Annotated in this window: 113 protein-coding genes and 2 tRNA genes (2 of these 115 cut by a window edge); 41 read left to right on the top strand and 74 right to left on the bottom strand. The window is 67.8% G+C overall.

Going from position 1 to position 110,757, the window contains the following annotated elements; all coding sequences use genetic code 11:
• Both ACMX37_RS08535 and ACMX37_RS08530 read left to right on the top strand, forming a co-directional pair.
• Positions 1–2,672 carry the 3' portion of an error-prone DNA polymerase gene (locus tag ACMX37_RS08535; RefSeq protein ID WP_483145522.1) on the top strand. It extends 796 nt beyond the left edge of the window, so only the last 2,672 of its 3,468 coding nucleotides appear in the window; its start codon lies off the left edge, out of view; it ends in the stop codon at positions 2,670–2,672.
• 10 nt (positions 2,673–2,682) lie between these two features.
• Entirely contained in the window at positions 2,683–3,402 is a 720-nt protein-coding gene (locus ACMX37_RS08530) for an extensin-like domain-containing protein (RefSeq protein WP_483145521.1), read from the top strand.
• 258 nt (positions 3,403–3,660) lie between these two features.
• On the opposite strand, the gene phoB is transcribed toward ACMX37_RS08530, so the two are convergent.
• The 8 genes from phoB to recJ all read right to left on the bottom strand — a co-directional run bounded on the left by phoB (position 3,661) and on the right by recJ (position 12,093).
• Positions 3,661–4,350 (bottom strand): phosphate regulon transcriptional regulator PhoB, encoded by a 690-nt coding sequence (gene phoB, locus ACMX37_RS08525; RefSeq protein WP_483145520.1) that lies wholly within the window; start codon positions 4,348–4,350, stop codon positions 3,661–3,663.
• Positions 4,351–4,476: 126 nt separating this feature from the next.
• Positions 4,477–5,145 carry a phosphate signaling complex protein PhoU gene (phoU, locus tag ACMX37_RS08520; protein ID WP_483145519.1) on the bottom strand — a complete coding sequence of 223 codons (669 nt, stop codon included), beginning with the start codon at positions 5,143–5,145 and terminating at the stop codon, positions 4,477–4,479.
• Positions 5,145–5,912: a phosphate ABC transporter ATP-binding protein PstB gene (gene pstB, locus ACMX37_RS08515; protein ID WP_088915565.1), complete on the bottom strand. Its 768-nt coding sequence runs from the start codon at positions 5,910–5,912 to the stop codon at positions 5,145–5,147. Before pstB ends, phoU begins: the two co-directional genes overlap by 1 nt.
• A gap of 17 nt (positions 5,913–5,929) precedes the next feature.
• Positions 5,930–7,219: a phosphate ABC transporter permease PstA gene (gene pstA, locus ACMX37_RS08510; protein ID WP_483145518.1), complete on the bottom strand. Its 1,290-nt coding sequence runs from the start codon at positions 7,217–7,219 to the stop codon at positions 5,930–5,932.
• Positions 7,216–8,601, bottom strand: a complete 1,386-nt coding sequence (pstC, locus tag ACMX37_RS08505) for a phosphate ABC transporter permease subunit PstC (protein WP_483145517.1) — start codon at positions 8,599–8,601, stop codon at positions 7,216–7,218. Before pstC ends, pstA begins: the two co-directional genes overlap by 4 nt.
• Before the next feature lie 127 nt (positions 8,602–8,728).
• Complete coding sequence (locus ACMX37_RS08500; protein WP_483145516.1) at positions 8,729–9,994, bottom strand: sensor histidine kinase; 1,266 nt, start codon at positions 9,992–9,994, stop codon at positions 8,729–8,731.
• A 116-nt stretch (positions 9,995–10,110) separates the two neighbouring features.
• Positions 10,111–10,185 (bottom strand) — tRNA-Glu (locus tag ACMX37_RS08495).
• 105 nt (positions 10,186–10,290) lie between these two features.
• Positions 10,291–12,093, bottom strand: coding sequence for a single-stranded-DNA-specific exonuclease RecJ (recJ, locus tag ACMX37_RS08490; protein ID WP_483145515.1), 1,803 nt, complete (start codon positions 12,091–12,093; stop codon positions 10,291–10,293).
• Positions 12,094–12,187: 94 nt separating this feature from the next.
• On the opposite strand from recJ, the gene ACMX37_RS08485 reads away from it, so the two are divergent.
• From ACMX37_RS08485 to ACMX37_RS08475, 3 genes are all read left to right on the top strand, one after another.
• Positions 12,188–12,676 carry a flavodoxin family protein gene (locus tag ACMX37_RS08485; RefSeq protein ID WP_483148384.1) on the top strand — a complete coding sequence of 163 codons (489 nt, stop codon included), beginning with the start codon at positions 12,188–12,190 and terminating at the stop codon, positions 12,674–12,676.
• A 245-nt stretch (positions 12,677–12,921) separates the two neighbouring features.
• On the top strand, positions 12,922–13,572 hold the full coding sequence (locus ACMX37_RS08480) for a hypothetical protein (protein WP_483145514.1): 651 nt from the start codon (positions 12,922–12,924) through the stop codon (positions 13,570–13,572).
• Position 13,573: 1 nt separating this feature from the next.
• The gene (locus ACMX37_RS08475; protein ID WP_483145513.1) at positions 13,574–14,092 is read left to right on the top strand and encodes an AHH domain-containing protein; all 519 of its coding nucleotides are present in this window, start codon (positions 13,574–13,576) and stop codon (positions 14,090–14,092) included.
• A 3-nt stretch (positions 14,093–14,095) separates the two neighbouring features.
• On the opposite strand, the gene ACMX37_RS08470 is transcribed toward ACMX37_RS08475, so the two are convergent.
• Together ACMX37_RS08470 and ACMX37_RS08465 are read right to left on the bottom strand one after the other, a co-directional pair.
• Positions 14,096–15,100, bottom strand: a complete 1,005-nt coding sequence (locus tag ACMX37_RS08470; protein WP_088914210.1) for an NAD(P)H-dependent flavin oxidoreductase — start codon at positions 15,098–15,100, stop codon at positions 14,096–14,098.
• A gap of 90 nt (positions 15,101–15,190) precedes the next feature.
• Complete coding sequence (locus tag ACMX37_RS08465; RefSeq protein ID WP_483145512.1) at positions 15,191–16,237, bottom strand: amidohydrolase family protein; 1,047 nt, start codon at positions 16,235–16,237, stop codon at positions 15,191–15,193.
• A 128-nt stretch (positions 16,238–16,365) separates the two neighbouring features.
• Between ACMX37_RS08465 and ACMX37_RS08460 the strand changes: the two genes are divergently transcribed.
• On the top strand, positions 16,366–16,905 hold the full coding sequence (locus ACMX37_RS08460; RefSeq protein WP_483145511.1) for an SEL1-like repeat protein: 540 nt from the start codon (positions 16,366–16,368) through the stop codon (positions 16,903–16,905).
• 9 nt (positions 16,906–16,914) lie between these two features.
• Here the strand turns inward: ACMX37_RS08460 and ACMX37_RS08455 are convergent, their stop codons facing one another.
• The 4 genes from ACMX37_RS08455 to ACMX37_RS08440 form a co-directional block, all read right to left on the bottom strand.
• Entirely contained in the window at positions 16,915–17,700 is a 786-nt protein-coding gene (locus ACMX37_RS08455; protein ID WP_483145510.1) for a DUF2189 domain-containing protein, read from the bottom strand.
• 69 nt (positions 17,701–17,769) lie between these two features.
• Positions 17,770–19,458, bottom strand: a complete 1,689-nt coding sequence (gene leuA, locus ACMX37_RS08450) for a 2-isopropylmalate synthase (protein WP_483145509.1) — start codon at positions 19,456–19,458, stop codon at positions 17,770–17,772.
• 192 nt (positions 19,459–19,650) lie between these two features.
• Positions 19,651–20,112, bottom strand: coding sequence for a hypothetical protein (locus ACMX37_RS08445; RefSeq protein WP_483145508.1), 462 nt, complete (start codon positions 20,110–20,112; stop codon positions 19,651–19,653).
• A 71-nt stretch (positions 20,113–20,183) separates the two neighbouring features.
• A complete protein-coding gene (locus ACMX37_RS08440) occupies positions 20,184–21,335 on the bottom strand; it encodes an alpha-hydroxy acid oxidase (protein ID WP_483145507.1) in 1,152 nt (383 codons plus the stop codon).
• Positions 21,336–21,475: 140 nt separating this feature from the next.
• Between ACMX37_RS08440 and ACMX37_RS08435 the strand changes: the two genes are divergently transcribed.
• On the top strand, positions 21,476–21,973 hold the full coding sequence (locus ACMX37_RS08435; RefSeq protein ID WP_483145506.1) for a YHS domain-containing (seleno)protein: 498 nt from the start codon (positions 21,476–21,478) through the stop codon (positions 21,971–21,973).
• Positions 21,974–22,036: 63 nt separating this feature from the next.
• Here ACMX37_RS08435 and ACMX37_RS08430 read toward each other — a convergent pair whose 3' ends face one another.
• From ACMX37_RS08430 to miaA, 5 genes are all read right to left on the bottom strand, one after another.
• The gene (locus ACMX37_RS08430; protein WP_483145505.1) at positions 22,037–22,699 is read right to left on the bottom strand and encodes a YceI family protein; all 663 of its coding nucleotides are present in this window, start codon (positions 22,697–22,699) and stop codon (positions 22,037–22,039) included.
• Between the two features lie 98 nt (positions 22,700–22,797).
• The gene (gene ilvC, locus ACMX37_RS08425) at positions 22,798–23,817 is read right to left on the bottom strand and encodes a ketol-acid reductoisomerase (protein ID WP_483145504.1); all 1,020 of its coding nucleotides are present in this window, start codon (positions 23,815–23,817) and stop codon (positions 22,798–22,800) included.
• A 38-nt stretch (positions 23,818–23,855) separates the two neighbouring features.
• Positions 23,856–24,371 (bottom strand): acetolactate synthase small subunit, encoded by a 516-nt coding sequence (gene ilvN / locus ACMX37_RS08420; RefSeq protein ID WP_483145503.1) that lies wholly within the window; start codon positions 24,369–24,371, stop codon positions 23,856–23,858.
• Positions 24,372–24,387: 16 nt separating this feature from the next.
• Positions 24,388–26,133, bottom strand: a complete 1,746-nt coding sequence (ilvB, locus tag ACMX37_RS08415; RefSeq protein WP_483148383.1) for a biosynthetic-type acetolactate synthase large subunit — start codon at positions 26,131–26,133, stop codon at positions 24,388–24,390.
• 155 nt (positions 26,134–26,288) lie between these two features.
• Positions 26,289–27,245 carry a tRNA (adenosine(37)-N6)-dimethylallyltransferase MiaA gene (miaA, locus tag ACMX37_RS08410; protein WP_483145502.1) on the bottom strand — a complete coding sequence of 319 codons (957 nt, stop codon included), beginning with the start codon at positions 27,243–27,245 and terminating at the stop codon, positions 26,289–26,291.
• Between miaA and serB the strand changes: the two genes are divergently transcribed.
• Positions 27,238–28,122, top strand: a complete 885-nt coding sequence (serB, locus tag ACMX37_RS08405; RefSeq protein WP_483145501.1) for a phosphoserine phosphatase SerB — start codon at positions 27,238–27,240, stop codon at positions 28,120–28,122. The genes miaA and serB overlap by 8 nt on opposite strands.
• Positions 28,123–28,238: 116 nt before the next feature.
• Positions 28,239–29,081: a Coq4 family protein gene (locus ACMX37_RS08400; protein ID WP_483145500.1), complete on the top strand. Its 843-nt coding sequence runs from the start codon at positions 28,239–28,241 to the stop codon at positions 29,079–29,081.
• Between the two features lie 6 nt (positions 29,082–29,087).
• On the opposite strand, the gene ACMX37_RS08395 is transcribed toward ACMX37_RS08400, so the two are convergent.
• On the bottom strand, positions 29,088–29,774 hold the full coding sequence (locus ACMX37_RS08395; RefSeq protein WP_483145499.1) for a nitroreductase family protein: 687 nt from the start codon (positions 29,772–29,774) through the stop codon (positions 29,088–29,090).
• Between the two features lie 27 nt (positions 29,775–29,801).
• Positions 29,802–30,179 (bottom strand): hypothetical protein, encoded by a 378-nt coding sequence (locus tag ACMX37_RS08390; protein ID WP_483145498.1) that lies wholly within the window; start codon positions 30,177–30,179, stop codon positions 29,802–29,804.
• Between the two features lie 165 nt (positions 30,180–30,344).
• Between ACMX37_RS08390 and ACMX37_RS08385 the strand changes: the two genes are divergently transcribed.
• Positions 30,345–31,136, top strand: a complete 792-nt coding sequence (locus ACMX37_RS08385) for a Coq4 family protein (RefSeq protein ID WP_483145497.1) — start codon at positions 30,345–30,347, stop codon at positions 31,134–31,136.
• Between the two features lie 6 nt (positions 31,137–31,142).
• Here the strand turns inward: ACMX37_RS08385 and purL are convergent, their stop codons facing one another.
• The 3 genes from purL to ACMX37_RS08370 form a co-directional block, all read right to left on the bottom strand.
• Entirely contained in the window at positions 31,143–33,383 is a 2,241-nt protein-coding gene (gene purL, locus ACMX37_RS08380) for a phosphoribosylformylglycinamidine synthase subunit PurL (RefSeq protein WP_483145496.1), read from the bottom strand.
• A 29-nt stretch (positions 33,384–33,412) separates the two neighbouring features.
• A complete protein-coding gene (locus ACMX37_RS08375) occupies positions 33,413–34,015 on the bottom strand; it encodes a hypothetical protein (RefSeq protein ID WP_483148382.1) in 603 nt (200 codons plus the stop codon).
• Positions 34,016–34,088: 73 nt separating this feature from the next.
• The gene (locus ACMX37_RS08370) at positions 34,089–34,586 is read right to left on the bottom strand and encodes a DUF2177 family protein (protein WP_483145495.1); all 498 of its coding nucleotides are present in this window, start codon (positions 34,584–34,586) and stop codon (positions 34,089–34,091) included.
• Positions 34,587–34,597: 11 nt separating this feature from the next.
• On the opposite strand from ACMX37_RS08370, the gene ACMX37_RS08365 reads away from it, so the two are divergent.
• The 10 genes from ACMX37_RS08365 to ACMX37_RS08320 all read left to right on the top strand — a co-directional run bounded on the left by ACMX37_RS08365 (position 34,598) and on the right by ACMX37_RS08320 (position 42,238).
• Complete coding sequence (locus ACMX37_RS08365; protein WP_483145494.1) at positions 34,598–34,870, top strand: exodeoxyribonuclease VII small subunit; 273 nt, start codon at positions 34,598–34,600, stop codon at positions 34,868–34,870.
• 5 nt (positions 34,871–34,875) lie between these two features.
• Positions 34,876–35,787, top strand: coding sequence for a polyprenyl synthetase family protein (locus tag ACMX37_RS08360; RefSeq protein ID WP_088914227.1), 912 nt, complete (start codon positions 34,876–34,878; stop codon positions 35,785–35,787).
• A 27-nt stretch (positions 35,788–35,814) separates the two neighbouring features.
• Positions 35,815–36,327 carry a pantetheine-phosphate adenylyltransferase gene (gene coaD / locus ACMX37_RS08355; protein ID WP_088914228.1) on the top strand — a complete coding sequence of 171 codons (513 nt, stop codon included), beginning with the start codon at positions 35,815–35,817 and terminating at the stop codon, positions 36,325–36,327.
• An 85-nt stretch (positions 36,328–36,412) separates the two neighbouring features.
• A complete protein-coding gene (locus tag ACMX37_RS08350; protein WP_483145493.1) occupies positions 36,413–37,156 on the top strand; it encodes a peptidylprolyl isomerase in 744 nt (247 codons plus the stop codon).
• 42 nt (positions 37,157–37,198) lie between these two features.
• Entirely contained in the window at positions 37,199–38,236 is a 1,038-nt protein-coding gene (queA, locus tag ACMX37_RS08345) for a tRNA preQ1(34) S-adenosylmethionine ribosyltransferase-isomerase QueA (protein WP_483145492.1), read from the top strand.
• A gap of 9 nt (positions 38,237–38,245) precedes the next feature.
• A complete protein-coding gene (locus ACMX37_RS08340; protein ID WP_483145491.1) occupies positions 38,246–39,187 on the top strand; it encodes an ABC transporter ATP-binding protein in 942 nt (313 codons plus the stop codon).
• Positions 39,187–39,954, top strand: coding sequence for an ABC transporter permease (locus ACMX37_RS08335; RefSeq protein ID WP_483145490.1), 768 nt, complete (start codon positions 39,187–39,189; stop codon positions 39,952–39,954). Before ACMX37_RS08340 ends, ACMX37_RS08335 begins: the two co-directional genes overlap by 1 nt.
• A 164-nt stretch (positions 39,955–40,118) precedes the next feature.
• Positions 40,119–40,691 carry a hypothetical protein gene (locus ACMX37_RS08330; RefSeq protein ID WP_483145489.1) on the top strand — a complete coding sequence of 191 codons (573 nt, stop codon included), beginning with the start codon at positions 40,119–40,121 and terminating at the stop codon, positions 40,689–40,691.
• Between the two features lie 108 nt (positions 40,692–40,799).
• Entirely contained in the window at positions 40,800–41,936 is a 1,137-nt protein-coding gene (gene tgt, locus ACMX37_RS08325; RefSeq protein ID WP_483145488.1) for a tRNA guanosine(34) transglycosylase Tgt, read from the top strand.
• Entirely contained in the window at positions 41,936–42,238 is a 303-nt protein-coding gene (locus ACMX37_RS08320) for a chorismate mutase (protein WP_483145487.1), read from the top strand. Before tgt ends, ACMX37_RS08320 begins: the two co-directional genes overlap by 1 nt.
• Here ACMX37_RS08320 and ACMX37_RS08315 read toward each other — a convergent pair.
• The 8 genes from ACMX37_RS08315 to ACMX37_RS08280 all read right to left on the bottom strand — a co-directional run bounded on the left by ACMX37_RS08315 (position 42,228) and on the right by ACMX37_RS08280 (position 47,378).
• A complete protein-coding gene (locus ACMX37_RS08315; RefSeq protein ID WP_483145486.1) occupies positions 42,228–42,866 on the bottom strand; it encodes an NAD(P)H-dependent oxidoreductase in 639 nt (212 codons plus the stop codon). The genes ACMX37_RS08320 and ACMX37_RS08315 overlap by 11 nt on opposite strands.
• 101 nt (positions 42,867–42,967) lie before the next feature.
• Positions 42,968–43,582 carry a 30S ribosomal protein S4 gene (rpsD, locus tag ACMX37_RS08310; RefSeq protein ID WP_483145485.1) on the bottom strand — a complete coding sequence of 205 codons (615 nt, stop codon included), beginning with the start codon at positions 43,580–43,582 and terminating at the stop codon, positions 42,968–42,970.
• A gap of 181 nt (positions 43,583–43,763) precedes the next feature.
• Positions 43,764–44,039 carry a hypothetical protein gene (locus ACMX37_RS08305; RefSeq protein ID WP_483145484.1) on the bottom strand — a complete coding sequence of 92 codons (276 nt, stop codon included), beginning with the start codon at positions 44,037–44,039 and terminating at the stop codon, positions 43,764–43,766.
• 82 nt (positions 44,040–44,121) lie between these two features.
• A complete protein-coding gene (locus tag ACMX37_RS08300; protein WP_483145483.1) occupies positions 44,122–44,868 on the bottom strand; it encodes an RNA methyltransferase in 747 nt (248 codons plus the stop codon).
• Positions 44,869–44,875: 7 nt separating this feature from the next.
• Complete coding sequence (gene nrdR / locus ACMX37_RS08295) at positions 44,876–45,337, bottom strand: transcriptional regulator NrdR (RefSeq protein ID WP_483145482.1); 462 nt, start codon at positions 45,335–45,337, stop codon at positions 44,876–44,878.
• Positions 45,338–45,345: 8 nt separating this feature from the next.
• Positions 45,346–45,564: a hypothetical protein gene (locus tag ACMX37_RS08290; RefSeq protein WP_088914241.1), complete on the bottom strand. Its 219-nt coding sequence runs from the start codon at positions 45,562–45,564 to the stop codon at positions 45,346–45,348.
• Between the two features lie 12 nt (positions 45,565–45,576).
• Positions 45,577–46,902: a serine hydroxymethyltransferase gene (gene glyA, locus ACMX37_RS08285; RefSeq protein WP_483145481.1), complete on the bottom strand. Its 1,326-nt coding sequence runs from the start codon at positions 46,900–46,902 to the stop codon at positions 45,577–45,579.
• Positions 46,899–47,378, bottom strand: coding sequence for an RpiB/LacA/LacB family sugar-phosphate isomerase (locus ACMX37_RS08280; RefSeq protein WP_088914242.1), 480 nt, complete (start codon positions 47,376–47,378; stop codon positions 46,899–46,901). The genes glyA and ACMX37_RS08280 overlap by 4 nt, the downstream gene beginning before the upstream one ends.
• 91 nt (positions 47,379–47,469) lie before the next feature.
• Between ACMX37_RS08280 and ACMX37_RS08275 the strand changes: the two genes are divergently transcribed.
• Positions 47,470–48,627 carry a sterol desaturase family protein gene (locus tag ACMX37_RS08275; protein ID WP_483145480.1) on the top strand — a complete coding sequence of 386 codons (1,158 nt, stop codon included), beginning with the start codon at positions 47,470–47,472 and terminating at the stop codon, positions 48,625–48,627.
• Positions 48,628–48,688: 61 nt separating this feature from the next.
• Positions 48,689–48,871, top strand: coding sequence for a DUF3008 family protein (locus tag ACMX37_RS08270; RefSeq protein WP_483145479.1), 183 nt, complete (start codon positions 48,689–48,691; stop codon positions 48,869–48,871).
• A gap of 25 nt (positions 48,872–48,896) precedes the next feature.
• Here ACMX37_RS08270 and rpoD read toward each other — a convergent pair whose 3' ends face one another.
• From rpoD to ACMX37_RS08255, 3 genes are all read right to left on the bottom strand, one after another.
• Positions 48,897–50,921: an RNA polymerase sigma factor RpoD gene (rpoD, locus tag ACMX37_RS08265; protein WP_483145478.1), complete on the bottom strand. Its 2,025-nt coding sequence runs from the start codon at positions 50,919–50,921 to the stop codon at positions 48,897–48,899.
• 53 nt (positions 50,922–50,974) lie between these two features.
• Positions 50,975–52,867: a DNA primase gene (gene dnaG / locus ACMX37_RS08260; protein ID WP_483145477.1), complete on the bottom strand. Its 1,893-nt coding sequence runs from the start codon at positions 52,865–52,867 to the stop codon at positions 50,975–50,977.
• 168 nt (positions 52,868–53,035) lie between these two features.
• Positions 53,036–53,488 carry a GatB/YqeY domain-containing protein gene (locus ACMX37_RS08255; RefSeq protein WP_483145476.1) on the bottom strand — a complete coding sequence of 151 codons (453 nt, stop codon included), beginning with the start codon at positions 53,486–53,488 and terminating at the stop codon, positions 53,036–53,038.
• A gap of 142 nt (positions 53,489–53,630) precedes the next feature.
• Here ACMX37_RS08255 and carA point away from each other — a divergent pair, with 142 nt between their 5' ends.
• The 5 genes from carA to ACMX37_RS08230 all read left to right on the top strand — a co-directional run bounded on the left by carA (position 53,631) and on the right by ACMX37_RS08230 (position 59,372).
• The gene (carA, locus tag ACMX37_RS08250) at positions 53,631–54,809 is read left to right on the top strand and encodes a glutamine-hydrolyzing carbamoyl-phosphate synthase small subunit (protein ID WP_483145475.1); all 1,179 of its coding nucleotides are present in this window, start codon (positions 53,631–53,633) and stop codon (positions 54,807–54,809) included.
• The gene (locus tag ACMX37_RS08245) at positions 54,809–55,144 is read left to right on the top strand and encodes a hypothetical protein (RefSeq protein ID WP_483145474.1); all 336 of its coding nucleotides are present in this window, start codon (positions 54,809–54,811) and stop codon (positions 55,142–55,144) included. The genes carA and ACMX37_RS08245 overlap by 1 nt, the downstream gene beginning before the upstream one ends.
• Positions 55,145–58,471: a carbamoyl-phosphate synthase large subunit gene (gene carB, locus ACMX37_RS08240; protein ID WP_483145473.1), complete on the top strand. Its 3,327-nt coding sequence runs from the start codon at positions 55,145–55,147 to the stop codon at positions 58,469–58,471.
• Positions 58,472–58,586: 115 nt separating this feature from the next.
• Positions 58,587–59,063, top strand: a complete 477-nt coding sequence (greA, locus tag ACMX37_RS08235; RefSeq protein ID WP_483145472.1) for a transcription elongation factor GreA — start codon at positions 58,587–58,589, stop codon at positions 59,061–59,063.
• Between the two features lie 21 nt (positions 59,064–59,084).
• Complete coding sequence (locus ACMX37_RS08230) at positions 59,085–59,372, top strand: hypothetical protein (protein ID WP_483145471.1); 288 nt, start codon at positions 59,085–59,087, stop codon at positions 59,370–59,372.
• Positions 59,373–59,454: 82 nt separating this feature from the next.
• Here the strand turns inward: ACMX37_RS08230 and ACMX37_RS08225 are convergent, their stop codons facing one another.
• The 6 genes from ACMX37_RS08225 to ACMX37_RS08200 all read right to left on the bottom strand — a co-directional run bounded on the left by ACMX37_RS08225 (position 59,455) and on the right by ACMX37_RS08200 (position 62,299).
• The gene (locus ACMX37_RS08225) at positions 59,455–59,937 is read right to left on the bottom strand and encodes a GNAT family N-acetyltransferase (protein WP_483145470.1); all 483 of its coding nucleotides are present in this window, start codon (positions 59,935–59,937) and stop codon (positions 59,455–59,457) included.
• A 6-nt stretch (positions 59,938–59,943) separates the two neighbouring features.
• A complete protein-coding gene (locus ACMX37_RS08220) occupies positions 59,944–60,174 on the bottom strand; it encodes a DUF4170 domain-containing protein (RefSeq protein ID WP_267617237.1) in 231 nt (76 codons plus the stop codon).
• An 83-nt stretch (positions 60,175–60,257) separates the two neighbouring features.
• Positions 60,258–60,827 (bottom strand): hypothetical protein, encoded by a 570-nt coding sequence (locus ACMX37_RS08215; protein ID WP_483145469.1) that lies wholly within the window; start codon positions 60,825–60,827, stop codon positions 60,258–60,260.
• Positions 60,824–61,204, bottom strand: coding sequence for a hypothetical protein (locus tag ACMX37_RS08210; RefSeq protein ID WP_483145468.1), 381 nt, complete (start codon positions 61,202–61,204; stop codon positions 60,824–60,826). The genes ACMX37_RS08215 and ACMX37_RS08210 overlap by 4 nt, the downstream gene beginning before the upstream one ends.
• Positions 61,201–61,638 carry a phage holin family protein gene (locus tag ACMX37_RS08205; protein ID WP_483145467.1) on the bottom strand — a complete coding sequence of 146 codons (438 nt, stop codon included), beginning with the start codon at positions 61,636–61,638 and terminating at the stop codon, positions 61,201–61,203. The genes ACMX37_RS08210 and ACMX37_RS08205 overlap by 4 nt, the downstream gene beginning before the upstream one ends.
• A 25-nt stretch (positions 61,639–61,663) precedes the next feature.
• Positions 61,664–62,299, bottom strand: a complete 636-nt coding sequence (locus ACMX37_RS08200) for a hypothetical protein (RefSeq protein ID WP_483145466.1) — start codon at positions 62,297–62,299, stop codon at positions 61,664–61,666.
• Positions 62,300–62,491: 192 nt separating this feature from the next.
• On the opposite strand from ACMX37_RS08200, the gene eno reads away from it, so the two are divergent.
• Positions 62,492–63,778: a phosphopyruvate hydratase gene (eno, locus tag ACMX37_RS08195; protein ID WP_483145465.1), complete on the top strand. Its 1,287-nt coding sequence runs from the start codon at positions 62,492–62,494 to the stop codon at positions 63,776–63,778.
• On the opposite strand, the gene ACMX37_RS08190 is transcribed toward eno, so the two are convergent.
• From ACMX37_RS08190 to ACMX37_RS08145, 10 genes are all read right to left on the bottom strand, one after another.
• Positions 63,775–64,296, bottom strand: coding sequence for a MarR family transcriptional regulator (locus ACMX37_RS08190; protein ID WP_483145464.1), 522 nt, complete (start codon positions 64,294–64,296; stop codon positions 63,775–63,777). The genes eno and ACMX37_RS08190 overlap by 4 nt on opposite strands.
• A 144-nt stretch (positions 64,297–64,440) precedes the next feature.
• Positions 64,441–64,605 (bottom strand): hypothetical protein, encoded by a 165-nt coding sequence (locus ACMX37_RS08185; protein WP_483145463.1) that lies wholly within the window; start codon positions 64,603–64,605, stop codon positions 64,441–64,443.
• 162 nt (positions 64,606–64,767) lie between these two features.
• Complete coding sequence (ribH, locus tag ACMX37_RS08180; protein WP_483145462.1) at positions 64,768–65,187, bottom strand: 6,7-dimethyl-8-ribityllumazine synthase; 420 nt, start codon at positions 65,185–65,187, stop codon at positions 64,768–64,770.
• Between the two features lie 7 nt (positions 65,188–65,194).
• Positions 65,195–66,442 carry a 3,4-dihydroxy-2-butanone-4-phosphate synthase gene (gene ribB / locus ACMX37_RS08175; RefSeq protein WP_483145461.1) on the bottom strand — a complete coding sequence of 416 codons (1,248 nt, stop codon included), beginning with the start codon at positions 66,440–66,442 and terminating at the stop codon, positions 65,195–65,197.
• A 155-nt stretch (positions 66,443–66,597) separates the two neighbouring features.
• Positions 66,598–66,673 (bottom strand) — tRNA-Lys (locus tag ACMX37_RS08170).
• 117 nt (positions 66,674–66,790) lie between these two features.
• A complete protein-coding gene (gene rodA / locus ACMX37_RS08165; protein ID WP_483145460.1) occupies positions 66,791–67,927 on the bottom strand; it encodes a rod shape-determining protein RodA in 1,137 nt (378 codons plus the stop codon).
• Entirely contained in the window at positions 67,924–70,077 is a 2,154-nt protein-coding gene (gene mrdA, locus ACMX37_RS08160) for a penicillin-binding protein 2 (protein WP_483148347.1), read from the bottom strand. Before mrdA ends, rodA begins: the two co-directional genes overlap by 4 nt.
• Positions 70,077–70,631: a rod shape-determining protein MreD gene (gene mreD, locus ACMX37_RS08155; RefSeq protein ID WP_483148346.1), complete on the bottom strand. Its 555-nt coding sequence runs from the start codon at positions 70,629–70,631 to the stop codon at positions 70,077–70,079. The genes mrdA and mreD overlap by 1 nt, the downstream gene beginning before the upstream one ends.
• Complete coding sequence (gene mreC, locus ACMX37_RS08150; protein WP_483148345.1) at positions 70,631–71,575, bottom strand: rod shape-determining protein MreC; 945 nt, start codon at positions 71,573–71,575, stop codon at positions 70,631–70,633. Before mreC ends, mreD begins: the two co-directional genes overlap by 1 nt.
• Before the next feature lie 35 nt (positions 71,576–71,610).
• A complete protein-coding gene (locus ACMX37_RS08145; RefSeq protein ID WP_483148344.1) occupies positions 71,611–72,654 on the bottom strand; it encodes a rod shape-determining protein in 1,044 nt (347 codons plus the stop codon).
• Between the two features lie 208 nt (positions 72,655–72,862).
• On the opposite strand from ACMX37_RS08145, the gene mutL reads away from it, so the two are divergent.
• Positions 72,863–74,734 (top strand): DNA mismatch repair endonuclease MutL, encoded by a 1,872-nt coding sequence (mutL, locus tag ACMX37_RS08140; RefSeq protein WP_483148343.1) that lies wholly within the window; start codon positions 72,863–72,865, stop codon positions 74,732–74,734.
• Positions 74,735–74,736: 2 nt separating this feature from the next.
• Here mutL and ACMX37_RS08135 read toward each other — a convergent pair whose 3' ends face one another.
• The 10 genes from ACMX37_RS08135 to ACMX37_RS08090 all read right to left on the bottom strand — a co-directional run bounded on the left by ACMX37_RS08135 (position 74,737) and on the right by ACMX37_RS08090 (position 83,120).
• The gene (locus ACMX37_RS08135; RefSeq protein ID WP_483148342.1) at positions 74,737–75,537 is read right to left on the bottom strand and encodes a DUF1206 domain-containing protein; all 801 of its coding nucleotides are present in this window, start codon (positions 75,535–75,537) and stop codon (positions 74,737–74,739) included.
• Positions 75,538–75,670: 133 nt separating this feature from the next.
• Positions 75,671–76,876 carry an alkaline phosphatase family protein gene (locus tag ACMX37_RS08130; RefSeq protein WP_483148341.1) on the bottom strand — a complete coding sequence of 402 codons (1,206 nt, stop codon included), beginning with the start codon at positions 76,874–76,876 and terminating at the stop codon, positions 75,671–75,673.
• A gap of 47 nt (positions 76,877–76,923) precedes the next feature.
• Positions 76,924–78,024, bottom strand: a complete 1,101-nt coding sequence (gene ychF / locus ACMX37_RS08125; protein ID WP_483148340.1) for a redox-regulated ATPase YchF — start codon at positions 78,022–78,024, stop codon at positions 76,924–76,926.
• Between the two features lie 123 nt (positions 78,025–78,147).
• Entirely contained in the window at positions 78,148–79,149 is a 1,002-nt protein-coding gene (locus tag ACMX37_RS08120; protein WP_483148339.1) for an SDR family oxidoreductase, read from the bottom strand.
• A 41-nt stretch (positions 79,150–79,190) separates the two neighbouring features.
• The gene (gene pth / locus ACMX37_RS08115) at positions 79,191–79,760 is read right to left on the bottom strand and encodes an aminoacyl-tRNA hydrolase (RefSeq protein WP_483148338.1); all 570 of its coding nucleotides are present in this window, start codon (positions 79,758–79,760) and stop codon (positions 79,191–79,193) included.
• Positions 79,761–79,850: 90 nt separating this feature from the next.
• Positions 79,851–80,462 carry a 50S ribosomal protein L25/general stress protein Ctc gene (locus ACMX37_RS08110; protein ID WP_483148337.1) on the bottom strand — a complete coding sequence of 204 codons (612 nt, stop codon included), beginning with the start codon at positions 80,460–80,462 and terminating at the stop codon, positions 79,851–79,853.
• 118 nt (positions 80,463–80,580) lie between these two features.
• Positions 80,581–81,486: a TraB/GumN family protein gene (locus ACMX37_RS08105; protein WP_483148336.1), complete on the bottom strand. Its 906-nt coding sequence runs from the start codon at positions 81,484–81,486 to the stop codon at positions 80,581–80,583.
• Positions 81,486–82,394: a TraB/GumN family protein gene (locus ACMX37_RS08100; RefSeq protein WP_483148335.1), complete on the bottom strand. Its 909-nt coding sequence runs from the start codon at positions 82,392–82,394 to the stop codon at positions 81,486–81,488. The genes ACMX37_RS08105 and ACMX37_RS08100 overlap by 1 nt, the downstream gene beginning before the upstream one ends.
• Before the next feature lie 76 nt (positions 82,395–82,470).
• Positions 82,471–82,923 (bottom strand): hypothetical protein, encoded by a 453-nt coding sequence (locus tag ACMX37_RS08095; protein WP_483148334.1) that lies wholly within the window; start codon positions 82,921–82,923, stop codon positions 82,471–82,473.
• Complete coding sequence (locus tag ACMX37_RS08090; protein ID WP_066532743.1) at positions 82,920–83,120, bottom strand: helix-turn-helix transcriptional regulator; 201 nt, start codon at positions 83,118–83,120, stop codon at positions 82,920–82,922. Before ACMX37_RS08090 ends, ACMX37_RS08095 begins: the two co-directional genes overlap by 4 nt.
• 320 nt (positions 83,121–83,440) lie before the next feature.
• On the opposite strand from ACMX37_RS08090, the gene ACMX37_RS08085 reads away from it, so the two are divergent.
• From ACMX37_RS08085 to ppdK, 3 genes are all read left to right on the top strand, one after another.
• Positions 83,441–84,373 carry a glycine--tRNA ligase subunit alpha gene (locus tag ACMX37_RS08085; RefSeq protein WP_483148333.1) on the top strand — a complete coding sequence of 311 codons (933 nt, stop codon included), beginning with the start codon at positions 83,441–83,443 and terminating at the stop codon, positions 84,371–84,373.
• 121 nt (positions 84,374–84,494) lie between these two features.
• Positions 84,495–86,807, top strand: a complete 2,313-nt coding sequence (gene glyS / locus ACMX37_RS08080) for a glycine--tRNA ligase subunit beta (RefSeq protein WP_483148332.1) — start codon at positions 84,495–84,497, stop codon at positions 86,805–86,807.
• 116 nt (positions 86,808–86,923) lie between these two features.
• Positions 86,924–89,596: a pyruvate, phosphate dikinase gene (gene ppdK / locus ACMX37_RS08075; protein WP_483148331.1), complete on the top strand. Its 2,673-nt coding sequence runs from the start codon at positions 86,924–86,926 to the stop codon at positions 89,594–89,596.
• On the opposite strand, the gene ACMX37_RS08070 is transcribed toward ppdK, so the two are convergent.
• Positions 89,593–90,360: a class I SAM-dependent methyltransferase gene (locus ACMX37_RS08070; protein ID WP_483148330.1), complete on the bottom strand. Its 768-nt coding sequence runs from the start codon at positions 90,358–90,360 to the stop codon at positions 89,593–89,595. The two genes, ppdK and ACMX37_RS08070, sit on opposite strands and share 4 nt — an antisense overlap.
• 57 nt (positions 90,361–90,417) lie before the next feature.
• Here ACMX37_RS08070 and ACMX37_RS08065 point away from each other — a divergent pair, with 57 nt between their 5' ends.
• From ACMX37_RS08065 to ACMX37_RS08050, 4 genes are all read left to right on the top strand, one after another.
• Positions 90,418–91,113, top strand: coding sequence for a ComF family protein (locus ACMX37_RS08065; RefSeq protein WP_483148329.1), 696 nt, complete (start codon positions 90,418–90,420; stop codon positions 91,111–91,113).
• Positions 91,114–91,474: 361 nt separating this feature from the next.
• Positions 91,475–91,870 (top strand): phosphoribosyl-AMP cyclohydrolase, encoded by a 396-nt coding sequence (gene hisI / locus ACMX37_RS08060; RefSeq protein WP_483148328.1) that lies wholly within the window; start codon positions 91,475–91,477, stop codon positions 91,868–91,870.
• 31 nt (positions 91,871–91,901) lie between these two features.
• Positions 91,902–92,357 (top strand): MerR family transcriptional regulator, encoded by a 456-nt coding sequence (locus tag ACMX37_RS08055; protein ID WP_483148327.1) that lies wholly within the window; start codon positions 91,902–91,904, stop codon positions 92,355–92,357.
• 53 nt (positions 92,358–92,410) lie between these two features.
• On the top strand, positions 92,411–94,216 hold the full coding sequence (locus tag ACMX37_RS08050; protein WP_483148326.1) for an acyl-CoA dehydrogenase C-terminal domain-containing protein: 1,806 nt from the start codon (positions 92,411–92,413) through the stop codon (positions 94,214–94,216).
• 65 nt (positions 94,217–94,281) lie between these two features.
• Here the strand turns inward: ACMX37_RS08050 and ACMX37_RS08045 are convergent, their stop codons facing one another.
• Together ACMX37_RS08045 and ACMX37_RS08040 are read right to left on the bottom strand one after the other, a co-directional pair.
• The gene (locus ACMX37_RS08045; protein ID WP_483148325.1) at positions 94,282–95,787 is read right to left on the bottom strand and encodes a M20/M25/M40 family metallo-hydrolase; all 1,506 of its coding nucleotides are present in this window, start codon (positions 95,785–95,787) and stop codon (positions 94,282–94,284) included.
• 74 nt (positions 95,788–95,861) lie between these two features.
• A complete protein-coding gene (locus ACMX37_RS08040; protein ID WP_483148324.1) occupies positions 95,862–96,368 on the bottom strand; it encodes a hypothetical protein in 507 nt (168 codons plus the stop codon).
• A 193-nt stretch (positions 96,369–96,561) separates the two neighbouring features.
• On the opposite strand from ACMX37_RS08040, the gene ACMX37_RS08035 reads away from it, so the two are divergent.
• A complete protein-coding gene (locus tag ACMX37_RS08035; protein ID WP_483148323.1) occupies positions 96,562–97,833 on the top strand; it encodes a M20/M25/M40 family metallo-hydrolase in 1,272 nt (423 codons plus the stop codon).
• 7 nt (positions 97,834–97,840) lie between these two features.
• Here ACMX37_RS08035 and ACMX37_RS08030 read toward each other — a convergent pair whose 3' ends face one another.
• The 5 genes from ACMX37_RS08030 to tyrS all read right to left on the bottom strand — a co-directional run bounded on the left by ACMX37_RS08030 (position 97,841) and on the right by tyrS (position 102,439).
• Positions 97,841–98,542, bottom strand: a complete 702-nt coding sequence (locus ACMX37_RS08030) for a dienelactone hydrolase family protein (RefSeq protein ID WP_483148322.1) — start codon at positions 98,540–98,542, stop codon at positions 97,841–97,843.
• A complete protein-coding gene (gene cysK, locus ACMX37_RS08025; RefSeq protein WP_483148321.1) occupies positions 98,539–99,459 on the bottom strand; it encodes a cysteine synthase A in 921 nt (306 codons plus the stop codon). The genes ACMX37_RS08030 and cysK overlap by 4 nt, the downstream gene beginning before the upstream one ends.
• Positions 99,456–100,721, bottom strand: coding sequence for an MFS transporter (locus ACMX37_RS08020; protein WP_483148320.1), 1,266 nt, complete (start codon positions 100,719–100,721; stop codon positions 99,456–99,458). The genes cysK and ACMX37_RS08020 overlap by 4 nt, the downstream gene beginning before the upstream one ends.
• Before the next feature lie 69 nt (positions 100,722–100,790).
• A complete protein-coding gene (locus ACMX37_RS08015) occupies positions 100,791–101,129 on the bottom strand; it encodes a PilZ domain-containing protein (protein ID WP_483148319.1) in 339 nt (112 codons plus the stop codon).
• A gap of 80 nt (positions 101,130–101,209) precedes the next feature.
• A complete protein-coding gene (gene tyrS, locus ACMX37_RS08010; protein WP_483148318.1) occupies positions 101,210–102,439 on the bottom strand; it encodes a tyrosine--tRNA ligase in 1,230 nt (409 codons plus the stop codon).
• A gap of 77 nt (positions 102,440–102,516) precedes the next feature.
• Here tyrS and ACMX37_RS08005 point away from each other — a divergent pair, with 77 nt between their 5' ends.
• Positions 102,517–103,032 carry a DOMON-like domain-containing protein gene (locus tag ACMX37_RS08005; protein ID WP_483148317.1) on the top strand — a complete coding sequence of 172 codons (516 nt, stop codon included), beginning with the start codon at positions 102,517–102,519 and terminating at the stop codon, positions 103,030–103,032.
• Here the strand turns inward: ACMX37_RS08005 and ACMX37_RS08000 are convergent.
• The gene (locus ACMX37_RS08000) at positions 103,029–103,532 is read right to left on the bottom strand and encodes a TspO/MBR family protein (protein WP_483148316.1); all 504 of its coding nucleotides are present in this window, start codon (positions 103,530–103,532) and stop codon (positions 103,029–103,031) included. The genes ACMX37_RS08005 and ACMX37_RS08000 overlap by 4 nt on opposite strands.
• 89 nt (positions 103,533–103,621) lie before the next feature.
• Between ACMX37_RS08000 and ACMX37_RS07995 the strand changes: the two genes are divergently transcribed.
• Together ACMX37_RS07995 and ACMX37_RS07990 are read left to right on the top strand one after the other, a co-directional pair.
• Positions 103,622–104,821 carry an exo-beta-N-acetylmuramidase NamZ family protein gene (locus tag ACMX37_RS07995; protein ID WP_483148315.1) on the top strand — a complete coding sequence of 400 codons (1,200 nt, stop codon included), beginning with the start codon at positions 103,622–103,624 and terminating at the stop codon, positions 104,819–104,821.
• Between the two features lie 84 nt (positions 104,822–104,905).
• Positions 104,906–106,198: a spinster family MFS transporter gene (locus tag ACMX37_RS07990; RefSeq protein ID WP_483148314.1), complete on the top strand. Its 1,293-nt coding sequence runs from the start codon at positions 104,906–104,908 to the stop codon at positions 106,196–106,198.
• A 9-nt stretch (positions 106,199–106,207) separates the two neighbouring features.
• Here the strand turns inward: ACMX37_RS07990 and ACMX37_RS07985 are convergent, their stop codons facing one another.
• Positions 106,208–106,558, bottom strand: coding sequence for a hypothetical protein (locus ACMX37_RS07985; protein WP_483148313.1), 351 nt, complete (start codon positions 106,556–106,558; stop codon positions 106,208–106,210).
• Positions 106,559–106,615: 57 nt separating this feature from the next.
• Positions 106,616–107,800, bottom strand: coding sequence for a vWA domain-containing protein (locus ACMX37_RS07980; protein ID WP_088914310.1), 1,185 nt, complete (start codon positions 107,798–107,800; stop codon positions 106,616–106,618).
• Positions 107,801–107,935: 135 nt separating this feature from the next.
• Between ACMX37_RS07980 and ACMX37_RS07975 the strand changes: the two genes are divergently transcribed.
• Positions 107,936–109,336 carry a methyl-accepting chemotaxis protein gene (locus ACMX37_RS07975; protein ID WP_483148312.1) on the top strand — a complete coding sequence of 467 codons (1,401 nt, stop codon included), beginning with the start codon at positions 107,936–107,938 and terminating at the stop codon, positions 109,334–109,336.
• Positions 109,337–109,352: 16 nt separating this feature from the next.
• On the opposite strand, the gene ACMX37_RS07970 is transcribed toward ACMX37_RS07975, so the two are convergent.
• Together ACMX37_RS07970 and ACMX37_RS07965 are read right to left on the bottom strand one after the other, a co-directional pair.
• Positions 109,353–110,213 (bottom strand): AAA family ATPase, encoded by an 861-nt coding sequence (locus tag ACMX37_RS07970; protein WP_483148311.1) that lies wholly within the window; start codon positions 110,211–110,213, stop codon positions 109,353–109,355.
• Between the two features lie 82 nt (positions 110,214–110,295).
• A protein-coding gene (locus ACMX37_RS07965) for a serine hydrolase (RefSeq protein WP_483148310.1) crosses the window boundary here: on the bottom strand, positions 110,296–110,757 show its final stretch. Its footprint extends 849 nt past the window's final position; only the last 462 of its 1,311 coding nucleotides appear in the window; its start codon lies beyond the right edge, outside the window — the gene reads right to left on this strand; the stop codon is at positions 110,296–110,298.

The following is a 110,757-nucleotide window of genomic DNA, read 5'->3' as shown; positions in this document are numbered from 1 at the left end:
TCCGGCACAAGACCACCGTCGCGGCCGCCGGCCACCTGCTCCACCCCAATGCCGAGCGGCACCTTAAGTCGCCGGAGCAGATGCAGCGCATCTTCGCCCGCTGGCCCCACGCGATCCGCGCCGCCCGCGAGGTCGCCGACCGCTGCCGGTTCAGCCTCGACGAGCTGCGCTACGAATATCCCGAGGAGATCTATCCCGACGGGCAGACCCCGCAGACCTTCCTCGAAAGCGAGGTCTGGAAAGGGGCAGGGCGGCGCTACCCGTCGGGCGTGCCCGACTCCGTGCGCCAGACGCTGGAGCGCGAGCTCGCCCTGATCGCCACGCTCGATCTCGCCCGCTACTTCCTCACCATCAAGGACATCGTCGATTTCGCACGCGGCTGCGATCCGCCGATCCTGTGCCAGGGGCGGGGCTCTGCCGCCAATTCCGCCGTGTGCTACGTCCTCGGCATCACCAGCGTCGATCCGGCCAAGCACCAGCTGCTGTTCGACCGCTTCATCTCGGAGGAACGGAAAGAACCGCCCGATATCGACGTCGATTTTGAGCACGAGCGGCGCGAGGAGGTGATCCAGTACATCTACAGGAAATACGGCCGCCACCGCGCGGGCCTGTGCGCCACGGTCATCCACTACCGTCCGCGCATGGCGATCCGCGAGGTGGGCAAGGCGATGGGTCTGTCCGAGGACGTCACCGCCGCGCTGGCGCGCACCGTGTGGGGCGGGTGGGGGCGCGAGATCAGCGAGAAGCACGCCGCCGAAACCGGGCTCGACGTGACCGATCCGCACCTGCGCCGGGTGCTCAAGCTCACCGAGCAGATGATCGGCATGCCCCGCCATCTCGGCCAGCACGTCGGCGGCTTCATCCTCACCGAGGGGCTGCTCACCGAGACCGTGCCGATCGGCAACGGCGCCATGCCCGAACGCTCCTTCATCGAATGGGACAAGGACGACATCGACGCGCTCGGCATCCTCAAGGTGGACGTGCTGGCGCTGGGGATGCTGACCTGCATCCGCAAGTGCCTCGATCTGCTGGGGGCGCATCATGGCCGCGCTTTGACGCTGGCCACTGTCCCGCGCGAGGACCCGGAGACCTATGCGATGCTGAGAAAGGGCGACTCCCTCGGCGTCTTTCAGGTCGAGAGCCGCGCGCAGATGAACATGCTGCCGCGCTTGCGCCCGAGGGAGTTCTACGACCTCGTCATTCAGGTCGCGATCGTGCGGCCCGGGCCGATCCAGGGCGACATGGTGCACCCCTACCTGAAACGCCGCCGCGGGGCCGAGCCCGTCCGCATCCCCGCTCCTGCGCCCGAGCACGGGCCGCCCGACGAGCTCACCAGCATCCTCGGCCGCACCTTGGGCGTGCCGATTTTCCAGGAACAGGCGATGAAGATCGCGCTCGACGCCGCGAAGTTCACCAGCCTCGAGGCCAACCGGCTGCGCAAGGCTATGGCGACCTTCCGCAGCCGCGGCATGGTCGACGAACTCCAGGACATGATGGTCGAACGCATGGTCGCGCGCGGATATGACCGCGACTTCGCGCAAAGGTGCTTCAACCAGATCAGGGGCTTCGGCGAATACGGCTTCCCCGAAAGCCACGCGGCGAGCTTCGCGCAGCTCGTCTATGTCTCGAGCTGGCTCAAGTGCCACTACCCCGCCGCCTTCGCCTGCGCGCTGCTCAATTCGCAGCCGATGGGCTTCTATGCCCCTGCGCAGATCGTGCGCGATGCGCGGGAGCACGGGGTGACGGTGCTGCCGGTCGATGTGAACGCGAGCCTCTGGGACTGCACGCTGGAAGGCGAGGCCCTGCGCCTCGGCCTCCGGCAGATCGACGGTCTGCCCGAACACGTCGCCGCCGCGCTCGTCTCGGTGCGCGAGGCAGGGGGGGCTTACCGCGACATCGCCGATCTGCGGGCGCGGGGCGGGCTCTCGCCGGCGCATATCGAGCGGCTCGCCAGCGCCGATGCCTTCACCTCATTGGGCCTCACCCGCAGGCAGGCCCTGTGGGACGCCCGCAGCCTCATCCCCGCGCCCGACCTGCCGCTGTTTCGCGCTGCCGGGGTGCGCGAGGAGGGGGCGGAACGGGCACGGATCGCGCTTCCCGCCATGCCGCTCTCCGAGGAGGTGGTGGCCGATTACCAGACCACCCGCCTCAGCCTGAAGGCGCATCCGATGGCCTTCCTGCGCGCCGACCTCGCCCAGCGCGGCTTCGTGCGGGCCTGCGACTTGCGCGCCCGCAAGTTCCGCTCGATGGTGCAGGTCGCCGGCGTGGTGCTGATCCGCCAGCGCCCCGGAAGCGCCAAGGGCGTCACCTTCATCACCCTTGAGGACGAGACCGGGGTCATCAACCTCGTCGTCTGGCCCGATCTCAAGGAGAAGCAGCGCAAGGTGGTGATGGGCGCGCGGCTGATGGAGGTGCGCGGCCGGGTCGAATACGACGACGAGGTGATCCACGTCATCGCCGCCCACATGACCGACGCGACGGCGCGGCTCCACGCGCTGTCGGACGACCTGCTCGAGGCACCGCTCGCCCGGGCCGACGAGGTCAACCGCCCCATGCCCGAGCGCGGCCCGCCGCTGCCCCGCGATCTGATCGACGAACTTGCGCCACGGCCCAACGTGACCGGCCACCCGCGCGATCACAGGATTTTGCCCAGGTCGCGCGATTTCCACTAGGGCCGGACAGATGCCACCCGCCGCGCCCAACCCCCATTTCCGCGCCGCCCGCCGCGCCCTGTTCGCCCTTGTGCCGCTGCTAATGGCGATCGCGGGATGGCAGTGGCTCCAGAACCACCCCCAGCACAACCCCTGGGCCCCGCTCGACCTCAATGATCCGCCAGGCTGGGCGACGCGCACCAAGCTGGCCCGCCTCAAGGAGGACGTCGGCGCCTGCCGGGCGGTGCTGGCGCGCAGCGACATCGCCTTCACCGCGCTCGATGCGGCCGGGGAGGGGGAGTGCGCCCGGCCCGACCGCACGCGACTCGGCGACTACCCGCTCAGCCCCGACACGCCGCCGGTGACCTGCCCTGTCGCCATCGCCCTCGAACTGTGGCGGCGCGATTCGGTGGCGCCTTCCGCGCGCCGGATCCTCGGCAGCGACATTGCCCGGATAGAGCACCTGGGCGCCTTCTCCTGCCGCCGGATGTATGGCGCGAGCGAGGGCCGCTGGAGCGAACACGCCACCGGCAACGCCATCGACATCGCGGGTTTCGTGCTGGAGGACGGCCGGCGGATCAGCGTGCTCGGCGACTGGGACGGCGAAGATGCCGAAGCCCGCTTCCTGCGGGCGGTGCGCGACGGCGCCTGCAAGAGCTTCGCCACCGTGCTCTCGCCCGATTACAACGCGGCCCATGCGGACCACTTCCATCTGGACCAGGACGGGCGCTGGAGCGGGGTGTGCCGTTAGGGCGAGACGGGCGAAGTTTACAAAGTTGACACTGTAAACTTCGCAATCCTACAGGAATTATGTCGGTATATTAGAGGCATGGACGCCAAAACCGAAGTTGACACTGTGCACGGCGTTTTTCGGCCGGCCGCTGCGGCAAAGCAGCGGCAGCCGGCGAAAGGGCGCGGGGGGCTGGACGATCGCAAAGAGCCGTCCGCACCATAACCACGCCCCGTCCGGTAGGAAAGCGCGCCCGCTCCCCGCCGCCGCTGTGCGGCGTTAGCTCGCCTCGAGCGCGTAGCCGGCCGAGCGCACCGTGCGGATCGGGTCCTTCGCGCCTTCGACCGTGATCGCCTTGCGCAACCGGCGGATGTGGACATCGACCGTGCGCAGCTCGATGTCGGAGCCGGTGCCCCACACCCCGTCGAGCAGCTGGCCGCGGCTGAACACCCGGCCCGGGCTTTCCATGAAGAACTTGAGCAGCCGGTATTCCGTCGGCCCCAGTTGCAGCGCGCGGCCGCGGCGCTGGACCTTGTGGGCGACCGGATCGAGCCGCAAATCGCCGACCTCGATGGTCTCGCCGGCGAGCGCAGGGCGGATGCGGCGCATCACGGCGGCGACGCGGGCCAGCAGTTCGCGCGGGGAAAAGGGCTTCGTCAGGTAATCGTCCGCGCCGGTTTCGAGGCCTCGCACGCGGTCGTCCTCGGCCTCGCGGGCGGTGAGCATGATGATGGGGACGTGAGCGGTCTCCTTGTCGCGGCGCAGCCGGCGGCACACTTCGATCCCGCTGGTGCCCTCGATCATCCAGTCGAGGATGATCAGATCGGGCGTCTCCTCCGCGGCGAGCACCAGCGCCTCGTCCCCGTCGCCGGTGCAGCGCACGGCGTAGCCTTCGTTCTGGAAGCGGTATTCGAGCAGTTCGGAGAGCGCCGGATCGTCTTCGACCAGCAGCAGTTTGGCAGCGGACATACGGATGATGCCTCCTTGCGGCTCCCCCTGGAGCGCGCGTCACCGACGCCTATGTTTCACTTGCGCGACAATTTGATGAAAACGCACATGGCAAATTTTCAACAGGACAATGACAGGCCCGGCGCCTCAGCGATCGCCCTCGGGAGGATAGACGCCGGTCGCGGCGAAGTGGACCATCTCGGCGACGTTGGTCGCGTGATCGCCGATCCGCTCGATGTTGCGGGCGACGAACAGCAGTTGCGCCGCGCTCGAAATGGTCGAGGGATTTTCTACCATGTAGCTCACAAGGTTGCGGAAGATCGAGTTGTAGAACCCGTCGACCTTGGCGTCCGTGGCGATCACCTCGCGGGCGAGGTCGGGGTCGCGCGCGGCATAGGCGGTGAGCACGTCGTGAACCATCTCGCCCGCAAGTTCGCCCATCGTCGGCAGCAGGGTCAGCGGCTCGAACCGGGCGCGGCCCTCGATCATGCCGACGCGCTTGGCGATGTTCTTGGAATAGTCGCCGATGCGCTCCAGCACCCCGCCGATCTTGAGCGCGGCGATCACCTCGCGCAGGTCGTCGGCCATGGGCGCGCGCAGTGCGATGATGCGCACCGCCAGCTTATCGACCTCCGTCTCGAGCGCATCGATCCGCTTGTCGCGCAGCACGACCTGCTCGGCCAGCACCTCGTCGCCGCGCACCAGCGCGTCGAGCGATTCCGCGATGGCGACCTCGGCGAGGCCGCCCATCTCCGCGATCAGGCCGCGCAGCCGGGTGATATCCTCGTCGAATGCCTTGACGGTGTGTTCAGCCATCAGCCGTAACGTCCTGTAATGTAATCTTTCGTCCGCTCCTCGATGGGATTGGTGAAGATTTCGGAGGTGGGACCATACTCGACCATCTTGCCGAGGTGGAAAAATGCGGTGCGCTGGCTCACCCGCGCGGCCTGCTGCATCGAGTGGGTGACGATGACGATGGCATAGCGGCCGGAGAGCTCGTCGATCAGTTCCTCGATCTTGGCGGTGGCGATCGGGTCGAGCGCGGAGGCCGGCTCGTCCATCAGGATCACTTCCGGATCGACCGCGATGGCGCGGGCGATGCACAGGCGCTGCTGCTGGCCGCCCGAAAGGGCCGTGCCCGAATCGTCGAGCCGGTCCTTGACCTCGTCCCACAGCCCCGCGCGGGTCAGCGAGCGTTCGACGATCACGTCGAGATCGGCCTTCTTCTCGGCAAGCCCGTGGATCTTGGGACCGTAGGCGATGTTCTCGTAGATCGACTTGGGGAAGGGGTTCGGCTTCTGGAACACCATGCCCACGCGCGCGCGCAGCTGGACCACGTCCATGCGGCTGCCGTGGATGTCTTCCCCGTCGAGCTCGATCAGCCCCGTCACCCTGGCCGCGCCGATGGTGTCGTTCATGCGGTTGAAGCACCGCAGGAAGGTCGACTTCCCGCAGCCCGACGGGCCAATGAAGGCGGTGACGTAATCGGGCGAAATGTCGATCGACACCTCGTCGATGGCTTTTTTCTCGCCGTAGAAGACACAGACATCGCGCGCGCGGATCTTCGCGCTTTCGTCGGTCATATTGGGATGGATGACTGTCACCAGCGTTTCTCGAACTTGTTGCGGAGGTAGATTGCGACGCCGTTCATGGTCAGAAGGAACGCGAGCAGCACGATGATAGCCGCACTGGTGCGCTCGACAAAGCCGCGGTCGATTTCGTCGGACCACAGGAAGATCTGCATCGGCAGGACGGTGGCGGGGGAGGCGAAGCCTTCGGGCGGGGTGGCCACGAAGATGCGCATCCCGATGAGTAGCAGCGGCGCGGTCTCGCCCAGGGCACGGGCCATGCCGATGATGGTGCCGGTCAGCATCCCCGGCAGGGCGAGGGGCAGGACATGGTGGAACACCACCTGCACCGGCGAGGCGCCGATGGCGAGCGCGCCGTCGCGGATCGAGGGCGGCACGGCCTTGATCGCGTTGCGGCCTGAGATGACGATCACCGGCATGGTCATCAGCGCCAGCGTCATCCCGCCGATCAGCGGGGCCGAGCGCAGGTTGGGGAACAGCGCGAGAAATACGGCAAGCCCGAGCAGGCCGAAGATGATCGAGGGCACGGCGGCAAGGTTGCTGATCGAGACCTCGATGATGTCGGTCCAGCGGTTCCTCGGCGCGTATTCCTCGAGATAGAGCGCCGAAAGCACCCCGATCGGGAAGGCGAGCACCAGCGTCACCAGCATGGTCAGCATCGAGCCCTTGAGCGCGCCCCAGATGCCGACCGATTGCGGCGAGGTGGCATCCGAGCGGGCGAGGAAGCCCCAGTCCCAGTTGCGCGCGAGCTTGCCTTCGGCGGCGAGCCTGTCCGCCAGCGCCTGCGTCTCGGCCGGGCCTTCGTCCTGGAGACCGGCGGCGAGCGCCGAGGTGACGGGGAGATTGAAGGTCGCGCTCCGGCCGACGAGCCCGGGATCCTCGGCCAGCGCCGCGGCGACATCGCGCCAGGCCTCGGGCGAGATCTGGGCGGCGGCGTCCTTGCCGACCTGCTCCTCGGCGAAGAAGGTGACGACGTCCGGCAGGCCCTGCATCTCTAGCGTCTGGCTGGCGCTCGGCGCGGTCAGCGACGTCGCATCGCCGGTGATCCCGCTCGCCGGGAAATCGATGGTGACCTCGAGTTCGGCGCGCTGGAAACCACCGATGCCGTTCATCAGCATGTTGCCGAGCAGGAACACCAGCACCGCGACCGAGAACACGACCGCGCCGAGGCCGAGGCGCTTGAAATTGCGCTCGGCACGGTAACGCCGGGCGAGACGCTGCTCGAAGGCGGGTGTGCGGGTCGGGCCGAGCGGCTGCGCGGCGGGTGCGGGCGCGGTTTCGGACATGGGAATGCTGCTCATTCGTAGGCCTCCCGGAAACGCTTGACCACGCGCAGGGCGATGAAGTTGAGCGCCAATGTCACCATGAACAGCACGAAGCCGAGCGCATAGGCGCTGAGCGTCGCCGGGTGATCGGTGCTCTGCTCGCCGGTCAGCAGCTTGACGATCTGCACGGTGACGGTCGACATCGGCTCCAGCGGATTGGCGGTCAGATTGGCGGCGGGCGAGGCGGCCATGACGACGATCATCGTCTCGCCGATCGCGCGGCTGACCGCGAGCATGATCCCGGCTACGATGCCGGGAAGGGCGGCGGGGAAGAGCACGCGGCGGATCGTCTCTGAGCGGGTCGCGCCCATCGCGAGGCTCCCGTCGCGCATCGCGCCCGGGACCGCGGCCATCGAATCGTCCGCCATCGACGAGACGAAGGGGATGATCATCACCCCCATCACGATCCCTGCGGCAAGCGCGCTCTCGGTCGAGGCGCTGGTGATGCCCACCGCCACCGCCGCATCGCGGATCATCGGGGCGAGCGTGAGGGCGGCGAAATAGCCGTAGACCACCGTCGGCACGCCCGCGAGCAGTTCCAGCAGCGGCTTGATCCAGGTGCGCACCCGCGGGTCGGCATACTGGGTGAGGTAGATCGCGCTCATCAGGCCGAGCGGGATCGCCACGATCATGGCGATGATCGCGCCGATGAAGATCGTCCCCCAGAACAGCGGCACCGCGCCGTAGCGCGAGGGATCGACCGAATCCGCCGCCGTCATCGTGTCCGGGCCCCACTTGGTGCCGAACAGGAAATCGACCGGCGATACCATGCCGAAGAACCGCACCGTCTCGAACACGAGGCTGGCGAAGATGCCGAAGGTGGTGAGGATCGCCACCAGCGAGGCTACGAGGAGGATCATCATCACCGTCCGCTCGACCCGGGTGCGGGCGCCGAACTGCGGCTTGAGGCGCAGGAAGGCGAGCGCGCCGCCGGCAATGGCGATCAGCACGGTCACGATGATGCCGATGGTGTTGTAATGGGCGAAGGCCTCGCGGAAAGGCGCGATCAGCGCCTCAGCCTCGTCGTTGAAGACCCCCGGTGCCTGGCCGAGCGCCACCGCCCGCGCCTCGCCGAGGAAGGCGTCACGCTCGAATCCGAAGGCCGGCAGGCTCTCGGCCGCGGGCGAGGCTAGCACCGATTGCAGCACCAGCTGCGGCGCGATCACGCTCCAGGCGACTACGAAGCCGAGCACCGGCAGCACCACCCACAGCGCGACATACCAGGCATGGTAGATCGGGCGCGAGGCGGGGCGCGTCGCCACGTCGCCCGTCTGGAAGCTCCACGCCTTGGCACGGCCTGCCAGCCAGCCGAGCAGGCCGAGGCCGAGAGCAATCAGGATCAGCGTGATCGGCGACATGTTCAGACCTGTGGTTCCTGCCGGAGGTGCGCGTCGGGTGTCGGGCCGAGTGAGAAAGCCACGGCACGGGCTGCGCGAAGCCAGCCTCCACGCCATGGGCGCGCCATGTTGAAGAAATAAGACACGTTTATGACACTTGTTGCGTTTCGGGCGCGCGGGGGTCGTTGTCGCCTGCTGCGTTGTCGCTTCCGGCAAGCGGCAGCGCCCCGGGCGGATCGCGTTCCGCGAGCGGAATCCGCACCACCACGCGGGTGCCCTTGCCGAGTTCGCTGGTGATGTCGAGCCGCCCGCGGTGCCGCTCGACGATGTGCTTGACGATCGCAAGTCCGAGGCCCGTGCCGCCCGAGGCACGGCTGCGGCCCGGGTCGGTGCGGTAGAAGCGCCGCGTGAGGTGCGGAATCTGCTCGGGCGCGATGCCTTCGCCCTCGTCCTGCACCGCGATGCGCGCCAGATCGCCCTGCGCCAGATCGAGCGTCACGTGCACCGGCGCGTCGGCAGCGCCGTATTTCAGGGCGTTGTCGACGAGGTTGCGCACCACCTGTTCGAGCTGCTGGAGATCGCCCAGCACCACCGGCTCGGCTGCGAGATCGAGCTTCAGCCGCTCGATCCGCTGCGGCCCCGCCGCATCGCGTGCCGCTCGCTCGACGAGCGAGGCGAGGTCGATCCGTGTCGTGGGCAGATCGTGCTTCTCCGCCTCGACCCGGCTGAGGCTCATGAGATCGCTGACCAGCGCCTGGAGCCGCTGCGCCTCGCGCTCGATGATGCCGAGGAACTTGCGCGCGGTCGGCGTGTCGATCTCGCCGTCGCCTTCCTGAAGCGTCTCGACATAGCCGATGATCGCGGCGAGCGGCGTGCGCAGTTCGTGGCTCGCATTGGCGACGAAATCGGTGTGCGCCCGGCTGATGTCGGCCTCGGCGGTCTGGTTGATGAATTCGAGCATCGCCAGCCGGTCGTCGATTCTCTGGCGGCTGATCTGCCAGATGTCGCCGCGCCTCACGAGCCCGCGCACGATCGCCTCGCCCTGGCGGTTCTCGCCGAGCAGGCTGATCGCCTCGGGCTGGCGGAGCGCGACGCGCGCGTCCTGGCCGATGATATGCGGCCCCAGCATCCTGCGCGCCGAACGGTTGGCGAGCGCGATGGTGTTGCGTTCGGTGATGACGAGCGGGATCGAGGAGTCCTCGATCAGGTCGCGGATCGAATCGAGGGTGAGGCGCTGCTGGACCTTGGCCTTGGGCGGCTCGGGCGGGCGGCCTGCGGCAACGAGCAGCGATCCGACCCACACCGTCAGCACGGCGAGCGCGATCACCACGTCGGTCCCCAGCATCAGCAGCGCCACGAAGGTCACCGCCGCAAGGCTGATGCCGGCGATGGGAATGTTCTGGCCGCTGCCCATGGCCAAGCGCCTTACAGGCTGGCGGCCCCGGTGGGAAGCGCCGAGCGGTGCCGCGATGCGACGAAAAAGGGCGGCGAGGCCGAAGCCTGCCGCCCGCTTGTCCGCTTCCGGAAGAGTGGTGACCCGTACGGGAATCGAACCCGTGTTTCAGCCGTGAAAGGGCCGCGTCCTAACCGCTAGACGAACGGGCCACGTCCGGTGCGGAAGCGCGCCTTTAGGGGGGTGCTTCGAGACGGTCAACCCCCGACTTGCGCAAAAATTCGCAGGGGCGTGGCTGGCGGTGCAAAAGCCCCCGCTCAATCGGCGAAGGCGGCGTCTTCAAGTTGCAATTCGGCCGCCGGCCGGCTGCCCCAGTCGTCGATCTTGGCGCGGCCCGCGAGATGGAAGCGGCGGCCCTGGTGGCGGTGGAGCAGGGTCTGGCCCATCTCGGTCTCGGCGGCGCGGAACGCGATCGCCTTGAAGCTCCGCCCGTCATTGCCGCTGGCGATGATCCGGACATGATCCTTGCCGACGATGTCCGCCTTGACGATCCGGACCGGCCCCACGGCGACGCGGGGCGCAGGCCAGCCGACGCCATAGGGCCCTGCCGCCTCCAGCGTCTCGACCAGACCGGGGGTGAGGCCGCCGGGCGCCAGTGCGAGGTCGAGCAGCATCGCCGCCCCGGCGCGGGCGCGTTCGACATCGCGGGCGAGACGCTCGTCGAGGAAGCCGGCGAAGTCCGACAGGCGCGCCGGGTCGATCGTCAGCCCCGCCGCCATCGCGTGCCCGCCCCCGGCGACCAGCAGCCCGGCCTCGCGCGCGGCGATGATCGCGGCGCCGAGATCGACGCCGCTGATCGAGCGGCCCGAGCCCTTGCCCTGCGTCTCGTCGAGCGCGATCACCACCGCGGGTTTGCCGGTCTTCTCCTTGATCCGTCCTGCGACAATCCCGATCACCCCGGGGTGCCAGCCATGCCCGCTGAGCACCTGCACCGCCATGTTGTGCTGGCCTGCGAGCTGCGCCTCGGCAGCTTCCTGCACCTCGGCCTCGATCGCGCGGCGTTCCTCGTTCAATTGCGAGAGCTGGGCGGCGATGGCGCGGGCTTCCTCCGGGTCGGCGGTGGTGAGCAGGCGCACGCCGAGGGTCGATTCGCCGATCCGCCCGCCCGCGTTGATCCGGGGGCCGAGCGCGAAGCCGAGGTCGCTGCATTGCGGCGCGCGGGCGAGGCGGCTTGCGTCCATCAGTGCCGCCATGCCGATCCGCCCGCGGCGGGCGAGCACTTTCAGCCCCTGCGCCACGAAGGCGCGGTTGAGGCCGTGGAGCGCGGCGACATCGGCGACCGTGCCCAGCGCGACCAGATCGAGCAGGCCCATGAGGTCGGGCTCTGCGCGCCCACCCGCGAACCAGCCGCGCCCGCGCAGGGTGCGCACCAGCGCCACGCCGAGCAGGAAGGCGACGCCCACCGCCGCAAGGTGGCCGTGTGCTGCGCCGAGGTCGCTCTCGTCGAGGCGGTTGGGATTGACCAGCGCGTGGGCGGGGGGAAGGTCGGGCGCGCACTTGTGGTGATCGACCACGATCACGTCCACCCCCGCATCGCGCGCCATGCCGAGCGCCTCGTGCGCCATCGCCCCGCAGTCGACGGTGACGATCAGCTGCGATCCGGCCTCGGCGAGCCTGACCAGTGCCTCTCCGCTCGGGCCGTAGCCTTCCAGCAGGCGGTCGGGGATGTAGTAACCGGCCTCGAGCCCGAGCTGGCGCAGCAGCTCGATCAGCAGCGCAGCGCTGGTCGCGCCGTCGACGTCGTAATCGCCGTAGATCGTCACCCGCTCGCCCGTCATCACCGCCGCGGCGAGGCGCTCGGCGGCGGCGTCCATGTCGCGGAAGGTGGAAGGGTCGGGGAGGAAGGCGCGCAGCGTGGGCTGGGCATGGCGCGCGAGATCGTCCTCTGCGACGCCGCGGGTCAGCAGCAGCTGGTCGAGGATCGAATGGTCGAGGCCGTGCACCCCGTCGCCCAGCTCCATGTTCCCGCCGCGCCAGCGCCACGCCTTGCCCGAGAGCGAGGCGGCAACGCCGAGCACCGGCGCGAGACCGGGCGAGGAGGGAAGCGAGCGGGAGGCCATCGCCTGTCGCGATAGCGCAAAGGCCCCGCGCCATACAGATGCGCGGCGTTGACAATCGACAGCCCTGCGCGGCAGCCTTCTCTCCATGAGCACCATGCCCGCCGAACCCCGCCTGCTGATCGTCTGGCACAGCCGCACCGGCGCGAGCGCGGCGCTGGCGCGGGCGGCGGCGGACGGGGCGGGGGAGGCGGGCTGGCTGGTGGCGGCGGAGGAGGCCACCTCCGCCATGCTGCTCGCCGCGCAAGGCTACCTGTTCTGCTGTCCCGAGAACCTCGCCAGCATGAGCGGGATGATGAAGGAGATGTTCGACCGCGCCTATTATCCCGTGCTCGGCCGGATCGAGGGGCGCCCCTATGCGACGATCATCGCCGCCGGATCGGACGGGGAGGGCGCCCAGCGCCAGATCGACCGGATCGCGACAGGCTGGCGGCTGCGGCGGGTGGCGGAGCCGATGATCGTCAACCTTGCGGCCCAGACGCCCGAGGCGATCGCCGCGCCCAAGACCGTGCCCGCCGACGCGCTTGTCCAGGCAAGCGACACCGGCGCGGCGCTGGCGGAGGGGCTTCGGCTCGGGCTCTTCTGAGATTGCGCCAAAACGGGACAGGTGTTCCGTTTGGGGACTCGACGATGCGCGGCAAAAGCGCCAAATGGGCAGAGGTTTTTGGTCGACAACTGCGCGACTTAGAGGGGGGCTGGACGATTTCACAGTCGCAGCGCGCTAGGGATGCCGAGCTGCACCTGCTGTTTGCCCCCGGCAAGCGGCCCGATCGTCTTGCGGTCAGGGCCTGCGCCGAACGGCTGCCCTCGCTCGGCGTAAGCCACGACCCCGTGCCCGACGATGCTCCGCATCCCGAGGCGCTGTGGCCCGGTCAGCTCCACTGGGTCGAGCTGCTGCGCGACGGCCTGACCTTCGATCTCAGCGGCCTTGCCCCCGGGCCTGCCGCCTCTTTCCCCGATCTCGCCCACCGTTTCGACCTGCCGGCCGTGCCCGCGCCTGAAGAATGCGAGGCGGTGGCGCTGCGCCTCGGCCCCCATCTCGCTGCGGGCGGCAACAGCCAGCCGCTGATGCGCGGGCTGCTCGCCGTGGCCTGCGACCTCGTCCGCCAGTTCGAGGATTGCCTCGCCGTTGCCTGGGACCCCGCCGGCACCGCGATCGGCCCGCGCTTCTTCGAATCCGTCGTCAGCGCCTGGCTCGACGGCGGGCCCTTCCCGGCGCTCGGCCTCACCGCCTTCCTCGAAACCCCGGATGGCGCGCTCGAGAGCGTCGGCCTCGGCTTCTGGATCGGGCAGGAACTGCGCATCGAACCCCCGCTCAGCGCCGACCGGGTTGCCGCCACCCGGCTCGGCATCAGGCTGGTCAACCACCTCGTCATCACCGGCGCACCGGCCGAGGACGACCGGATCATCGCACCCGACGGCACGCGCCTCGTTCTGCGGCCCTCGCGCGTCCGCGGGGTGATCAGCGTCTGGCGGGAATGAGATGGGGCGCCGGGATCACGCCGCCAGCCCTGCGATCATCGCCTTCCGCTCGGTCAATGCGCCGGGCGCGGCGGGATACGATCCCGGCCTCCAGCGCCATCACCTGCTGCCCCGCCAGCTCCTCTCGCAGCGCTGCTTCGGCCGGATGTTCGGCGAGGTCGGCCGCTCGCGCGTCGGCTTCGACGACTTCCGCCGCAACGGCCTGCTGCTGCCCGCGAGCGAGGCGGCGGCGATGCGCAGCGGGATGCCGCTCCACCGCGGCCCGCACCGGCGCTACAACGAGGTGGTGATCGCCCGCGTCGGCCGGATCGAGGCGAGCTGGTCGGCAGCGCGCGGGGCGAACGAGGAATCAGCGCTGGTCGAGGCGCTGATGCGCCTGCACCTGCTGCAATCGGCGCTCCGGCGGCAATTGCTGGCGCAGCGCCGGCGGGTCGTGCTCAACCGCAGGGACCCGCTCGGCACCGGCTTCGACTTCACCGAGCTCGACGCGATGGCCGAGCTGCTGTGGGCGGCCGAATAGGCGCTACTCGGCGGCCTCCGCCATCGCGCCCCACGAGGAATAGCCCGAATTGGCGAGCAGCTGGGCCTTGGCGGCGTGATATTCGCGCTCGAGCCGGGCGACGAGGTCTTCCACGGTGCCCACTTCCTTGATCGTGCCGATTCCCTGGCCCGAACCCCAGATGTCCTTCCACGCCTTGGCCTTGGTGTTGCCGCCGCTGCCGAAGTTCATCTTGCTCGGATCGCTTTCGGGCAGGTTGTCGGGATCGAGCCCGGCCGCCTCGATCGAGGAGCGCAGATAGTTGCCGTGCACCCCGGTGAAGAGGTTGGTGTAGACGATCCCTTCCGACGAGCCTTCGACGATGCCGTTCTTGTAGCCCTCGGTTGCGTTCGCCTCCTTCGTGGCGATGAAGGCGCTGCCGGCATAGGCGAAGTCGGCGCGCAGGGCCTGCGCCGCGAGGATCGTCGCCCCGTGCGCGACCGAGCCCGACAGGGCTACGAGCCCGTCGAACCACTCGCGGATTTCCTGCATCAAGGCGAAGGGCGAGAGCGCGCCCGCGTGCCCGCCCGCGCCTGCCGCCACCGGGATGAGGCCGGTCGCGCCCTTCTCGATCGCCTTCTGCGCAAAGCGGTTGTTGATCACGTCGTGCATCGTGATCCCGCCCCAGTTCTTCACCGCCTGGTAGACCTCCTCGCGCGCGCCGAGCGAGGTGATCACCATCGGCACCTGCCACTTCTCGCAGGTCGCCATGTCGGCCTCGATGCGGTCGTTGGTCTTGTGGACGATCTGGTTCACGGCATAGGGCGCGGCCGGACGGTCGGGGTGCGCGCGGTTGTGGGCGGCGAGCTCCTCGGTGATCTGGTGGAGCCATTCGTCGAGCTGCGATTGCGGGCGCGCGTTCAGGGCCGGGAAGCTGCCGATGATCCCCGCCTTGCACTGCGCGATCACCAGTTCGGGGCCCGACACGATGAACAGCGGCGATCCGATCAGCGGCAGGCGCAGGCGATCGAAGGGGGCGGGAAGGGGCATCGGTTTCTCCTCAAAACGCTTTTGCGATCAACCCGCGTCTCTAGCGCCGGTTCCGGACCTGCCAAGCGTGATTTTGATGGTGACGCAGCGTCAACCGAGCAGGTGCTCGATGCCGTAGAAGCGCGCGGCGGTGCCGGCAAACAGCGCCGCCTTCTCCTCCGCGCTGGCGCTGCGGGCGAGGCGCTTGAAGGCGTTCCACAGCACCGCGTAGTCCGCGCCCCAGTAATCGACCGGGTAATTGCTCTCGAACATCGCGCGGGTGGGGCCGAAGGCCTCGATGCAGGTTTCGACATAGGGTCGCCACAGTGCCGCGAGATGTTCCGATCCGTGACCGGCGGCGGGGCCACCCTCGGGCAGGGCGCAGAAGGCCATCGCGAGGCCGCCGAGCTTGACCACCACGTTCTCGCAGCGGGCGAGTTCCTTGATGTTATGACGCCAGGTGTCGAAGCGTTCGTGCAGCTTGCCCTTGTAGGCGGCGACGCCCAGCGGCGTGCCGCAGTGGTCGAGGCAGATCGGCTGATCGGGGAAGGCGCGGGCGAGGTCGATCACGTCGGGCAGCTGCGGTTCGAGCAGCCAGGCATCGAAGGTGAGGCCGCGCTTGCCAAGCTCGGCGAAGCCCTCGCGGAAGGTGGTGTCGCGATAGAGGCCTTCGGGATGGTGGAACGGCGGGCCAAGGACCTCGGGATCGGCATCCCAGGCGGCGGCATGGCGGATGCCCCGGAACCGCCCGGGCGCGGCCGCCGCGAGCGCATCGAGCACCGCCCCCGCGCCGCTCCCCAGCATCAGGTTGGCATGGCCCACGATCCCGGCGCAGTAACGCGAGGGGCCATAAAGCCCGCTCGCCGATTGCGCCGCGACGCCGTTCACGTATTCGACCTCGCCGACCGGCTTCAGCGCCTCGCCATAGGCCCCGTTGTAGAAGGCGCCACATTCCATGAAGACCGTGCCGACGATGTTGTGCCCGCTGCCCGCAATATGCGCGTGGAGCTGGTCGAAGGTGTAGTGGGCATTGTCGACCAGCGCGGCGATGAAATGGTGGTGCGGCGCCGGGAACATCGGCAGCATCGGCCGCAGGTCCCACAGGTGGTGGTGCGGGTCGATGATCGGCAGTTCGGGCTCGATGATCGCTTCGGTCATGTCTCTCTCCCCTTGCGCGGTGAGGCCCTTGTTCAGCCTTCGGAAACCCGCCTTGCCGTTTTCTGTCGCGTGGCGGCCCCGACCGCAAGGGCGGGTGCACGGCACTGGCAAATTGCGTGGGGAAGGGGATGATCGCAAGGTTGTTCGGCGTCGCGGGTCTGGCGCTGGTGACGGCGGCCTGTGCCGTGTCCATGCCGCCGCAATACATGGGCATCGTCACCGGCGTGCCTCCCTCGCCCGAGGACAGGGCCCGGATCGAGACCGCACTCGCGGACGGCAGCAGGACCGGCGAGAGGTGCCCCTGGGCGGCATCGGATGGAGGGACCAGTCAGGTGCCCTGCGCGGCTCTCCCCCTCTCGCAACTTGCCGGGCTGGCGTGGTCGGGCAACCGGCGAGCGGCCCTCGAACTCGGGATCAGATTCGAGGAAGGCCGCGGCGTGGCGCCCGACCGGGAAAAGGCGCGCCAGCTCTACCAGATGGCGGCGCTGCGGACGGGCGGCACGATCTATGTCTGGTCGCCTGGTGTCGGTGGGCGGCCCGGACAGGTCATGCCCGTTTTCGTGCCCGAGGAACCCGGCCTACCCGAAGCGCGCGCCCGGCTGCTGGCGCTGGGCGAGCCAGTCGTGCTGCCCGGCGGCGGGACAGCGCGGCTCGCTCCCGAACCCTAGCGGCCGGGGCTAGTCGACGGTTCGCACATAGAGGTGCCAGGTCGCGTGGCCCAGCACCGGCAGGGCGACCATCAGCCCGAGGAAGCCGGGCAGCATTGCCACGAACAGGAGCGCCGCGATCAGCGCGGCCCAGCCGAGCATCACCGGAAAGTTCCTCCGCACCGCTGCGAGGCTGGCGATGATCGCGGTGAGGAAATCGTGCCTGCGGTCGACCAGCAGCGGCAGGCTGATGACTGTCATGGCGTAGAACGCGAAGGCCATCGCCCCGCCGACCGCGCTTCCCACCGCCAGCATGGTGAGGCCCGAGGGCGTGAGCAGCGCGGCAAGCGGATCGCGTCCCAACCCGCTTTCGCCCACGAACACCGCGAAGATCGCGTGGGCGACGATCATCCAGAAGGAGAAGGCGACGAAGACGATCACCCCCATCGACAGGATCTGGTCGTCGCCGTGGCCCTTCAGGGCACCCAGCACCGCACGCCAGGTCAACGCCTCGCCCGCCGCGCGGCGACGGCTCGCCTCGTAGAGCCCGACCGCGATGAAGGGTGCGACCAGCGGGAAGCCGGCGATGGCGGGGATCAGCCAGGTGAGATTGCCGCCGGCGATTGTCGCCCAGCCGATCGCGAGACCGGCCAGCACATAGACCCCGCCGAAGAACAGCCCGAAGCGCGGCATGGCGACAAAGTCGCGCCAGCCTGCGGCAAGGGCTGCCGCGAGATCGCTCCAGGCGAGATCGTCCGCCACCTTCGGGGTCGGCGGGGTCGGCGGCGCGGCAAGACCGGTGGTTTGCGTTTGCATGCGTGGGCTCTCCCTCCCTCGGGGGTGAACCTGCGCGCAAATCGGGCCCTGCGCAAGAGGCGGCGGGGCTCAGGCGGGGGCGGAAGCCACAGCCGTGTTCGCCGCCGAGAGGACCGCGCGCACGCTTGCCGTGGCGATGTCCTCGTCGATCCCGCAGCCCCAGATGGTCCGCCCGTCCGGCGTGCGGCATTCGAGATAGGCCGCCGCCCGCGCATCCGTGCCTGCGCCGAGCGCGTGTTCGGTGTAGTCGACGACCTCGAGTTCCACCCCGAAGGCCTCGCGCAGCGTTCCCATCACGCTTGAGATAAGGCCGTTGCCGCGCCCCGAGACGCTCTGCTCCTGCCCGTCGACCGCGATGGTGCCGGCGAAGATGCGCGTGCCGTCCGCCGCGCGGCTTTCCTCGTAACGCACCAGTTGGAAATGCTTGGGGTGGATCTTGACGTGATAGGCGCGGCGGAAGGCGTCCCAGATGTCGGCAGCGTTCAGTTCGCGGCCCAGTTCGTCGGCCATGCGCTGGACGTGCTTCGAGAAATCGGCCTGCATCTTCTTGGGAAGCTTCAACCCCTGGTCCTTCTCCAGCACCCAGGCAAAGCCGCCCTTTCCGGACTGAGAATTGACCCGGATCACCGCCTCGTAGCTGCGCCCGAGATCGGCCGGATCGATGGGCAGGTAGGGCACGCGCCAGAGCTCGTCATTCTGCGTCTCGCGCGCCTCGAAGCCCTTCTTGATCGCGTCCTGATGGCTGCCGCTGAAGGCGGTGTAGACCAGTTCCCCGCCATAGGGGTGGCGCTGGTGGACGGGGAGGTCGTTGCAATAGGTGACGGTCTCGATCACCCGGTCGATGTCCGAGAAGTCGAGGCCGGGATCGACGCCTTGCGTGTAGAGATTGAGCGCCATCGTCACGAGACAGCAATTGCCGGTGCGCTCGCCATTGCCGAACAGGCAGCCTTCGACCCGGTCTGCGCCTGCCATCAGGCCCAGCTCCGCCGCTGCGACGCCCGTGCCGCGATCGTTGTGGGTGTGGAGCGAGATGACCGCGCTCTCGCGGTTCGGCAGGTGGCGGGCGAAATACTCGATCTGGTCGGCGTAGATATTGGGCGTCGCCGCCTCGACCGTCGCGGGCAGATTGAGGATTATCGGGTGTTCGGGGGTAGGCTGGAGCACCTCCATCACTGCCGCGCAGACCTCGATCGAGAAATCGAGTTCTGCCGTGGAGAAGGTCTCCGGCGAATACTGGAAGTGCCAGTCGGTGCCGGGATATTTTGCCGCCTCATCGCGCATCACCTTGGCGCCGGCGATGGCGATGGCCTTCACCTCCTCACGGCTCATGCGGAAGACGATGTCGCGCCAGGCAGGGCTGACGGCGTTGTAGAGGTGGATGATCGCCGCCCTCGCGCCTTCGAGGCTGGCGAAGGAGGTGCGGATCAGGTCCTCGCGGCTTTGCGTGAGGACCTGCACGATCACGTCATTGGGGATGGCATCCGACTGCACGAGGCCGGAGATGAAGTCGAACTCGGTCGCGCCTGCGCTGGGGAATCCGATCTCGATCTCCTTCAGCCCGATCTCGACCAGCAGGTCGAAAAAGCGGCGCTTCTTCACCGCGTCCATGGGATCGATGATGGACTGGTTGCCGTCGCGCAGGTCAGTCGAGAGCCAGCGCGGCGCGCGCTCGATCAGCTTTGAGGGCCACTGGCGGTTCGGCAGGTCGATCTGCCCGAACGGGCGATACTTGGCGGAAGGCTCTTTGAGCATGGGCATGAAATGTGGCTCGTCGCGAGAAGGAAGGGGGGAAGCTGCGGGTTACCCTTGGGAGCGGGCCGCCCGCGTTCCTCGCGCGCGGCTGCCTACGCCCAAGGGCGCATAAGTCGAAGCAGCGAAAGTCCGTGTCCCGTCATGGCCGCCCTCATTGCCGATTATTGCGCGGCACGCAAGCCGGGAATGGCTCCGATTTCACCCGCAGCGCGCGTCGCGGATGATGTTCTGCGCATCGAGCATGATCGACAGGCGCGGATTGGTAGGGTCGGGGTTGACGAAGCCCCCGCTGCCATAGGCGACGAAGCGCAGGTTGTCGGTGCGACCGAGCAGCCTCGCGATCTCGGCGCGGGTGGGCTGGTCGGCGAGCTTGCCGATGAAGGGCCCCATCAGCGGCGCGCCGCAGGTTTTCGAGGCCGGATCGGTCAGCGTGCCCCGCGCGAAGGGACCGGGGGCGGCACCGGGGAGCGGCTCGGCGATCTGGGGCGTGGCGGTCGCGGCGGGGGCGGGCGTCGCGACCGGTGTGGCCTCGCCTGCGCCGATGCGCGCAGCGAAGCTCTCGGCATCGTTGCCGGGCTGCGCGGGTTCGCTGCCGCAGGCGGCAAGGGCGAGGCAGAGGGCGGGGAGGGCGAAGGCGAGGGCGCGCGCGATGGTGGTCATGGGTCGGTCCCTGAAATGGAGTGTGCCCGCAAAAGCGCGTTTTGCGTTACCGGATTATGACAAGGCGCGCTTTAGTGGCGCATGCGGATGCGGTCGGGGGTCAGTTGGTCGAGCCGCGTCACCCCCATCAGCCGCATGCCCCGCTCGATCTCGTCCCTGAGGATGCCGAGCGCGCGCTCCACGCCCTCCTGACCTGCCGCCGCGAGCGCATAGAGATAGAGCCGCCCGCCCGATGCCGCCGTCGCCCCGCTGCACAGCGCCTTCAGGACATGGGTGCCGCGCCGGATGCCGCCGTCGCAGATGATTTCGATCCGACCGCCCACGGCATCGACGATCTCGGGCAGCTGGTCGAAGGGCGCGCGGCTGCCATCGAGTTGCCGCCCGCCGTGGTTCGAGATCATGATCGCATCCGCCCCGATCTCCACCGCCCGGCGCGCGTCGCCCGCGCTCATCACGCCTTTGAGCACGAAGGTGCCGCCCCAGTCCTGCCGGATGCGCGCGGCTGTGTCCCAGTCCATCGCTGTGTCGAGCATGGTGTTGAAATATTCGGCGATGCTCACCGGCTTGCCGGTGCCCTCGGCAACATGGGTGTCGAGGTTGGGCAGGCGGAATTTCTCGCGCAGTAGGTAGTCGAGCGTCCACTTCGGGCGCGTCGCATAGCTCCACACCGCGCGCGGGGTGAAGCGCGGCGGGGTGGTGAAGCCGCTGCGCAGGCACCTCTCGCGCTTGCCCGACACGATGGTGTCGACCGTCAGCGCCAAAGCGTCGAACTTCGCCGCCTGGCAACGCTGGATCATGCTCGCGTTCAGCCCCTTGTCCTTGTGGACATAGAGCTGGAACAGCTTGGGGCCGGCGGTGAGCGCGGCGATTTCCTCGATGCTGCGCGTGGCGAGGCTGGAGATGCCGAACCACAGGCCGAACTTCTCCGCCGCCTTCGCCACCGCCGTCTCGCCCTGCCAGTGAAAGGCGCGCTGGACGGCCGTGGGCGAGAGCATCAGGGGTAGCGCGGAGCGGCGCCCGAGGATGGTGCAGGAGGTGTCGATCGTCTCGACCCCCGCCAGCACGTCGGGCACCAGATCGACCCCCGCGAAGGCGGCGGTGTTGCGCGCCTTGGTCAGCTCGTCGTCGGCCGCGCCGTCGATATAGTCGAACACGGGAAAGGGCAGCCGCGCGCGCGCGAGTTTCCGGAAATCGTCGATGTTGTGGCAGTCGGCAAGGCGCATCGGAGGGCAGTCTTGAAGCAGCCTCTTCGGCAAGTCGAACATTTTGTTGAGGGCCTGTCACCGATGGCAGCGACCACGCGAAAGACGGACGACAGGCAAGGCCGACATCCCGGCCTCGCCCCGAAGCAAGGACACCCCCGATGAAACCTGCCCGCCTGATACTCGCGTTTGCCGCCTTCGCCGCCCCGCTCGCACTCGCCGCTCCCGCAGCTGCCGAGGGCGGGGTCTATGTCGCCAGTGCCCGCGAGAAGATCGCGGTCGGCGGCTACGACACCGTCAGCTACTTTCGCGGCAAGGGCGCGCCGGTGAAGGGCACCGCCAAGTTCAAGGTGATGTGGAAGGGGGCCGAATGGCACTTCGCCAGCGCCGCAAACGCCGCCGCCTTTAGGGCGAACCCGGCTGCCTTCGCGCCGCAATATGGCGGGCACTGCGCCTGGGCGATCGCTGAGGGCTATCTCGCGCCGGGCGATCCGACCGCCTACGACGTCGTTGGCGGCAAGCTCTACCTGAATTATGATCAGGGCATCCGCGCCAAGTGGCGCAAGGACATCCCCGGCTTCATCGCCAGGGGCGGGCCCAACTGGGCGAAGATCCCAGCGGGCAAGACCTATGGCGGATCATCCTGGTTCGGGTTCTGACTGGCCTGACGCCGGGTGGCTGGCGGGCTCCCCCCTTTGCGGCCCGCCAGTCGCTCCTTGTGCCTACTGCTTCTCGAAGGCGACGCTGATGTCGAGCTCAACCTCGTCGCTGACGAAGGGGATGCCGTAGTTCACGCCGAAGTCCGAGCGCTTGATCTCGGTTTCGGCCTCGAAGCCGACGGTTTCCCTCTTGTTCATCGGGTTGACGCCGGCGCCGGTGAATTCCGCCTCGAAGGTGACGGGCCTGGTGACGCCGTTCAGCGTGAGATTGCCGGTGATCGTCGCCTTCATCGCGTCCTCGGGATCGACCGTGACGGCGGTGGAGACAAAGCGTGCGGGCGCGGGGGACGCACCGAAGAAATCGGGCGCGGCGCCGTCCTTGCCGGGGCGCAGCAGGTGCTCGGTCAGGCCCTTGCTGGCGGTGGTGACACTGGCGACCGGGATCGTCACGTCGACCTTGGCGGCACCGGGGTTCGCCGGATCGAGCACCAGCGTTCCCGCAACGTCGCCGAAGATGCCGTAATAGTCGTTGAAGCCGAAGTGGTTGACTTCCCACCCGATCAGCGAGTGCGCCGGATCGGCGGCATAGGTTCCCGCGGTGACGCGCGAAGGGTCTTTGGCGCCGGGCACCTGCGGCGCGCCTTGGGCAAATAGGACCGGGGCAGCGGTGATCGCGCCGGTGACGCCGATGGCGGTCGCGGCGAGGGCAAGGACAAAACGGTTCATCGGGCATGGTCTCCTGTGGGTGCAGGGGACCAATACCCGACGCCTCGTGATGGTTCCACCGCCCGCCGCAACGGGCGGGCGGAGGAAAGCTTTCTTGCCTAGTTCTTGGCCTTGTCGACCAACTTGTTGGCGGCGATCCACGGCATCATGGCGCGCAGCTTTTCGCCGGTCTGCTCGATCGGATGGGCGGCGGCCATCTTGCGCGCGGCCTTGAGTTCGGGCTGGCCGGCGCGGTTGTCGAGCACGAAATTCTTGACGAAGCGGCCCGACTGGATGTCGGCCAGAACGCGCTTCATCTCGGCCTTGGTCTCGGCGGTGATGATGCGCGGACCGGTCGTGATGTCGCCATATTCGGCGGTGTTCGAGATCGAATAGCGCATGTTGGCGATGCCGCCTTCATAGAGCAGGTCGACGATCAGCTTGGTTTCGTGGAGGCACTCGAAATAGGCCATTTCGGGGGCGTAACCGGCCTCGACCAGCGTCTCGAACCCGGCCTGGATCAGGTGCGTGATCCCGCCGCACAGCACCGCCTGCTCGCCGAACAGGTCGGTCTCGCATTCCTCGCGGAAATTGGTCTCGATGATGCCCGAACGCCCGCCGCCGACGGCAGAGGCGTAGGCGAGGGCGACGTCATGCGCGGAGCCGCTCGCATCCTGGTGCACGGCGATGAGGCAGGGCACGCCGCCACCGCGCACATATTCGGAGCGGACGGTGTGGCCCGGGCCCTTGGGCGCGATCATGATAACGTCGATGTCGGCAGGCGCCTCGATCAGGCCGAAGTGGATGTTGAGCCCGTGTGCGAAGGCGAGCGCGGCGCCAGGCTTCATGTGGCCCTTGAGGTCGTTCTCCCAGATCGCGGCCTGATGCTCGTCGGGCGCGAGGATCATGATGATGTCGGCCCACTGCGCGGCTGCGGTGTTCGAGAGCACCTTGAAGCCCGCCGCTTCCGCCTTCCTGGCGGTGGCCGAACCTTCGCGAAGGGCGATGGCGACTTCGGCAACGCCGCTGTCGCGCAGGTTCTGCGCGTGGGCGTGACCCTGCGAGCCGTAGCCGACGATGGCGACCTTCTTCGGCTTGATCAGGTTCAGATCGGCATCGGCGTCGTAATAGACTTTCATCACTATTCTCTCTTGTGGATTGTATTCGTTGAATTTGCTTAGGCAGGCTGCGCGCCGCGCATCATGCCCACAATTCCCGTGCGGCCGACCTCGACCAGGCCCAGCTCGCGCATCAGGGCGATGAAGCTGTCAACCTTGTCGGGCGGGCCGGTGATCTCGAAGATGAAGCTTTCGGTGGTCGTGTCGACCGGCCGGGCGCGGAAGATGTCGGCGAGGCGCAGCGCCTCGACCCGCTTCTCGCCCGTGCCGGTGACCTTGATCAGCGCCAGCTCGCGCTCGACATGCGGGCCGGCGGTGGTGAGATCGGTGACCTTGTGCACCGGCACCAGCCGCTCCAGTTGCGCCTCGATCTGGTCGATCACCGAAGGCGGCCCGTTAGTGACGATGGTGATGCGGCTGACAGCGTGGTCCTCGGTGATGTCGGCCACGGTCAGGCTGTCGATGTTGTAGCCGCGCGCGGTGAACAGGCCGGTGATCTTGGCGAGGATCCCCGGCTCGTTGTCGACGGTGACGGCGAGCACGTGGCGCTCGGAGGCCGCTTCGGCAATCTTCATGGGCATGGGGGTGTCCTTAGACCAGCGCCTTGGCTTCGTCGTCCATCGTGCCGTCGACCTTGTCGCCGTAGAGCAGCATCTCGGTATGTGCCGCGCCCGACGGGATCATCGGCAGGCAGTTGGCGTCCGGCGCGACGAGGCAGTCGACGATCACCGGCCCATTGTGGTCGAGCATCCGCATGATGCCGTCGTCCAGATCGCGCTCGTCGGTAATGCGGATGCCCTTCCAGCCATAGGCCTCGGCGAGCTTCACGAAATCGGGCAAGCTGTCCGAATAGGAGTTCGAATAGCGGCTTTCATAGGTCAGCTCCTGCCACTGGCGGACCATGCCCATGTATTCGTTGTTGAGGATGAAGATCTTGACCGGCAGGCGATACTGGCTCGCGGTGCCGAGTTCCTGGATGTTCATCTGGATGCTGGCCTCGCCCGCGATGTCGATCACCAGCGCTTCCGGGTGGCCGAGTTGCGCGCCGATCGCGGCCGGCAGGCCATAGCCCATCGTGCCGAGCCCGCCGGAAGTGAGCCACTTGTTCGGGTCCTCGAAGCCGAAATACTGCGCCGCCCACATCTGGTGCTGGCCGACCTCGGTGGTGATGATCGGACTGCGCTTGTGGGTGAGGGCATGGAGCCGCTCGACCGCCTTCTGCGGCATGATCATGCCCGGGTTCTTGGCCGAGCGATCCGGATAGGCGAGGCATTCGCGCGCACGCCAGCCGGCAATCCGCGCCTTCCATTCGCCGAGGTTCCTCGCCTGCCGCGTGCCCCATGCCTCGATCAGCTGCGCCAGCACCGTGCCGCAATCGCCGACGATCCCGAGATCGACCGGCACCGTCTTGTTGATCGAGGAGCGGTCGATGTCGATGTGGATCTTCTTCGAGTTGGGCGAGAACGCATCCAGCCGACCGGTCACCCGGTCATCGAAGCGCGCGCCGATGCAGACCATCACGTCGCACTTGTTCATCGCCATGTTGGCTTCGTAGGTGCCGTGCATCCCCAGCATCCCGAGCCAGTCGGGGTGCCGCGAGGGAAAGGCGCCGAGGCCCATCAGCGTCGAGGTGACGGGCGCGCCCGTCATGTCCTGGAACTGCCGCAGCAGGCGGCTCGCCTCGGGGCCGGAATTGATCACCCCGCCGCCCGTGTAGAAAATCGGGCGCTCGGCCGCCGCGATCATCTCGATCGCCTCGATGATCTGCTCCGCCGGGGCGACGGTCTGGGGCGCGTAGCGGTGCGATCCGGGACGCACCAGAGCGCGGCGCTCGGACGGGACGGCGATCTGCACGTTCTTGGGAATGTCGATCACGACCGGGCCGGGCCTGCCGGTGGTGGCGATCAGGAAGGCCTCCCTGATCGTCGCGGCAAGATCGGCCGGGTCCTTCACGAGGTAATTGTGCTTGGTGCAGTGGCGGGTGATGCCGATCGTGTCGGCTTCCTGAAAGGCGTCGGTCCCGATCAGGCTGGTGGGCACCTGGCCGGTGATCACGACCATCGGGATCGAATCCATCCACGCGTCGGCAATCCCGGTGATGGCGTTGGTCGCGCCGGGGCCGGAGGTGACGAGCACCACGCCCGGCTTGCCGGTGGCGCGCGCGTAGCCTTCGGCCGCATGGGCGGCCCCTGCCTCGTGGCGGACGAGGATGTGACGGATGCGCTCGTCGCCGAACAGCTCGTCATAGATCGGCAGAACCGCGCCGCCGGGATAGCCGAAGACGAACTCCACGCCCTGTTCGATCAGGCTCTGCACGAGGATCGCCGCACCGCTCATGGCGGCGGGATTGTCCGAGGGGGCAGGGGCCGGCTGACCGGGCACGGGGAACTCCATCATTGCGCTCGTCGATAAGAAAACCGGCCCGACGCAGGGGGGTGCGCATCGGGCCGAGTGACACCGCCGCTAAATGTCATAATCTGATAAGTCAACACCTATTTGCGCAATAATGATGCGAAAGCAGCCTCGATGTCGATATTTTCATGTTCCCGATCGGGATGGACGCGCGGCCAGTCTGCTGGCGGTTGGCGGCGGAACCAGGTGAACTGGCGCTTGGCGTAGTTGCGGGTCGCCTGGGCACCCGAGGTAATAACCTCGTCGGCCTCGATCTCGCCGGCGAGCCAGGCGGCGATCTCGGGCACGCCGATGGCGCGCATCACCGGAAGCTCGGGATCGAGCCCGCGCGCGAGCAGCGTCTCGACCTCGACGATCGCGCCCTGGTCCAGCATCGCCTCGAACCTTGCGTCGCAGCGGTCGTAGACCCACTGCCGCTCCGGCTCGACGATCAGGGGATGGAGCGTCACCTCCTCGGCGATCCCGCCCGCCTTGGCGAGCTGCCAGTCGCCGAGCGTCACCCCGGTCGAACGCTTGACTTCGAGAGCGCGGGCGATCCGCTGGCTGTCGCCCGGGTCGAGCATGGCGGCGCGCTCCGGGTCCTCGATCTGGAGCAGCTTCCAGGCGTCGGCCTCGTCCATCGCCCGCACCTGCGCGCGCACGGCGGGATCGATTGCGGGGATCGGGGCGATCCCCTCCAGCAGCACCTTCAGGTAAAGCCCCGTCCCGCCGACGAGAATCGGCACCGCGCCGGCCGCATGGATATCCGCGATCTCGGCCTTGGCGCGGTTCGCCCAGGCGGCGGCGGAGCAGGCCTCGCTGCCGTCCCACGCGCCGAACAACCGGTGCTCGATGCCCTCCATCTCCTCCTCGGAAGGGCGCGCCGACAGGATCTGCAGGTCGGCATAGACCTGCGCGGAATCGGCATTGACGATCACCGCCCGCCGGCCATCGGCGGCGAGGCGATGGGCGAGGGCAAGCGCGATCGCGCTCTTGCCGCTGGCGGTCGGCCCTGCAATGAGCGCGAGCGGGTTCTCAGGAGTGACAGGCATGCTCATTGCGCGGCTGATAGCAGAGACGAGTGAATGTGAAACGCGTCTCGATGCGCTTGGCGCGGCGCTGGCCCGGGCCGGGGCGCCGCTGGCGGCGGCGGCGATGCCCGGCGGCGAGGACGACGTGCTGGAACTGCACATAGAGGGCGGCGACCCTGCCGCGGTGCTGGCGGTAATCGACGCCACCTTCACTCCCCCCGCCATGCTGGTCGCGCAGGATGCCATCGAAGTGCCCGCGCTGTTCGTCTCGGACATGGATTCGACCATGATCGGGCAGGAATGCATCGACGAGCTGGCCGACTATGCCGGGATCAAGCCGCAGATCGCCGCGATCACCGAGCGCGCGATGCAGGGAGAGCTCGATTTCGAGTCCGCCCTGCGCGAACGCGTGGCGCTTCTGGCGGGGCTCGACGAGAGCGCGATCCACGCCTGCCTCGCCGAACGCATCACCGCCACGCCGGGCGCGAAGACGCTGGTAGCGACGCTCGCGGCGCTGGGCACGCGCACCGTGCTGGTGACGGGCGGCTTCCACCATTTCGCCGATCCGGTCGCCGAGATGCTCGGCTTCCACCGCGTTGTCGGCAACCGGCTCGGGGTCGAGGGCGGGAAGCTGACCGGCGGGCTTGTCGGGCCGATCACCGATTCCGCGGTCAAGGCGGCGGTGCTCGCGGAGGAGGCGTCCGTTTTGGGCGAGGGTGTCCACAGCCTTGCCACGGGCGACGGCGCGAACGACATCCCGATGATCAAGGCGGCGACCTACGGCTTTGCCTATCGCGCCAAGCCCAAGGCGCGGGCGGCCGCCAACGGCCGGGTCGACGCTTGCGATCTGACGGCGGTGCTGACGTTGCTCGGCGTTCCGCGCGGGGAGTGGCGCGAGGCTTGAGGCGCGGCGCGCGGGGAAGCGCACAAAAAGGTTTCGTCCGCGAACCGAATCGGCTATTAACACTCGTGTAAGCAAGTGGACGCTAGACAAGCCCAGCCCTCAAGGATTGCACGACCATGCCCCGAACCGATCGTGATGCCTACACCCGGATGTTCGCCGCCGACGGCACGGTGCTGCTGCACCCCGAGCGGCCGGAATCGAAGTATCGCCCCCTGCGTGCGATCCAGAATTTCCAGATGCTGATGAAGGACAAGGAAGACACGGCGGCGGTGTTCCGGATCTTCGAATCGCTTCCCTCGAAGGATTTCCTGCCGCGCATTGCGGGCCTCGCCCTGTCCGAACGCGGAACCTATCTGCGCGAGACCGAGCCGTGCCTGCCCGAGATCCTCGACGATCACGCCGCCCTGCGCCGCACGCCCAAGGGCAGTCTTGCCCATGCCTATTGCGATTTCATGGAGGCCGAAGGTCTCTCGGCCGCGGGCCTCGTCGCCGAAAGCGACCGCGCCGGGCGTCCGCGTTTCCCGGATCTTGTCGAGTGGTACATCAATCGCTCGCGCGACACGCATGACATGTTCCACGTGCTGACCGGCTATGGCCGCGACGCGCTGGGCGAGGCTTCGGTGCTGCTGTTCACCCACGGTCAGGCGCCGAGCCAGGGGCACCTCCTGATCGGCTACGCGGGCGCCGCCAACATCAAGAAGATGGCAAAGGGCACCAAGGCTCCTGTCTTCGGCGCCGTGCGTGAAGCCCATCGCATCGGCAAGGGCGCGCCGCCGCTGATCAACCAGCCGATCCGCCAGCTGCTCGAACGCCCGATCGAGGATGTGCGTGCCGAGCTGCGCATCCCGCAGCCGGTCAAGTACCGCGAATGCCACCGCGTGTGGCAGGCCGAGGGTATCGATCCCTTCAACCTCCTCGCCAGCCGCACTCCGGCCGAGCCGGAATTGCTGGCGGCCTGACCGGCCTCACAGCCAGCTGGCGATCTGCTCCAGCGGCTTCTTGACGAGCGCGCGGGCCGGCACCGTGGCATCGGCGGCGGGCCGCCCTGCTACGATGATCATCACCGGTTTCTCCCACTCGGGCCGACCGCAGAGCTTCCTCAGGAAACCCATCGGCGAGGGCGTGTGGGTGAGCGTCGCCACGCCTGCCTCGTGCAGCGTCGCCAGCAGCAGGCCGCAGGCGATGCCGACGCTTTCGTTAACGTAGTAGTTCTGCGTCATCCCGTCCTCGTCGATCCCGCCTTTGCGCTGGGCGAAGACGACGATCAGCCACGGCGCGATTTCGAGGAAGGGCTTGTCGGCATCCGTGCCCAGCGGGCCAAGCGCGGCAAGCCATTCCTCGCCCGCCTTGGGTGCATCGCCATCGGCGCCGTAGAAGCGCCGCTCTTCGGCCTCGGCGGCCTCGCGGATCGCGCGCTTGCGCTCGGGCGAGCCGATCACGGCGAAGTGCCAGGGCTGGTGGTTCGCTCCCGAGGGCGCGCTCCCCGCGGCATCGATCGCGGCCTCGATCACCGCGCGGGGCACGGGTTGGTCGGAGAAGTCCCGGCACGTCCGCCGCCCGCGCAGGCGGGCGGCAAGGGCGCGCGCGCGGGAAACGGCGTTCTCGTCGTCGAGTGCAGCAAGGGCATAAGGGAGGGCGTCGTGTTGCTGCATCCCGCCGTCCCTAGCCGATGTCCCCGCTCAGTGCGAGGACACGAGCCGGGTGTCGCCGGTTCGGGCGTTGTAGAACAGCTCGAAATGCCAATCCTCGCACAGGTCGAGGCCCTGCCAGATCGCGTGCTCGCCATCGTCGTAGACGACCATGAGATCCCAGTCGCAGGTGTTCTCGGAGCGGCGGAAGTCGATCTCGACCTCCTGTCCGTCGGTGAGCACGTCGCGGTCGAGGACGTCCTCCTCCCAGCTGCGGTTGGCCGAAGGCGCGATGTAGACTTCGGAGATGGTGTAGCCGGTCGAATTCACGACGGTGATCTTCTCGAACATCTGACCGAGCGCGGGCACGGCGGCCAGCGTCGCCATCGCAAACCCGCCGAGCGCGGCGGCAATCCTCGTCTTTTTCAAGGCCGGTCCCCCCTGTCCCGATTGTGTGCCGACTATATCGCGCTCCTTGACGGGACAAAAGCCGCTTCGCTTCCTGTCGCAGGGGCCGTCGTCATCGACAGTTAACTGACACGGATGTTAGTATGCCGGCACGAACCCGCGATTCGCGCAAAAGGACGATACCCGATGGCCGTCACCGATCTCCCGCTCGTGGCCCCCGACCGCAAGACCTCGGGCTTCCGGCCCTTCAAGGTGCTGCACCACTTCGGCAAGTTGGTCGAGGACAAGGAGGACACCGAACAGGTCTTCCACATCATCGAGGCGACCAAGGGCAGGAAGAGCCACGCCCAGGCGCACGCCTTCATCCGGTCGGACGAGGGCCAGCGATTCATGCGCGAGGGCGTGGATATCCCCGCCATGCTCGACGGTCATGCGCGCTGGGCCGATTGCGGGCCGAACACCGTGGCGGCGCATTACATCGCCTTCATGAAGCGCGAGGGGCTCTCGGCGGCGGGGCTGGTGGCGGAAAGCCACAAGTGGGCTCCGCCCGAAAGCCTCCCCAAGGACCAGACGCAGTGGTATTTCGACCGCCTGCGCGACACGCATGACCTGTTCCACGTGCTGACCGGCTATGGCCGCGATGCGCTGGGCGAGGCGAGCCTGCTCGGCTTCAGCTACGAGCAGAACCACAACAAGGGCATCCTGTTCATCGCCTATGCCGGCGCCCGCCAGATCAGGAAGGTGAGCGGCACGAAAGCGCCCGTCTTCGCCGCGATCAAGGAAGGCCGCAGGCTCGGCCGGGCGGCGGCGAAGATCGCGCATCAGGACATCGCCGCGCTGATGCGCGAGGATATCGGCGCCGCCCGCACGCGGCTCGGGATCGGGAAGCCGGAAGTCTATCGCCAGTGCCTCGCGATCCTCGCGGGCGAGGGGATCCTGAGCCAGGAACTGACGCTCGGCAGCGCGCAGGCGGCCTGAGGGGGCTCAGGCCTCCATCCACTCCTCGAAGAACCGCTCGTTCGCGGCGCGCAGCTCGGCCAGCGGCACGCCGAGCACGCTGTCGCCGCCGACCGTGCCGATGCGCTGGAAGCCGATCTGTGCCGTCTCGTCGTCGCGGGTGCCCTTGGACAGGGCCTCGTTGAGCGCGGCAACATCGGGGACGGTGACGAGATAGCGGCCCTGGTCCTCGCCGAACCACCACTGCGCGGGGGTGTAGGCGGGGTTGCCGGCAGGATCGACCTCGGCACCGATGTTCCCGGAAAGGGCCATTTCCGCCAGCGCGACCGCGAGGCCGCCATCGGAAAGGTCGTGGACGGCGTTCACCAGCCCGTCGGCGATCAGTTCGTGGATGATCTCGCCCGCAGTGCGCTCGACGGTGAGGTCGGTCGGCGGGGTGCGGCCTGCCTCCATTCCCTTGACCACGCGCAGCCACAGCGAGCGGCCGAGGTGCGAGCGGGTGGGGTCGGGCTTGGCCCAGAACTCGGGGCCGACGAGGTAGATCGCATCGCCCGCCTGCTTGAAGTGCATCGTCATCATCCTGGACAGGTCGGTGATGATGCCGACGCCGCCGATCGCCGGCGTGGGCAGGATCGCGGAGCCGCCGCCGGTCGCCTTGGACTCGTTGTAAAGGCTGACATTTCCGCTGACGATGGGGAAATCCAGAGCCCGGCAGGCGTCGGCCATGCCTTCGAGGGCGTGGACGATCTGCGCCATGATCTCGGGGCGCTGCGGGTTGGCGAAGTTGAGGCAGTTGGTCACCGCCAGCGGCCGCGCGCCGACCGCGCAAAGGTTGCGGTATGCCTCGGCAATGGCCTGCTTACCGCCTTCGTACGGGTCGGCGAAGACATAGCGCGGGGTGCAGTCGGTGGTGATGGCGAGCGCCTTGCCGGTCCCGTGCACCCGCACCACGCCCGCATCGCCGCCGGTCTGGAGCGTGTCGGCCCCGACCTGCGAATCATATTGCTGCGCGATCCAGCGGCGCGAGGCGAGATCGGGGGATGACATCATTGCGAGAAGGTCGGCCGCGATGTCATCGCTGGCCGGCACCTCGCCCAGCGGCGTCACGCCGGCCCAGGCCTTGTATTCCTCCTTGGAGAGGTAGGGCCGGTCATAGAGCGGCGCCTCGTCGGCGAGCGGGGCGAGGGGGATGTCGCACACCACCTCGCCGTTCCATTCGAGCACCATGTGCCCCGTGTCGGTCACCTCGCCGATCACCGCGAAATCGAGCTCCCACTTGCGGAAGATCGCCTCGGCCTCGGCCTCGCGGCCGGGCTTCAGGACCATCAGCATGCGCTCCTGGCTTTCCGAGAGCATCATCTCGTAAGGGGTCATGCCGGTTTCGCGGCAGGGGACCTTGTTCATGTCGAGCCGGATGCCTGCGCCGCCCTTGGAAGCCATTTCGACGCTGGAGGAGGTGAGGCCCGCCGCGCCCATGTCCTGGATCGCGACGATTGCATCGGTCGCCATCAGTTCGAGGCAGGCCTCGATCAGCAGCTTCTCGGTGAAGGGGTCGCCGACCTGCACCGTGGGGCGCTTGGCCTCGGCATCCTCGCCGAAATCGGCCGAAGCCATGGTCGCGCCGTGGATGCCGTCGCGGCCGGTCTTGGAGCCGACATAGACGATGGGGTTTCCGACGCCCGTGGCGGCCGAGTAGAAGATCTTGTCCTGATCGGCGACACCAACGGTCATGGCGTTGACGAGGATGTTGCCGTCATAGGCGGGGTGGAAGTTGGTCTCGCCCGCCACCGTCGGCACGCCGACGCAGTTGCCGTAGCCGCCGATGCCCGCGACCACGCCCTGCACCAGGTGCTTCATCTTGGGGTGCTCGGGCCGCCCGAAGCGCAGCGCATTGGCGTTGGCGATGGGGCGCGCGCCCATGGTGAAGACATCGCGAAGGATGCCGCCCACGCCCGTCGCCGCGCCCTGGTAGGGCTCGATGTAGGAGGGGTGGTTGTGGCTCTCCATCTTGAAGATCGCCGCCTTGCCGTCGCCTATGTCGATCACGCCCGCGTTCTCGCCCGGGCCGCAGATCACCCAAGGGGCCTCGGTCGGCAGTTTCTTTAGGTGGATGCGCGAGGACTTGTAGGAGCAATGCTCCGACCACATCACCGAGAAGATGCCGAGCTCGACGAGGTTCGGCTCGCGGCCGAGCGCCGAAAGGACGCGCTCGTATTCCTCGGGGGAAAGGCCGTGCTGTTCGACGATTTCGGGGGTGATGGCGCTCATGTGGGGACTCCTTGGGCAGGCCCCCTAGATCACCTGCCCTGCATCGCCAAGCCGCCGCGTTTCCTGAACCAGCGATTCTCCCCCACCCACGCCGCAAGCGCGGTGAGCACCCCGAAGGCGACCAGTGCCTGGATGTAGAGGAACGGCCCCGCGGCGGCGGGATGGGGGGCGAACCAGTTGACCAGCTGGAACAGCAGCATCACCCCCGCCAGCACCAGCGGCGGCCCCGCCGGACCACGGGTGCGGCGCAGGTAGAAGGCAAGCGCCCCGCCGGTCAGGCCCAGCTCCAGCGGCATCGCGATCCACGGCATGTTCCACAACCCGAGGCCGAGCTTGGGCGGCGTCCCGTTGAGCGTCAGGTCGGGCACGTGGACGAGGAAATCGAGCAGCCAGTGCGACAGCACCACCAGCCCCGCCAGCACCGCAAGCCGCACATCGCGCTGCCGGATCGCCACCACCCCGAGAAACGCGCCCGCCCAGATCGCCGTGCCGAGCAGGCTGTGGGTGAAGGGCATGTGATAGAGGTCGAAGGGCACCATCACGCTCGCTCCGGGATCGACGCGCATCGCCTCGATCCCGAACAGGGCGAGGGTGAAGAACCCCCAGTCGACCAGCTGTGCGGCCACGAACATCGTTCCCAGCTTCGGCCGGTCCGAGCTCAAGGCGGCAGCGACAAGCGCGGGGGCGAAGTGGCCGATGAACATCCTAGCCGGCGGCGGCAGGCGTGGCAGGGGCGAACTTCAGCACCGCCCAGGTCGCGATCGAACTCGCCGCGCCGGTCACGAAGGCGCCCCACAGGATATCGAGTACGCTGATATGGGTCGCCCACACCTTCATCACCGCCTGTGAGGTGAGGTCGAAGGTCGCATAGCAAAGCGCGCCCAGCAGGATGCCGTTGAGCATCGCGGCCTGCACCGTCCCGCTCTCGATCCCCGGGCGGATCGCGAACCAGGTGATCCCGGCGATGTAGATGAGGTAGAAGGCGACCGCCGCGGGCAGGTTGAAATCCTTGGCCATGATCTCGCCGATCACCGGCTTGTAGAGATTGACCGAGGCCCAGCGCAGCCACACCGCATCGAGCGCCAGGAACGATACGGCCGCCACGCCATAGGCGATGATCCACTTCAACATCTGTCCGGTTATCCTGTGCTGGTTGATCCGCCCGTCACGGCCAGCCTTGACCGCGCCCGCACGCCCCGTCAATGCTCCCGGCCATGGACGAGGGCACTTCATCACCGGCCGCCGCCGCGCCGGACATTTCCGCCATGAGCTTCGAACAGGCGCTCGCCGCCCTCGAGGCGATCGTGCAGCAGCTCGAACGCGGCGACGTGCCGCTCGACCAGTCGATCACCCTCTACGAACGCGGCGAGGCCCTGCGCGCGGCATGCCAGCAGCGGCTCGATGCGGCGCAGGCGCGGATCGAGCGGATCGTCACCGCCGCCGATGGCCGCGCCGCCGGCACCCGGCCCTTCGACACGGAGGGCTGAGAGCGATGCTGGCCGAGACCACGGGCGATGTGCTGGCGGACGCGATCAGGCGCACCCAGTCGGAGATCGATTCGCTGTTCGATGCGCTGCTTCCCGTGCCGGACGACACCAGCGCCCGTCTGGTCGAGGCGATGCGCTATGCCGCGATCGGCGGGGGCAAGCGGGTGCGCCCGCTGCTGGTGTGCAGCACCGCCGCGCTGTTCGGTGTCTCGCGCGACGCGGCGCTGAGGGCAGGGGCGGCGATCGAGGCGATCCACGTCTATTCGCTGATCCACGATGACTTGCCCTGCATGGACAACGACGATCTGCGTCACGGCAAGCCGACGCTGCACAAGGCCTATGACGAGGCGACCGCGGTGCTGGCGGGCGATGCGCTCCACGCGCTCGCCTTCGAGATTCTGGCCGACGATGCCACATCCGAGGATCCCTTCACCCGCAGCGAGCTGATCCTGACCCTCGGCCAGGCGAGCGGTATGAACGGCATGGCCGGCGGCCAGATGATGGACATGGTCGCGGACGAGGAGGGCGTGGTCTACGATCTCAGGACGATCACCCGCCTGCAACAGCTCAAGACCGGCGCGCTGCTGGCCGCGGCGGTCGAGATGGGCGCGATCCTCGGCAAGGTTCCGCCCGCTGGCCGCACGCATCTCAGGGCCTATGCCCGCGACATCGGCCTTGCCTTCCAGATCGCGGACGACCTGCTCGATGTCGAGGGCGATGCCGGGAAGGCCGGCAAGGCGCTGCGCAAGGACGATGAGCAGGGCAAGCAGACCTTCGTCACGCTGCTCGGGGTCGAGCGCGCCCGCGAACAGGCCCGCGCGCTGGTGGATCAGGCGGTGGAGCGCCTTGCCTCGCACGGCAGCGAGGCCGATGTGCTGCGCGCGCTCGCCCGCTACATCGTCGAACGCGACCACTGAGCGTCCGCGACAGGAGAGGAACAGCCCATGAGCCGCCGCGTCGGGATCTATCCCGGGACCTTCGACCCCATCACCCTCGGCCATGCCGACATTATCCGGCGCGGCGCCAAGCTGGTCGACTGGCTGATCATCGGCGTAACCACCAACCCCAGCAAGAACCCGATGTTCTCGACCGAGGAGCGCTTCCGCATGGTCGAGCGCGAGGTGGCGAACATGGGCCTCGGCAATGTCGAGGTGGTGGGCTTCAACGCGCTGCTGGTGAAGTTCGCCCAGAAGCAAGGCGCGAGCGTCATCATCCGCGGCCTGCGCGCCGTGGCGGACTTTGAATACGAGTACCAGATGGCCGGCATGAACCAGCAGCTCGACGACGATATCGAGACCGTGTTCCTGATGGCCGACGTCTCGCTGCAGCCGATCGCTTCCAAGCTGGTCAAGGAGATCGCGATCTACGGCGGCGACATCGCGAGGTTCGTGAGCCCGCCCGTGCGCGAGGAAGTGGTCGCGCGGGTGCGCGAACAGGGGCTCAAGGGCGACTACTGAGCGTCGCCCGCCCGGGGCCTCGCCCTTCATTCATTGCAGTGTCAGCCCGGCGGGTCTAAACGGCCCCGGAAATCCGGATGGAACCATGATCAAAGCCAAGTTCGCCGCCACCCTCGCCGTCTCCCTCGCCGCTTTCGGGCTGCTCGCCGCGCCGCAGGCGGCCTTCGCCCAGAAGCGCAAGGACGACACCCCGCCCGTGGCCTTCGGCGACAATGCCGACGAGCCCGACGAGGACGAGGCCGCCCCGGCGGCGCTGCGCACCTATGCGCCGATCGAATATGACCCGTCAGTCGATCCCGAGAACGTCTGGGTGCTCGACCTGTCGAACGGCCAGCGCGTCAAGATCCGGCTCCAGAAGGACTGGGCGCCCGGCCATGTCGAGCGCATCAAGACCCTGACCCGCGCCGGCTTCTACGACGGGGTGATCTTCCACCGCGTGATCGAGGGCTTCATGGCCCAGGGCGGCGACCCCACCGGCACGGGGCAGGGCGGCAGCGAGCTTCCTGATCTCAAGGCCGAGTTCAACCCCATGCCCCACGTGCGCGGCACCCTGTCGATGGCCCGCGCGGCAGAGGAAGACAGCGCCAACAGCCAGTTCTTCATCGTCTTCTACCCGCGCTTCAGCCTCGACAAGAAATACACCAATTTCGGCCGGGTGATCGAGAACATGGAAGCGGTCGACGCGATCAACCGGGGCGAGCCGCCGGCGAGCCCGACCTATATCGTCCAGGCCTCGCTCGGCAGCGACAACAAGGCTCCGCCCGCCATGTCCGCGCCCACCGACGACGCGCCGATCTCGGCCGACATGCTGAGCGCGCCGCTGCGCTAAGCCCCTTTTCGTGGCCGCGGCAGCGCATTATGCGCGCGGGCCATGAAAGTTGACCTGTTCGATTTCGACCTTCCGCAGGAACGCATCGCCCTGCGCCCCGTGCGCCCGCGCGATGCGGCGCGCATGCTGGTGGTGCGCGGCACAAATGCGCCTTTCGAGGACCGGGGCGTGCGAGACCTGCCGACGCTCCTCAACCCCGGCGACGTGCTGGTGTTCAACGACACCCGAGTGATCCCCGCCCAGCTCGAAGGCCGCCGCGCTGACGGGGAGGCGAAGATCGGCGCGACGCTGCACAAGCGCATCGACCTCAGGCGCTGGCAGGCCTTCCTCAAGAACGCGAAGCGCGTGAAGATCGGCGACCAGCTGGTGTTCGGCGGCGGGGTCACCGCCCTTGCCGAGGAACGCCACGATGACGGTTCGCTCACCCTGTTCTTCGAGGGCGAGGAGCCGGTCGAAGTCCTGCTCGACCGCGCCGGCACCATGCCGCTACCGCCCTATATCGCGTCCAAGCGCGGGGTCGATGCGCAGGACCACGAGGACTACCAGACGATGTTCGCACGCGAGGAAGGGGCCGTCGCGGCGCCCACGGCATCGCTGCATTTCACGGAAGCCCTCGTCGATGCGATCGACGCCGCCGGGATCGGGCGGGCGACGCTGACGCTCCATGTGGGAGCGGGCACCTTCCTGCCGGTCAAGGCGGACGATACCGACGACCACCGGATGCACGCCGAGTTCGGCCGCATCTCGCAAGAAACCGCCGACCGGCTCAACGCCGCGCGCGCGGCCGGGGGGCGGATCATCGCGGTCGGCACCACTGTCCTGCGCCTGCTGGAAAGCGCTGTGGACGAGGACGGCATCATCCAGCCCTTCGCCGGCGACACCGCGATCTTCATCACGCCGGGCTACAGGCTGAAGGCAGTCGACGGGCTCATGACCAATTTCCACCTCCCCAAATCGACCCTGATGATGCTGGTCAGCGCGCTGATGGGACGCGAGCGGATGCTGGCGGCCTATGCCCATGCCATCGCCAAGGAATACCGTTTCTACTCCTATGGTGACTCCTCGCTCCTCCTCCCCTAACCCCGGGGCATGAGCGAACCCATCCTCTCGATCCGCGGGCTGACCAAGACCTACAGGAACGGTCCGCGGGCGCTCGATTCGGTCGATCTCGACATCCGTAAGGGCGAGATCTTCGCGCTGCTCGGGCCGAATGGCGCGGGCAAGACGACGCTGATCGGTGCGGTGTGCGGGCTGGTGCGGCCGAGCGGGGGGACGATCCACGCCTTCGGGCATGACCTTTCGCGGGACTGGCGCGCGGCACGGGCGCGGATCGGGCTGGTGCCGCAGGAACTCGCCACTGACATGTTCGAGACCGTGTGGCGCGCCATCGCCTATTCGCAGGGCCTTTTCGGCAAGCCCCACGATCCCGCGCGGCTCGAAGAGATCCTCCGGAGCCTCTCCCTGTGGGACAAGAAGGACGCCCAGATCCGCGCGCTATCCGGCGGCATGAAGCGCCGCGTGCTGATCGCCAAGGCGCTCGCGCATGAACCCGAACTCCTGTTCCTCGACGAGCCGACCGCGGGCGTCGATGTCGAGCTACGCAAGGGGATGTGGGACCAGATCGCGGCGCTCAAAGAACGCGGCGTCACCATCATTCTCACCACCCACTATATCGAGGAAGCCGAGGAAATGGCCGACCGCGTCGGCATCATCCAGGGCGGGCGCATCCTTATGGTCGACGAGAAGCGCGCGATGATGGAGCGGCTCGGCACGACCGAGGCGGTGATCGAGCTTGCCGCGCCGCTCGCGGCCGTGCCCGAGGCGCTGGCGGACTTCGCCGTGGAACTGTCGGAAGGCGGCACCCGGCTCACCTATCGCGGCGGCAACGGGCAAGGGCGGGGCCGGGCGGAGATCGCGCAGCTGGTGCAGGCGCTGACCCGCGCCGGCATCGGCTTCGCCAGCCTCGACATCCACGACAGCTCGCTCGAGGACATCTTCGTCGGGTTGCTGGGCGACAAGGAGGCGGCGTGATGCATTTCAGCTTCCGCAGCGCCTATGCCATCTACCGCCGCGAGATGGCCCGCGCCTTCCGCACCGCCTTCCAGTCGATCCTCTCGCCGGTGCTGACGACCTCGCTCTACTTCGTCGTGTTCGGGAGCGTCATCGGGGCGCGGATGGAGCCGATCGGCGGGGTGCCCTACGGCGCCTTCATCATCCCCGGCCTCCTGATGCTGACCCTGCTCGGCGAGACCACCAGCAATGCGAGCTTCGGCATCTACATGCCGCGCTTCACCGGCACGATCTACGAGCTGCTCTCGGCCCCGGTGGGGGTTGCCGAGACTCTGGCGGGCTTCGTCGGCGCGGCGGCGACCAAAGGGCTGATCCTCGCCGCGATCATCCTCGGCACCGCCACCTTTTTCGTCGATTACGAGATCAGATACCCGCTGCTCGCCGCGCTCTACATCATGCTGGTGGCGGCGAGTTTCGCGCTGTTCGGCTTCGTGCTCGGCATCTGGGCGGACAGCTTCGAGAAGCTGGGGATCATCCCGCTGCTGATCCTCACGCCGCTGACCTTCCTCGGCGGCACCTTCTACTCGATCCGCGACCTGCCCGCGCCTTGGAATGCGGTCGCACTGGCCAACCCCATCGCCTTCCTCGTGAGCGGGCTGCGCTATTCCTTCTACGGCGTCTCCGATGTGCCCATCGGCCTGTCGCTGGGCCTGACGCTGGGCTTCCTCGCGGCCTGCACCATCGTCATCGCGGTGATCTTCCGCACTGGATGGCGGCTGCGCGAGTAACGGCCTTCGTCGAGCCACGGCAGGCTTTGGTCGGGGCTCAGGCACCGCTCGCCGGACATTAACGGAAAGCACTATGTTCGTTCATTGCGCAGACACGCGCCGATTCCTAATCCCTTGTTCGCGTCGCACCCCCCTTAGCGACCGGTAAAACAAGGAAAAACAGGATGAACAAGATCGCATTCGGCACGCTCGCCGCTCTGGGCGCCATCGCGCTCCCGACCGCCGCTCATGCACAAAGCGACACCCGCCCCGAGATCACCATCGGCGCCCAGGTGGGTCTCCATGATCTCGGCATCGACCTCGGCGACCTCGACGCCGACGACGGCGACTTCAACAATCTCAACATCGACGACAGCGGCGAAATCTACGGCGGCTTCATCGCGGCCGACTTCCCGCTCAGCCGGAACCTGTTCGCCGGTGTCGAAGGCAACGCCAACTTCGGCAGCGGCCCGATCGACGCCGAATACGGCCTTGCCGCGCGTCTCGGCTTCCGCACCGAGGGCGGCGCCAAGATCTATGCCCGTGGCGGCTACCAGTGGGTCGATCTCGACGCCGGCAACGTGATCGGCGTGCCCGATTTCGACGAGGACGACTTCGATCTCGACACCACCGCAGGCGACTATCTCCTCGGCGTCGGCGTGGAAGTGCCGGTGAGCCGCGTGGTGCTGCGTGCCAACCTCGACACCATCGCCTTCGACACCCTGCGCGGCACGGTGGGCGTCGGCTTCAAGTTCTGATCGTTCCGCAAAGGTATCGATCGGAGGCGGGCCGCTTGCCACGTAGGCAGGCGGCCCGTTCCGTTTGGGCGTGACACGCGCGCCCCGGCCCGTTAGCGCGCTCGCGCAATGACGAACCCGCGTTTCGCCTTCACTCTCCACGCGACCGACGGCAAGGCCCGCACCGGCACCATCGCCATGCAGCGCGGGGAAATCCGCACGCCTGCCTTCATGCCGGTCGGCACCGCCGCCACCGTCAAGGCGATGAAGCCCGAGGCCGTGCGCCAGACCGGCGCCGACATCATCCTCGGCAACACCTACCACCTCATGCTCCGCCCCGGCGCCGAGCGGGTTGCCCGCCTCGGCGGGCTGCACCGCTTCATGAACTGGGAGCGCCCGATCCTGACCGACAGCGGCGGCTACCAGGTGATGAGCCTCTCCGAGCTGCGCAAGCTGACCGAGCAGGGGGTGGAGTTCCGCAGCCACCTCGATGGCTCGAAGCACATGCTCACCCCTGAACGCAGCATGGAAATCCAGCGCCTGCTCGGCTCCGACATCGTCATGGCCTTCGACGAATGCCCCCGCGCCGACCGTCCGCGTGACGAGATCGCCGCCAGCATGGAGCTCTCGATGCGCTGGGCAAGGCGCAGCCGCGAGGGCTTCGATGCCGGCGAGGACCACGCCTCCCGCGCCGCGCTGTTCGGCATCCAGCAGGGCGCGCTGCACAAGGACCTGCGCCGCATCAGCGCCGACAGGCTCACCGATATCGGCTTCGATGGATATGCGGTAGGCGGCCTTGCCGTGGGTGAGGGGCAGGAGGCGATGTTCGGCGTGCTCGACTATGCCCCCGACATGCTCCCCGCGGACCGGCCTCGCTACCTGATGGGCGTGGGCAAGCCCGACGATCTCGTCGGCGCAGTCGAGCGCGGGATCGACATGTTCGATTGCGTGCTCCCGACCCGCTCGGGCCGCAACGGGCAGGCCTTCACCTGGGGAGGGCCGCTCAACCTCAGGAACGCGCGCTTTGCCGAGGATACCGGCCCGCTCGATGAACGCTGCCGGTGCCCGGTCTGCACCACCTATTCCCGCGCCTATATCCACCACCTCGTGAAGTCGGGCGAGATGCTCGGCGCGATGCTGGTCACCGAGCACAACCTCAGCTTTTATCAGGCCTTGATGCAGGCCATGCGCGATGCCATTGCGGGTGGCACCTTTGCCGATTTCGCCGCCACGTTCCGGCGCGATTACCTTGGAAGTTCCGCTTGATGCCCAAAGCCCCCGAAGACTGTCAGACCATGGTCGAGGTGCGCGAGGGCGTCGATGCGCTCGACCGGGAGCTGGTCGCGCTGCTGGCGACACGCTTCGGCTACATGCGCGCCGCCGCCCGGATCAAGCCGAGCCGCGATGCGGTGCGCGACGAGGCCCGCAAGGCGAGCGTCATTGCCGCCGCGGTTGCCGAGGCCGAGGCGCGCGGCATCCCGGGCGATGTGATCGCGGATATCTGGGAGCGCCTCGTCGAAGGCTCGATCGCCTACGAATTCGTCGAGTGGGACCGGATCAGGGACTAGGCTCCCGTCCCAGAAAGGCGGCCAGACGCGGCTGCTTCTTCTCCGGCGCCTTCTGCCGCACCGAGCGCGCCAGCTTCGCCACCCGCGCTTCCCATTTCGCGATGTTGCGCGGCGGGGTGTTCTCCCCGACCGGCCCCAGCGCCAGGGTGCGCACCGGTGCGAAGCCGCAGAAGCCGAGAATCTGGCCCTTCCAGCGCCGGATTAGCGGGTTGCCGTAATACCAGCGCAGCACGAAGGGCGGGGTGTCCATCGTCGCGATCATGTCGGCCGAGCGGCCCTGCATCAGCTTGTCCCACCAGGGATCGCCGACGTGATAGGCGAAGGCGAAGCCCGGCAGCAGCACGCGGTCGATCAGCCCCTTCAATTCCGCCGGTTCCGCGCCCCACCACATCGGAAAGGCGACCGCGAGGTGATCGCAGGCGTCGATCAGTCCGGCGACCCGCTGCACGTCGGGCTCCCACTCGGTGCGGTGCCTGTAGCCTTGGCGCAGCACCGGCGAGAAGGCGAGATCGCGCACCGCCACGCGGGTCACTGTCGCCTGTGCGGGCAGGGCGGCGGCATAGGTGTCGAGCAGATGGGTGGTGAGGCGGCCCTCGTCGGGATGGCCGTCGATCAAGAGCACGTTCATCGCGATTCCCCCTGGGCGAGGGACAATCGCAGCGCGTGCCGCAAAAGAAAAGGGCGGCCCCGCAGGGCCGCCCTCTGGGGTCTCTTGCGATGCCCGAAAGATCAGCGCGAGTAGAACTCGACCACGAGGTTCGGTTCCATCGTCACCGGATAGGGCACTTCGTCGAGCTTCGGCACGCGGGTGAAGGTCACCTTGTCGTTGCCGTCGGGCATGACGTAGTCGGGGATGTCGCGCTCGGCGAGGCCCTGGGCCTCGATCACGAGGGCCATTTCCTTGGCCTTGGCGCCGAGGCTGACAACGTCACCCACCATCACGCGGCGCGAGGCGATGTTGCACTTCTGGCCGTTGACGCGAATGTGGCCGTGGCTGACGAGCTGGCGCGCGGCGAAGATGGTCGGCGCGAACTTGGCGCGGTAGACCACCATGTCGAGGCGCTGCTCGAGCAGGCCGATCAGGTTCTGGCTGGTGTCGCCCTTCATGCGCGAGGCTTCGAGGTAGTTGCGCTTGAACTGCTTCTCGGTCACGTCGCCGTAGTAGCCCTTGAGCTTCTGCTTGGCGCGCAGCTGGAGGCCGTAGTCACTCATCTTGCCCTTGCGGCGCTGGCCGTGCTGGCCGGGGCCGTAGGAACGCTTGTTCACCGGGGAATTCGGACGGCCCCAGATGTTCTCGCCCATGCGGCGATCAAGCTTGTGCTTGGCGCTCTTGCGCTTCGACATAAGTCGTATCCTTCAATGTGCTGAGCCGCCCACAGCGGGCGGCCTTGAACCCGGTATCGCTCCGCCGGGACGATATTCCCGACGCGGCCGCTGCTTCACCGGGGTGCAGGGCCCATTTGCGAAGGCGCGCCCATAGCAGGACAGGCGCGCGCGTCAAGCGCCGAACGACGGCGCGCGGGCTTCAGCGGATGTTGTTGAGGTCGCGCCATTCCTCGACGGTGCGGCACACCTTGGTCTTGCGGCGGCTCGAGGCGTCGAGCTTGACGTAGCGGCACACGCGCTTGTCGGCATCGGCCTCGGTCTCGGCACCTTCGGCAGGCTGTGTCTCGGCCTCGGCCGGTTCCTCGCGCGGCGCAGGGGTCCCCGTGGGCGAAGACTGGGCATGGGCCGGGGCGGCAAGCGGTGCGAGCAGCGCGCCGCCCGCGATCGCGAGCAGGAAGGTGCGAAACGGATTCATCAGGAAACTCGCGAGGTTGTGAGAGGAAGGCGAGGGGTAGCGCGCCGGCGGGTGCTGTCCACCCCCCAATCGACGAACGACGTCAGCGTTCGCGGTCGCGCTCGAGGCTGCTGAGGATTCCGCGCAGCGTGCGCACCTCGAGATGGTTCCAGCCGGGCTTGGTGAGCAGCCCGCGCAAGGTGCGGCGGGTCGCCTCGGCGCGGCTTTCGGGGAAGAAGTAGCCGCGCGGTTCGAGCAGTTTCTCGAAGTGGGCGATCATCGCGTCGAGCTCGTCCTGCGGGGCCGGGGGGAGGGTGTCCTCCAGCGTCGGCTGCACCAGCGCATCACCCGCATCCGCTATCTCGCGCCCGATCCGCGACCATTCATAGGCGACGAGGATCACCGCCTGCGCGAGGTTGAGCGAGCCGAACTCGGGGTTGATCGGGATGGTGAGGATGTTGCGGGCGAGGGCCACGTCCTCGGTCTCCAGCCCAGAGCGTTCGGGGCCGAAGATGATCGCGTGGCGGCCGGGAAGGGTGTGGACCTGCCGCCCGGCCTCGTCGGCGCCGATCACCGGCTTGGTGACGCCGCGCTTCCTGACGGTGGTGGCGTGGACATGGGCACAGTCGGCCACCGCCTCGGCGGTGGTGGCATAGACCTTCGCCTGTTCGAGCACGATGTCCGCGCCCGCCGCAGCCGGCCCCGCCGAGGGGTTGGGCCAGCCGTCGCGCGGGGCGACGAGCCGCATCTCGGTCAGCCCGAAATTGAGCATCGCGCGCGCCGCCTTGCCGATGTTCTCGCCCAGCTGCGGACGCACCAGCACAATCACCGGCTTGTTGAGGTCTGCCATGCTCCGCTTATTCTTTCGCGGCTTGCTGGACGGTACTGGCAAATTCCTCGAAGTCGCGGGCTTCGGAGAAATCGCGGTAGACGCTGGCGAAGCGGATATAGGCGACGGAGTCGATCTGGCGCAGGCCCTCCATCACCAGCTCGCCGATGTGCGAGGAAGGCACCTCGGCCTCGCCCGATGTTTCGACCTGGCGCTGGATGCCCGAAATGAGCTGGTCGAGCCGCTCCTGGTCGATCGCCCGCTTGCGACAGGCGAGGGCGACGGATTGTTCGAGCTTGGAGCGGTCGAAGGGCTCGCGGCGGTCCCCGGATTTCACCACCACCACCTCGCGCAGTTGCACGCGCTCGAAGGTGGTGAAGCGCGCCCCGCAGGACGAGCACTGGCGCCGCCGCCGGATCGAGGCATTGTCCTCGGTCGGGCGGCTGTCCTTTACCTGGGTATCGTCATGGGCGCAGAAGGGGCAGCGCATTCAGGGTCTTATTTCTTGATTCTCTGATAGAGCGCGAAGCCCGCCCCGGCCACCAGCCCGATCGGCCATGTGACCACCGGCAGCAAGCCCCCCGCCAGCGCCCCGATCACGGCACCGGCGATGACAGGCTTGCTGGAGGGATGGTCGAGCCCCTCCTTGGCCATGCCCGAGATTTCGGTCTTGGCGTCCTCGACCCAGTCCGGGCCTTCGCGGGGATCCTGATCCATTGCGATGGCTCCTTACATGCCGGGATAGACGGGGAAGGCGGCGCACAGGGCGCTCACCCGGCGGCGCACGCTCTCCTCGATCTGGGCGTCGCCCTCGGGGCCGTTCTTGGAAAGGCCTTCAACCACTTCGGCGATGAGCTTGCCGACCGTGCGGAACTCCTCCGGGCCGAAGCCGCGGGTGGTGCCGGCCGGGGTGCCAAGGCGGATGCCGCTGGTCACGAAGGGCGAGCGGGTGTCGTAGGGGATGCCGTTTTTGTTGCAGGTGAGGAAGGCGCGATCGAGGCCCTTCTCGGCGTCCTTGCCGGTCACGTTCTTCGCGGTGAGATCGACCAGCATCGAGTGGTTGTCGGTGCCGCCGCTGACGATGCGCAGGCCGTTTTCCTCGAGGCTCGCCGCCAGCGCGCGGGCGTTCTCGACGATCCGGTGGGCGTAGTCGCGGAAGGACGGGTCCAGAGCCTCCTTGAAGGCCACCGCCTTGGCCGCGACGATGTGCATCAGCGGGCCGCCCTGAAGGCCGGGGAAAACGGCCATGTTGAGGGGCTTGGTATACTTCTCGTCGTTCCACAGGATGATGCCCGAGCGCGGGCCGCGCAGGCTCTTGTGGGTGGTCGAGGTGACGATGTCGCAATGCGGGAAGGGCGAGGGGTGCGCGCCGCCCGCGACGAGGCCCGAGATGTGGCTCATGTCGCACAGCAGCACCGCGCCCACTTCGTCGGCGATGGCGCGGAAGGCGGGAAAATCCCAGGTGCGCGAATAGGCCGTGCCGCCGCAGATGATGATCTTCGGCTTGTGCTCGCGCGCCTTGGCGGCGACCTCGTCAATGTCGATGGTCTCGGTCTCGCGGGTGACGCCGTAGGAGACGACGTTGAACCACTTGCCGCTCATGTTCACGGGCGAGCCATGGGTGAGGTGGCCGCCCGAATTGAGGTCGAGCCCCATGAAGGTGTCGCCCGGGTTCAGCAGCGCCAGGAACACCGCCTGGTTCATCTGCGAGCCGGAGTTCGGCTGAACATTGGCGAAGTTGCACCCGAAGAGCTGCTTGGCGCGCTCGATGGCGAGGGTTTCGACCACGTCGGCATAATCGCAGCCGCCGTAGTAACGCTTGCCCGGATAGCCTTCGGCATACTTGTTGGTGAAGACGCTCCCGGCCGCTTCCAGCACCGCGCGGCTCGCGATGTTCTCCGACGCGATCAGTTCGATCTTGTCGCGCTGGCGGGCGAGTTCCTTGCCGATCGCGGCCGCGATCTCGGGGTCGGCGGCGGCGAGATCATTGTGCCAGAAGCCGTCCATCGAATGGGCGGCGGTGCGGGCGGCGAAATCGACGGGGGCGGTGCTCATTGGTGGGTCTCGATGTGGTCGGGGAAGAAGGGCGGCTTGCCGAGCTTGCCGACCCGGCGCTGGTGGCGCCCGGCCGGATCGCCGGCATCGGCGAATTCGGTATCCAGAAAGGTGGCAACGCAGGACTTCGCCATTTCGATCCCTACAAGACGCGCGCCCAATGCGATGCAATTGGCGTCATTGTGCTCGCGCGCTAGGGCGGCGGAGAGCGGCTCGGAGACCAGTGCGCAGCGCACCTCGGGGTGGCGGTTGACGCTGATCGAGATTCCGATCCCCGATCCGCACAGCGCGACCCCGAACTCCGCCGTCCCTTCCGCGAGGATCTCGGCGAGGCGGTAGCCATAGTCGGGATAATCGACGCTCTGCCCCGGTTCCGGCCCGAGGTCGGCGACCTCGTGGCCTTCCTCGACGAGCCATTCGGCAAGTTCCGCCTTCAGTTCGACGGCGGCGTGATCGGAGGCGATGGCGATGCGCATGGGAGGGCTATAGGCGCAGGCCCGGAGATTCTCCACCCCCGGCTTGCGCCTTTTCGACCGGCCTTAACCTTCCCGAGCACCACTTCATGCTATGCGGGCGGGGATGGATGCGCCTGCGCCCCGCCCGACTGCCGAACAGTGGCTCGCCCGCGTCTTCGCGGACGGGCGGCCGCGCCATTTCGGCACGGGGTGGCTGTCGGGCGTGCTGGGTATCGTGCTTGCGCTCCTGGCGCTGCTGGCGGTGCTGTGCCTGCACTTTCCGCAATACCTGACCCTGCCGGAGCTGCGCGCGCGCTATCCGCTGCCGCTGGTGCGGCTCGCGATCGACGTGGCGCTGCTGGCGGCGATGGGGCTGGCAGGGCTGTCGATGCTGCTGCGTCGCCGCAAGGCGCTGGGGGTGACGGCGCTCGCGCTGGCGGGGGCGGCGCTGGCGCTGGGGGCGGGCGGAGTGGACATCCCGCGCGGGGGCGCGAGCGCGGTCTATCTCGGGCTCGACTGGTTCGTGCTGGGGGTGCTGACCACGGCGGCGATCTTCGTGCCGCTGGAAGGGGCCTTTCCGCTGCGGCGCGGGCAGGGCGCGTTCCGGCGGGGCTGGCTGACCGACACGCAGTATTTCTTCGCCAGCCACGTTCTGGCGCAGGTGATGAGCGTTGCGGTGCTCGCACCTGCCGTGGCGTTGGGCGAGGTGCTGGCGGTGCCACAGGCGCAGAGCGCGGTGCAGGGCCTGCCGTGGCTCGTGCAATTCGCGCTCGCGGTGCTGGTCGCGGATTTCGCGCAATACGGCGTGCACCGCGCCTTCCATGCTGTCCCTTTCCTGTGGCGCTTCCACAAGGTCCATCACTCGGTCGAGACGATGGACTGGCTCGCCGGATCGCGACTTCATCTCGTCGATGTGATCGTGACGCGCGGGCTGGTGCTGCTGGCGCTGCTGGTGGCGGGGTTCGCGACGAGCGCGGTCTATGCCTACCTCGCGCTGGTGAGCTTCCACGCGGTGTTCATCCACGCCAATTTCGCGCCGCGCTGGGGGTGGCTGGAGCGGTGGTTGGCGATGCCGCGTTTCCACCACTGGCACCACGGCATCGAGCCCGAGGCGCGGGACGTGAACTTCGCGGTCCACCTGCCGATGATCGACCGCTGGTTCGGGACGCATCACATGCCCGAGGACCGCTGGCCCCAAGGCTACGGCATCGCCGGCGAACACGCGCCCGAAGGCTGGGTGCGACAGCTGGTGTGGCCGTTTCGCGGCTGACCCAGGTTAAGGCCGCCCAGTTGCGCGCGCCTAGATTGCAGTGCGATCAGGAGTACGCGCGATGCCAGCCAAGTCGAAGGCACAGCAAAAGGCCGCCGGAGCGGCCCTGTCCGCCAAGCGCGGCGAGACGCCGAAAAAGAACCTCAAGGGCGCATCGAAGGACATGGCCCAATCGATGAGCGAAAAGGAACTCGAGGAACTGGCGAGCACCAGGCGCAAATCGCTCCCCGAACGGAAGGAATGATCGCGAACGGGGACGCGAGGCGCGCTTACTGATCGAGGAACGACCGCATCTTGCGCGACCGGCTCGGGTGCTTCAGCTTCCTGAGCGCCTTGGCCTCGATCTGGCGGATACGTTCGCGCGTCACCGAGAACTGCTGGCCGACTTCCTCGAGCGTGTGATCGGTGTTCATCCCGATGCCGAAGCGCATGCGCAGCACGCGTTCCTCGCGCGGGGTGAGGCTGGCGAGGACGCGGGTGACGGTTTCCTTGAGGTTGGCCTGGATCGCGGCGTCGACCGGGATGATCGCGTTCTTGTCCTCGATGAAATCGCCGAGGTGGCTGTCTTCCTCGTCGCCGATGGGCGTTTCGAGGGAGATCGGCTCCTTGGCGATCTTCATCACCTTGCGGACCTTCTCGAGCGGCATCGAGAGGCGCGCGGCCATTTCCTCGGGCGTCGGTTCGCGGCCTTCCTCGTGAAGGAACTGGCGGCTCGTGCGGACCAGCTTGTTGATCGTCTCGATCATGTGAACCGGGATGCGGATGGTGCGAGCCTGGTCGGCGATCGAGCGGGTGATCGCCTGCCGGATCCACCACGTCGCGTAGGTCGAGAACTTGTAGCCGCGGCGGTATTCGAACTTGTCGACCGCCTTCATCAGGCCGATATTGCCTTCCTGAATGAGATCAAGGAATTGCAGCCCGCGGTTGGTGTATTTCTTGGCGATGGAGATCACGAGACGCAGGTTCGCCTCGACCATTTCCTTCTTGGCGATGCGCGCCTCGCGCTCGCCCTTCTGGACCATGTTCACGATGCGGCGGAACTCGTTGAGGCTCATGCCGGTCTGCGCGGCGATGTCGGCGATCTCGACGCGGATGCGCTCGATCGCGTCCTCCTCGCGCTCGGCAAAGGCGGCCCACTTCTTGTCCTTCTTCGCCCGCTCCTTGAGCCAGGCGTCATCCATCTCGTTGCCCATGTAGGCCCCGAGGAAGTCGACGCGCTTGATCTTGTGGCGCTCGGCGAGGCGCAGCATCTGCCCGCCCAGCGTCGTCAGCCGGCGGTTGAAGGCATAGAGGTTGTCGACCAAGAACTCGATCTTGGTCGCGTGGAACTGGACGCTCTCGACCTCGGCGGTGAGGTCTTCGCGCAGCTGTTCGTACTTGGCTTCCTTGGCCGGCGGGAAGGCGTTGCCGGCGGCGAGGGTCTCGACCCGCTCGGCCTGGAGCTTCTCGAAATCGCCGAACAGCTTGGTGATGCGCGCGAAGCGTTCGAGCGCCTCGGGCTTCAGCGCGGCTTCCATCTGGGCGAGGGAGAGGGTGTTGTCCTCCTCGTCGTCCTCCTCGCGCTTGGCGCGGGGCTCGCCGTCCTCGTCCTCGTCCGCTTCCTCGGGCTCTTCCTCGACCTCGTCGTCTTCGCGGATGGTGGGGCCGGCGGTGGCTTCGGAGATTTCGTCGTCATCGTCGTCCTCGGCACCCTCGGCCATCTTCTCGGCCGGGGGTTCCTTGGAGAGCATCGCGTCGAGATCGAGGATCTCGCGCAGCTGCATGTCGCCGTTGTTGAGGGCTTCGGACCACTGGATGATCGCGTGGAAGGTGATCGGGCTTTCGCACAGGCCCATGATCATCATGTCGCGCCCGGCCTCGATGCGCTTGGCGATGGCGATCTCGCCTTCGCGGCTGAGCAGCTCGACCGCGCCCATCTCGCGCAGATACATGCGCACCGGATCGTCGGTGCGCTCGCCGGTCGCGAGCTTCTTGTTGGCGGCGCGGGCGTCCTTGGCCGGACCGCGCTTCTCGCCGTCCTCGTCCTCGTCCTCGTCGTCGGCGACGATGTCGTCGCTCTCGCCTTCCTCGCGGTCCTCGGCCTCGGCCTCCTCGTCGCTCTCGACGATCTGCACGCCCATTTCGCTGAGCGCGGTCTGGATGTCCTCGATCTGGTCGGGGCTCATCTCGCCCGAGGGCAGCGCCTCGTTCAGCTCGTCATAGGTGACATAGCCGCGCTTCTTCGCCTTGCTGATCAGCTTCTTGATCGAAGCCTCGTTGAGATCGATCAGCGGGGCATCTTCCTTCTCGGCCATATTTTTCGTGTCTATCCGTTGCCGGGCGGCCCGCCGCGAGGGGGAGCCGCCTGTTAATCCCTGTCCGCCGCCGGGGCGGCATCGTCACCCGTGCCGGGCCCTGCCGCCGCCTTGCGGCGACCGAAGGCCTTGAGGCGCTCTTCGACTGCCATGAGCTGCGCGCGCAGACGGGTCTGCTCGGCGAACGATCCTTCGGGATCGTCCTCGAAACGCGCGATGGTGGCCGCAAGCGCAGCCTCCAGCGCCGGCCGTTCGACCAGCAGCGACACAGCTTCAGCCAGTTCCTCGCGCGCGGCGTCGGGATCGGTGCCTTCATCAAGAAAGGCGTAACGGATATCTGCCGACGGGGCGGGTTGGCCTTGCGCGTTGCATATGGCGACAGGGGCGCGCGAATCAAGCGTTTCTGCAAGCTCGAACAGCGATTCGATGTCAGCGGCCGCTGCGGGCGTGCTGCGGGCGAGGGTCGAGAGCGCCTCGGCATGGCGTGCGATCGCCTGCGGATGACGCGCGAATCCGGCAAGGACGGCGCTGAGCAGGCCCTGTCGCTGGCTCCCCGCCATGATCGCGGCGAGCCGCGCGCGCGCCTCCTCCGATAGTCCCGGCGGCGGCAGCGGCGTCCCCCGCCAGCCGCCGCGCTGGCCCGCAGGGGCGCGCGGGGCGGGGGCAGGGCGGGCTGCGCGGGGCGGATAGGCGAAGGCCGAGAAGCGGTCGGAAAGCTCGCGCCGGTAGAGCGACTTGATCTCGGGATCGGCGATGGTCTCGACATGGGCCATGAGCCGCGCCTTGAGGCCCGCCTTGGCCTCGGGCGTGTCGAGCACCTGCGCGTCGCGTTCGAAGGCCCACAGGGTGTCGATGAGACTGGCGGGCTCGGCCAGCAGCCGTTCCATCGCCGCCTTGCCCTGCTGCTTGACGAGATCATCGGGATCGAGCCCCGCCGGCAGGCGCACGATCCCGAGCGAGCGCATCGGCGCGAGCAGCGGCAGCGCCCGCGCAATCGCCCGCATTGCCGCCCGTTGCCCGGCCGCATCGCCGTCGAAGCACAGCACCGGCACCTCGACCATGCGCCACAGCAGTTCGAGCTGCATCTCGGTCAGCGCCGTGCCGAGCGGGGCGACCACATCGGCGATCCCCGCATTGGCCAGCGCGATCACGTCCATGTAGCCCTCGACCACCACCACCCGCCCGCTCTGCCGCGCGGCGGGCGCGGCGCGGTGGAGGTTGTAGAGCATGCGGCCCTTGTCGAAGAGTTCGGTGTCGGGGGAGTTCAGGTATTTCGCAACGCCATCCCGCTTGTCGAGGATGCGCCCGCCGAAGGCGATCACCCGTCCCCGCGCGTCCTGGATCGGGAGCATGACGCGCCCCCGGAAGCGGTCGTAGCGTTCGCCCTGTTCGCTCGCCGCGCGCATCCCCGCGCCTTCGAGCATGTCCTCGCCGAACTGCGACAGCGCCCTGGGGAGGGCCTGCCGGTCGTCCGGCGCCCAGCCGAAGCCGAATTCGCGCATCACCGCGGGGGAGAAGCCGCGGCGCTCGAGATAGTCCCGCGCCACCGCGCCGCTCGGCCCGGCGAGGCTCTCGACGAAAAACTTCTGCGCCGCCTCGGTCACGTCGATCAGGCTGGCGCGCTGTTCAGCGCGTTTGGCCATGACCGGATCGGGGGCAGGGACCTCCATCCCCGCCATCGCGGCGAGTTCCTTGACCGCGTCCATGAACTGGAGGCCCGCATGATCGACCATCCAGCTGATCGCATCGCCATGCGCCCCGCAGCCGAAGCAGTGGTAGAACTGCTTCTGGTCGTTGACGTAGAAGCTCGGCGTCTTCTCGTCGTGGAACGGGCAGCACCCCTTCCACTCGCGCCCCGCCCGGGTCAGCTTGACGCTGCGCTGGACAAGCGTCGAGAGCGTGATCCGCGCACGCAGCTCGTCCTTCCATTGCGGGGTGATGGCCATGGTGCCTTTACTGCGCTCCCTGACCGGTCCTGTCGAGCGACGCGCGGCTGCGATGTTGTGCACCCGGTGTGGAAACACACCCCGTTCATGCTGAGCTTGTCGAAGCACCGCTCTTCACTTCGAGAGAAAGTGCAGCCCTTCGACAGGCTCAGGGCGAACGGTTCTGAATTACGAAAGCGCCGCCTTCACCAGCCCGCTCGCGAGCTTGCCGTCGAGCACCGCGCCGTGGCGAGCCTTCAGCTCGGCCATGACGGTGCCCATGTCCTTCATCGAGGACGCGCCGGTCTCGGCCTTGATCGCCTCGATCGCGGCTCTGGTCGCGGCCTCGTCCATCATCGCGGGCAGGAATTCCTCGATTACCGCCAGCTCCGCGCGCTCGACCGCGGCCAGTTCCGTGCGCCCGCCCGCATCGTACATCTCGATCGATTCGCGGCGCTGCTTGGCCATCTTCTGGAGCACGCTCACCACCAGCTCGTCGTCCGGCGTCGGCTTGGAAGCGGTGCGTTCCTCGATGTCGCGGTCCTTGATCTTGGCGCTGATCTGGCGGAGCGCGGCGGTGCGGTCCTTCTCGCCCGCCTTCATCGCCGCGATGGTGGCGGCCTTGATATCGTCACGGATCATTTTTTGCTCATTCCTGTGGATTTGCCTGTGGCGCGCGCCTCTAACGCAAATAGAGGCACACGCCTAGGTTGACGGGCGGGGGCGAGGGGCCTAGCGGGCAAAACTTAGCACCATCGCCGGACCAACTGTAACGGAGCGCCCCATGGCCGACCCCGCATCTTCTCGCGCGCAACCCTCTGGCGCGACCGGCGTTCTGGTTCTGGCCGATGGCACCGTGATCTGGGGCCGGGGCTTCGGCCATGTCGGCGCGAGCGTCGGCGAGGTGTGCTTCAACACCGCGATGACCGGCTACCAGGAGGTGATGACCGATCCCTCCTACGCGGCGCAGATCGTCACCTTCACCTTCCCGCACATCGGCAATGTCGGCGCCAACGGCGAGGACGTCGAGAGCAAGGTGGAGGGCGCGGTCGGCTGCGTGGTGCGCGAGGACGTGACCGAGCCTTCCAGCTTCCGCTCGATCGAACGCTTCGCCGAGTGGATGGCGCGCAACGGCAAGATCGGCCTTTCGGGCGTGGATACCCGCGCGCTGACCCGCCGCATCCGCCAGTCGGGCGCGCCCAACGCGGTGATCGCCCATGCGCCGGACGGCAAGTTCGACATCCCGGCGCTCGTCAAGCGCGCGCAAGAATGGCCGGGTCTCGAAGGCATGGATCTCGCGATCCGCGTCACCCGTGACAAGCACGAAGGCTGGGAAGGCGGCTACTGGACGCTCGGCAAGGGCTATGGCCGCGCGCCCTTCGACGCCAAGCCGCACGTGGTCGCCATCGATTACGGCGCGAAGGACAATATCTTCCGCAACCTCGTGAAGGCGGGCGCGCGGGTGACGGTGGTGCCGGCCAAGACCTCGTTCGACGAGGTGATGGCTTTGCAGCCCGACGGCGTTTTCCTGAGCAACGGCCCGGGCGATCCGGCGGCGACCGGCGAATATGCCGTGCCGGTGATCAGGGCGCTGCTCGATGCGGACGTGCCGCTGTTCGGCATCTGCCTCGGCCACCAGCTGCTCGCGCTGGCGGCGGGGGCGAAGACGATCAAGATGCACCAGGGCCACCGCGGCGCGAACCACCCCGTCCAGCGTGTCGGGGAAGGCTGGGGCGAAACCGCGGGGCTGGTCGAGATCACCTCGATGAACCACGGCTTTGCGGTGGACGCGGCGACCCTGCCCGATGGGGTGGAGCAGACCCATGTCTCGCTCTTCGACGGGACGAATTGCGGCATCGCGATCAAGGGCAAGAAGGCCTTCGCGGTGCAGTACCACCCCGAGGCCTCGCCCGGGCCGCAGGACAGCTTCTACCTGTTCGAGAAGTTCGTGGGGGGGCTGTGATGGACAGGCTTCGCACATCTGCGCTGGTGCTCATCGCGTCACTTGGGGTGATGGCGTGCGACCCCACATCGACGACAGTCGCAATCGACCTTCCAAGCAAGATCGACTTCACTGACGGCTTCCAGCAATCGGACGCGGATGCGATCCTTCATGCTTGCAACGCGAAGGACATCAAGCTGACTGTCAAACCTGACGGAGAAATCAGCTTCGAACCTGATCCAGAAGCCAATTACGATGCATCCGCTTGTGTGTTGGATTACATCAAGAAATCAGGCACCACGAAGTTCGGCTTTGTCGGAAACGAAAAGTACGTGACGCCGGAAGAAGGCCAGTAAATGCCCAAAAGAACCGACATTTCCTCGATCCTCGTCATCGGCGCCGGCCCGATCATCATCGGCCAGGCCTGCGAGTTCGACTATTCCGGCACGCAGGCGATCAAGGCGCTGAAGGAGGAGGGCTACCGCGTCGTCCTCGTCAACTCCAACCCCGCGACGATCATGACCGATCCGGAGTTCGCGGACGCGACCTATATCGAGCCGATCACGCCCGAGATCGTCGCCAAGATCATCGCCAAGGAGCGGCCCGATGCGCTGCTCCCCACGATGGGCGGGCAGACCGCGCTCAACTGCGCGCTGAAACTCGACGAGATGGGCGTGCTCGCGGAATACGGGGTCGAGATGATCGGCGCCAAGGCCGACGCCATCGACAAGGCCGAGAACCGCCAGCGGTTCCGCGACGCGATGGACAAGATCGGGCTCGAATCCGCGCGCTCGGGCGTCGCCAACACGGTCGAGGAAGCCTTCGCCATCCTCGAGCGCACCGGTCTGCCCTCGATCATCCGCCCCTCCTTCACCCTCGGCGGCACCGGCGGGGGCATCGCCTACAACAAGGCCGAGTTCGAGAAGATCGTGCGCGAGGGCCTCGACGCCTCGCCCACCACCGAAGTCCTGATCGAGGAATCGCTCCTCGGGTGGAAGGAGTTCGAGATGGAGGTGGTGCGCGACCGCAAGGACAACGCGATCATCGTCTGCTCGATCGAGAACGTCGATCCGATGGGCGTCCACACCGGGGACAGCATCACCGTCGCCCCCGCGCTGACGCTGACCGACAAGGAATACCAGATCATGCGCAACGCGAGCATCGCGTGCCTGCGCGAGATCGGGGTCGAGACGGGCGGCTCCAACGTCCAGTTCGCGGTCAATCCGAAGGACGGGCGCCTGATCGTGATCGAGATGAACCCGCGCGTCAGCCGCTCCTCGGCGCTGGCGTCGAAGGCGACGGGATTTCCCATCGCCCGCGTCGCGGCCAAGCTGGCGGTCGGCTACACGCTCGACGAGCTGACCAACGAGATCACCGGCGCGACGCCCGCGAGCTTCGAGCCGACCATCGATTACGTCGTCACCAAGATTCCGCGCTTCGCCTTCGAGAAGTTCAAGGGCGCGCAGCCGGACCTCTCCACCGCGATGAAATCGGTCGGCGAGGTCATGGCGATCGGCCGCAACTTCCAGGAGAGCGTGCAGAAGGCGCTGCGCGGGCTCGAAACCGGGCTCGACGGGTTCAACCGCGTGCCCGAGCTCGAAGGCGCGGGCCTCGAGGTCATCACCGCCGCCCTCTCGCGCCGCACCCCGGACCGGCTGCTCAAGGTCGGGCAGGCGTTCCGCGAGGGCCTCAGCGTCGAGGACATCGCCGCCGTCACCCATTACGATCCGTGGTTCCTGCGCCATATCGAGGCGATCATCGCCGCCGAGAAGGCGATCCAGGCCGATGGCCTGCCGCGCGATGCCGCGGGGCTGCGGCGGCTTAAGGCGATGGGCTTCTCCGACCGCCGCCTTGCCACGCTCGCGGTGCGTTCGGTGGGCGTTGCGGGCGGGCTTGCCGAGACCCAGGCGAGGCGTTCCGGCCTGCTCCACGATGCCCTCGTGGCGATGGCGGGCGCGACCAGCGCGGAGGAAGTCCGGCAGCTGCGCCACAAGCTCGGCGTGTTCCCGGTCTTCAAGCGCATCGACAGCTGTGCCGCCGAGTTCGAGGCGATCACCCCCTACATGTATTCGACCTACGAGGCCCCGAGCTTCGGCGCGCCCGAATGCGAGGCGGACCCCTCCGAGCGCCGCAAGGTCGTGATCCTCGGCGGCGGGCCGAACCGGATCGGGCAGGGGATCGAGTTCGACTATTGCTGCGTCCACGCCTGCTTCGCCCTCGCCGAGCAGGGCTTCGAGACGATCATGGTCAACTGCAACCCCGAGACCGTCTCGACCGATTACGACACTTCCGACCGCCTCTATTTCGAGCCGCTGACCGACGAGGACGTGCTGGAAATCCTGCGCGTCGAGCAGTCGAAGGGCGAACTCCTCGGCGTGATCGTCCAGTTCGGCGGGCAGACCCCGCTCAAGCTCGCGCAGGCGCTGGAGGATGCGGGCATCCCGATCCTCGGCACCTCGCCCGACGCGATCGACCTTGCCGAAGACCGCGAGCGTTTCGCCAAGCTGGTGAGCAAATTGAAGCTCAAGCAGCCCGAGAACGGCATCGCCCGCAGCCGCGACGAGGCCGCCGCGGTCGCCGCGCGCATCGGCTATCCGGTGCTGCTGCGCCCCTCCTACGTCCTCGGCGGGCGCGCGATGGAGATCGTCGACAGCGTCGCGCAGCTCGACGACTACATCGCCACCGCGGTCAATGTCTCGGGCGACAGCCCGGTGCTGATCGACCAGTATCTGCGCGACGCGATCGAGTGCGATGTCGATGCGCTGTGCGATGGCGAGGAAGTGCGCATCGCCGGCGTGATGCAGCACATCGAGGAAGCGGGCGTCCATTCGGGCGACTCCGCCTGCACCCTGCCGCCCTATTCGCTCTCGCCCGAGATCATCGCCGAGATGGAGCGTCAGGCCGAGGCGCTGGCCTTCGCGCTGGGCGTGAAGGGCCTGATGAACATCCAGTTCGCGGTGAAGGACGGCAACGTCTACCTCATCGAGGTCAACCCGCGCGCCAGCCGTACCGTGCCCTTCGTCGCCAAGGCGATCGGCCAACCGGTCGCCAAGATCGCCGCGCGGGTGATGGCGGGCGAAAAGCTTGCGGGCTTCGAGCCCTTCAAGCGCGACCTGCCCTACATCGCCGTCAAGGAAGCGGTCTTCCCCTTCGCGCGTTTCCCGGGCTCGGACCCGGTGCTCTCGCCGGAGATGAAGTCGACCGGCGAGGTAATGGGGATCGACGCCACCTTCGAGGCCGCCTTCCTAAAGTCGCAGATCGGCGCAGGCTCGGTCCTGCCGCAGGCGGGCACGGTGTTCGTCAGCGTCAAGAACACCGACAAGCCGGTGATCGTCGCGGGTGTCCGGCGGCTGATCGAGCACGGCTTCCGCGTGCTCGCCACCGGCGGCACCCAGAGCTACCTTGCCGAACAGGGGCTTGCGGTGGAGCGGGTGAACAAGGTCGCCGAAGGCCAGCCGCACATCGTCGACAAGATTATCGACGGGGAGATCGCGCTGATCTTCAACACCACCGAAGGCTGGCAGTCGCTGCTCGACAGCAAATCGATCCGGCAGGCCGCGCTTGCGGGCAAGGTGCCCTACTACACCACCGCAACCGCCTCGGTCGCGGCGGCGGCGGCGATTTCGGCGATCCGGCCCGAGCAGCTTGAAGTCCGCAGCTTGCAGGACTATTATGGGACCTGACTGACACCTCCCCCCGACATCGAGAGTGCCTGACGTCGAGCCAGTTGGACGGCGGCAAGAGCTTTCTTTCCCGGTTCACGAGGGGGGAGGGACAACGGACAGAAAGAAAAGACATATGGCGACGATGGAAAAGGTCCCGATGCTGGCCGAGGGTTACGAGCGGCTCACCGCCGACCTCAAGGTCCTGCGCGAGGAACGCCCCCGGATCGTCGAGGCGATCGAGGAGGCCCGCGCCCACGGCGACCTTTCGGAAAACGCCGAATACCACGCCGCCAAGGAGCGCCAGGGCCAGGTCGAGGCGCAGATCGCCGAGCTGGAGGACAAGGTCAGCCGCGCGCAGATCATCGATCCGACCACGCTGTCGGGCGACAAGATCATCTTCGGCGCGACCGTGACCCTGCTCGACGAGAACGACAAGCCGGTGCGCTACCAGATCGTCGGCCAGACCGAGGCGGACGCGAACAAGGGCCGCATCTCCTACAACTCGCCGCTCGCCCGCGCGCTCATCGGCAAGCAGGCCGGCGACGAGATCGAGGTGACGGTGCCCTCGGGCGAGAAGTTCTACCTCGTCGAGAAGATCGAGTTCATCTGACGAACGGGCCGGGGGCGCGACATGGCCGTTGTTCCGGTGAGGCCCCTTGCCGAGCGCAGGGTTGTCGCCGATTTCCTCGATGGGGGCGCTGTCAGCATGGCCGATGCCATCGCCTATGCGCCTGCCCGCCCGAGCAGCCGGCGCGCCTTCGAGCGGCTGAAGGGCGCCGACGTGCTAAGGACCGACGGCCAGGGCAAGTGGTGGCTCGACGAGGAGCGCTGGAACGGCCGCCGCTCCGATCGCCGCACAAGGGTGGTGCTGACGATGCTGGCGGTTGCGGCCGCGGGAGCCTTCGCGGCCCTGCGCTAGGCGGGTCGTTGCGCGGTCGTTGCACAATCTTTGCCCGGTCATTGCCTGTTCCACGTGAAACAGGCCTGCGCCGGGCCGCCCTTCAGTCGAGCCGCTTTTCCATCGCATAATTGTGGATCGCCACTTCGCCGCCCTCGCCCGGGATGGTGAAGTCCCGGCGGTTCAGCAGCGCATAGCCCGCCTGCGCGAAGACAGGCCGGGCCAGTTCGCTCGCCTCGGCGACCAGGCGGGCAAGCCCACGACCCCGCGCCTCGGTCTCGGCGGCGGCAAGCAGGGCGAGGGCGAGGCCCTTTCCGGTGTGCGCGGGATGGCAGTAGAGCATGTCGAGATGCCCGTCCGCCTCGAGCACGGTGTAGGCGAGGGGCTGGTCATTCGCACCTGCCGCGACGAGGATCACGTCGCCCCGCGCGGCCCCGTCCAGCAATCGCTGCACCGAATAGCGCCCCGACCACGCCGCGACCTGCGCGGGCGAATAGGCGGCCAGCGCCGTCTCGCGGATCGCCGCGAGGGTCAGCGCCGCGATCCCCTCGGCATCGCCTTCACGATAGGGGCGGATTACCGCCACCCGGGATCAATCCTCGGGCGTCAGCAGCTTGTGGATGTGGACGACGACATACTTCATCTCGGCGTCATCGACCGTGCGCTGCGCCTGCGCGCGCCACGCGTCGACTGCGGCGTCATAGGAACTGAAGACCCCGACGACGTGGATGCTCTCCGGGTCCTGGAACTCGAGGCCGCGGGGGTCCTTGACGCGGCCGCCCATGACGAGGTGGAGCCGCTGGGTGGGGGTGGTTTCTGCCATGTGTTAAGCCCTTGGGGAGGAACGATGCGCGCCCCTTAGCGCGCTCGCTGCCAAGGGCAAGCCTTGCGGGGCGTGGGGGACGCTCAGTCCCCGGTCTGGCGGCGGATGTCGCGCACCACGCCGAGCGCGGCCTCGCGGGTCCGGCGGGCGAGGGCGCGGGTGCCTTCCGCCGCCGATCCGGCGGCCTCGGAGGCGTCGGCGGACAGCTTCTTCGCCTGCGCCCCGGCGGCATCGCCCAGTTCCGCGGCACGTTCCTGCCCGGTTCGCGCGGCATCGAGAAATTCGTCGAGCATGGACATGGCATAGGCGACCGCCGCCTCGCCGATCATCGTTCCCAGCCGCGATCCGCCGCGCGAGGCGACGTTCTTCACGCTTGCCGACGCGCTTGTCGCGGCACCGGAAATGGCTTCGCCCGCGCCGTGCCAGGCACGGCCCGCGACCCGGCGGCCCGGGCGGGTGAGAAGCCCGATCACCAACCCCGCCGCCACCGCCCCGCCGACCACCGTCAGCGGATGGGCGCGGGTGTAGTCGATTGCGGCGTCCGCGGCAGCGCGGGCCTGTTCCGCGAGGCTGCGCTCGGCATTGCGGCGTTCGGCGGCTTCGATCCGTGCGCGCAGCGCGTCGCGCCGGTCGAGGGGGGCAAGGTCGGTCATTCGGGGTCTCCCACAGGCGCCGGTGCGGGGGGGGCGGCGCTGTCCATGTCAAGCTCGGTCTCGTCGGAACTCTCCTCGAGAAGTCCCTCGATCCATTCGAGAATCGGCCCGCGCGCGAACCACAGGACCAGCGCGCCGATGAGCAGCGCGAGCACGCCCTTGTTGTCTCCGGCCTGGGCCTTGGCCTGTTCGAGCACGTCGCGCGCGCCGGTGCGGATGCGGTTCGATATGGTGCCGGTCACGCCCGACGACACGCGGCTCGCGATACCCTCTTCCGAGAGGCTGGCGCGCAGGTGCTCGATATCCTCGACGAGCACAGCGCGGGCGGCATCGCGGATCGCCCGGTCCTCGATGAAGCGGTCGGGCAGGCGCGTCATCGCTCCTCCCCTGAACTGAACATCGCCGCGAGCATCCGCCCGTCGGCGGCAGCGCCCATGACCAGCAAGACGACCCCGACGAGCAGCACGCCGACCACGATCGCGATCGCGCCCCAGATCGTCACCAGCGGAGCAAGCGCGATCACCGCGCCCACGGCCAGCGCGATCAGCGCAATGTGGAGCAGCACCAGTGCCAGCACCAGCAGCACCAGCGCCCGGCCGCCGCGCTTGCCGGCGAGGCTTGCGCGGGTCTTCTGGAAGGCGATCTCGGCTTCGGCATAGGTGCGCGCGTCCTCGACGAGGGCACCCACGTCATCGCGCAGCGCGGCAAAGCCCGTGCTGTCCCCGCCCGGGGGTGGCGCCGCCGCTTCGGGCGACGCGTCCTCGACCGGCCCGGTCAGGCCGGCGCGGGGGCCGGGTTCGGTGTCGTGCATCCTGTCGCCTTTCCGGCGCTATCCGTCAGCGCCGCCGTCCGCCGAGCATCCGTGCGAGGAAGAAGCCGAACACCGCCGCGATGCCGACAGCAACGCCCGGGCTCTTGCGCACCATCTCGCGCGCATCCTCGCCCAGTTCCTCGACGCTCTTGGCTTCCAGCTTGGCCGAGGTTTCCTGCAGCGTGCGCGCGGCCTTGCGGGCATAGTCGCCATACTGCTCGCCCAGACGCTCGTCGATCTGCGGGGCGGTGTCGCCCACGACCTTGCCGAGCGAGGCGATCGCGTCGGTCGCGACCTGCTTGCCTTCGACCGCGAGTTCGCCCGCCTTGCCCATCGCCTGCTCCCCATAGGTCTTCACTTCGGAAACGAGGTCGGTGCCCTTGCCCTTGGCCTGCCCGCCGACAGCCGTCAGCCGGTTTTCGGCCTCGGCCCGCAGCGCGGCGGCGCCGGCCTTGGCTTCCTCGAGCGCGGCATTGAAGCGGCTCTTGGCCTCGACCACCTGGGCCGATGCGGCCGGGGTAGCGGCAGCCGGTTCGGCATCGGGCGCCTTGGCGGTGGCGCCGGTCTTGCGCGGGGCGGCCTTGGCCGGACCTTCGCTCTTGGCGGTCGCGCCCTTGGCCGATTTGGCGGGGGTCTTCTTGGTCGGGTTGGTGTCTGCCATCGCGGTGCTCCTTGTCCTTTACGCTCGTTCCGGCCCCGCCCGCGCCGCCCGCTTGCGCGAGGCAGTTCCCGCGCATAGGGACAACTCGCGTTCGGCCTGGGCTGGAATCATCGAGCCAGAATCATGCCGTTCCCATTAGCATAGCCTTCGAGTGTCTTAACAACCTAAACCACATTACAGCCGGAGCCAAACATGACCGCGATCATCGACATCCACGGCCGCGAAATCCTCGACAGCCGCGGCAATCCGACCGTCGAGGTCGACGTGCTGCTGGAGGACGGCAGCTTCGGCCGCGCGGCGGTGCCCTCGGGCGCCTCGACCGGCGCGCACGAGGCGGTGGAGCTGCGTGACGGCGACGCCGGCCGCTATCTCGGCAAGGGCGTGCTCAAGGCGGTGGAAGGGGTCAACACCGAGATCCGCGAGCTGCTGATCGACAATTTCGATGCCGAGGACCAGCGCGACATCGACCTTGCGCTGATCGCGCTGGACGACACGCCCAATAAGTCGCGGCTTGGCGCCAACGCGCTGCTCGGGACCTCGCTGGCGGTGGCCAAGGCGGCCGCCAATGCGCGGGGCCTGCCGCTCTATTCCTATCTCGGCGGCGTCTCGGCGCATATGCTCCCGGTGCCGATGATGAACATCATCAACGGCGGCGAGCACGCCGACAACCCGATCGACATCCAGGAATTCATGATCATGCCCGTGGGCGCGGATTCGATCGCCGAGGCGGTGCGCTGGGGTGCGGAGGTGTTCCACACCCTCAAGAAGGGCCTGCACCAGAAGGGCCTCGCAACCTCGGTGGGCGACGAGGGCGGCTTTGCGCCCGATCTCGCCAGCACCCGCGCGGCGCTCGACTTCATCATGGAATCGATCACCAAGGCCGGCTTCATCCCGGGCGAGGACATCGTGCTCGCGCTCGACTGCGCGGCGACCGAGTTCTTCAAGGGCGGCAAGTACGAGATCAGCGGCGAGGGCCTGAGCCTCTCCCCGACCGAGATGGCCGATTACCTTGCCAAGCTCTGCGCCGAATATCCGATCCGCTCGATCGAGGACGGCATGAGCGAGGACGATTTCGAGGGCTGGGCCGCGCTCACCGCCAAGCTGGGCGAGAAGGTCCAGCTGGTGGGCGACGACCTCTTCGTCACCAATCCCGCGCGCCTCTCCGACGGGATCGCCCGCGGGCTGGCGAACTCGCTGCTCGTGAAGGTCAACCAGATCGGCACCCTCACCGAAACGCTCGCGGCGGTCGATATGGCCCACCGCGCCCGCTACACCTGCGTGATGAGCCACCGTTCGGGCGAGACCGAGGACGCGACCATCGCCGATCTCGCGGTCGCCACCAATTGCGGGCAGATCAAGACCGGCTCGCTCGCGCGGTCGGACCGGCTCGCCAAGTACAACCAGCTGATCCGCATCGAGGAAGAGCTGGGCGACAGCGCCGCCTATGCGGGCCGCGCCTGCTTCGGCGCGCGCGGCTAGAAGTCGACAGCCTCGAAGAAGCGGTCCATCGCCGCCAGTCCGGCACCCGTCAGCCTGACGAGCACGCGGCGGTGATCGGCGGAATCGTTCTCGCGCGTCACCAGGCCCTGGTCGGCTAGCACGCTGAGCCAGCGCAGCCCGGTGGTCGCGGGAGCGGCCGAGCCGATGCACGCGCTCGAAACCGAGACCTGCTTGCCCTCGCCTTGAGCGATGTAGAGATCGAGCAGGATGTCCCACGCGGGCTCGCCGAACAAGTCGGGATTGCCGAAGATCGCCGTGCGCTTGCGGCGCAGGGCATAGGTCTTACGGGCGAGGTCGAGACGGGAGTGGGTCGGGCGGGGCGGCCGCGCGGGGAGCGGTTGATCGGGGAGGGCGGCATCGCCGCGGTGCTCTGCCGCGCTGCGCAGCCGCTCGGCGATCGCCATCAGTTCTTCGGCGAGCGGATGGAACAGTGCCGCCGCCGCGGACGCGTCTTCGTCCCTTGCGCCCGCCCCTGTTTCGCCTGTGATCCTGCTCATCCTGCCGCCTTCGGGAGTCACCGGCGCGCACCGCCGCGCCGGTTTGCCCATGGCGCGGTGATAGGCGCTGGCTCGAGCAAAGGCTTTACGGGCTAATACGCAGGTCGTTCTTTTCTAAGCGGAAAGTGCGGGTTCCGGCGTGTGTCATCGGCGGGCGCAGTCGACCCGCAATTGCTGGATGGCCGCATCGAGATGCGCCGCCGCGATACGCGCGCCAAGTCTGTCGAGCGCCGCGAGCTGCTCCTCGAGCGCGGCGATGATGTGATGCGCGTCCGTGCCGCATGGCGCGCCCGACGAGAAGTTTTCCACGGCCAGATCCCAAGATATGCGTACCTGCCCTGCTACCCCGCGCGACCAAGGGAAGACAGCAGAAGCTGGTCGGATATCGCGTTAATGGCTTACGGAAATCTACAGAGGGAAACTACGTAGAGGCGGACGTGCACCGGAATGGCACGCCCGCCCTCGCAAGTGTCAACCGAAGCGGTCCTGCAGCGCCAGCAGCGCCAGCGCCGCCTTGGCCGCCTCGCCGCCCTTGTCCTTCTGGGCCGGGTCCGCGCGGACCAGCGCCTGGGCCTCGTTCTCGACCGTGAGGATGCCGTTGCCGATGGCGATCCCGTCCATCGTCAAGGCCATGATCGCGCGCGCGCTTTCGCCGGCGACGATCTCGAAGTGGTAGGTCTCGCCCCGGATTACCACGCCGATGGCGACGAAGGCGTCGTAGCGGTCGCTCTCCGCCGCAAGGGAGATGGCGCCCGGGATTTCGAGGGCACCGGGCACCGTAAGCACCTCGACCTTGTGGCCTTCGGCTTCGAGCGCCGCGCGCGCACCGGCGATCAGCATGTCGTTGAGATGGGCGTAGAAGCGCGCTTCGACGATGAGGATGTCGGCCATGCGAGGTTTACTCCGGAATGGGGTGGAAGTCGGTGATGGTGAGGCCATAGCCCTCGAGCGCGACGAGATCGGGGCGGCTGTTCGATAGCAGCACCATCTCGCTCACTCCGAGATCGACGAGGATCTGCGAGCCGATGCCGATATTGCGCTGCTCCTCGCCCGCAGCCCAGGTGCCCGTGCCGACGCGTCCGGTAAGGATGACGATCACCCCCGAGCCGTGCGCGCCGATGGCCTCCATGGCGCGCTGGAGCGTGCGCTTGCGCGGCCCCGGCGCGCCCAGAACGTCGTCGAACACCGAGATCGGGTGGACGCGGGCGAGGGTGGGTTCACCCGGGATGACATGGCCCTTCTGGAGGACATAGGCCTCGCTCCCCGCCACGCGGTCGCGATAGGTGATCATCCGCCACTGGCCGCCATAGTCCGAGGTGAAGGCGCGCTCGGAGAGGCGCTCGACCAGGTGGTCGTTGCGCATCCGGTAGGCGATGAGGTCGCGGATCGTGCCGATCTTCAGGTCGTGCTTGCGGGCGAAGGCGATCAGATCGTCGAGCCGGGCCATGGTCCCGTCCTCGTTCATGATCTCGCAGATCACGCCCGAGGGGTTGAGCCCGGCGAGGCGCGAGATGTCGACCGCCGCCTCGGTGTGCCCGGCGCGCACCAGCGTGCCGCCGTCGCGCGCCATCAGCGGGAAGACGTGACCGGGGGTGACGAGGTCGTCGGCGCCCTTCGCCGCATCGATCGCGACCGAGATGGTGCGCGCCCGGTCCGCCGCCGAGATGCCGGTGGTGACGCCTTCCTTCGCCTCGATGGAGATGGTGAAGGCGGTCTGCATCGATTCCTTGTTGTTGCGGCTCATCGGTTGCAGGCCGAGATGGTCGACGCGCTCCTTGGTGAGCGCGAGGCAGATCAGCCCGCGCCCGTGGGTGGCCATGAAGTTGATCGCCTGCGGGGTCGCCATCTGCGCGGGGATGATGAGATCGCCCTCGTTCTCGCGGTCCTCGTCGTCGACGAGGATGTACATCCGGCCGTTGCGCGCCTCGTCGATGATCTCCTCGATGGTGGCAAGGACGGGGCGATCGTCGTTGGCGGCGAGGAAGGCCTCTAGCTTGGCGAGGGTTTCGGCAGTGGGGTTCCAGCCATCATCGCCGCAGTCGCGCAGGGTGTTGGCGTGAAGCCCGGCGGCGCGGGCAAGGCCTGCGCGGGTCATCGTGCCCGATGTGACGAGATCGCGAACGCGTGTGATGAGCGATGTGTTCATAGACCCGCATTATCACATCACAATGTGAATGCAATGCAAGGTGATGCTGCCAAAAATGCGAGCGTGGATGAAATCCATGAAGCCGCGCAGCGACCGGTCACAGCGAGACGGCAGCCGCGATGGATCGGCATTCAGGCGCTTCGGAATGAAGAGGATGGTGGACGCACTAGGGCTCGAACCTAGGACCCGCTGATTAAGAGTCAGCTGCTCTACCAACTGAGCTATGCGTCCATTCCGACTTGGTCGGACCGCGAAAGCCGGGAGCGAGGCCGCATCCCGATTCGCGTGAGGCGCTGCATTTAGCGCGTCCGGCCCTGATGGCAAGCGCCTTTTCGCAGCTGCGGGAATTCAGACCGCAAGGCCCCGCCGCGGCGCCTCGCGGTTCCACCGGTTCACCATCATCAGCAGGCCGATGCAGATCATGTTGGTCATCATCGAGGAGCCGCCGTGGCTCATCCACGGCAGCGGAATGCCCTTGGCGGGCGCCATGCCCATGACCATCAGGAGGTTGATCGCGATGTAGAAGAAGATCGTCGCCGTCGCCCCCGCGGCGAGCAGGGCGCAGAAGCGGTCCTGGCTCTCGGCTGCGACCTTCCACCCCCAGCGCAGGATCAGCGTGTACATGGCGAGCACGAACAGGCCGCCCATCAGCCCCCATTCCTCGGCCATCGAGGCGAAGACGAAATCGGTGTGAGGTTCGGGGAGGTAGTTGAGGTGGCTCTGGGTGCCGTTGTTGAACCCCTTGCCGAAGATCCCGCCCGAACCGATCGCGATCTTCGACTGGGCGATGTGGTAGCCCGCGCCCAGCGGGTCGCTCTCGGGATCGAGGAAGGTCGTCACCCGGGCGCGCTGGTAATCGTGGAGTGCGAAGAAATAGATCAGCGGCAGGGCCGCGATCCCGAGGCCGCCCGCGGTCAGGAACCACCACAGGGGAAGCCCGGCGAGGAACATCACCACCACACCGCCGAAGGCGATGGCGACCGAGGTGCCGAGGTCGGGCTGCATCAGGACGAGGCCGATCGGCAGCAGGATCAGCATCCCCGAAGGCACCACCGAGCGCCACGAGCCGATCATGCCCGAAGGCAGGGTCTCGTAGAAGCGCGCCATCGCCAGCACCACCGCGGGCTTCATCAGCTCGGAAGGCTGGATGCGGATCGGCCCGGCCTCGAGCCAGCGCTGGCTCCCGCCCCCGACCTGCCCCACGATCTCCACCGCCAGCAGCATCAGCAGCACCACGAGATATCCGGGATAGGTCACCACCCGCACCGCCTCGCGGGGGAGCGAGGCGATCACGCCGGCCATCACGGCGAAGACGAGGAAGCGGATGAAGTGGGGCAGGGCGAAGGGCTGCATCGAACCCCCGCCCGCCGAATAGAGCACCAGCCCGCCGAAGCCGGTCAGCAGCAGCAGCGGGATCAGCATCTCCCAGGGCTGGCGGGCGATCGGTTCGGGAACGATCCCGCCGCGGGCGGCCAGCGTGTTCATGGCGTCGTTCCGACAGGAGAGGCGGCAGGCGGCGGGGGCGGTGCCGGGGTGGTCGTCGGCGCGGGTGCGGGTGCGGGTGCTGCAGGCGCGCCCGGCGGCGTCCCCGAGGGGTTGGCCTCTGGCCGCGGGGCGATAACCTCGCCGGCGATGGCCTCGGTCTGGGTGGCGGCGCGGCGGGCTTCGGCCTCGACCCGGTCGAAGATCTCCTCGTCCCGGCGCGGCGGACGGCTGACGGTCGCGCCGCGCTCTGCGGCATAGGCAGCATAGCGCCGCTCGAGCCGCTGCTGCGCCGTCCCGCCCCATCCGGCCTCGAGCGCGGCGAGCGCCTCCAGCCCCTTGGCCGGATCGAACATGAAGGTCATCACGTCGCGCGCGATCGGATAGGCCGCGCCCGATCCGCCGCCGTGCTCGATCACCACCGCGCCGGCATAGCGCGGGTTGTCATAGGGGGCGAAGAAGATGAACAGACCGTGGTCGCGATATTTCCACGGGCCCGATTTGCCGTTGGAGATCGAGAGCGAGACGACCTGCGCGGTGCCGGTCTTGCCCGCCATCAGCGTGCCCTCGACCGGCAGGCGCGCGCGGCCTGCGGTGCCGGGGCCGTTGACCACGTCGCTCATCGCCTTGCGCACATATTCGACCTGGTCGGCCGGGAAGTCGATCTTGTCGAACCCCTGCGGCTTGGTGTCGAGCGTCAGGCGCGGCATCACGTGCTTGCCCGTCGCAAGCCGCGAGGCCATCACCGCGAGCTGCAAGGGGCTCGAGAGCATGTAGCCCTGCCCGATGGTGGCGTTGACCGTGTCGAAGGCCTGCCATTCGCGGCCCCATTTCTTCATCTTCCACGCCGGGTCGGGCACGGTGCCGAAGAACTGGCTGGTGACGGGCAGGGGAAATTCCTGCCCCATCCCGCAGCGCCGCGCCATGGCGGCGATCGGGTCCATGCCGGTGCGCTGGGCCATGGCGTAGAAATAAACGTCGCAGCTCTGGTAGATGGCCTTGGCCATGTTGGTCGCGCCGTGGCCGCGGCGGTTCCAGCAGCCGAAGACGCGGTTGCCGACGCGCAGGCCGCCGCCGCAGAAAACCGTCTCTTCGGGGTCGATGCCCTGCTCCATGAGCGCCATCGACACCATCGGCTTGACCGTCGATCCGGGGGGATAGAGCCCCTTCAGGACCTTGTTGCGCAGCGGCACCCGCTCGTCCTCGCGCAGCATCGCGTATTCGACCCCGCCGATCCCGTCCGAGAAGGAATTGGGATCGAAGCTCGGCATCGAGGCCATGCAGAGCAGGTCCCCGGTCCGGCAGTCCATCACCACAACGGAGCCGCTTTCGAGGCCGATGCGGCGCGCGGCGTAATCCTGCAGCGGACCGTCGATGGTGAGGCGCACGGGGTTGCCCTGCACGTCCTCGCGCGTTTCGAGATCGCGCACGATCCGTCCGCCTGCCGTGACTTCCACCCGCCGGGCGCCGGGCACCCCGCGCAGCTCCTTCTCGAACTGCTTCTCGAGGCCGTCCTTGCCGATCTTGTAGCCGGGCGTGATCAGGAGCGGGTTGGGGTCCTTCTCGTATTCCTCGGCCGAGGCGGGGCCGACATAGCCGATTAGGTGGCCGACGCTGGAGGCAGTTGGGTAGAAGCGCGAAAAGCCGCGCTGGGGCACCACGCCGGGAAGGTCCGGCAGGCGCACGCTGAGCGCCGCGAACTGCTCGTATCTGAGGCCGCTTGCCACCTCGACCGGCTGAAACCCGCGCGAGGTGGCGACCTTGTCCTTGATGTCGGCGATCCGCGCCGGCTCGAGCGACAGCAGCTCCCCGAGCCGGTCGATCGTCGCATCCGCATCGACGAGCCGTTCCGGGATCAGGTCGACGCGGAAGTCGGCGCGGTTCGAGGCAAGCGGCGCGCCGTCGCGGTCGAGGATCCAGCCCCGCCGCGGCGGAATGAGGGTCAGATTGACGCGGTTGCTCTCGGATTCGAGCCGGTATTTCTCGTTCTCGGCCACGGACAGATAGCCGAGCCGCAGCGCCAGCAGCACGCCGATCCCGCCCTGCACCGCGCCGATCACCACCGCGCGCCGCTCGAAGGTGCTGCGCAAGATCGAGGCGCTGATCATCCGCGCCGGGCGTTCGGGGCCTTTCTGCAGGAACGGGATCTTCATCAGTCGATAGTCCGCGCCCGTGACAGACGGAAGCGGTCGAGTCCGGCTACCATGCGCGCGATTATCGGATAGAGCAGCACCGACAGCAAGGCCTGCGGCGCGGCGACCGAGATCATTTCCGGCGTGACGCTCGCGCCCGAAACCACCAGCGCCGCCAGCCAGTAGGCGAGCGCAAGCACGCTCGCGGTGAACCAGTCGTGCCAGAAATCGCGCCACGGGAAGCGGGTCTCGATGATCTCGATGGCGATCATCGTCAGCGACCACAGCAGGATCGCACTGCCGAAAGGCTGGCCGCTGACCAGATCGTCGAAGGCACCGAGCGGGGCTCCGGCCCAGAGCGGGAGCAGGCCGGGGCGCACCATGCGCCAGGCGAGCAGGACCAGAAAGCCGAAGGAGGGCAGCAGCGGCATCAGGTCGGCGATCAGCAGCACCGGCAGCAGCGAACCGAGCATGATCGAGGCATATGGCACCCCACGCACCCGCCACGGGTCCGGCGCGCGGTTGATGCGCAGCCCGTAGATATCCGAGCGGGCACGGGGATCGAGCCGCTCCATCACTCCGCGTCCGGTTCTGCCGCGGAAGGGGAGAGGGCGGGCGCGGCTGCGCTTTCCGCTGGCCCGGCGATCTCGCTGTCGTCCGCCAGCTCTGCCACCGCCGCGGGTCGCGCCACCGGTTCGACCGCAACGAAGCTGGTCGCCGCAGGTTCGGCCACGAGCCGTGCGATGCCTCCGTCGGGCGTGATCTTGGCGATCACTGCCACGGCCACGCCGGGCCGGTAATATCCGCCGGCGCCGCTCGTCACCATCATGTCGCCGACCTTGAGCGGGTTGACCCCGAGGTTGACGAGGCGGATGCGCAGCAGGCCGTCGCCGCGACCTTCCGCAAAGGCGATGACGTTGTCCGTGGCGCGGCGCACCGGCAGCACGCTTTCGCTGTCGGTCAGCAAAAGGACGCGGGCCGAGATCCGCCCGGTCTCGAGCACGCGCCCGATCACCCCGCGCTCGGAGATCACCGGCATCCCCGGCAGGACGCCGGCGGTCGACCCAGCATTGATAAAGGCGTGGCGCCGTCCGCTGGTGGCGGTCGAGCCGACGAGGCGGGCAATCGCGACAGGCTTGGTCTCGCTCTCGGCGAGGCCCAGCAGACCCTTAAGGCGGAGGTTCTCGGCCTTGACCGCCTCGGCTTCGGCAAGGCGGATGCGTGCGATCTCCACCTCGCGGCGCAGTTCGGCGTTCTGTGCACCGGCGTTGAAATAGCCGGCAATCGTGGCGAACACCCCCTGCGAGCCGGAGCGCGTCACCGCAGCAGCCTGCCCGGCGGGGGCGACGGCATCGCCCGCCACGCCGCGCAGGGGCGCAAAGGCGGAGGGCTGCCACAGCGACAGCGCCAGCAATGCCGCCCCGACCACGGCTCCCGCCCCGGCCAGCAGGTAGCCGGTGAACAGCGAATATTGCGCTTTCTTCGAGAAGCCCGAGCGGCGCGAAGAGGGGGGCGCCATGGCTTAGAGTCCCTTCCGGCTTATGGCGCTCCGCGTCACGCGGTCATCAGCACGCCGCGGTAGACCGGATCCTCCATCGCCCGGCCGGTGCCGATGGCGACGCAGGTGAGCGGATCTTCGGCGACCGAGACGGGCAGGCCCGTCTCCTCGCGCAGGTGCTCGTCGAGCCGCCGGATCAAGGCACCGCCGCCCGTGAGCACTATACCCTGGTCGACGATGTCCGCCGCCAGTTCGGGCGCGGTGTTCTCGAGCGCGATGCGCACGCCTTCGACGATCGCGCCGATGGGTTCGGACAGCGCCTCGGCGACATGCGCCTGGTTGATGGTGATTTCCTTGGGCACCCCGTTGACGAGGTCGCGGCCCTTGAGGGTGATGATCTCGCCCACGCCGTCCTCGGGGATCATGGCGATGCCGTAATCCTTCTTGATGCGTTCGGCAGTGGCGTCGCCGATCAGGAGGTTGTGGTGGCGGCGGACATAGCTGACAATGGCTTCGTCCATCTTGTCGCCGCCGGTGCGCACCGAGGTGGTGTAGGCGAGGCCGCGCAGCGAAAGCACCGCGACTTCGGTGGTGCCGCCGCCGATGTCGACCACCATCGAGCCGACAGGCTCGGTCAGCGGCATGTCGGCGCCGATCGCGGCGGCCATCGGCTCGAGGATGAGGTGAACGTCGGAAGCCCCCGCGTTCGAGGCCGCGTCTCGGATCGCGCGGCGCTCGACCGAGGTCGAGCCCGAAGGCACGCAGATCACGATTTCGGGGTAGCGGAACATCGACTTCTTGCCGTGCACCTTCTGGATGAAGTGCTTGATCATCTGCTCGGCCACTTCGATGTCGGCGATCACGCCGTCGCGCAGCGGGCGGATCGCCTCGATGCTGTCGGGGGTCTTGCCCATCATCATCTTCGCATCATCGCCCACGGCCTTCACGCGGCGGATGCCGTTGATCGTCTCGATCGCCACCACCGACGGTTCATTGAGGACGATGCCCTGATCCTGGACATAGACCAGCGTGTTGGCGGTGCCGAGATCGATCGCCATGTTCTGCGAGCCGAACTTGAAGAGATTGGACAGGAAGCTCATCGGTGCTTGGGTTCCGGTAATGGGGGGACTTGCTCCGCAGGCCGCTTTCAGGGGAGCGCGGCTGCGGGGGAATTCGACCCGGTTATGACATGACTGCGCGCGCCTAGCGAATCCGCGGGCAAAAGGCCAAAATATTTGTCCACTGTGACGCTGATTCTGGCCCGCTTGCCCTCGAAATTGCGGCGGCTCGTCGCTAGCCTTGCGTGAAATGCCGGAAATCCGCCGCCTTCCCTCCGAACTCGTCAACCGCATCGCCGCGGGCGAGGTGGTCGAGCGCCCGGCGGCGGCCCTCAAAGAGCTGGTCGAGAACGCCATCGACGCGGGCGCGCGGCGAATCGGGGTGGTGCTGGCCGAAGGCGGATTGCAGCGCATCGAGGTGGTCGACGACGGCTGCGGGATGGGGCCTGTGGCCATGGCCCTGGCGCTGGAACGGCACGCGACCTCCAAGCTCCCCGATTCGCTGATCGGTCCGGACGGTGCGATCGAGCTGGTGACGACCCTCGGCTTTCGCGGCGAGGCGCTCCCCAGCATCGCCAGCGTCGCGCGCCTCACCATCGAGAGCCGCGAGGGCGGGGCCGCGGAAGGCTGGCGGCGGGTGCTCGATCACGGCGCCCTGATCGCCGACGAGCCTGCCGCGCTCCCGCCGGGCACCCGCGTGCGGGTCGAGGAGCTGTTCGCCAAGGTGCCCGCGCGGCGCAAGTTCCTGCGCTCGGCGCGAAGCGAATATGCTGCCTGCCTCGACGTCGTGCGCCGCCTCGCGATGGCGCGGCCCGACATTGCCTTCACCCTCGAGACGCTGAATGACGGCGCCAAGCGGCCTGTGCTCTCGCTCCAGGCGGACGAGGAACTCGCGACCCGCGTTGCCCGGATCATCGCGCATGAATTGAAGGACAATTCGGTCCCCATCGACCTTGCCCGCGACACCCCGCATGGGGTCATGCGGCTGACGGGCGTGGCGGGGCTGCCGACCTGGAACCGGGGCGTTGCCGATCACCAGTATCTCTTCGTCAACGGCAGGCCGGTGAAGGACCGGCTGCTGGTCGGCGCGGTGCGCGGAGCCTATTCCGACATGCTGGCGAGGGATCGCCACGCGGTGCTCGCCCTGTTCCTCGAATTGCCGCCGCAGGATGTCGACGTGAACGTCCACCCCGCCAAGACCGAGGTGCGCTTTCGCGACAGCGCGGGGGTGCGCGGGTTCATCGTCTCGGGGCTGCGGCAGGCGCTCGCGACCGGCGACAGGCGCAGCGCGCAGGGCCCGGACCGTGCGGCGATGGCGCGCTGGGTGAGTGAGCCCGTTCTCCCCTCCCGCTCGCGGGAGGGGCTGGGGGTGGACGAGTCACAGACCCCGCTCTGGCCTATTCAGGCCCACCCCAACCCCTCCCGCGAGCGGGAGGGGCTATTGCTGCGCGAAGCCTCGCTCGCATGGTCGCAACCACTGGGACGGGCCGAGGAAGCAGCCCCCGTGCCCGCCGAAGCCCAGTCCTACCCGCTCGGCATCGCACGCGGGCAGGTCGCCAACACCTATATCGTCGCCGAGGCGGCGGACGGTCTCGTTCTGGTCGACCAGCACGCCGCGCACGAGCGCCTTGTGCTCGAACGCCTGCGCGCGGCAGGTGCGGACGAGGGCGTGCGTCGCTCGCAGGCGCTGCTGGTCCCCGACGTGGTCGAGATGGACGAAGTCGATTGCGACCGTCTCGAGGACGCTGCCGAGGGCCTTGCCCGCTACGGGCTCGTGATCGAACGCTTCGGCCCCTCCGCGATGCTGGTGCGGGCCGTGCCTTCGGCCATCGCCAAGGCGGATACGGCCAAGCTCCTTACCGACCTTGCCGACGACATCGCCAAGCACGGCAAACAGGAGGACAGCGGCGCGCTGCTGCTCGCCGAGCGGCTCGAACTGGTGCTGGCGACGATGGCCTGTCACGGGTCGGTCCGCGCGGGCCGCGTTCTCAGCGTTGCCGAGATGAACGCGCTGCTGCGCGAAATGGAGGCGACGCCGCGCTCAGGCCAGTGCAACCACGGCCGGCCGACATGGGTGAAGCTCTCGATGGAGGACGTCGAGAAGCTCTTCGGCCGCCACTGACCTCACGACCGGAACGACGGCACCCGTCCGTGGGGGTCGAGATCGGGGATGATCCGCCAGCGCGCCAGGATCAGGCTGAACAGCCCGAACAGCAGCAGGCCGGCGGCCACCAGCGTGAAGGCCCACCCGGTGTCGGCCAGCGCGGCGACCGCTTCGCCGAGCGTCTTCACATTGGACGCGCCCTGCGAGAGGAAGCCCGTCTCCACCAGCGACCATCCGGTGACCGCGAAGACCGCAGCGCGCGCCAGATAGCCCGCCATGCCGAGCCAGCGGGTCGCTTCGGGCGCATCGCCGGCGATGCGGCGCATGAAGCTGCCGGTGATGCCCTTCTGTGCCTGCGCGAGGGCGGCGATGAAGAAGGCGATGCCGAGAAGCCCGAGCGCGAGCGCACCGAAATCGACTGACAGCACCCCGGCCGCAGCCTGCGACGCCCCCGCTCCACCGCCGCCGGGCTCGTCGGTTGCAAAGCGGAAGGCGGTCCAGGCCAGAGCGAGGTGGGCGACGGCGCTTCCGAGATGCCCGATACGCTTGCCCCATCCCTTCGCGTCCGAGCCGTTGTGCTCGATATCGAACAGGGGCGAGGCGAGGCGGAACAGCGCATAGGCGACGAGACCGATCACCAGCACCCACAGCAGCAGGTCGCCTGCCGGCAGGTCCTCGAGGGCCCGGAAGATGCCGTCCGTCCCTTCGCGCATCCGGCTTGCGCCGGTGAGCGCGAGCAGCCCGAGGGCAATGTAGAGCACGGCACGGCTGAAATAGCCGATCCGCACCAGAGTCTCGAACTTGCCGTCTGTTCCCGCCACGCGAACGCTCCTCCCTTGGATGTGGAAGGAGCGAACAGCGGGGAGGGGGCGGTGTTCCGCGCGCCGTGCCGTCCGCCGCAAGGGGCACACGCCACGCGGTCGGAAAGAGCGGGTGTCGGGATATACCGAGGCTTCAGGGCCGAAGCGCGGCCTTCATGTCTGCCAGCCTGCCGTCGGCCTGCGCATCCTCCGGCAGGCCCAGCACCGCACGCAGCAGGGCGGCGACCGCTACATTGTCGAACACCGGCAGGCGCGCGCCCTCGGCAAAGGCGGGGCCGCTGGCGATGAAGAGGGCGAGCATTTCGGGATCGGCATTGTCGTAGCCGTGGGCACCGCCCGTCACCGGATAGGGGGAGGGGCCCGAAAGGATCGTCCAGCCCGGCTCGGCAAGGCAGATGATCGCGGCGACCCGCGGGTTGGCGCCGTAGTGCAGCCGCGCCGGCAGGTCCTCCTTGCGCGCGCAGGTCATGTGCTCGTGCGGCTTCAGCAGGGCTTCGGCGACGCGGTTGTCCGTCCCCGCCGCAGGCTCGATCGCGGCATAGGGGCCGGTCTCGACCGCGATATAGCTTGCCCGGTCGACGAGAGTGTCGAGCTGGATCACCCGCGCCTCGTCGGTCTGGCGCATCCCGTGGTCGGCGACGATCACCCAGTTGACCGCCACGCCCAGCCTCGCCGCGCCGGCAACGAGATCGCCGATCCGCGCGTCGACCTCGGCGATGGCGGCGTTGACCTCGGCGCTGTCGGGGCCGAAGCGGTGGCCCTGCGTGTCGACAGTGTCGAAGTAGATCGTGGCGAAGGCGGGGCGGATATCGGCAGGGCGGCGGAGCCAGTCGAGCAGGGTGTTCACCCGCTGCACGTTGCTCACGTTCTGGTCGAAACGCAGCCAGTCGGACGGGCGCATCCCCTGAATCGCGACCTCGCTGCCGGGCCAGAACATCGTCGCCGTGCGTAGCCCTGCCTTCTCGGCGGTGATCCAGACCGGCTCGGCCTCGTTCCACCAGAAGGGATCGAGCGCCTGCGCCGGATTGCCGAGGCTGAACATCACCCCGGATCGGCGCGGGTCGATCATGGAATTGCCGACGATCCCGTTGCGATCGGGGCGCTTGCCCGTGACGAGGGCATAGTGGTTGGGGAAGGTCTTGGTGGGAAAACTCGGCCGCATCGGCCCCGCCGCGCCGCTGTTTGCCAGCGCGGAAAGGTGCGGGGTGATGCCGCGCTCAAGATAATCGGGGCGGAGCCCGTCGATCCCGACGAGCACGGTTACGGGGCGGGATGCTTCCTGCGCGGCAAGCCCGGCGGGCAGGAACAGGAAGGCGATCAGGACGAGGATGCGGCGCATGGTGCTCGCCCTAGGCGCGGCGCGCGACAAATGCGAGACGGCGCGCGTCAGACGTTGAACTTGAAGAGCAGCACGTCGCCGTCCTGCACCACGTATTCCTTGCCCTCCTGCCGCAGCTTGCCCGCTTCCTTCGCGCCCGCTTCGCCGCCCAGCGCGATGTAGTCCTCGTAGGCGATGGTCTCGGCGCGGATGAAACCGCGTTCGAAATCGGAGTGGATCTCGCCCGCCGCCTGCGGGGCCTTGGCGCCCGCCGGGAAGGTCCAGGCGCGCGCCTCCTTGGGGCCGGCGGTGAAGAAGGTCTTGAGGCCGAGCAGCTTGTATCCGGCGCGGATCACCCGCGCGAGGCCGCTTTCGGTGAGGCCGAGGGCTTCGAGGAACTCGGCGCGGTCCTCCTCGGGCATGGCGACCAGCTCGGCCTCGATGGCGGCGGAGACGACCACTGCCTCGGCGCCTTCGGCGGCGGCCTTGGCGAAGACCTTTTCGGAGAGGGCATTGCCGGTCGCGGCGTCCTCTTCCGCAACGTTGCAGACATAGAGCACGGGCTTGGCGGTGAGCAGCTGGGCCTGCTTGAAGAGGCGCGCTTCCTCGTCGTCATTGGGTACCGTGAGACGCGCGGGTTTGCCCTCGCGGAGCAACTCCAGCGCCTGGCCGAGCACGCTCGCCATGGCCTTGGCTTCCTTGTCGCCGCCCGTCGCGCGCTTCGCCGCGGCGGGGACGCGCTTTTCGAGGCTTTCGAGATCGGCGAGCATCAGTTCGGTCTCGACCACCTCGGCGTCGGCGATGGGATCGACCTTGTTGGCGACGTGCTGGATGTCATCATCCTCGAAGCAGCGCAGCACGTGGACGATCGCGTCGACCTCGCGGATATTGCCGAGGAACTGGTTGCCGAGCCCTTCGCCCTTGCTCGCGCCCTTCACGAGGCCGGCGATGTCGACGAAGCCCAGTTGCGTCTCAATGATCTTCGCGCTCTTGGCGATTGCGGCGATCTTCTGGAGGCGCTCATCCGGCACCGCGACCTGGCCGACATTGGGCTCGATCGTGCAGAAGGGATAATTCGCCGCCTGCGCCGCCTGCGTCTCGGTGAGCGCATTGAACAGAGTGGACTTGCCGACATTCGGCAGGCCGACGATCCCGCAACGGAAACCCATGATGTGACTTTCTCTAAACCGTTCGCCCTGAGCTTGTCGAAGGGCTGCACTACTGGATGACGCGCTGCGCCTATAGAGAAATGCAATCCTTCGACAAGCTCAGGATGAACGGGGAAAAGACTGTCACCGCTGGTGGACAGCCCTCACCAACGGCCCGACCACCGGAGAGCCGCCGAGCCAGTCGGTCTGCACCCGGGCGGTGACCTCGTTGATCGGCACCTGCGGCTTGTTGCCGGGAGAGACCGGCAGGCGCAGCGGGCGGGTGCCGGGGGGCTGGGCGATCAGCCCCGCGATCGCTTTGGCGACATCCGCCGGATCGTTGCTGCGCCCCGATCCGTCCTCCGTCCCCATCCGCGCGACCTGCTGCGGGTAGCCCTCGGTATGCACCGCCTCGGCCCGCTCTTTCAGTGCCGAGGAATAGGTGTTGCGGTTGACCCAGACCTTGGTCGGATAGCCGCCGGGCTCGATGATCGAGACGTCGATATTGTGCGGCACCAGCTCGTAGGCAAGCTGCTCGCTCATCGCCTCGAGCGCGAATTTGGTGGCCGAATAGTGGCCCGACCACGGCGAGATGACGCGACCGAGCTGGCTCGAGATCTGGATGATCTGGCCGGCGTCCTTCTTGCGCATTCCCGGCAGCACCGCGCGTGCCATTCGGTGCGGGCCGAAGACGTTGGTCTCGAAGATCAGGCGGGTGGCTTCCATGTCCTGCACCTCGACCGGCGAGGTGATGCCGATGCCGGCATTGTTGACGAGGACGTCGATCCCGCCGCCCGCAATCATCTCTGCCTCGGCGACGCCCTCTTTCACCTGCTCGTCGGAGGTGACGTCGATCTCGATCACGTGAAGGTCGAGCCGATCGTTCAGCGCCATGATGCGCAGCTGCTCGGCCTCCGGGCGGGGCAGGCCCCGCATCGTGGCGAAGACCTTCGCACCCTGCCGCGCCAGCAGCTCTGCCGCGAGCCTGCCGAACCCGGACGAACAGCCGGTGATCAGCACGCTCTTGCCCTTGAAGTCGAGCTGCGGGGTGTAGACCGGTTCGGCCGCGCCTGCCCGGGCGGTGGCGGCGAGCGAGGCGGTGGCGGCGGCTCCGGCAAGGAGGGTGCGGCGATTGATGTTGCTCATGGCTGCAAGACTAGCACGTGCCCCCGCGCGATCAATGCCGCCTAGCCCTGCATCCTGAGCGCGACATCGTTCATGAAGCGCACGTCGTCGCCCTTCGCCAGCCACTCCGCCTCCGCCCCGATTGCGCCTAGCATGGCGGCAAGATCGTCTTCCTCGGCCTTGGCGAAGTTGCCGAGCACGTAACCGGTCACGCGGTCCTTGTGGCCGGGGTGGCCGATGCCGAGGCGGATGCGGCGGAAGTCGGGGCCCAGATGCTGGTCGATCGAGCGCAGCCCATTGTGCCCGGCATGGCCGCCGCCCTGCTTGACCTTGACCTTGAAGGGAGCAAGGTCAAGCTCGTCGTGGAACACCGTCAGCGCGTCGGTGCCGAGCTTGTAGAAGCGCAGCGCCTCGCCGACAGAGCGGCCGCTTTCGTTCATGAAGGTCGCGGGCTTCAGCAGCAGGACCTTCTGGCTGCCGATCCGCCCTTCCTGCGCCCACCCGCTGAACTTCTTCTGCACCGGCCCGAAGCTGTGCATGTCGGCGATCACGTCCACGGCCATGAAGCCGACATTGTGCCGGTGGAGCGCATAGCGCGGTCCGGGATTTCCGAGGCCGACCCAGATCTGCATGGCGTGTCCTTAGCGGGGGGCATGGCAAAACGAAACGCCGGACCTCTTGCGAAGCCCGGCGTTCGTATGCCGTCAAAGGCGCAGGGCGGATTACTCCGCGTCGGCCTGCGTCGTGTCGCCTTCGCTGCTCTTGAGCGCCGAGGGGGCGACGAGCGTGGCGATGGTGAAGTCGCGGTCGGTGATCGCGCTGGTGACGCCCTCGGGCAGGGTCACGTCGCTGATGTGGATCGATTCGCCCACGTCACGGCCGGTCACGTCGATCTGGATCTCTTCCGGGATGGAGTCGCTCGAGCAGACCAGTTCGAGCTCGTGGCGAACGATGTTGAGCACGCCGCCCTTCTTGAGGCCCGGCGAGGCTTCCTCGTTGATGAACACCACCGGCACGGCGACTTCGACCTTGCTGTCGGCGGACAGGCGCAGGAAGTCGACATGGGTCGGACGGTCGGTCACCGGGTGGAACGCGACATCCTTGGGGAGCGTGCGGACGGTCTTGCCACCGATCTCGATGTTGACGATCGAGTTCATGAAGTGACCGGTCATCAGCTGACGGACCAGTTCCTTCTGCTCGACGTGGATCAGGGTGGGTTCTTCCTTGCCGCCATAAATGACAGCAGGGGTCCGACCTTCGCGGCGAAGTGCTCGGGAGGCTCCCTTGCCAGCCCGTTCGCGCGCTTCGGCCGGCAGGGTAAGAGTCTCGCTCATACGGATGCCTTTCGAATGCGTGTTGTTAAAAGTAGTCAGCGATGCAACCGCCTCCAGGGATGACCGGAAGCATCGAAGCGCGGGCCCATAGAGAGACGGGGCCGGTTTGGCAACCCGTCTAGGGGATGCGGCGGATGCGGTAGCCTTGCGCCTCCAGCAGGGCGGCCAGCCCTTCGGGTCCCACCAGATGAGCCGCGCCGACCGCGATCAGCGGGCGCGGAGCCTCGGCAAGCAGCGGCACGAGCGCCGCCGTCCAGCGCCGGTTACGGCCCGTGAGCAGCGCCTCGCGCACGGTCGGATCGGCAAGAAAGCCCTCGCGGGTCGATTGTTCGATGGTTGCCGCATCGCCCGCCAACCAGGCGCGCACCAGGCGTTCGGGATCCCTTCCGGCGCTTGTGCTCTCGCGCACCACGGCTGCGAGCATCTCGCGCTGTGCGGTTTCGGGGAGACGGTCGAAGATCGAAAGCTGGCCGCGCAGCCCTTCGAGTTGGCGCACCGGGCGGCCGGAAAACTCGGCGATCAGCGCGCGGTCGACCCCGTTGGCGGGATCGCCGGCGGCTTCGATCCGCGCAAGACCGATGGCTGCCGCCCAGCTTTCCTCGGTGGCGAAGGCGCTCTCGGCCAGCTCGCCGCGGTCGAGCAGGGCGGTCAGCTGCGGGCGCAGGTCCGCGGGCAGGCGCTCGGCAAGCGGGGGCAGGCCGGGGCTCTGCGCGAGGCTTCTGTAGATCGAGGGCCCCTCGTCACGCCCCTTCGTTTCTCCGACCTCCACCACGAGCAAATCGGCCGTGTCGATGACACGGCCGATTGCAGGAGTGCGCCAGTCGGTGCCGTCGGGCAGGGCGTGTATGGTGCCGATCATCCATCCCTCCACCGCGCCATCGGCCGAGGCGATCTCGTAGAGCAGCGGGTTGGGCGGAGGGCCGTCCGCGGGGCGATTGCCGCAGGCGGCAAGGCCGAGAAGGAGGAGGGAGGCGATGACGCCCGCGGCAAGCCGCCGTGCCATCGCCCCGAAAGCTGCGCGCATCACTTGACCCGCGTCACCGCGATGCCCTTCTGCGCGAGGTAATCCTGCACGCTCCTGGCACCGGCAAGGTGGCCCGCGCCGACCGCGATGAACACCGTGCCCGGCGTATCGAGGCGGGCGTCGATCCACTCGGCCCAGTTGGCGTTGCGATTGTAGAGTAGCGCCTCGGCGACGGCAGGATCGCTCATGCCCTCGTTCATCACCTCGGCCAGCTGGTCGGCATCGCCCTCGGCCCATTCGGCGACCATGCGGTCGAGTGTCGGCTTGACCTCGTCGATGCCGGTGGCGGCCTCCATCATGAAGGCGACCTGCGCCTGCTGGGTCATGCCGTCGAAGATGCCGAGCTGGAACTCGGCGGTCTCGAGCGCGCCCTTTTCCTTGCCCTCGGCCTTGGCGAGCAGGACCTTCTCGACGCCGCTGTTCGGGTCATAGCCCTGCTGCATCAGCGGCAGGATCGAGAGCGTGAGGCCCGCGAGCCACGGCTTGACCGGATCGAAGGCCTCGACCGGAATGCCGATCTTGCCCATCGCCGCGGTATAGGCGGCGGTCTGTTCGGCATTGAGCAGCGAACGCAGGGTGGTGCCGGGGGGCAGCATGCCCTTGGCCTGGGTGAGCTGGGCCATCTGCGCCTCGCTCGCGGCATCCATCGGGATTTCGGTCACGATGGTGCCGGAGCTGTCGAAGGCCTCGGCGATCGTCGCGTCGTACCATTCGAGATCCTTGGGCAGCACGTGAACCGTGCCGAACAGGTAGATGGTGGTGTCCTCGTCGGCGACCTTCCACAGGGCGGGGCCCTTGCCGGCAGGGGCCGCGGCGGTGTGGCCGGCCTGGTCCTGCGCGAGCGCCGGGTTGGAGGCTAGTAGCGCAAGGGGAGCGACCGCGAGGCTGAACAGGGTGGCAAGCTTCATGGGCATTTCCTTTCGGGGGTGGTGTTCGACAGGGGTTGGGGGTGGAACGGTCGGGGCCGGCGAAACGATCCGCGGATCATAGCCGCCAGCGGGCGTAGAGAAAGGACAGGAGCATCGCGGCATAGGCGAGGGCGAAGATCCCGAAGGCGTGAGGCGGCGGCGTCCAACCGCCCGCATGGAGCACGGCCCAGACGGGATAGCCTGCCAGCACCGCGACGCAGCCGCCGGTGAAGGCGACGTAGTTCTGCTCGCGCTTGTAATCGTCGATCATCCGGAACCCCGAGAGGGGCAGCACCACGAAGCCGGCGAGCAGCAGAACGGCGATCCCAATGGCAAGGGCGGGTGGCAGTCTGAGGCTCTCCCAGTTGCCGGTGAAAAGGTTGCCATCGCCCTGGTCGAAGAAGCCGGTCGCCAATCCGATCAGCCCGCCGATCACGGCGGCAAAGCCGATATAGAGCCATTGGCGGATGTTGCGCTCGCGGGTTCGCGCCTCGCCGGGACCGAGGCTGGTCTTGGGCTTCCAGATCATGCAAGGTCTCCATCGTCGAAGATGTCCTCGATCCGCATGTCGAACAGACGCGCGATGCGGAAGGCGAGGGGGAGAGAAGGATCGTGCTTGCCGGTCTCGATCGCGTTGACCGCCTGGCGCGAGACATCGAGCCGCCCGGCAAGCTCGGCCTGGCTCCAGTCGCGTTCGGCGCGCAGCACCTTGAGGCGGTTCTTCACGGAGACCTCAGAACCCGAGTGCCGTGGTGATCTTGGCGAGCACGTTGCCGATCGCGAAGCCGCTCAGGCCGAGCATCAGGAACACCTGCCACTGCTTCACGCAGACCGCCTGATTGAGCTTGTACATACTGGCACCTCCTTGTGCGCTTCTGATCGGAACGACCTTTTGTCAGGTTTCCCTGACTATATGTCGCGATTCGCTGACTATGTCAAGACAACCTGACTTTGTGTCGCGCAAGCCTGACCTCAGTAACGCGCCTCCCCCGATTGCTGCGCTGCGGCATTGACGCTTGCAGGGCCTTCCGCCATGGCGAGCCGCCATGAGCGCCGTCCCTGCCTTCACCCCCGCAGCCCGCGATCCCGCGCGCTCGTTCCAGGACATGATCCTGACGCTTCATGACTTCTGGAGCGCGGAAGGCTCCTGCGTGATCCTCCAGCCCTACGACATGCGCATGGGGGCGGGCACCTTCCACACCGCGACCACCCTGCGCGCGCTCGGGCCCGAGCCGTGGAACGCGGCTTTCGTCCAGCCCTGCCGCCGTCCGACCGACGGGCGCTATGGCGAGAACCCGAACCGGCTCCAGCACTACTACCAGTACCAGGTGATCCTGAAGCCCTCGCCGCCGAACATCCAGGAGCTCTACCTCAAGAGCCTCGCCGCGATCGGCATCGATCCGCTGGCGCACGACATCCGCTTCGTCGAGGACGACTGGGAATCGCCTACCCTCGGCGCCTGGGGCCTCGGTTGGGAAGTGTGGTGCGACGGGATGGAGGTCACCCAGTTCACCTATTTCCAGCAGATGGGCGGCTTCGACTGCAAGCCCGTGGCGGGCGAACTGACCTACGGGCTGGAACGCCTAGCGATGTACATCCAGGGCGTCGACAACGTCTATGACCTCGCGTTCAACGCCGCCGGCGTGACCTATGGCGAGGTGTTCCTCGAGAACGAGCGCCAGATGTCGAAGTGGAACTTCGAGGTCGCCGATACCGACGCGCTGTTCGACCTCTTCGCCAAGGCCGAGGCCGAGTGCCGCAACGCCCTGTCGGCCGGCGTCCCCATCGCGGCCTACGAACAGGCGGTCGAGGCGAGCCATGTCTTCAACCTCCTCCAGGCGCGCGGCGTGATCTCTGTGCAGGAACGCGCCAGCTACATGGGCCGCGTGCGCGACCTCGCGCGCTCGTCCTGCGAGGCCTATGCGGAGAAGATGACGCCCGAATGGCAGGCCAAGTATCCCGGGTGGAGCCTCGTCTGATGGACCATATCTCCAACCCGTTCGTGTCGAGCGTAGTCGAGACACCGTCCTTCACCAGGCTCTCGCGTTCTGCCTTCGGCAGTGCTTCGCAACCGCTCGAGGCGAACGGAGGGTGGGCGTAATGGCCGACTTCCTGCTCGAACTGCGCTGCGAGGAAATCCCCGCACGGATGCAGCCCAAGGCCAAGGAGGACCTGGCGCGCCTCTTTGCCGACGCGCTGGCCAAGGCCGGGTTGACGGCGGGGCAGGTCGAAACATTCGCTACCCCGCGCCGCCTGTCCCTGATCGCCACGGGCCTGCCGCTCGCGACGTCTGCCGTGAGCGAGGAAACCAAGGGCCCGAAGGTCGGCGCGCCGCCTCAGGCACTCGAGGGATTCCTGCGCAAGGTCGGCCTGGCCGAGGAGCAGCTGGTCGTGCGCGACGGCGTCTATTTCGCCGTCATCGAAAAGCCGGGGCGTGACACCGCCGAGGTGCTTGCCGAGGCCGTCCCGGCGATCATCCGTGCCTTCCCCTGGCCCAAGTCGATGCGCTGGGGCGCCGGGTCACTCTCGACAGAAAGCCTGCGCTGGGTCCGTCCGCTCTCCGGCATTGTCGCGCTGCTTGATGGCGCCGTCGTGCCTTTCGAGGTTGACGGGATTGCGAGCGGACGCACCACGATGGGGCACCGCTTCCACCATTCGGGCCCGGTCGAGATCGCCGACGCCGGGTCCTACATCGAGACGCTGCGCGCGGCCCATGTGATCGTCCATTTCTCCGAACGCTGCCGGATGATCCGCGAAGGCGCCGCCCGCGTCGCCGCCGAGGCGGGCCTGACGCTGGTCGAGGACGAGGGGCTGGTGATCGAGAACGCCGGCCTCACCGAATGGCCCGTTCCGCTGCTGGGGCGCTTCGACGAGGCGTTTCTCGACGTGCCGCCCGAGGTGATCCAGCTCACCGCGCGCGTGAACCAGAAATATTTCGTATGCGAGGGCGCGGACGGCAAGCTCGCCAATGCCTTCGTCTGCACCGCCAATATCGAGCCGCGCGATCCGGCGGTGGTGGTCGACGGCAACCGCAAGGTCCTCGCCGCGCGGCTCTCCGACGCGCGCTTCTTCTGGGAGCAGGACCAGAAGACGCGGCTTGCGGTCCATGCCGAAAAGCTTGCGCGCATCACCTTCCACGAGAAGCTCGGGACGGTCGCCGACAAGGTCGAGCGCGTGGCGAAGCTGGCGCGGTGGTTGGTGGAGGAGGGGATTGTGAAACCCACCTCCGTTCGCCCTGAGCCTGTCGAAGGGCCGTCCCTGACTTCAGAAGGAAAGAACGGGGCTTCGACAAGCTCAGCCCGAACGGTTGAGGAATTGGCCGACCTCGCCGAACAGGCCGCGCGGCTCTGCAAGGCCGATCTCGTCACCGAGATGGTCGGCGAATTCCCCGAATTGCAGGGCCTGATGGGCGGCTACTACGCCGCCAAGGAAGGCCTGCCGCAGGAGGTCGCCGAGGCGATCCGCGATCACTACAAGCCGGTCGGGCAGGGCGATGATGTGCCGACCGCGCCGGTGACGGTGGCGGTGTCTCTGGCGGACAAGCTGGATACGCTGCGCAGCTTTTTCGCGATCGACGAGAAGCCGACCGGCTCCAAGGATCCCTTTGCACTGCGCCGCGCGGCGCTCGGCGTCATCCGGCTCATCCAGCGCAACGCACTGCGCCTGAACCTCTCCTCCGTTCGCCCTGAGCTTGTCGAAGGGCCGTCCTCGACTTCGGAGAAGAAAGGCAGTGCTTCGACAGGCTCAGCACGAACGGAGTTGGGAAATGACCTCCTCGACTTCTTCGCCGACCGCCTCAAGGTCCAGCAGCGCGAGGCCGGCGTCCGGCACGACCTGATCGACGCGGTCTTCGCGCTCGGCGGGGAGGACGATCTCGTCCGCCTGCTCGCGCGCGTCCATGCGCTCCAGGCCTTCGTCACCACCGAGGACGGCACCAACCTCCTCGCGGGCTACAAGCGCGCGGCGAACATCCTCAAGAAGGAGGGCTACGAAGGCCCGACGGGCACGCCCGATCCGCAGGTGCTCGCCAGCCTCAAGGAAGGCAACGAGGGCATCCCCGACACCGGGGAAGAAGACCCGCTGGCGCTCATCGACGATCCCGACGTGGGTGACATCCTCGCTGCCGAGGCGCGGGACAATGCGGCGCTTTCCTACACGCCCGAACCGGCGGAAAAGGCGCTGATCGACGCGCTCGACGCTGCTGCACCGCGGGCTGCCGCCGCGGTGGAGGCCGAGAAGTTCGCCGATGCGATGGCGGCGCTCGCCACCTTGCGCGCCCCCATCGACCGGTTCTTTGAAGAGGTGACCGTCAACGCCGAGGAGGCGAACAAGCGTGCCGCACGGCTTGCGCTGCTCGCGCGGTTCCGCGATGCGGTCCACCGCGTCGCCGATTTCAGCCGGATCGAGGGGTGATGCAGGACGTTGCATACGTCATCCAACAGCGAACTTTCTATCTGTTTAATTTCAATGTTTTAACTCCTCCCCAGCCTCCGCACCGCATGAACTAAGCCAACTAACGAGGAACCGGCATGACGATCCAGACGGTCTATGTTTTCGGAGGCAATGCCGACCACTCCGATCCGCGCCAGAAGGACAAGACCGTCACCGGAGGCAAGGGCGCGAACCTCGCCGAGATGGCGTCGATCGGCCTGCCGGTTCCCCCGGGCTTCACGATCACGACCGAGGAATGCGTTGCCTATCTGAGGGATGGTGCGGACTTCTCCGAGGGGCTGAAGGTCGCAGTTTCCGACGCGCTCGCGCATGTCGAAGCGACGGCAGGCAAGAAATTCGGCGACGCCGCCGATCCGCTGCTTGTCTCGGTCCGCTCGGGCGCGCGGGTTTCGATGCCGGGCATGATGGACACGGTGCTCAACCTGGGTCTGAACGACAGCACGGTGGATGGGCTGGCGGCGTCCAGCGGGGATGCGCGTTTCGCCTGGGACTCCTACCGCCGCTTCATCCAGATGTATTCCGACGTGGTGCTCGGGATCGATCACGGACTGTTCGAGGAGGCGCTCGAGATCGCCAAGGAAGACAAGGGCTTCTACAACGACACCGAGATGGCGGCTGAAGACTGGCAGGCGCTGGTCGGCGAATACAAGGGCATCGTCGCAGAGGAACTCGGCCGGCCTTTCCCCCAGGACGTGAACGAGCAGCTCTGGGGCGCGATCCGTGCCGTGTTCGACAGCTGGGACTCCGACCGCGCCAAGGTCTACCGCCGCCTCAACGACATTCCGGGCGACTGGGGCACCGCGGTCAACGTGCAGGCGATGGTGTTCGGCAACATGGGCGAGACGAGCGCCACCGGCGTCGCCTTCACCCGCGATCCCGCGACCGGCGAGCGGGCCTATTACGGCGAATACCTGATCAACGCGCAGGGCGAGGACGTGGTCGCGGGCATCCGCACGCCGCAATACCTGACCCGCGCGGCGCGCGAGGCGGCGGGGGCCAAGCCGCTCTCGATGGAGGAGGCGCTGCCGGAGGCCTATGCCGAACTCGCCCGCGTGTTCGACCTGCTGGAGCGGCACTACCGCGACATGCAGGACATCGAGTTCACCGTCGAGCGCGGCAAGCTGTGGATGCTCCAGACCCGCTCGGGCAAGCGCACCGCCAAGGCGGCGCTCAAGATGGCGGTCGACATGGTGGCCGAGGGCCTGATCGACGAGCGCGAGGCGGTGCGGCGGGTCGACCCGATGGCGCTCGACCAGCTGCTCCACCCGACGCTCGATCCCGACGCCGAGCGGCATGTGCTGACCACCGGCCTCCCGGCCTCGCCGGGCGCGGCGGCGGGCCGGATCGTGCTCGATGCCGACACCGCCGAGCAATGGGCCGGGCGGGGCGAGAAGGTGATCCTGGTGCGGGTCGAGACCAGCCCGGAGGACATTCACGGCATGCACGCCGCGCAGGGCATTCTCACCGCGCGCGGCGGGATGACCAGCCATGCCGCGGTGGTGGCGCGCGGAATGGGCCGTCCCTGCGTCTCGGGCGCGGGCGCCGTCTCGATCGACCGCGCCTCGCGCTCGCTGCGGATCGGCACCACGGAGCTCATGGAGGGCGATGCGATCACCCTGGACGGGGCGACCGGGCAGGTGATGCTCGGCATCGTGCCGACGGTCGAGCCGGAACTGGCGGGCGACTTCGGGACGCTGATGGTCTGGGCCGACAAGCTGCGCCGCATGAACGTGCGCACCAATGCCGAAACGCCCGACGATTGCCGCATGGCACGCCAGTTCGGGGCGGAGGGCATCGGCCTGTGCCGCACCGAGCACATGTTCTTCGAGGCAAGCCGCATCAGCGCGGTGCGCCAGATGATCCTTGCCGACGACGAAGCGGGCCGCCGCCGCGCGCTCGACAAGCTGCTCCCCGAGCAGCGCGCCGACTTCCAGTCGATCTTCGAGGTGATGGCGGGCCTGCCCTGCACGATCCGCCTGCTCGATCCGCCGCTGCACGAATTCCTGCCCCACGGCGACGAGGAATTCGCCGAGCTGGCCGATGCGACCGGCCTCGGGGTCGATCACCTCAAGCGGCGTGCGGGTGAATTGCACGAATTCAACCCGATGCTCGGCCACCGCGGCTGCCGTCTGGGGATCACCTTCCCCGAGATCTACGCCATGCAGGCGCGGGCGATCTTCGAGGCGGCCTGCGCGGTGAAGCAGGCGTCGGGGGAGGCGCCCCTGCCGGAAATCATGATTCCGCTGGTGGCGACGAAGCGCGAACTCGCGATCCTCAAGGCCTTGGTCGACAAGGAAGCCGAGGCGGTCTTCACCGAGATCGGCACGCGGGTCGATTACCTCGTCGGCACGATGATCGAACTCCCGCGCGCGGCGCTGATGGCGGGCGAGATTGCCGAGGAGGGCGCGTTCTTCTCCTTCGGTACCAACGACCTGACCCAGACGACGCTGGGCGTCAGCCGCGACGATGCGGCGCGGTTCCTCTCGGTCTATGTCGACAAGGGCATCTTCCCGCGCGACCCCTTCGTCAGCCTTGATATCGAGGGCGTCGGCCAGCTCGTCGAACTCGCGGCGGAACGGGGCAGGGCGACTCGTCCCGATATCAAGCTCGGCATCTGCGGCGAGCACGGCGGCGATCCGGCGAGCATCGCCTTCTGCGAGAGCGTCGGCCTCGATTACGTCAGCGCCTCGCCCTATCGCGTTCCGATCGCGCGGCTCGCCGCAGCGCAGGCGGCGCTGAAGAAGGGCTAGGTTCCCGCGAGGGATCGCCGCCCGGTCAGGGTGATGATCTCGAAGCTCTCGGTTGTCTTGCCGTCGGCATCGGCCCGCGCGGCGAAGGCGGCGCGGGCGCGGGCGAGGGCAGCCTTGCCGAGCGGCGCGGCGGGCCTGGCGAGCGCATTCCCGAGCCCTTGGTCGCGCAGGTCGGCCACGAGGCGGCCCAGCGAGGAATAGCGCACCGCCAGCGTGTGGGTATCGACCACCGGGTCCTTCCACCCGGCGCGTTGGAGCAGGGCCGGGGCGGCGCGGGCGTCGACCAGCGGATGCAGCCGCGCCGCCGGTCGGTCCGGCTCGGCGGCAAGCATCGCGGCGCGCAGGGCAGGGAGGCTCTGTCCGCCGATGAAGCTCGCGATTACCAGCCCGCCCGGAGTGAGTGCGCCGCGCAGGTGGATCAGTGAGCCGGGCAGGTCGTTGACGGCATCGAGCTGGCCGATCACCCCGATGAAGTCGTAGGGGCCGCCCGCAATCGGCTCCGCAGGGTTGGCTGCCACATCGACCACCACTTCGCTGCTGCCTTGCTTGAGGTGCGCCTCCAACTGGGCTGTACAGCCGCCGACGAGCAGCGCGCGCGCCGGGGTGTGGCGCACGAAGGTCAGCCTCTCGATCATGTCCTCTGCCATGTCGTCGAGGAGGAAGGTAGCTGGGTCCGCCGCGCTGCGGAGCCGCTGCGCCGAGCGCAGCGCGCGGGCCACACGGCGGCTCTCGGCGAAGATCGTGGGGACGGCGGCAGTGTTCATGTGACGCGCCCTGCCGCGCTTGCCTCGGGAGCGCAAGCCGTGCGACACCGCGAGGCGATGGCAGTGGTCGCTCAACTTGCCCGGCATCTCGCGCCCGTTGTGGATCTGGTCTATCCGCCGCGCTGCCCGTCCTGCGGCGTGGCGATCGCCAGCCAGGCCGGTCTGTGCAGCGAATGCTGGAGCACGCTCGAGGTGCCCGAAAATGGCGATGCCGCGGGCGATGGCGTGCCGGTCTACGCGGCCACCATCTACAACGACACCTCGCGCAGGCTGGTGCTGGCCTACAAGCACGGCGGGAGGATCGCGCTCTCCCGGCTGCTGGCCCGGCTGATCGCGGCGCGGCTGCCGGAGCCGGGGGAGGGCCGCGCGCCGCCCCTGCTGGTGCCGGTCCCGCTCCATCGCTGGCGGTTGTGGAGCCGCGGCTTCAACCAGGCGGCGCTGCTCGCGCGCGAACTGGCGCGGATGGGCAGGGGCGAGGCGGCGGTGACGGCGCTGGTCCGGCATCGGCGCACACCCAATCTCGGCGGCCTCGGGCGCGAGGCGAGGGAGCGGATGCTGAGCGGGGCGATCCGGCTCGATCCGCGTCAGGCGCTCCGGCTCGCCGGGCGCGACGTGGTGCTGATAGACGATGTGCTGACCAGCGGCGCGACCAGCCGGGCCTGCATCGCCGCGATCGCCGCGGCAGGACCGGCCTCGATCACCGTCGCCTGCTTTGCGCGCGTGGAGGAGGGGCACAATGGCACCATGCCCTGAAACACATAACGCCCGAGGCCTTTCGACCCCGGGCGCCACGTGACGAAACGGTGCGGATCCACCCTTGCGGGCCGAGGCAGCGACCCCCTAACTTCGCTGCCGGGATCCAGTCCCTATCGTTCAACCGGTCGCGCTGGCACCCCGCTGCCAGATCTGCGGTCCGGTCACCCCCTGAACCTGACACCGGGCGGTGCCATTGTTCGGTGGAGAACCCCTTGCGAAGGCTCCGGAGGCTTTCTTCCACCGAGTTGCATAAGGCGGAAGACGAATCCTTGGGCGTTGCGCTTTTTTGTCGTCCGCTGTTGTGTGGCTGCAACAATCAGCGCATGGGCGCCGTCCCGGCATTCTTGGAGTTGCGCGTGTGACCGACATTCCCCTCACCACCGACCAGCGCGAGAACGGCACTGTATTCGCGCCGAAATTCGATTCGGCCGGGCTGCTTACCGCAGTGGTGGTTGATCATGCCGACAGCGCGGTGCTGGTCGTGGCGCACATGAACGCTGAGGCACTGAAAGCGACGCTCGCGACCGGCAAGGTGCACTTCTGGTCGCGGTCGCGCGGGACGCTGTGGATGAAGGGCGAGACCTCGGGCCATGTGCTTCAGGTGGAGCAGGTGCTGGTCGATTGCGATCAGGACGCCCTGCTGATCCGCGCCACCCCCGCCGGCCCCACCTGCCACACCGGCGCGCGCGCCTGCTTCTACCGCGAGCTGGTGGTCGGGAGCGGCGGGCCGGTGCTGGCACGGATCGACACTTGACGCTCACGTAAACGTAAGGTAGTGGGCGGGCATGGCTACCGCTCCCGCTCATCCCACCGAATCCGCCACCGAAACGCGCCGCAACGGCGCTCATCTCGACCGGCCCGATGTCCACGCGCGCGAACAATTCACCATTTCCGACCTCACCTCGGAATTCGGCTGCACCGCGCGTGCGCTGCGCTTCTACGAGGACGAGGGGCTGATCAGTCCGGCGCGAGTCGGGCTCACCCGCGTCTATTCCAAGCGCGACCGCGCCCGCCTGGCCTGGATCATGCGCGCCAAGAACGTCGGCTTCTCGCTGACGGAGATCCGCGAGATGATCGACCTCTACGATCTCGACGACGGCCGCGTCGAACAGCGCCGCGTCACGATCGAGAAATGCCGCGCCCATATCGCCAAGCTCAAGGCGCAGCGCGACGACATCGATTCGTCGATCAACGAACTCACCGATTTCGTGGCCGAAATCGAAAAGCTCGACCTGCGCTGATGCGCTAGAGCCAACACCGCTTCAACCACGCCGCTCACCCAAGGGAACAAGTGATGCCGACCTACACCGCGCCCACCCGCGACACGCGTTTCATCGTCAACGAGGTGCTCGACCTCGCCAGCTACGGCAACCTGCCGGGCTTCGAGAACGCCACCCCCGACATGATCGACACGGTCATCAACGAGGCCGGCAAGTTCTGCGCCGAGGTGCTCGCCCCGATCAACCAGGCGGGCGACGAGCATGGCTGCACCCGCCACGAGGACGGCAGCGTCACCACGCCTCCGGGATTCAAGGAGGCCTATCAGGCCTATGTCGAAAGCGGTTGGGGCACGCTCGCCCAGCCCGAGGAATTCGGCGGGCAGGGGATGCCGCATGTGCTCGGCTTCGTGCTCGAGGAATATACCGGCACGGCCAACCAGGCCTTCGCCATGTATCCCGGCCTCACCAACGGCGCGATCGCGGCGATCATCGCCAAGGGTTCGCAGGAGCAGAAGGAGACCTTCGTTCCCAAGATGATCTCGGGCGAGTGGTCGGGCACGATGAACCTCACCGAACCGCACTGCGGCACCGATCTCGGCATGATCCGCACCAAGGCCGTGCCGAACGGCGACGGCACCTATGCGATCACCGGCACCAAGATCTTCATCTCGGCCGGCGAGCATGACCTCACCAGCAACATCATCCACTTGGTGCTGGCCAAGACCCCGGGCGCGCCGGATTCGACCAAGGGCATCTCGCTCTTTATCGTGCCCAAGTTCCTGCTCGACGAGAACGGTGAGCCCGGCGTGCGCAACGGCGTCACCTGCGGGTCGATCGAGAAGAAGATGGGCATCCACGGCAACGCCACCTGCCTCCTCAACTACGACGGGGCGACCGGCTATCTCGTGGGCGAGGAGAACAAGGGCCTTGCGGCGATGTTCATCATGATGAACGCCGCGCGTCTCGGCGTCGGCATCCAGGGCTATGCCCAGGCCGAAGTCGCCTACCAGAACGCGGTGAATTACGCGCTCGACCGGCGTCAGGGCCGCGCGCTCACCGGTCCCGCCGATCCGGAGGCCAAGGCCGATCCGATCTTCGTCCACCCCGACGTGCGGCGCATGCTGATGGACGCCAAGGTCTTCACCGAAGCCATGCGGGCGCTGTGCCTGTGGGGCGCGCTGCAGGTCGATCTCACCCACAAGGCGCAGACCCCCGAGGAGCGCGAGACGGCCGATCTGCTGATCGGCCTGATGACCCCTGTCATCAAGGGCTATGGCACCGACAAGGGCTACGACATCGCCAACAACATGCAGCAGGTGTTCGGCGGCCACGGCTATGTGCGCGAATGGGGGATGGAGCAGTTCGTGCGCGATAGCCGCATCGCGATGATCTACGAAGGCGCGAACGGCGTGCAGGCGATGGACCTGTGCGGCCGCAAGCTGGCTGCCGGGGGCGGCAAGGCAATCCAGGCTTTCTTCGCGATGATCGACGAGGAAATCGCCGCCGCCAAGCAGGTCGACGAACTGAAGTCGGTCGCCGAGCGCCTCGAGAAGGCACTGGGCGAGCAGAAGGCCGCCACCATGTGGTTCATGCAGAACGCGATGGCGAACCCGAACCACCTCGGCGCGGGCGCGCATCACTACATGCACATCATGGGGATCGTGACGCTGGGCTTCTTCTGGCTGAAGATGGCCAAGGTCGCGCTGGCGAAGCTCGCCGAAGGTTCGGACGACAAGGCCTTCTACGAGGCCAAGCTGGTCTCGGCCAACTACTACGCCGAACGCTTCCTGCCCGATGCGGGCAGCCTGCGCCGCAAGCTCGAAGCGGGCAGCGAATACATGATGAAGCTTCCGGCCGAGGCCTTCGCGACCGCCGCGTAAGCCTCGCTCGCATCATCCAAGACGGGCCGCCCTGCATGTCGCGGGGCGGCCCTTTTCCTGTGCGCCTACTTCGCGGCCTCCTCGGCCAGCACGTAGAGGTAATCGACGTAGGCCATCGTCGCCTGATCGAGCCCGTAGACCTTGGGATCGCTGCTCTCGATCAGGAACCATTCGTTGGGCGCATGGGCCCCGGCGCCGCGCCCCAGGCCGAATTGCGAGGCAGGCAGATTGAGCGGCGGGCCGTTGAAGATCACGCCCGGCCAGCTCCCCGCATTGCGCGGACGGATGGTGTAGGGAACGCCCTGCTCGTCGAACAGCCGCTTCTGCGCGCGGATCAGGGCCGAATCCTCGTCGGTCTCGTTGGGGCCGTAGCCGCCCGAGACCGTCACCTGCACATCGTCGAAGCCGCGCTTGGCGAGGTGCGCACGCAGCTTGGAAACGGCCTCGGCCTTGGTCATCTTGGGAACGAGCCTGAATTCCAGCTTCGCCTCGGCACGGCCCGGCAGGACGGTCTTGCCGCCCTCGCCGGTATAGCCCGCGACAAGGCCCTGGATGTTGACGGTCGGCTGCGAATAGAACCGCTCGAGGCTGGTGACGTAATCCTCGTCCCCGATCCAGCGCCCGACGCCGAGCGAGGTCTTCTCCTGCGCCTCGAGCCCGGGCTTCGCGCTCTCGGCGATCAGCTCCTTCTGGCGCGCGGTGAGCGGCTGCACGTTCTCGAACCACCCGTCGATCGCCGGGGTGTGGCCATCGTCCGCGACGAGCGTGTCGAGCGCCTTGACGAGCCGCCAGGCCGGGTTCTCGATCCGCGCATGGTTGGAGGAATGGACATCGGTCTTCGGATAGCGGTCGGAGGTCTCGCCGCCGACCACCAGCTGGAACTCGACCGCGCCCTTGGCCCCGAGCGTGATACCCGCGCTGCCATCCTTGGACTGGTTGGCGGCGGGGATGAACACGCCGACCGCCTTTGACAGTGCCGCCTGCACCTTGGGCACGGCCACGACCTGATCGAAATGGGTCGAGGCCACTTCCTCCTCGCCCTCGGCGACGAGCACGAGGTTCACCGGCAGCTTGCGCCCGCTGGCCTGGATTGCCTTGATCGCGGCGAGGAAGGCCATTTCCGGCCCCTTCTGGTTGACCGCCCCGCGCCCGTAGAGGACGAGCCCCTCGCCCTCGCGCTGCTTGAGCGTTCCCTCGAGCGGGGGCGTGTCCCATTCTGCGGGATCGTACTGTTTCACGTCATACATGAAGTAGACGCCGACCGTGGTCTTCGCCCCGGCATCGAGCGTCGCGAAGACCGCCGGCACCCCGTCGGTGGGAATGATCTTCGCCTGCTGGAACCCGGCGTCGAGCGCCAGCTTGCGCATGTACTCCGCGCCCTCGGGCGTGCCGCGCTTCTCGGCGGCGATGGTGGGGAGGGCGATCCAGTCCTTCAGCGCCTGGACACTGGCGTCATGCTGCGCGGCGACGACAGCCTCGATTTTCGCGCGCTCGGGCGTCTCCGCCGCGAGCGGGGCCGCCATCAGGGCGATCACCGCCGCCATGCCCGATGCTGCCAATCGTCTTGTCATGCCCTCTCTCCCTGTCCGTGACAGCGCGAGAGGTATCAGGCGACGGGTGTTTCGCAACGGCCTTTGTGACAGGCCTAGTCGAGCCGCCCCATCATGCGCTGCGAGCCGGCCTTGATCTTGAGGTTCTGGGCGGCGGCGGCGGGACGTTCCCACATGCTCGCCGATCGGGCCGAGGCGACGCGCGGCCGGGCAGGCGGGGTAGGGCGAGGGGCGGCAGGTTCGGGCTCCGCCTCGCCCTGCGACTCTGGCTCCGGCTCGGGAGCGGCCGCGAAGGGCGCGGGCTGCTGTTCGGGGGCGGGTTGGGCAGGGGCAGCGGCAGGCGCAGGCGCGGGCGCCTGTGCGACGGCCAAGGGAGGGGCAGCGGGCGCGGGTGCGGGTGCGGGTGCGGCGCTTTCGTCCCCTCCGGCAAGCCCGGCGAGGATCTTCTCGGCCACTTCCTCGATCGAACCGACCACCAGCAGCGGCTGACCGCCGACGATCCCGACATTGGTCTGCCCGTTCTCGGCCGTGCGCAGCCATGCCACGTTCGAGGCCACGACGAGATAGTTGCCGCCACGCGATTCGAGCTTGATGAACTTCATGCCTGTGCGTTTCCGGCCTCTGGCGGCGAATGGCCGCCGATTGATCCGCAGACATAGGCCCAAGCGGTTTAGCAAAGGGTTTACCCGGACGCGCTTTTCCGCCGGAGGGCCCAACGGGCGCGTGCCGAAAGGGGCTGGCCAGCACGGGCGCGATAAGCCAGAGCCGCGTTCGGAGACAAAGGGAGACGGAGCAATGGCACGGACATGGATCGCCCTCGCGGCAGCGCTGGCGGCAGCGACGCTCGCACCTCCCGCGCCGCTCGCCGCCGCGCCGGTGGAGGCGGGCCAGCTTCCGGAGTCGCTCCAGACCCAGCTCGATGCGCAATATGACCGGATCATCGCCGATCTGATCCGCATCACCGAAACCCCCGCGCCCCCGTTCAAGGAAGAGAAGCGCGCCGCACTTTTCGCCCAGATGCTGCGTGATGCCGGACTGACCGACGTGACCATCGACGAGGAAGGCAATGTCCTCGCGCTGCGCCCGGGCCGGACCGATGCCCCGGTGCTGGTCGTCTCGGCCCATCTCGATACGGTCTTTCCCGAGGGCACTCCGATCAAGGTGACGCGCGAAGGCGATCGCCTGCTTGCGCCCGGGATCGGCGACGACAGTCTCGGCCTCGCCTCGATCCTCGCCTGGGTGCGCGTGCTGGAGGCCAACCGCATCGTCACGCGCCAGCCCGTCCTGTTCGTCGGCACGGTGGGCGAGGAAGGGGCGGGCGACCTGCGCGGGGTCCGCCACCTCTTCACCAAGGGCGCCTGGAAGGACCGCATCGGGGCGTTCCTCTCGGTCGACAACGCCGATGCGGGGCGGGTGGTCCACGCCGCTGTCGGCTCGCGCCGCTACCGGCTCGGCTTCAAGGGGCCGGGCGGGCACAGCTACGGCGCTTTCGGGATCGTCAACCCGATGGCCGCGATGGCCGAGGCGGTGCGCGGGATCTACGCGATCAAGGTCCCCGCCGAACCGAAGACCACCTATGCCGCCAGCGTCGTCAGCGGCGGCACGTCGGTCAATGCGATCCCCGATCTCGTCACGCTCGAGGTCGACATGCGGTCACCCGATCCGGCGGCGCTGCGCCAGCTCGAGGCTGACCTGATGGCCGCGGTCGAGGCCGGAGTCGCGGCGGAGAACGCCGCCCGCTCGGTGCGGAGCGGCGCGATCACTGTCGAGCCGCAGCTGATCGGCGATCGCCCGGCCGGCACGACCCCGCCCGATCATCCGCTGGTGCGCGATGCGCTCGCGGCCTCGAAAGCGGCGGGCTTCGCGGCGAGGCTCGACGAATCCTCGACCGACGCCAACATCCCGATGAGCCTCGGCATCCCGGCGCTCACGATCGGAACCGGCGCCGGGGGCGGGCGCACCCACAGCGTCGAGGAATATCTCGAGACGGAGCGTCAGCGCTTCGTCGCGGGGGTGTCGGTGGGGCTGGCGATCATCCTCGCCCAGACAGGCGCCGAGGCGCGCTGAGGGCCGATCAGCGCCGCGCGACCTCGTCGATCAGTCCCATCAGCGCGCGCCATGACTGGGCGTCCGCGAGCGGGTGATAGGCCGGGTTCGGCGTGCGGGCCGGGGTGAGCGGGTTGGTGAAGCCGTGCTCGACGCCCGCGAAGGACAGGAAGTGCCAGTCGGCACCGACGCGGTCCATCTCCTCCCAGAAGGCGACCACGTCGGCGCGCGGAACGAGCGAATCGGCGTCTCCGTGACAGACCAGCAGGCGCGGCACGATCGGCGCATTGGCGGGCAGGGGGGTGGCGAGCAGACCGTGGAAACTGGCACCCAGCACGATGTCCGCCCCGTCGCGCGCGAGTTCGAGCACCGCCATTCCGCCGAGGCAGAAGCCGATCGCGATCTGCGGGAGGCCGGGTGCGGTCTCGCCCAGTGCAGCCAGCGTTGCCCGGAGCCTTCGGCGCATCGCGAGCGGGTCGGCCCGCAGCCGCTCCATCGCGGCAAAGGCGCTTTGTGCATCATGCGGGGCATCGGGACCGTAGAAGTCGCCGATGAGGGCAAGGCACCCCGCTTCGGCGAGCGCCAGTGCCTTGGCCTCGACGCCCGGCGAGGTGTTGATGAAGGTCGGAAACACCGCGACCGCCACCCGTGCCGGACCGGCCGGACGGGCCAGCCACCCCGTCAGCGGCGTCGGCCCGTCGGCATAGGCGAGACGTTCGAGCGCGCTCATTCGACCGGCAGGAAGTCGGGGACCGAGAGGTACCGCTCGCCGGTGTCGTAGTTGAAGCCGAGCACCCGCGAACCGGTGGGCAGCGATGGCAGCTTGCTCGCAATCGCGGCCAGCGTTGCGCCCGAGGAGATGCCAACCAGCATCCCTTCCTCGCGTGCGGCGCGGCGGGCCATGTCCTTGGCCTCTTCGGCATCAACGGTGATCGCCCCGTCGATGGCGTTGGTGTGGAGATTGCCCGGGATGAAGCCGGCGCCGATGCCCTGGATCGGGTGCGGCCCGGGCTGGCCGCCGTTGATGACCGGCGAGAGCGCGGGTTCGACGCCATAGGCCTTCATCGCCGGCCAGTGCTTCTTGAGCTCCTCGGCGCAGCCCGTCAGGTGCCCGCCGGTGCCGACCCCGGTGATCATCACGTCGACCGGCGTGTCGGCGAAATCGGCGAGAATCTCCTGCGCGGTGGTGCGGGCGTGGACGGCGGGATTGGCGCCGTTGTCGAACTGGCTCGGCATCCATGCGCCCGGCGTCTCGTCGACCAGCTGCTGCGCGCGCTCGATCGCGCCCTTCATTCCCTTTTCGCGCGGGGTAAGATCGAAGCTGGCACCATAGGCCAGCATCAGGCGGCGGCGCTCGATCGACATCGATTCGGGCATGACCAGCACCAGCTTGTAGCCCTTCACCGCTGCCACCATCGCAAGGCCGATGCCGGTGTTGCCCGAGGTCGGCTCGACGATCGTGCCGCCCTGCTTCAGCGCGCCGCGCGCCTCGGCATCCTCGACCATCGCCAGCGCGATGCGGTCCTTGATCGACCCGCCCGGGTTGGCACGCTCGGACTTCACCCACACCTCGTGGTCGGGGAACAGCCGCGAAAGGCGGATATGCGGAGTGCCGCCGATGGTGGCGAGGATGTTGTCAGCCTTCATGTCGATACCTCTCTCTTGAGCTCCTGCGGCTCGAAGCTGCGGGCGCGGCGCAGTTCCGGGAAGTACCACGCCCACACCAGTGTCACGAATATCGCACCGGCCCCGCCGAATACAACCGCACCGACCGCGCCGAGCAGCGCGGCGGCAAGGCCCGACTGCATCTCGCCGAGTTCGTTCGAGGCCGAGATGGCGAGGCCAGAGATCGCAGAGACCCGCCCGCGCCGGTCATCGGGCGTGAACAGCTGCACGAGCGACGAGCGGATGAACACCGAGACCATGTCGACCGCGCCCATCATCGCCAGGATCGCCAGCGACAGGACGAAGTGGCGCGAAAACGCAAAGACGATCGTCAGCGCCCCGAAAGCCGCCACTGCCCAGAGCATCTTCACGCCCACCTCGCGCTGGAGCGGGCGGAAGGACAGCCACAGCGCCACGCTCGCCGCGCCGAGCGCGGGGGCGGCGCGCATCAGGCCGAGGCCCTCGGGCCCGACGAACAGGATGTCGCGCGCGAAGACCGGCAGCAGCGCTGTGGCACCCGCGAGCAGCACCGCGAAAAGATCGAGCGTGATGCAGCCGAGCAGGAACCGCTCGCGCCAGACATAGACCAGCCCGTCGATGATCTGGCGCAGCGGCTTGAGCGGCGGGCCCTCGTGGGTGGCCCGCACCGGGCGCACGGTCAGGATCAGCAGCATCGAGCAGCCCAGCAGTCCCGCCGAAAGCGCATGGGGGAGCCAGGCGGCGCTGGCGAAGATGAGGCCGCCAACCGCAGGGCCGGCGACACTCGCGCTCTGCCACGCGATCGAGGACAGGGCGATGGCGCGCGGCAGCAGGGCGGGAGGTACGATGTTAGGCGCGATGGCGCTCATCGAGGGGCCGAGGAAGATGCGCGCGGCGCCATGCGCGGCGGCGAGCGCGAACAGGATCGGGAGATTGAGCGCGTCGGCCCATGTCATCAGCGCCAGCACCGCCGCCACGCAGCCGTCGATCCCGTTGGCGAAGGCCGCGACATGGCGGCGGTCGAACCGGTCGGCCGCCAGGCCCGCAAGGGGCGTCAGCAGGAACAGGGGGACGAACTGCGCCAGCCCCAGCAGGCCGAGCTGGAACGAGGCCTCGGCCACACTCATCCCGTAATCGTCGCGCGCAACGGCGTAGAGCTGGTAGCCGAGCAGCACCACCATCGACATGGTGGCGAACACGCCCATGAAGCGGGCGAGCCAGTAGCGCCGGTAATCACCGATCTGGAGCGGGGAGGCAGGTTCCATCGTCAGCGCGCCATGGCAGGCGGCGAGGTCCCTGCCAAGCAGGTGAAACTTGCGCGCGGTAAGGCTGGCCTATCGCGGCCGGCGCAGGCGCGGGTTGGGCTGGAGCTGGTCGATGATCGCGAGGAAATCGTCGAGCCGGATGATCCGCTCGAACTGGAAGCCCGCACGGGTGTCGCGAGTCCAGATGACATAGGCCTCGATCCGGCCGACGACGGGAAGGCGGATGATGATGCGGTCGCCGCGCTGGAGCTGGCGCGCATCGTCGACCATGAAGCCGTGCGCGGACAGGTTGCAGATGTGCAGATGCAAGTCGCCGTGCACGAAGTGCTCGACGATCGCGGGAAAATCGACCGGGTGCCGCGCCGCGCGCCGCAGATCGGTCACACTCAGGTTAGCTCCACCCGCCACGCGCTGCGATCCTTCCCTCCGCTTGGTCACGGAGACGGGGATGCCGCAGAAAGCCTGACAATTGGTAAAGGACGCGCCCCTCAGCGGTGGACGAGCGCGTGACGCTTCTTGCCGAGGCTGAGGCGCAGGGTCTGGCCTTCGGCCGGCAGGACCAGCAGCGCGGGATCGGTGACGGTCTCGCCATCGAGCTTGACCGCACCCTCGGCAAGCTTGCGCTTTGCCTCGCCGTTGGAAGCGGTGAGGCCGATCTCGGTCAGCAGCGCGGCAAGGCGCATTCCCTCCGGACCCGTGGCAAGACTGGGGAGGTCTTCACCCGCTCCCGAACCAGCAAACGTCTCGCGTGCGGTGGCTTCGGCCCGCGTCGCCGCCTCCTCGCCGCGAACGAGCCTCGTCACCTCGTTGGCGAGCACCACCTTGGCGCCATTTATCTCGGCACCTTCAAGGGCTTCGAGGCGGTTTATCTCATCGAGCGGCAAGTCGGTGAACAGCCGCAGGAAGCGACCGACGTCGCGGTCGTCGACGTTGCGCCAGTATTGCCAGAAGTCGTAGGCGGGGAGGCTGTCCTCGTTGAGCCACACCGCGCCCGCGGCCGTCTTGCCCATCTTCGCGCCGTCGGCCGTGGTGAGCAGGGGGGTCGTCAGGCCGAACAGCTCGGTCCCGTCCATGCGCCGGCCGAGCTCGATCCCGTTGACGATATTGCCCCACTGGTCGGAGCCGCCCATCTGCAACCGCACGCCAAGTTCACGGCTCAAGTGCCTGAAATCGTAGCCTTGCAGGATCATGTAGTTGAATTCGAGGAAGGTCATCGGCTGCTCGCGCTCGAGCCGCAGACGGACCGAATCGAAGGTCAGCATCCGGTTGATGGTGAAATGGGTGCCGACCTGCTGGAGCAGTTCGATGTAGCCGAGCTGGCCCAGCCAGTCGTGATTGTTGACCATCACCGCATCGGTCGGGCCGTCACCGAATTTCAACAGCTTGTCGAACACCGTGAAGATCGAGCGGATGTTGGCCTCGATGGTCTCGTCGGTCAGCATCTTGCGGCTCTCGTCGCGCCCGGTGGGGTCGCCAATCCGCGTGGTGCCGCCGCCCATCACCACCACCGGCTTGTGCCCGGCCTGCTGCAGGCGGCGCAGCATCATGATCTGCACGAGGCTGCCGATATGGAGCGAGGGCGCGGTGGCGTCGAATCCGATATAGCCCGGCACGATCTGCTTGGCCGCAAGGGCATCGAGCCCCGCCGCATCGGTCAGCTGGTGGATGTAGCCGCGCTCGTCGAGCAGGCGCAAAAGGGCGGATTCGTAGGTGCTCATGGCGCGCGGCCCTACCAGCGCAAGGGCGCGGCGGGAAGTGGCTTGCCCGCCGCCAGCGCGCGGGGCATGGAGAGGCGATGCACCCCTTGATGCTCCACCAGACCTGCGATCTCGGCCCGATCCGCGCGGTCACCGCCGCCATCTTCCCCACCCCGCAGGGCTGCGAGGCCGAATTCCGGCTCGAGGGGCATGTCCCCTCGATCGTGGTGCCGGCCCCGGCCACGCCCGCCCGGCGCGACAATTTGTGGAAGACGACCTGCTTCGAGATCTTCTGGCAGCCGCTCGGCGACACCTGGTATCGCGAGTTCAATCTCTCGCCCTCGGGCCAGTGGGCGGCCTACGACTTCGATTCCTTCCGCGAAGGGATGCGCGATGCGCCGGTCGAGGCGATCGCGGTCACCTGTTCGCATGACGACGGGGCGCTGGTCCTGAAGGCCAGCATCGCAGCGAGCCTGCCCGATCCCGCGCAGGTCGCGCTCAACGCGATCGTCGAGCATCCGGACGGCAACCTGCAATTCTGGGCGCTCGCCTTCCCGCCCGGCAGGCCCGAGTTCCACTCCGAGGCCTGCCGCGCGATCATCGTCGAACGCTAGGGTGCAGGTGCGGCGCGGCCGAAGGGGCGATTGAGCTGCACGATCTTCCAGTTGAGCACGAAGGCGAAGCTCACCCAGATGAAATAGGGCACGTTGAGCCAGCCCGCGAGACTGTCTCCCGCCAAGCGGGGAAGCACCACCATCAGCGCCGTCACCGAGAGCCACAGCAGCACGTTCTCGGCCAGCGCCCAGTCGGGTCGGCGCAGCTTGAAGAACAGCGGCGACCACAGGAAGTGGAGCACGAAATTGACGATGAACAGCGCCCAGACGCCCATGCGCGCCTCGGGAGAGGGCGCCTGCGTGAGGCCGATGTAGAAGCTCCACCCGGCAAGGGCGAGAATCACCGTCCATGCGGGGCCGAACAGCCAGTCGGGCGGCTGCCACGGCGGCTTGCGAAGGTCGCGGTACCATTGCCCGATCTCGGTCAGCGCGCCGCCCGCGCCGCCGAGAATGATCGCCCATCCGGCGGCGATGGCGGCGGCTGTCCAGTCGATGTCCATGCCACCCTAATGGCGGCGGGGGCGGCAATGTTCCCGGGGCCCTCGCGAGGCATTGCCTTTGCGCGCGGGCTGTTCCAACGCTGGCGACCATGAACAACGGCATCGACCGGCTGCTCGCCGACCCCGAACTCCTCAAGCAACTCAAGGGCCGCCGCGTGGCGCTGGTCGCCCATCCGGCGAGCGTGACGGCAGACCTCACCCACAGCCTCGATGCGCTGATCGCGGCCGGCGTGCAGGTCAACAGCGCCTTCGGGCCGCAGCACGGGCTCAAGGGCGACAAGCAGGACAACATGGTCGAGACCGCAGACGAGATGGACCCGCGCTACGGCATCCCGATCTTCTCGCTCTACGGCGAGGTGCGCCGCCCGACGGGGCAGATGATGTCGAGCGCGGACGTGTTCCTGTTCGACCTGCAGGACCTGGGCTGCCGGATCTACACCTTCGTCACCACCCTGCTGTATTTGCTGGAAGAAGCGGCCAAGGCCGGCAAGGAGGTCTGGGTGCTCGACCGGCCCAATCCCGCCGGTCGGCCGGTCGAGGGCACGCTGCTGGTGCCGGGGCAGGAAAGCTTCGTCGGCGCCGCCCCGATGCCGATGCGCCACGGGCTCACAATGGGGGAGATGGGCCACTGGTTCATCGAGCATTTCGGTCTCGACGTCGCCTACCGGGTGGTGGCGATGGAGGGCTGGCAGCCTGACGCCGCGCCCGGGTTTGGCTGGCCGACGTCACGCCTGTGGATCAATCCCTCGCCCAATGCCGCCAATCTCAACATGGCGCGCTGCTATGCCGGGACGGTTATGCTGGAGGGCACGACGCTCTCCGAAGGGCGGGGCACCACCCGCCCGCTCGAGGTGCTGTTCGGTGCACCCGATGTCGATGCGGGCGGGGTGCTGAAGGTGATGAGGAAGCTCGCGCCTGACTGGCTGGAGGGTGCCGCGATCCGCGAATGCTGGTTCGAGCCGACTTTCCACAAGCACTCAGGAAAGCTCTGCAACGCTCTGATGATCCACGCGGAAGGCGATTTCTACAGCCATCAGGCCTTCCGCCCCTGGCGCATGCAGGCGCTGGCCTTCAAGGCGATCCGCCTGCTCTATCCCGACTATCCGCTGTGGCGCGACTTCCCCTACGAATACGAGCTCACCCGCCTTGCGATCGACGTCATCAACGGTGGCCCTTCCTTGCGCGAATGGGTGGACGACCCGACCGCGACGCCGCATGATCTCGACGCCATGACGTCACATGACGAGGCGGCGTGGGTTGCCGCGGTGCGAGGGCACCTGCTTTACTGATTGGCGTCAATGCCCAGGCAACCACCGGGCCACGACATGACAAGGGATGGCGGACGAACCGCCACCGATGGGAGAGAAGACAAGATGGCCACCACAGCGGACTCCGTGTCCGGCTCGCAGTCCGTTCGATTGACCCTGTGGATCCTGCTGACGGTCTACATCTTCAATTTCATCGACCGCCAGATCGTCAACATCCTGGCCGAGCCCATCGCCGTCGACCTCGAGCTCAGCGACACCCAGATCGGGCTGATGACGGGCCTTGCCTTCGCGCTGTTCTACACCGTGCTGGGCATCCCCATCGCGAGGCTGGCCGACCGGCCGACCACGAGCCGCCCGAAGCTCATCGCGGTGGCGCTGGCGCTGTGGTCGGGGATGACGGCGCTGTGCGGGGTGGCGCAGAACTTCTGGCAGCTGCTGCTTGCCCGCATCGGTGTCGGCGTGGGCGAGGCAGGCTGCACGCCTCCGGCGCATTCGCTCATCAGCGACATGGTCCCGCCCGAAAAGCGCGCCTCGGCGCTTGCCTTCTATTCGCTCGGCATTCCGATCGGTTCGCTGCTGGGCATGGTGATCGGTGGCTTGCTGGCCGACTATCTCGGGTGGCGCGAGGCCTTCGTGGTGGTGGGGCTGCCCGGCGTCGCCCTCGCGCTGGTCGTGTGGTTCGTGCTGAAAGACCCGCGCCGCTCTGACGCCGCAGCCCAGCTGCGTGCAAGCAGCCAACCCGCCGCGCTGCCATTGGGTCAGGCGGTGGCCGAGGTCATGCGCTCGCGGGCCTTCGTGCTGCTGGTGCTGGCGGGCTCGGCGGCCGCGTTCCTGTCCTACGGCAAGACCACATGGACCACGATCTTCTTCCAGCGCACCCACGACATGACCCCGGGGCAGGTCGGGCTGTGGTTCGGGATCATCGGCGGGGTGGGGGGCATCATCGGCACGTGGCTCGGCGGTTATCTTGCCGACCGCTTCGGCGCGCGGAACCGCCGCCATGTGCTGACCGCGCCGGCGGTGGGCATGGCGCTTGCCGTGCCGCTCGCCATCGCCGCCTATAATGCGCCGAGCTGGCCGCTCGCGCTGGCGCTGATCTTCGTCCCGCAGGTGTGCAACTCGCTCTATTACGGACCGTGCTATTCGGCGGCGCAGGGGCTGGTGCCGATCAAGGCGCGAGCGATTGCGGCCGCCGCGTTGCTGTTCTTCCAGAACCTCATCGGGCTAGGGCTGGGGCCGCTGTTCTTCGGGATGCTGTCGGACTGGCTGCAGCCGGCCTATGGCGCCGACTCGGTGCGCTACGTGCTCTACGGGGCGGCGGTGCTGGGGCTGGTGCCGGCCTTCTTCTTCTGGCGGTGCAGCCTGCACCTCGATGCGGAGCTGGACCGCAAGGGCTGAGGCGGCGGCCTACTTCCCGTTTCCGAGCGGGATGATCCGCGCCGCGCCGTCGGGCCGCACGGGGAGCGGCCGGATATCGGCCGGATCGCCCTTCATCACCATCACCGCGCAGCCGTCCTGACGCCGGTCGACGGCGTAGATCAGGTAGGGCCTGTCGGGCGAGGCCGGTTCGCGCTCGAGCAGCGGCGGCTTGCCGGCAGCCTCGCGGGCATGGGTGATGCGGTCGCGGCATTCCGCGTCGGACGGGGTGACGGGCCCTGCCTCGCGCAGGGCAGCCTGCGGCCCGGCAGGCGGGGCAGGGGGCGTATCGGCGGCGCCCAGCAGGGCAAGCGCGGCAAGCGGCAGGGCAAACGGTTGCATGGCGTTCTCCTCCGACGAGGAGAATATCACGATTTCAGACGCTTCTGAAGGCCCCGGTCACGCCCCGTGCTTGCGGCTGAGTTCCCGCATCGCGTCGTCGAGCCCCTCGAGCGTGAGCGGATACATCCGGTCGCCCACCAGTTGCTTGATCATCTTGGTCGACTGCGAATAGCCCCACTGCTTCTCCGGCACGGGGTTGAGCCACACGGTCGCAGGATAGGTGTTGGTGACGCGCTGGAGCCACACCGCGCCCGCCTCCTCGTTCATGTGCTCGACCGAGCCGCCCGGATGGGTGATCTCGTAGGGGCTCATCGCCGCGTCACCGACGAAGACGATCTTGTAGTCATGACCGTATTTGTGGAGCACGTCCCAGGTCTTGGTGCGTTCCTGCCAGCGGCGCTTGTTGTCCTTCCACACGCCTTCGTAGAGGCAGTTGTGGAAGTAGAAGAACTCGAGGTTCTTGAACTCCGCGGTGGCTGCGCTGAACAGCTCCTCGACGAGCTTGATGAAGGGGTCCATCGACCCGCCGACATCGAGGAACAGCAGCAGCTTGACGGCATTCCTGCGTTCGGGCCGCATCCGGATATCGAGCCAGCCCTGCTTCGCCGTGCCTTCGATCGTGCCGGGAATGTCGAGCTCGTCGGCCGCGCCCTCCCGGGCGAAGCGCCTGAGGCGGCGCAGCGCCATCTTGATGTTGCGGGTGCCGAGTTCCTTGGTGTTGTCGAGGTTCTTGAACTCGCGCTTTTCCCAGACCTTGATCGCGCGGCCGTGCTTGGACTCCCCGCCGATCCGCACGCCTTCGGGGTTGTAGCCCGAATTGCCGAAGGGGCTGGTGCCCCCCGTGCCGATCCACTTGTTGCCGCCCTGGTGGCGCTTTTCCTGTTCCTCGAGCCGCTTCTTGAGCGTCTCCATGATCTCGTCCCAGTCACCCAGCGACTTGATCTTCTCCATCTCCTCGGGCGTGAGGAACTTCTCGGCGACGGCCTTCAGCCAGTCTTCGGGAATGTCGACGGGGTTCTGGCCATAATCGGTCATGATCCCCTTGAAGACCTTCTGGAACACCTGGTCGAAGCGGTCGAGCAGGCCTTCGTCCTTCACGAAGGTCGCGCGGGAGAGGTAGTAGAACGCCTCGGGCGTCTGCTCGATCACGTCCTTGTCGAGCGCCTCCAGCAGGGTGAGGTGCTCCTTGAAGGAGGCGCCGATCCCGGCGGCGCGAAGCTCGTCGACGAAATTGAAGAACATAGAGGGCTGCTTAACCCGCGCGCCGCAGGCTGACCAGTCCCCATTCTTGCGAGGGGAATGCCGCGCCGCTTAACGCTTCGCTTACCATCCTGCGCCTAGGGTCGCCGCACGCCAAACAGGGGCCGCGAACCGCACATGAACCAGCTCGCCATCGATACCGCCAATGCCCATGCCCTTGGGATGATCCCCGAGAGCTGCGGCGCGGTGACCGTCGGCTGCACCGACGTGGCCGGCGTGGTCGAGGCGGTGATCGCCTCGTCCAAGACCCTGCGTTCGGAACACGAGGCGCTGGCCGAGACGGTCCGCGCGCTCGAGGCCGACCAGTCCAAGGTCGCCGAGGCTAGCGACGAGGCGCGGCTGCTGTCCGAACGCGCGATCGAGCGCCTGTCGGAGGGCACGGCGCTAATCCAGTCCTCGCTCGGCCAGATCGCCTCGCTGATCGAACTGGTCGATACCCTCGGCCAGCACGTCACCAGCTTTTCGGCCGCGATGGAGCAGGTCCGGCGCTCGGCGCAGGACATCGGCGAGATTGCCGAGACCACCAACATCCTCGCGCTGAACGCCACCATCGAGGCGATGCGCGCCGGGGACGCAGGCCGCACCTTCGCCGTCGTCGCGAGCGAGGTGAAGAGCCTCGCCAGCGACACCCGCAAGGCGACCGAGGAAATCGCCGCCACCATCGACGCGCTCGGCGGCGAGGCGGAGGTGGTGATCGGCCGGATCGAGGCGGGCTCGAAGGCCAGCGGCGAGGCGCGCGCTTCGGTCGCCCGGATCGAGAGCACCATCGCCAATGTCGGCGCCCTCGTCGAGGAGGTCGACAAGCAGAACGACGTCATCGCCCGCTCGACCGGGACGATCAGCAGCCATGTCGACAAGGTCCAGCGCGTGCTGACCGGGTTCGATGCCGCAGCGCGGTCCAACGAGGACCGGCTCCACGGCGCGCACCGCAAGATGGAAGAGCTCGAGATCACGGCGAGCGAGATGTTCGACCGCATCGTCCATGCCGGCCTCAGCCCCGAGGACAGCGCGATGGTCGCCCAGGCGCAGGCGATGATGCAGGAACTCACCGCCCACACCGAGGCCGCGCTCGCGAGAGGCGCGGTGACGATGGCGGCGCTGTTCGACACCGATTACCAGCCCGTTCCCGGCACCAATCCTCCGCTGTTCCGCACGCGCCTCACCGACTGGGCCCATGCCGAATGGCGCCCCTTCCTCGACCGCGCCAAGGCGAGCGATCCCCGCGTGCTGGCTGCCGCCTGCACCGACATGAACGGTTTCCTGCCGACCCACCTCACCGAGCGCAGCCGCACCCCCACCGGCGACATCAATCACGACACCCAGTTTTGCCGCAACGGGCGGATCATGCTCGAGGCGATCGACCGCAAGGCCAAGGTTTCGAGCGATGCTTACATGATGGCCGTCTACCGCCAGGAGGGCGACGGGACGACCTACCGGGTGGTGCGCAATGTCTATGTGCCGCTGGTGATCGGCGGGCGCCGCTGGGGCGATTTCGAGCTGGCCTACAGCTTCGACTGACCCCGCCCGAGCGCCCTCAGCTCGGATTGCGCCGGGCCATGAAGGCGAGGCGTTCGAACAGCATGATGTCCTGCTCGTTCTTCAAGAGCGCGCCGTGGAGCGGCGGGATGGCGCTCGCGGGGTTGCTGCTCTGGAGCACATCCAGTGGCATGTCCTCGTTGAGGAGCAGCTTGAGCCAGTCGAGCAGCTCGCTGGTCGAGGGCTTCTTCTTCAGGCCCGGCACCTCGCGCAGGTCGTAGAAGATGTCCATCGCCTTCTTCACCAGCGTCTTCTGGATGCCGGGGAAGTGGACGTCGATGATGTCCTGCATCGTCTCGCGGTCGGGGAACTTGATGTAGTGGAAGAAGCAGCGGCGCAGGAAGGCGTCGGGCAGTTCCTTCTCGTTGTTCGAGGTGATGACGACGATCGGGCGTTCCTTCGCCGTGATGCGCTCCTGCGTCTCGTAGACGTCGAAGCTCATGCGATCGAGCTCCTGGAGGAGGTCGTTCGGGAACTCGATGTCGGCCTTGTCGATCTCGTCGATCAGCAGGACGGGCAGCTTCTCGGAGGTGAAGGCCTCCCACAGCTTGCCCTTCTTGATGTAGTTGCGGATGTCGTGGACCCGCTCCTCGCCGAGCTGGCCGTCGCGCAGGCGGGCGACCGCGTCATATTCGTAAAGGCCCTGCTGGGCCTTGGTGGTGGACTTGATGTTCCACTCGATCAGCGGCGCGCCCAAGGCCTTCGAGATCTCGTGCGCCAGCACGGTCTTGCCCGTGCCGGGCTCGCCCTTGACCAGCAGCGGGCGGCGCAGGGTGACGGCGGCATTGACCGCGACCTTGAGATCCTCGGTCGCGATATAGGACTTGGTGCCTTCGAAACGCTGCTGCTGCTCTGACATCGGGTTTCCTTGTGAGACTGAATTCGGCGCGCCAGCGATAAGCGGCACGCTGGCGCTGCGCAAGGGGGCTCCCCCTCGCAAATCAGCGAGGCAGTAGCAGGATTCGCTGGGCGAGCGCCTCGAACTTGCCCTGGTCCACCACCGCCGCCGGGTCGTTCCACCCGAGACTGAGCACCCAGTCGCGCCCGTCCTTGCCGGTCAGCAGCCAGGTGAGATTGATCACCCCCGGCTCGCTGCCGCCCTTGAAGCCGATATAGGGCCAGTTGGCCTTGATCGTTTCGGTGGCCGAGGGGTTGATCGCCATGATCCGGAAGGCTTCGGGATCGGCGGTGCGGCGCATGTGGGCGAACAGGCGGGCAAGATCGGCCGGAGCGGCGAACCATTCGATGTCGAGCGCCTTGGGCCCGCCCGCGAAGGCGGCGTTGATGGTGTCGAGCGGCAGGTCGGTCTGCCCGGCCTTGGCGGCGATGGCGGCGCGGCTGACGGCGCTGCCCCCGCGCCACTCCTCGATCTGCGCGGGCGATCCGGCCTTCAGGAGGAACAT

Source organism: Porphyrobacter sp. THAI-01a (assembly GCF_056868655.1).
Note: the sequence above shows the minus strand (reverse complement) of the source record. Positions and strands in the feature narration are given on the sequence as shown.

Coding starts and splice junctions, on each gene's coding strand:
- ACMX37_RS08275 (WP_483145480.1), top strand. CDS start 47,470: ATGCGGGCGGGGATGGATGCGCCTGCGCCCCGCCCGACTGCCGAACAG.
- ACMX37_RS08100 (WP_483148335.1), bottom strand. CDS start 82,394: ATGAAGCTTGCCACCCTGTTCAGCCTCGCGGTCGCTCCCCTTGCGCTA.
- queA (WP_483145492.1), top strand. CDS start 37,199: ATGAAAGTTGACCTGTTCGATTTCGACCTTCCGCAGGAACGCATCGCC.
- ilvB (WP_483148383.1), bottom strand. CDS start 26,133: ATGAGCGGTGCGGCGATCCTCGTGCAGAGCCTGATCGAACAGGGCGTG.
- ilvN (WP_483145503.1), bottom strand. CDS start 24,371: ATGAAGATTGCCGAAGCGGCCTCCGAGCGCCACGTGCTCGCCGTCACC.
- phoB (WP_483145520.1), bottom strand. CDS start 4,350: ATGTCCGCTGCCAAACTGCTGCTGGTCGAAGACGATCCGGCGCTCTCC.
- ACMX37_RS08330 (WP_483145489.1), top strand. CDS start 40,119: ATGAACAAGATCGCATTCGGCACGCTCGCCGCTCTGGGCGCCATCGCG.
- ACMX37_RS07975 (WP_483148312.1), top strand. CDS start 107,936: ATGAACCAGCTCGCCATCGATACCGCCAATGCCCATGCCCTTGGGATG.
- eno (WP_483145465.1), top strand. CDS start 62,492: ATGACCGCGATCATCGACATCCACGGCCGCGAAATCCTCGACAGCCGC.
- ACMX37_RS07995 (WP_483148315.1), top strand. CDS start 103,622: ATGAACAACGGCATCGACCGGCTGCTCGCCGACCCCGAACTCCTCAAG.
- ACMX37_RS08430 (WP_483145505.1), bottom strand. CDS start 22,699: ATGAACCGTTTTGTCCTTGCCCTCGCCGCGACCGCCATCGGCGTCACC.
- cysK (WP_483148321.1), bottom strand. CDS start 99,459: ATGAAGGCTGACAACATCCTCGCCACCATCGGCGGCACTCCGCATATC.
- ACMX37_RS08210 (WP_483145468.1), bottom strand. CDS start 61,204: ATGACGCGCCTGCCCGACCGCTTCATCGAGGACCGGGCGATCCGCGAT.
- ACMX37_RS08050 (WP_483148326.1), top strand. CDS start 92,411: ATGCCGACCTACACCGCGCCCACCCGCGACACGCGTTTCATCGTCAAC.
- ACMX37_RS08000 (WP_483148316.1), bottom strand. CDS start 103,532: ATGGACATCGACTGGACAGCCGCCGCCATCGCCGCCGGATGGGCGATC.
- ACMX37_RS08470 (WP_088914210.1), bottom strand. CDS start 15,100: ATGCCCCTTCCCGCCCCCTTCGATCGCCTGCGCCTGCCGCTGATCGGA.
- ACMX37_RS08530 (WP_483145521.1), top strand. CDS start 2,683: ATGCCACCCGCCGCGCCCAACCCCCATTTCCGCGCCGCCCGCCGCGCC.
- dnaG (WP_483145477.1), bottom strand. CDS start 52,867: ATGGCCATCACCCCGCAATGGAAGGACGAGCTGCGTGCGCGGATCACG.
- miaA (WP_483145502.1), bottom strand. CDS start 27,245: ATGAGCATGCCTGTCACTCCTGAGAACCCGCTCGCGCTCATTGCAGGG.
- ACMX37_RS08300 (WP_483145483.1), bottom strand. CDS start 44,868: ATGGCAGACCTCAACAAGCCGGTGATTGTGCTGGTGCGTCCGCAGCTG.
- ACMX37_RS08465 (WP_483145512.1), bottom strand. CDS start 16,237: ATGACCGAAGCGATCATCGAGCCCGAACTGCCGATCATCGACCCGCAC.
- ACMX37_RS08245 (WP_483145474.1), top strand. CDS start 54,809: ATGGACAGGCTTCGCACATCTGCGCTGGTGCTCATCGCGTCACTTGGG.
- ACMX37_RS08120 (WP_483148339.1), bottom strand. CDS start 79,149: ATGAGCAACATCAATCGCCGCACCCTCCTTGCCGGAGCCGCCGCCACC.
- ACMX37_RS08460 (WP_483145511.1), top strand. CDS start 16,366: ATGATCGCAAGGTTGTTCGGCGTCGCGGGTCTGGCGCTGGTGACGGCG.
- ACMX37_RS08215 (WP_483145469.1), bottom strand. CDS start 60,827: ATGACCGACCTTGCCCCCCTCGACCGGCGCGACGCGCTGCGCGCACGG.
- leuA (WP_483145509.1), bottom strand. CDS start 19,458: ATGCCCATGCTCAAAGAGCCTTCCGCCAAGTATCGCCCGTTCGGGCAG.
- ACMX37_RS08070 (WP_483148330.1), bottom strand. CDS start 90,360: ATGAACACTGCCGCCGTCCCCACGATCTTCGCCGAGAGCCGCCGTGTG.
- ACMX37_RS08130 (WP_483148341.1), bottom strand. CDS start 76,876: ATGCGCCGCATCCTCGTCCTGATCGCCTTCCTGTTCCTGCCCGCCGGG.
- ACMX37_RS08280 (WP_088914242.1), bottom strand. CDS start 47,378: ATGCGCATCGCCATCGCCTCCGATCACGCCGCCGTCGAACTGAAGGCG.
- ACMX37_RS08105 (WP_483148336.1), bottom strand. CDS start 81,486: ATGCGCGCAGCTTTCGGGGCGATGGCACGGCGGCTTGCCGCGGGCGTC.
- coaD (WP_088914228.1), top strand. CDS start 35,815: ATGAGCCGCCGCGTCGGGATCTATCCCGGGACCTTCGACCCCATCACC.
- pstB (WP_088915565.1), bottom strand. CDS start 5,912: ATGACCGACGAAAGCGCGAAGATCCGCGCGCGCGATGTCTGTGTCTTC.
- ACMX37_RS08020 (WP_483148320.1), bottom strand. CDS start 100,721: ATGGAACCTGCCTCCCCGCTCCAGATCGGTGATTACCGGCGCTACTGG.
- ribB (WP_483145461.1), bottom strand. CDS start 66,442: ATGAACACATCGCTCATCACACGCGTTCGCGATCTCGTCACATCGGGC.
- tyrS (WP_483148318.1), bottom strand. CDS start 102,439: ATGAGCACCTACGAATCCGCCCTTTTGCGCCTGCTCGACGAGCGCGGC.
- ACMX37_RS08230 (WP_483145471.1), top strand. CDS start 59,085: ATGGCCGTTGTTCCGGTGAGGCCCCTTGCCGAGCGCAGGGTTGTCGCC.
- ACMX37_RS08320 (WP_483145487.1), top strand. CDS start 41,936: ATGCCCAAAGCCCCCGAAGACTGTCAGACCATGGTCGAGGTGCGCGAG.
- ACMX37_RS08475 (WP_483145513.1), top strand. CDS start 13,574: ATGGGGCGCCGGGATCACGCCGCCAGCCCTGCGATCATCGCCTTCCGC.
- ACMX37_RS08040 (WP_483148324.1), bottom strand. CDS start 96,368: ATGAAGTTCATCAAGCTCGAATCGCGTGGCGGCAACTATCTCGTCGTG.
- ACMX37_RS08455 (WP_483145510.1), bottom strand. CDS start 17,700: ATGCAAACGCAAACCACCGGTCTTGCCGCGCCGCCGACCCCGCCGACC.
- ACMX37_RS08145 (WP_483148344.1), bottom strand. CDS start 72,654: ATGAGCTTCCTGTCCAATCTCTTCAAGTTCGGCTCGCAGAACATGGCG.
- ACMX37_RS08305 (WP_483145484.1), bottom strand. CDS start 44,039: ATGAATCCGTTTCGCACCTTCCTGCTCGCGATCGCGGGCGGCGCGCTG.
- ACMX37_RS08190 (WP_483145464.1), bottom strand. CDS start 64,296: ATGAGCAGGATCACAGGCGAAACAGGGGCGGGCGCAAGGGACGAAGAC.
- mreD (WP_483148346.1), bottom strand. CDS start 70,631: ATGGAGCGGCTCGATCCCCGTGCCCGCTCGGATATCTACGGGCTGCGC.
- ACMX37_RS08085 (WP_483148333.1), top strand. CDS start 83,441: ATGAGCGCCGTCCCTGCCTTCACCCCCGCAGCCCGCGATCCCGCGCGC.
- ACMX37_RS08350 (WP_483145493.1), top strand. CDS start 36,413: ATGATCAAAGCCAAGTTCGCCGCCACCCTCGCCGTCTCCCTCGCCGCT.
- mreC (WP_483148345.1), bottom strand. CDS start 71,575: ATGGCGCCCCCCTCTTCGCGCCGCTCGGGCTTCTCGAAGAAAGCGCAA.
- ribH (WP_483145462.1), bottom strand. CDS start 65,187: ATGGCCGACATCCTCATCGTCGAAGCGCGCTTCTACGCCCATCTCAAC.
- pstA (WP_483145518.1), bottom strand. CDS start 7,219: ATGAGCAGCATTCCCATGTCCGAAACCGCGCCCGCACCCGCCGCGCAG.
- serB (WP_483145501.1), top strand. CDS start 27,238: ATGCTCATTGCGCGGCTGATAGCAGAGACGAGTGAATGTGAAACGCGT.
- ACMX37_RS08365 (WP_483145494.1), top strand. CDS start 34,598: ATGGACGAGGGCACTTCATCACCGGCCGCCGCCGCGCCGGACATTTCC.
- ACMX37_RS08340 (WP_483145491.1), top strand. CDS start 38,246: ATGAGCGAACCCATCCTCTCGATCCGCGGGCTGACCAAGACCTACAGG.
- ACMX37_RS08045 (WP_483148325.1), bottom strand. CDS start 95,787: ATGACAAGACGATTGGCAGCATCGGGCATGGCGGCGGTGATCGCCCTG.
- ACMX37_RS08435 (WP_483145506.1), top strand. CDS start 21,476: ATGAAACCTGCCCGCCTGATACTCGCGTTTGCCGCCTTCGCCGCCCCG.
- ACMX37_RS08440 (WP_483145507.1), bottom strand. CDS start 21,335: ATGCGCCTTGCCGACTGCCACAACATCGACGATTTCCGGAAACTCGCG.
- ACMX37_RS08375 (WP_483148382.1), bottom strand. CDS start 34,015: ATGTTCGTGGCCGCACAGCTGGTCGACTGGGGGTTCTTCACCCTCGCC.
- ychF (WP_483148340.1), bottom strand. CDS start 78,024: ATGGGTTTCCGTTGCGGGATCGTCGGCCTGCCGAATGTCGGCAAGTCC.
- ACMX37_RS07985 (WP_483148313.1), bottom strand. CDS start 106,558: ATGCAACCGTTTGCCCTGCCGCTTGCCGCGCTTGCCCTGCTGGGCGCC.
- ACMX37_RS08035 (WP_483148323.1), top strand. CDS start 96,562: ATGGCACGGACATGGATCGCCCTCGCGGCAGCGCTGGCGGCAGCGACG.
- mutL (WP_483148343.1), top strand. CDS start 72,863: ATGCCGGAAATCCGCCGCCTTCCCTCCGAACTCGTCAACCGCATCGCC.
- greA (WP_483145472.1), top strand. CDS start 58,587: ATGGCGACGATGGAAAAGGTCCCGATGCTGGCCGAGGGTTACGAGCGG.
- ACMX37_RS08385 (WP_483145497.1), top strand. CDS start 30,345: ATGGCCGTCACCGATCTCCCGCTCGTGGCCCCCGACCGCAAGACCTCG.
- ACMX37_RS07980 (WP_088914310.1), bottom strand. CDS start 107,800: ATGTTCTTCAATTTCGTCGACGAGCTTCGCGCCGCCGGGATCGGCGCC.
- pth (WP_483148338.1), bottom strand. CDS start 79,760: ATGCAGATCTGGGTCGGCCTCGGAAATCCCGGACCGCGCTATGCGCTC.
- glyA (WP_483145481.1), bottom strand. CDS start 46,902: ATGAGCACCGCCCCCGTCGATTTCGCCGCCCGCACCGCCGCCCATTCG.
- rodA (WP_483145460.1), bottom strand. CDS start 67,927: ATGAACACGCTGGCCGCCCGCGGCGGGATCGTTCCCGAACCGATCGCC.
- recJ (WP_483145515.1), bottom strand. CDS start 12,093: ATGGCCTCCCGCTCGCTTCCCTCCTCGCCCGGTCTCGCGCCGGTGCTC.
- mrdA (WP_483148347.1), bottom strand. CDS start 70,077: ATGAAGATCCCGTTCCTGCAGAAAGGCCCCGAACGCCCGGCGCGGATG.
- tgt (WP_483145488.1), top strand. CDS start 40,800: ATGACGAACCCGCGTTTCGCCTTCACTCTCCACGCGACCGACGGCAAG.
- glyS (WP_483148332.1), top strand. CDS start 84,495: ATGGCCGACTTCCTGCTCGAACTGCGCTGCGAGGAAATCCCCGCACGG.
- carB (WP_483145473.1), top strand. CDS start 55,145: ATGCCCAAAAGAACCGACATTTCCTCGATCCTCGTCATCGGCGCCGGC.
- ACMX37_RS08095 (WP_483148334.1), bottom strand. CDS start 82,923: ATGATCTGGAAGCCCAAGACCAGCCTCGGTCCCGGCGAGGCGCGAACC.
- rpoD (WP_483145478.1), bottom strand. CDS start 50,921: ATGGCCGAGAAGGAAGATGCCCCGCTGATCGATCTCAACGAGGCTTCG.
- ACMX37_RS08290 (WP_088914241.1), bottom strand. CDS start 45,564: ATGGATCAGGATCCCCGCGAAGGCCCGGACTGGGTCGAGGACGCCAAG.
- phoU (WP_483145519.1), bottom strand. CDS start 5,145: ATGGCTGAACACACCGTCAAGGCATTCGACGAGGATATCACCCGGCTG.
- ACMX37_RS08270 (WP_483145479.1), top strand. CDS start 48,689: ATGCCAGCCAAGTCGAAGGCACAGCAAAAGGCCGCCGGAGCGGCCCTG.
- ppdK (WP_483148331.1), top strand. CDS start 86,924: ATGACGATCCAGACGGTCTATGTTTTCGGAGGCAATGCCGACCACTCC.
- ACMX37_RS08200 (WP_483145466.1), bottom strand. CDS start 62,299: ATGGCAGACACCAACCCGACCAAGAAGACCCCCGCCAAATCGGCCAAG.
- pstC (WP_483145517.1), bottom strand. CDS start 8,601: ATGTCGCCGATCACGCTGATCCTGATTGCTCTCGGCCTCGGCCTGCTC.
- ACMX37_RS08065 (WP_483148329.1), top strand. CDS start 90,418: ATGGCAGTGGTCGCTCAACTTGCCCGGCATCTCGCGCCCGTTGTGGAT.
- ilvC (WP_483145504.1), bottom strand. CDS start 23,817: ATGAAAGTCTATTACGACGCCGATGCCGATCTGAACCTGATCAAGCCG.
- ACMX37_RS08335 (WP_483145490.1), top strand. CDS start 39,187: ATGCATTTCAGCTTCCGCAGCGCCTATGCCATCTACCGCCGCGAGATG.
- ACMX37_RS08055 (WP_483148327.1), top strand. CDS start 91,902: ATGGCTACCGCTCCCGCTCATCCCACCGAATCCGCCACCGAAACGCGC.
- ACMX37_RS08360 (WP_088914227.1), top strand. CDS start 34,876: ATGCTGGCCGAGACCACGGGCGATGTGCTGGCGGACGCGATCAGGCGC.
- ACMX37_RS08315 (WP_483145486.1), bottom strand. CDS start 42,866: ATGAACGTGCTCTTGATCGACGGCCATCCCGACGAGGGCCGCCTCACC.
- ACMX37_RS08255 (WP_483145476.1), bottom strand. CDS start 53,488: ATGATCCGTGACGATATCAAGGCCGCCACCATCGCGGCGATGAAGGCG.
- ACMX37_RS08445 (WP_483145508.1), bottom strand. CDS start 20,112: ATGACCACCATCGCGCGCGCCCTCGCCTTCGCCCTCCCCGCCCTCTGC.
- nrdR (WP_483145482.1), bottom strand. CDS start 45,337: ATGCGCTGCCCCTTCTGCGCCCATGACGATACCCAGGTAAAGGACAGC.
- ACMX37_RS08205 (WP_483145467.1), bottom strand. CDS start 61,638: ATGCACGACACCGAACCCGGCCCCCGCGCCGGCCTGACCGGGCCGGTC.
- ACMX37_RS07970 (WP_483148311.1), bottom strand. CDS start 110,213: ATGTCAGAGCAGCAGCAGCGTTTCGAAGGCACCAAGTCCTATATCGCG.
- carA (WP_483145475.1), top strand. CDS start 53,631: ATGGCCGACCCCGCATCTTCTCGCGCGCAACCCTCTGGCGCGACCGGC.
- ACMX37_RS08005 (WP_483148317.1), top strand. CDS start 102,517: ATGCACCCCTTGATGCTCCACCAGACCTGCGATCTCGGCCCGATCCGC.
- purL (WP_483145496.1), bottom strand. CDS start 33,383: ATGAGCGCCATCACCCCCGAAATCGTCGAACAGCACGGCCTTTCCCCC.
- ACMX37_RS08395 (WP_483145499.1), bottom strand. CDS start 29,774: ATGCAGCAACACGACGCCCTCCCTTATGCCCTTGCTGCACTCGACGAC.
- rpsD (WP_483145485.1), bottom strand. CDS start 43,582: ATGTCGAAGCGCAAGAGCGCCAAGCACAAGCTTGATCGCCGCATGGGC.
- ACMX37_RS08485 (WP_483148384.1), top strand. CDS start 12,188: ATGCCCGCCGAACCCCGCCTGCTGATCGTCTGGCACAGCCGCACCGGC.
- ACMX37_RS08110 (WP_483148337.1), bottom strand. CDS start 80,462: ATGAGCGAGACTCTTACCCTGCCGGCCGAAGCGCGCGAACGGGCTGGC.
- ACMX37_RS08030 (WP_483148322.1), bottom strand. CDS start 98,542: ATGAGCGCGCTCGAACGTCTCGCCTATGCCGACGGGCCGACGCCGCTG.
- ACMX37_RS07990 (WP_483148314.1), top strand. CDS start 104,906: ATGGCCACCACAGCGGACTCCGTGTCCGGCTCGCAGTCCGTTCGATTG.
- ACMX37_RS08500 (WP_483145516.1), bottom strand. CDS start 9,994: ATGGGCAGCGGCCAGAACATTCCCATCGCCGGCATCAGCCTTGCGGCG.
- ACMX37_RS08220 (WP_267617237.1), bottom strand. CDS start 60,174: ATGGCAGAAACCACCCCCACCCAGCGGCTCCACCTCGTCATGGGCGGC.
- ACMX37_RS08400 (WP_483145500.1), top strand. CDS start 28,239: ATGCCCCGAACCGATCGTGATGCCTACACCCGGATGTTCGCCGCCGAC.